Source organism: Streptomyces sp. NPDC031466 (assembly GCF_055581265.1).
The window spans coordinates 295,329-408,275 of sequence record NZ_JBVIJT010000009.1 but is presented as its reverse complement, the minus strand read 5'-3'; the positions used below and the strand labels follow the sequence as shown (position 1 = coordinate 408,275).

The 112,947-nt window shown below is 72.1% G+C and carries 98 protein-coding genes and 1 tRNA gene (2 of these 99 running past the window's edge); 34 read left to right on the top strand and 65 right to left on the bottom strand.

Features of this window, described 5'->3' with window-relative positions:
• The 4 genes from ACZ5GP_RS24380 to ACZ5GP_RS24365 form a co-directional block, all read right to left on the bottom strand.
• Positions 1-157 carry the 5' end (the start) of a hypothetical protein gene (locus ACZ5GP_RS24380; RefSeq protein ID WP_468752828.1) on the bottom strand. Its footprint begins 1,265 nt before the window's first position, so 157 of the gene's 1,422 nt are visible here — the first part of the coding sequence; it begins with the start codon at positions 155-157; its stop codon lies beyond the left edge, outside the window.
• Positions 147-659, bottom strand: a complete 513-nt coding sequence (locus ACZ5GP_RS24375) for a DUF6114 domain-containing protein (RefSeq protein WP_468752827.1) — start codon at positions 657-659, stop codon at positions 147-149. The genes ACZ5GP_RS24380 and ACZ5GP_RS24375 overlap by 11 nt, the downstream gene beginning before the upstream one ends.
• A 156-nt stretch (positions 660-815) precedes the next feature.
• Positions 816-1,433, bottom strand: coding sequence for a DUF6230 family protein (locus ACZ5GP_RS24370; protein WP_468752826.1), 618 nt, complete (start codon positions 1,431-1,433; stop codon positions 816-818).
• A 611-nt stretch (positions 1,434-2,044) separates the two neighbouring features.
• Positions 2,045-3,028, bottom strand: a complete 984-nt coding sequence (locus tag ACZ5GP_RS24365) for a tetratricopeptide repeat protein (protein ID WP_468752825.1) — start codon at positions 3,026-3,028, stop codon at positions 2,045-2,047.
• A gap of 362 nt (positions 3,029-3,390) precedes the next feature.
• On the opposite strand from ACZ5GP_RS24365, the gene ACZ5GP_RS24360 reads away from it, so the two are divergent.
• Positions 3,391-4,047 carry a TetR/AcrR family transcriptional regulator gene (locus ACZ5GP_RS24360; RefSeq protein ID WP_468752824.1) on the top strand — a complete coding sequence of 219 codons (657 nt, stop codon included), beginning with the start codon at positions 3,391-3,393 and terminating at the stop codon, positions 4,045-4,047.
• Between the two features lie 331 nt (positions 4,048-4,378).
• On the opposite strand, the gene ACZ5GP_RS24355 is transcribed toward ACZ5GP_RS24360, so the two are convergent.
• On the bottom strand, positions 4,379-5,383 hold the full coding sequence (locus ACZ5GP_RS24355) for an SDR family NAD(P)-dependent oxidoreductase (protein ID WP_468752823.1): 1,005 nt from the start codon (positions 5,381-5,383) through the stop codon (positions 4,379-4,381).
• A complete protein-coding gene (locus ACZ5GP_RS24350) occupies positions 5,380-6,567 on the bottom strand; it encodes a UDP-N-acetylglucosamine--N-acetylmuramyl-(pentapeptide) pyrophosphoryl-undecaprenol N-acetylglucosamine transferase (RefSeq protein ID WP_468752822.1) in 1,188 nt (395 codons plus the stop codon). The genes ACZ5GP_RS24355 and ACZ5GP_RS24350 overlap by 4 nt, the downstream gene beginning before the upstream one ends.
• 64 nt (positions 6,568-6,631) lie before the next feature.
• Here ACZ5GP_RS24350 and ACZ5GP_RS24345 point away from each other — a divergent pair, with 64 nt between their 5' ends.
• Both ACZ5GP_RS24345 and ACZ5GP_RS24340 read left to right on the top strand, forming a co-directional pair.
• On the top strand, positions 6,632-7,375 hold the full coding sequence (locus ACZ5GP_RS24345; RefSeq protein ID WP_468752821.1) for a response regulator transcription factor: 744 nt from the start codon (positions 6,632-6,634) through the stop codon (positions 7,373-7,375).
• Complete coding sequence (locus tag ACZ5GP_RS24340; RefSeq protein WP_468752820.1) at positions 7,372-8,799, top strand: sensor histidine kinase; 1,428 nt, start codon at positions 7,372-7,374, stop codon at positions 8,797-8,799. The genes ACZ5GP_RS24345 and ACZ5GP_RS24340 overlap by 4 nt, the downstream gene beginning before the upstream one ends.
• Positions 8,800-8,861: 62 nt before the next feature.
• Here the strand turns inward: ACZ5GP_RS24340 and ACZ5GP_RS24335 are convergent, their stop codons facing one another.
• From ACZ5GP_RS24335 to ACZ5GP_RS24320, 4 genes are all read right to left on the bottom strand, one after another.
• The gene (locus ACZ5GP_RS24335; RefSeq protein WP_358583912.1) at positions 8,862-10,562 is read right to left on the bottom strand and encodes an acyl-CoA mutase large subunit family protein; all 1,701 of its coding nucleotides are present in this window, start codon (positions 10,560-10,562) and stop codon (positions 8,862-8,864) included.
• Between the two features lie 73 nt (positions 10,563-10,635).
• Complete coding sequence (locus ACZ5GP_RS24330) at positions 10,636-10,968, bottom strand: DUF3817 domain-containing protein (RefSeq protein WP_468752819.1); 333 nt, start codon at positions 10,966-10,968, stop codon at positions 10,636-10,638.
• Between the two features lie 109 nt (positions 10,969-11,077).
• Positions 11,078-11,587, bottom strand: coding sequence for a MarR family winged helix-turn-helix transcriptional regulator (locus ACZ5GP_RS24325; protein ID WP_358583914.1), 510 nt, complete (start codon positions 11,585-11,587; stop codon positions 11,078-11,080).
• 10 nt (positions 11,588-11,597) lie between these two features.
• On the bottom strand, positions 11,598-12,923 hold the full coding sequence (locus tag ACZ5GP_RS24320; protein ID WP_468752818.1) for an MFS transporter: 1,326 nt from the start codon (positions 12,921-12,923) through the stop codon (positions 11,598-11,600).
• Between the two features lie 142 nt (positions 12,924-13,065).
• Between ACZ5GP_RS24320 and ACZ5GP_RS24315 the strand changes: the two genes are divergently transcribed.
• Both ACZ5GP_RS24315 and ACZ5GP_RS24310 read left to right on the top strand, forming a co-directional pair.
• Positions 13,066-14,067: an ArsR/SmtB family transcription factor gene (locus tag ACZ5GP_RS24315; RefSeq protein WP_468752817.1), complete on the top strand. Its 1,002-nt coding sequence runs from the start codon at positions 13,066-13,068 to the stop codon at positions 14,065-14,067.
• 57 nt (positions 14,068-14,124) lie between these two features.
• Positions 14,125-15,168, top strand: coding sequence for a glycoside hydrolase family 6 protein (locus ACZ5GP_RS24310; protein WP_468752816.1), 1,044 nt, complete (start codon positions 14,125-14,127; stop codon positions 15,166-15,168).
• 28 nt (positions 15,169-15,196) lie between these two features.
• Here ACZ5GP_RS24310 and glxA read toward each other — a convergent pair whose 3' ends face one another.
• From glxA to ACZ5GP_RS24275, 7 genes are all read right to left on the bottom strand, one after another.
• Positions 15,197-17,164: a radical copper oxidase GlxA gene (gene glxA, locus ACZ5GP_RS24305; RefSeq protein WP_468752815.1), complete on the bottom strand. Its 1,968-nt coding sequence runs from the start codon at positions 17,162-17,164 to the stop codon at positions 15,197-15,199.
• 3 nt (positions 17,165-17,167) lie between these two features.
• Positions 17,168-19,012, bottom strand: a complete 1,845-nt coding sequence (locus ACZ5GP_RS24300; RefSeq protein ID WP_468752881.1) for a glycosyltransferase family 2 protein — start codon at positions 19,010-19,012, stop codon at positions 17,168-17,170.
• Positions 19,013-19,237: 225 nt separating this feature from the next.
• The gene (locus ACZ5GP_RS24295; RefSeq protein ID WP_468752814.1) at positions 19,238-19,942 is read right to left on the bottom strand and encodes a TetR/AcrR family transcriptional regulator; all 705 of its coding nucleotides are present in this window, start codon (positions 19,940-19,942) and stop codon (positions 19,238-19,240) included.
• Positions 19,939-20,619: a DUF4166 domain-containing protein gene (locus ACZ5GP_RS24290; RefSeq protein WP_468752813.1), complete on the bottom strand. Its 681-nt coding sequence runs from the start codon at positions 20,617-20,619 to the stop codon at positions 19,939-19,941. The genes ACZ5GP_RS24295 and ACZ5GP_RS24290 overlap by 4 nt, the downstream gene beginning before the upstream one ends.
• Positions 20,616-21,338: a hypothetical protein gene (locus tag ACZ5GP_RS24285; protein WP_468752812.1), complete on the bottom strand. Its 723-nt coding sequence runs from the start codon at positions 21,336-21,338 to the stop codon at positions 20,616-20,618. The genes ACZ5GP_RS24290 and ACZ5GP_RS24285 overlap by 4 nt, the downstream gene beginning before the upstream one ends.
• 146 nt (positions 21,339-21,484) lie before the next feature.
• Positions 21,485-21,778, bottom strand: a complete 294-nt coding sequence (locus ACZ5GP_RS24280) for an MTH1187 family thiamine-binding protein (protein ID WP_468752811.1) — start codon at positions 21,776-21,778, stop codon at positions 21,485-21,487.
• Entirely contained in the window at positions 21,775-22,119 is a 345-nt protein-coding gene (locus ACZ5GP_RS24275) for a DUF3817 domain-containing protein (protein ID WP_358583928.1), read from the bottom strand. Before ACZ5GP_RS24275 ends, ACZ5GP_RS24280 begins: the two co-directional genes overlap by 4 nt.
• 166 nt (positions 22,120-22,285) lie before the next feature.
• Here ACZ5GP_RS24275 and ACZ5GP_RS24270 point away from each other — a divergent pair, with 166 nt between their 5' ends.
• The 4 genes from ACZ5GP_RS24270 to ACZ5GP_RS24255 all read left to right on the top strand — a co-directional run bounded on the left by ACZ5GP_RS24270 (position 22,286) and on the right by ACZ5GP_RS24255 (position 24,975).
• Positions 22,286-22,924: an AIM24 family protein gene (locus ACZ5GP_RS24270; protein ID WP_468752810.1), complete on the top strand. Its 639-nt coding sequence runs from the start codon at positions 22,286-22,288 to the stop codon at positions 22,922-22,924.
• Position 22,925: 1 nt separating this feature from the next.
• Positions 22,926-23,576, top strand: a complete 651-nt coding sequence (locus ACZ5GP_RS24265; protein ID WP_468752809.1) for an AIM24 family protein — start codon at positions 22,926-22,928, stop codon at positions 23,574-23,576.
• Positions 23,573-24,379: an AIM24 family protein gene (locus ACZ5GP_RS24260; RefSeq protein ID WP_468752808.1), complete on the top strand. Its 807-nt coding sequence runs from the start codon at positions 23,573-23,575 to the stop codon at positions 24,377-24,379. Before ACZ5GP_RS24265 ends, ACZ5GP_RS24260 begins: the two co-directional genes overlap by 4 nt.
• A 119-nt stretch (positions 24,380-24,498) precedes the next feature.
• Positions 24,499-24,975 carry a MarR family winged helix-turn-helix transcriptional regulator gene (locus tag ACZ5GP_RS24255; RefSeq protein WP_468752807.1) on the top strand — a complete coding sequence of 159 codons (477 nt, stop codon included), beginning with the start codon at positions 24,499-24,501 and terminating at the stop codon, positions 24,973-24,975.
• 31 nt (positions 24,976-25,006) lie between these two features.
• On the opposite strand, the gene ACZ5GP_RS24250 is transcribed toward ACZ5GP_RS24255, so the two are convergent.
• Complete coding sequence (locus ACZ5GP_RS24250; RefSeq protein WP_468752806.1) at positions 25,007-26,467, bottom strand: sensor histidine kinase; 1,461 nt, start codon at positions 26,465-26,467, stop codon at positions 25,007-25,009.
• Positions 26,464-27,129: a response regulator transcription factor gene (locus ACZ5GP_RS24245; RefSeq protein ID WP_468752805.1), complete on the bottom strand. Its 666-nt coding sequence runs from the start codon at positions 27,127-27,129 to the stop codon at positions 26,464-26,466. The genes ACZ5GP_RS24250 and ACZ5GP_RS24245 overlap by 4 nt, the downstream gene beginning before the upstream one ends.
• 149 nt (positions 27,130-27,278) lie before the next feature.
• On the opposite strand from ACZ5GP_RS24245, the gene ACZ5GP_RS24240 reads away from it, so the two are divergent.
• A complete protein-coding gene (locus ACZ5GP_RS24240) occupies positions 27,279-27,980 on the top strand; it encodes a PepSY domain-containing protein (protein WP_468752804.1) in 702 nt (233 codons plus the stop codon).
• A 141-nt stretch (positions 27,981-28,121) separates the two neighbouring features.
• On the opposite strand, the gene meaB is transcribed toward ACZ5GP_RS24240, so the two are convergent.
• Both meaB and ACZ5GP_RS24230 read right to left on the bottom strand, forming a co-directional pair.
• Positions 28,122-29,078: a methylmalonyl Co-A mutase-associated GTPase MeaB gene (gene meaB / locus ACZ5GP_RS24235; protein WP_358590051.1), complete on the bottom strand. Its 957-nt coding sequence runs from the start codon at positions 29,076-29,078 to the stop codon at positions 28,122-28,124.
• Between the two features lie 78 nt (positions 29,079-29,156).
• Positions 29,157-30,359 carry an acetyl-CoA C-acetyltransferase gene (locus ACZ5GP_RS24230; protein WP_358590049.1) on the bottom strand — a complete coding sequence of 401 codons (1,203 nt, stop codon included), beginning with the start codon at positions 30,357-30,359 and terminating at the stop codon, positions 29,157-29,159.
• Positions 30,360-30,495: 136 nt separating this feature from the next.
• Here ACZ5GP_RS24230 and mce point away from each other — a divergent pair, with 136 nt between their 5' ends.
• The 7 genes from mce to ACZ5GP_RS24195 all read left to right on the top strand — a co-directional run bounded on the left by mce (position 30,496) and on the right by ACZ5GP_RS24195 (position 40,512).
• Complete coding sequence (gene mce / locus ACZ5GP_RS24225) at positions 30,496-30,936, top strand: methylmalonyl-CoA epimerase (protein WP_468752803.1); 441 nt, start codon at positions 30,496-30,498, stop codon at positions 30,934-30,936.
• A gap of 232 nt (positions 30,937-31,168) precedes the next feature.
• The gene (scy, locus tag ACZ5GP_RS24220; RefSeq protein ID WP_468752802.1) at positions 31,169-35,239 is read left to right on the top strand and encodes a polarized growth protein Scy; all 4,071 of its coding nucleotides are present in this window, start codon (positions 31,169-31,171) and stop codon (positions 35,237-35,239) included.
• A gap of 181 nt (positions 35,240-35,420) precedes the next feature.
• Positions 35,421-36,356, top strand: a complete 936-nt coding sequence (locus tag ACZ5GP_RS24215) for a cellulose-binding protein (RefSeq protein ID WP_468752801.1) — start codon at positions 35,421-35,423, stop codon at positions 36,354-36,356.
• A 70-nt stretch (positions 36,357-36,426) separates the two neighbouring features.
• Positions 36,427-37,410 (top strand): ABC transporter ATP-binding protein, encoded by a 984-nt coding sequence (locus tag ACZ5GP_RS24210; protein WP_468752800.1) that lies wholly within the window; start codon positions 36,427-36,429, stop codon positions 37,408-37,410.
• Positions 37,411-37,413: 3 nt separating this feature from the next.
• On the top strand, positions 37,414-38,184 hold the full coding sequence (locus tag ACZ5GP_RS24205; RefSeq protein ID WP_468752799.1) for an ABC transporter permease: 771 nt from the start codon (positions 37,414-37,416) through the stop codon (positions 38,182-38,184).
• A gap of 187 nt (positions 38,185-38,371) precedes the next feature.
• The gene (locus ACZ5GP_RS24200; RefSeq protein ID WP_468752798.1) at positions 38,372-39,559 is read left to right on the top strand and encodes an ABC transporter ATP-binding protein; all 1,188 of its coding nucleotides are present in this window, start codon (positions 38,372-38,374) and stop codon (positions 39,557-39,559) included.
• Positions 39,560-39,720: 161 nt separating this feature from the next.
• Positions 39,721-40,512 carry an ABC transporter permease gene (locus ACZ5GP_RS24195; RefSeq protein WP_468752880.1) on the top strand — a complete coding sequence of 264 codons (792 nt, stop codon included), beginning with the start codon at positions 39,721-39,723 and terminating at the stop codon, positions 40,510-40,512.
• 18 nt (positions 40,513-40,530) lie between these two features.
• Here the strand turns inward: ACZ5GP_RS24195 and ACZ5GP_RS24190 are convergent, their stop codons facing one another.
• A complete protein-coding gene (locus tag ACZ5GP_RS24190) occupies positions 40,531-40,863 on the bottom strand; it encodes an ATP/GTP-binding protein (RefSeq protein WP_468752797.1) in 333 nt (110 codons plus the stop codon).
• A 206-nt stretch (positions 40,864-41,069) separates the two neighbouring features.
• On the opposite strand from ACZ5GP_RS24190, the gene ACZ5GP_RS24185 reads away from it, so the two are divergent.
• Positions 41,070-42,104, top strand: a complete 1,035-nt coding sequence (locus ACZ5GP_RS24185) for an LLM class flavin-dependent oxidoreductase (RefSeq protein WP_468752796.1) — start codon at positions 41,070-41,072, stop codon at positions 42,102-42,104.
• A 79-nt stretch (positions 42,105-42,183) separates the two neighbouring features.
• On the opposite strand, the gene ACZ5GP_RS24180 is transcribed toward ACZ5GP_RS24185, so the two are convergent.
• Positions 42,184-42,576 (bottom strand): SCO5389 family protein, encoded by a 393-nt coding sequence (locus ACZ5GP_RS24180; RefSeq protein ID WP_030789356.1) that lies wholly within the window; start codon positions 42,574-42,576, stop codon positions 42,184-42,186.
• A gap of 253 nt (positions 42,577-42,829) precedes the next feature.
• Between ACZ5GP_RS24180 and nucS the strand changes: the two genes are divergently transcribed.
• Entirely contained in the window at positions 42,830-43,501 is a 672-nt protein-coding gene (nucS, locus tag ACZ5GP_RS24175) for an endonuclease NucS (protein ID WP_468752795.1), read from the top strand.
• Positions 43,502-43,565: 64 nt separating this feature from the next.
• On the opposite strand, the gene ACZ5GP_RS24170 is transcribed toward nucS, so the two are convergent.
• The 4 genes from ACZ5GP_RS24170 to ACZ5GP_RS24155 form a co-directional block, all read right to left on the bottom strand.
• Entirely contained in the window at positions 43,566-45,995 is a 2,430-nt protein-coding gene (locus tag ACZ5GP_RS24170; protein ID WP_468752794.1) for an ATP-binding protein, read from the bottom strand.
• 264 nt (positions 45,996-46,259) lie between these two features.
• Entirely contained in the window at positions 46,260-46,583 is a 324-nt protein-coding gene (locus ACZ5GP_RS24165) for an STAS domain-containing protein (RefSeq protein WP_358585142.1), read from the bottom strand.
• 199 nt (positions 46,584-46,782) lie between these two features.
• Positions 46,783-47,631, bottom strand: coding sequence for a 3-hydroxyacyl-CoA dehydrogenase family protein (locus tag ACZ5GP_RS24160; RefSeq protein WP_468752793.1), 849 nt, complete (start codon positions 47,629-47,631; stop codon positions 46,783-46,785).
• A 144-nt stretch (positions 47,632-47,775) separates the two neighbouring features.
• Complete coding sequence (locus ACZ5GP_RS24155) at positions 47,776-48,417, bottom strand: TetR/AcrR family transcriptional regulator (RefSeq protein ID WP_468752792.1); 642 nt, start codon at positions 48,415-48,417, stop codon at positions 47,776-47,778.
• Between the two features lie 71 nt (positions 48,418-48,488).
• On the opposite strand from ACZ5GP_RS24155, the gene ACZ5GP_RS24150 reads away from it, so the two are divergent.
• Genes ACZ5GP_RS24150 through ACZ5GP_RS24140 form a run of 3 tightly spaced genes read left to right on the top strand, consistent with a single transcriptional unit; the run spans position 48,489 to position 50,630 of the window.
• Positions 48,489-49,271, top strand: a complete 783-nt coding sequence (locus tag ACZ5GP_RS24150; RefSeq protein ID WP_468752791.1) for an ABC transporter ATP-binding protein — start codon at positions 48,489-48,491, stop codon at positions 49,269-49,271.
• Between the two features lie 17 nt (positions 49,272-49,288).
• Positions 49,289-50,044, top strand: coding sequence for an ABC transporter permease (locus ACZ5GP_RS24145; RefSeq protein ID WP_468752790.1), 756 nt, complete (start codon positions 49,289-49,291; stop codon positions 50,042-50,044).
• 13 nt (positions 50,045-50,057) lie between these two features.
• Complete coding sequence (locus ACZ5GP_RS24140; protein ID WP_468752789.1) at positions 50,058-50,630, top strand: cob(I)yrinic acid a,c-diamide adenosyltransferase; 573 nt, start codon at positions 50,058-50,060, stop codon at positions 50,628-50,630.
• A gap of 7 nt (positions 50,631-50,637) precedes the next feature.
• Here ACZ5GP_RS24140 and ACZ5GP_RS24135 read toward each other — a convergent pair whose 3' ends face one another.
• The gene (locus tag ACZ5GP_RS24135; RefSeq protein ID WP_468752788.1) at positions 50,638-51,216 is read right to left on the bottom strand and encodes a hypothetical protein; all 579 of its coding nucleotides are present in this window, start codon (positions 51,214-51,216) and stop codon (positions 50,638-50,640) included.
• A gap of 154 nt (positions 51,217-51,370) precedes the next feature.
• On the opposite strand from ACZ5GP_RS24135, the gene ACZ5GP_RS24130 reads away from it, so the two are divergent.
• The 3 genes from ACZ5GP_RS24130 (at position 51,371) to ACZ5GP_RS24120 (ending at position 55,297) form a co-directional block, all read left to right on the top strand.
• On the top strand, positions 51,371-52,561 hold the full coding sequence (locus ACZ5GP_RS24130) for a sensor histidine kinase (protein ID WP_468752787.1): 1,191 nt from the start codon (positions 51,371-51,373) through the stop codon (positions 52,559-52,561).
• Entirely contained in the window at positions 52,558-53,208 is a 651-nt protein-coding gene (locus tag ACZ5GP_RS24125; RefSeq protein ID WP_468752786.1) for a response regulator, read from the top strand. The genes ACZ5GP_RS24130 and ACZ5GP_RS24125 overlap by 4 nt, the downstream gene beginning before the upstream one ends.
• Positions 53,209-53,410: 202 nt before the next feature.
• Positions 53,411-55,297 (top strand): glycosyl hydrolase family 18 protein, encoded by a 1,887-nt coding sequence (locus tag ACZ5GP_RS24120; RefSeq protein ID WP_468752785.1) that lies wholly within the window; start codon positions 53,411-53,413, stop codon positions 55,295-55,297.
• Positions 55,298-55,370: 73 nt separating this feature from the next.
• Here ACZ5GP_RS24120 and ACZ5GP_RS24115 read toward each other — a convergent pair whose 3' ends face one another.
• From ACZ5GP_RS24115 to ACZ5GP_RS23995, 25 genes are all read right to left on the bottom strand, one after another.
• On the bottom strand, positions 55,371-55,820 hold the full coding sequence (locus ACZ5GP_RS24115; RefSeq protein WP_468752784.1) for a DUF2550 domain-containing protein: 450 nt from the start codon (positions 55,818-55,820) through the stop codon (positions 55,371-55,373).
• A 145-nt stretch (positions 55,821-55,965) separates the two neighbouring features.
• Complete coding sequence (locus ACZ5GP_RS24110; RefSeq protein WP_030792151.1) at positions 55,966-56,340, bottom strand: F0F1 ATP synthase subunit epsilon; 375 nt, start codon at positions 56,338-56,340, stop codon at positions 55,966-55,968.
• A 134-nt stretch (positions 56,341-56,474) separates the two neighbouring features.
• Positions 56,475-57,917, bottom strand: coding sequence for a F0F1 ATP synthase subunit beta (gene atpD, locus ACZ5GP_RS24105; RefSeq protein WP_468752783.1), 1,443 nt, complete (start codon positions 57,915-57,917; stop codon positions 56,475-56,477).
• On the bottom strand, positions 57,917-58,834 hold the full coding sequence (locus ACZ5GP_RS24100) for a F0F1 ATP synthase subunit gamma (RefSeq protein WP_468752782.1): 918 nt from the start codon (positions 58,832-58,834) through the stop codon (positions 57,917-57,919). The genes atpD and ACZ5GP_RS24100 overlap by 1 nt, the downstream gene beginning before the upstream one ends.
• A gap of 21 nt (positions 58,835-58,855) precedes the next feature.
• On the bottom strand, positions 58,856-60,445 hold the full coding sequence (atpA, locus tag ACZ5GP_RS24095; protein ID WP_358585115.1) for a F0F1 ATP synthase subunit alpha: 1,590 nt from the start codon (positions 60,443-60,445) through the stop codon (positions 58,856-58,858).
• A 111-nt stretch (positions 60,446-60,556) separates the two neighbouring features.
• Positions 60,557-61,381, bottom strand: coding sequence for a F0F1 ATP synthase subunit delta (locus ACZ5GP_RS24090; protein WP_468752781.1), 825 nt, complete (start codon positions 61,379-61,381; stop codon positions 60,557-60,559).
• Complete coding sequence (locus ACZ5GP_RS24085; RefSeq protein ID WP_125515121.1) at positions 61,378-61,923, bottom strand: F0F1 ATP synthase subunit B; 546 nt, start codon at positions 61,921-61,923, stop codon at positions 61,378-61,380. The genes ACZ5GP_RS24090 and ACZ5GP_RS24085 overlap by 4 nt, the downstream gene beginning before the upstream one ends.
• A 41-nt stretch (positions 61,924-61,964) precedes the next feature.
• Positions 61,965-62,213, bottom strand: coding sequence for an ATP synthase subunit c family protein (locus tag ACZ5GP_RS24080; RefSeq protein ID WP_030792134.1), 249 nt, complete (start codon positions 62,211-62,213; stop codon positions 61,965-61,967).
• A gap of 72 nt (positions 62,214-62,285) precedes the next feature.
• Positions 62,286-63,095: a F0F1 ATP synthase subunit A gene (gene atpB, locus ACZ5GP_RS24075; protein ID WP_361079379.1), complete on the bottom strand. Its 810-nt coding sequence runs from the start codon at positions 63,093-63,095 to the stop codon at positions 62,286-62,288.
• Between the two features lie 222 nt (positions 63,096-63,317).
• Positions 63,318-63,731: a hypothetical protein gene (locus tag ACZ5GP_RS24070; protein ID WP_358585109.1), complete on the bottom strand. Its 414-nt coding sequence runs from the start codon at positions 63,729-63,731 to the stop codon at positions 63,318-63,320.
• Positions 63,732-63,988: 257 nt separating this feature from the next.
• Positions 63,989-65,314, bottom strand: coding sequence for an MraY family glycosyltransferase (locus ACZ5GP_RS24065; protein ID WP_468752780.1), 1,326 nt, complete (start codon positions 65,312-65,314; stop codon positions 63,989-63,991).
• A 130-nt stretch (positions 65,315-65,444) separates the two neighbouring features.
• Positions 65,445-66,710, bottom strand: coding sequence for a serine hydroxymethyltransferase (locus ACZ5GP_RS24060; protein ID WP_468752779.1), 1,266 nt, complete (start codon positions 66,708-66,710; stop codon positions 65,445-65,447).
• Between the two features lie 79 nt (positions 66,711-66,789).
• Positions 66,790-67,443, bottom strand: a complete 654-nt coding sequence (locus tag ACZ5GP_RS24055; RefSeq protein ID WP_125515116.1) for an arsenate reductase/protein-tyrosine-phosphatase family protein — start codon at positions 67,441-67,443, stop codon at positions 66,790-66,792.
• Positions 67,440-68,087 carry an L-threonylcarbamoyladenylate synthase gene (locus ACZ5GP_RS24050; protein ID WP_030792118.1) on the bottom strand — a complete coding sequence of 216 codons (648 nt, stop codon included), beginning with the start codon at positions 68,085-68,087 and terminating at the stop codon, positions 67,440-67,442. The genes ACZ5GP_RS24055 and ACZ5GP_RS24050 overlap by 4 nt, the downstream gene beginning before the upstream one ends.
• 46 nt (positions 68,088-68,133) lie before the next feature.
• Positions 68,134-68,979, bottom strand: a complete 846-nt coding sequence (gene prmC, locus ACZ5GP_RS24045) for a peptide chain release factor N(5)-glutamine methyltransferase (protein WP_358585103.1) — start codon at positions 68,977-68,979, stop codon at positions 68,134-68,136.
• Between the two features lie 38 nt (positions 68,980-69,017).
• The gene (gene prfA / locus ACZ5GP_RS24040; protein ID WP_468752778.1) at positions 69,018-70,094 is read right to left on the bottom strand and encodes a peptide chain release factor 1; all 1,077 of its coding nucleotides are present in this window, start codon (positions 70,092-70,094) and stop codon (positions 69,018-69,020) included.
• Between the two features lie 129 nt (positions 70,095-70,223).
• Positions 70,224-70,445: a 50S ribosomal protein L31 gene (gene rpmE / locus ACZ5GP_RS24035; RefSeq protein WP_030792109.1), complete on the bottom strand. Its 222-nt coding sequence runs from the start codon at positions 70,443-70,445 to the stop codon at positions 70,224-70,226.
• Between the two features lie 183 nt (positions 70,446-70,628).
• Entirely contained in the window at positions 70,629-71,741 is a 1,113-nt protein-coding gene (locus ACZ5GP_RS24030) for an LCP family protein (protein ID WP_468752777.1), read from the bottom strand.
• A 308-nt stretch (positions 71,742-72,049) separates the two neighbouring features.
• Positions 72,050-74,119, bottom strand: a complete 2,070-nt coding sequence (rho, locus tag ACZ5GP_RS24025) for a transcription termination factor Rho (RefSeq protein WP_468752776.1) — start codon at positions 74,117-74,119, stop codon at positions 72,050-72,052.
• 414 nt (positions 74,120-74,533) lie between these two features.
• Positions 74,534-75,451: a homoserine kinase gene (thrB, locus tag ACZ5GP_RS24020; protein ID WP_468752775.1), complete on the bottom strand. Its 918-nt coding sequence runs from the start codon at positions 75,449-75,451 to the stop codon at positions 74,534-74,536.
• A gap of 230 nt (positions 75,452-75,681) precedes the next feature.
• The gene (thrC, locus tag ACZ5GP_RS24015; RefSeq protein WP_468752774.1) at positions 75,682-76,740 is read right to left on the bottom strand and encodes a threonine synthase; all 1,059 of its coding nucleotides are present in this window, start codon (positions 76,738-76,740) and stop codon (positions 75,682-75,684) included.
• A gap of 6 nt (positions 76,741-76,746) precedes the next feature.
• Positions 76,747-78,036, bottom strand: a complete 1,290-nt coding sequence (locus ACZ5GP_RS24010) for a homoserine dehydrogenase (RefSeq protein ID WP_468752879.1) — start codon at positions 78,034-78,036, stop codon at positions 76,747-76,749.
• A gap of 106 nt (positions 78,037-78,142) precedes the next feature.
• Positions 78,143-79,534 (bottom strand): diaminopimelate decarboxylase, encoded by a 1,392-nt coding sequence (lysA, locus tag ACZ5GP_RS24005; protein ID WP_468752773.1) that lies wholly within the window; start codon positions 79,532-79,534, stop codon positions 78,143-78,145.
• A 73-nt stretch (positions 79,535-79,607) separates the two neighbouring features.
• On the bottom strand, positions 79,608-80,813 hold the full coding sequence (gene nrtL / locus ACZ5GP_RS24000; RefSeq protein ID WP_468752772.1) for an ArgS-related anticodon-binding protein NrtL: 1,206 nt from the start codon (positions 80,811-80,813) through the stop codon (positions 79,608-79,610).
• Positions 80,814-81,231: 418 nt separating this feature from the next.
• A complete protein-coding gene (locus ACZ5GP_RS23995; RefSeq protein ID WP_468752771.1) occupies positions 81,232-81,816 on the bottom strand; it encodes a response regulator in 585 nt (194 codons plus the stop codon).
• Between the two features lie 228 nt (positions 81,817-82,044).
• Here ACZ5GP_RS23995 and ACZ5GP_RS23990 point away from each other — a divergent pair.
• The 3 genes from ACZ5GP_RS23990 (at position 82,045) to ACZ5GP_RS23980 (ending at position 83,482) form a co-directional block, all read left to right on the top strand.
• A tRNA-Arg gene (locus tag ACZ5GP_RS23990) sits at positions 82,045-82,116 on the top strand.
• A gap of 366 nt (positions 82,117-82,482) precedes the next feature.
• Positions 82,483-83,121 carry a DUF6313 family protein gene (locus ACZ5GP_RS23985; protein ID WP_468752770.1) on the top strand — a complete coding sequence of 213 codons (639 nt, stop codon included), beginning with the start codon at positions 82,483-82,485 and terminating at the stop codon, positions 83,119-83,121.
• 1 nt (position 83,122) lies between these two features.
• On the top strand, positions 83,123-83,482 hold the full coding sequence (locus ACZ5GP_RS23980; protein WP_468752769.1) for a hypothetical protein: 360 nt from the start codon (positions 83,123-83,125) through the stop codon (positions 83,480-83,482).
• A gap of 409 nt (positions 83,483-83,891) precedes the next feature.
• On the opposite strand, the gene ACZ5GP_RS23975 is transcribed toward ACZ5GP_RS23980, so the two are convergent.
• Positions 83,892-84,275 carry a DUF6083 domain-containing protein gene (locus ACZ5GP_RS23975; protein ID WP_468752768.1) on the bottom strand — a complete coding sequence of 128 codons (384 nt, stop codon included), beginning with the start codon at positions 84,273-84,275 and terminating at the stop codon, positions 83,892-83,894.
• A 216-nt stretch (positions 84,276-84,491) separates the two neighbouring features.
• Here ACZ5GP_RS23975 and ACZ5GP_RS23970 point away from each other — a divergent pair, with 216 nt between their 5' ends.
• Positions 84,492-85,319: a class I SAM-dependent methyltransferase gene (locus ACZ5GP_RS23970; RefSeq protein ID WP_468752767.1), complete on the top strand. Its 828-nt coding sequence runs from the start codon at positions 84,492-84,494 to the stop codon at positions 85,317-85,319.
• A 73-nt stretch (positions 85,320-85,392) separates the two neighbouring features.
• Positions 85,393-85,905, top strand: a complete 513-nt coding sequence (locus ACZ5GP_RS23965) for a hypothetical protein (protein WP_468752766.1) — start codon at positions 85,393-85,395, stop codon at positions 85,903-85,905.
• 75 nt (positions 85,906-85,980) lie between these two features.
• Here the strand turns inward: ACZ5GP_RS23965 and ACZ5GP_RS23960 are convergent, their stop codons facing one another.
• Positions 85,981-86,409: an SRPBCC family protein gene (locus ACZ5GP_RS23960; RefSeq protein WP_358586027.1), complete on the bottom strand. Its 429-nt coding sequence runs from the start codon at positions 86,407-86,409 to the stop codon at positions 85,981-85,983.
• Between the two features lie 197 nt (positions 86,410-86,606).
• Between ACZ5GP_RS23960 and ACZ5GP_RS23955 the strand changes: the two genes are divergently transcribed.
• A complete protein-coding gene (locus ACZ5GP_RS23955) occupies positions 86,607-87,368 on the top strand; it encodes a thioesterase II family protein (protein WP_468752765.1) in 762 nt (253 codons plus the stop codon).
• 49 nt (positions 87,369-87,417) lie between these two features.
• Here ACZ5GP_RS23955 and ACZ5GP_RS23950 read toward each other — a convergent pair whose 3' ends face one another.
• From ACZ5GP_RS23950 to ku, 9 genes are all read right to left on the bottom strand, one after another.
• A complete protein-coding gene (locus ACZ5GP_RS23950) occupies positions 87,418-89,679 on the bottom strand; it encodes a beta-ketoacyl synthase N-terminal-like domain-containing protein (RefSeq protein WP_468752764.1) in 2,262 nt (753 codons plus the stop codon).
• Positions 89,676-93,188, bottom strand: coding sequence for a non-ribosomal peptide synthetase (locus ACZ5GP_RS23945; protein ID WP_468752763.1), 3,513 nt, complete (start codon positions 93,186-93,188; stop codon positions 89,676-89,678). The genes ACZ5GP_RS23950 and ACZ5GP_RS23945 overlap by 4 nt, the downstream gene beginning before the upstream one ends.
• Before the next feature lie 5 nt (positions 93,189-93,193).
• Positions 93,194-97,492, bottom strand: coding sequence for a non-ribosomal peptide synthetase (locus ACZ5GP_RS23940; protein WP_468752762.1), 4,299 nt, complete (start codon positions 97,490-97,492; stop codon positions 93,194-93,196).
• Positions 97,489-102,192: an amino acid adenylation domain-containing protein gene (locus ACZ5GP_RS23935; RefSeq protein WP_468752761.1), complete on the bottom strand. Its 4,704-nt coding sequence runs from the start codon at positions 102,190-102,192 to the stop codon at positions 97,489-97,491. The genes ACZ5GP_RS23940 and ACZ5GP_RS23935 overlap by 4 nt, the downstream gene beginning before the upstream one ends.
• 17 nt (positions 102,193-102,209) lie before the next feature.
• Positions 102,210-103,352 carry a MupA/Atu3671 family FMN-dependent luciferase-like monooxygenase gene (locus tag ACZ5GP_RS23930; protein WP_468752760.1) on the bottom strand — a complete coding sequence of 381 codons (1,143 nt, stop codon included), beginning with the start codon at positions 103,350-103,352 and terminating at the stop codon, positions 102,210-102,212.
• A complete protein-coding gene (locus ACZ5GP_RS23925; protein ID WP_468752759.1) occupies positions 103,337-107,077 on the bottom strand; it encodes an amino acid adenylation domain-containing protein in 3,741 nt (1,246 codons plus the stop codon). The genes ACZ5GP_RS23930 and ACZ5GP_RS23925 overlap by 16 nt, the downstream gene beginning before the upstream one ends.
• A complete protein-coding gene (locus tag ACZ5GP_RS23920) occupies positions 107,070-108,494 on the bottom strand; it encodes an MFS transporter (RefSeq protein WP_468752758.1) in 1,425 nt (474 codons plus the stop codon). Before ACZ5GP_RS23920 ends, ACZ5GP_RS23925 begins: the two co-directional genes overlap by 8 nt.
• 1 nt (position 108,495) lies before the next feature.
• Positions 108,496-108,702 (bottom strand): MbtH family protein, encoded by a 207-nt coding sequence (locus ACZ5GP_RS23915; RefSeq protein WP_358590007.1) that lies wholly within the window; start codon positions 108,700-108,702, stop codon positions 108,496-108,498.
• Positions 108,703-109,016: 314 nt separating this feature from the next.
• Positions 109,017-110,189 (bottom strand): non-homologous end joining protein Ku, encoded by a 1,173-nt coding sequence (ku, locus tag ACZ5GP_RS23910; protein ID WP_468752757.1) that lies wholly within the window; start codon positions 110,187-110,189, stop codon positions 109,017-109,019.
• A 105-nt stretch (positions 110,190-110,294) separates the two neighbouring features.
• On the opposite strand from ku, the gene ligD reads away from it, so the two are divergent.
• The 3 genes from ligD to ACZ5GP_RS23895 all read left to right on the top strand — a co-directional run bounded on the left by ligD (position 110,295) and on the right by ACZ5GP_RS23895 (position 112,625).
• Positions 110,295-111,191, top strand: coding sequence for a non-homologous end-joining DNA ligase (ligD, locus tag ACZ5GP_RS23905; protein WP_468752756.1), 897 nt, complete (start codon positions 110,295-110,297; stop codon positions 111,189-111,191).
• A complete protein-coding gene (locus ACZ5GP_RS23900; protein ID WP_468752755.1) occupies positions 111,188-112,075 on the top strand; it encodes an ATP-dependent DNA ligase in 888 nt (295 codons plus the stop codon). The genes ligD and ACZ5GP_RS23900 overlap by 4 nt, the downstream gene beginning before the upstream one ends.
• Positions 112,076-112,196: 121 nt before the next feature.
• Positions 112,197-112,625 carry a nuclear transport factor 2 family protein gene (locus ACZ5GP_RS23895; protein WP_468752754.1) on the top strand — a complete coding sequence of 143 codons (429 nt, stop codon included), beginning with the start codon at positions 112,197-112,199 and terminating at the stop codon, positions 112,623-112,625.
• Positions 112,626-112,657: 32 nt separating this feature from the next.
• On the opposite strand, the gene ACZ5GP_RS23890 is transcribed toward ACZ5GP_RS23895, so the two are convergent.
• Positions 112,658-112,947 carry the 3' end of a nuclease-related domain-containing protein gene (locus ACZ5GP_RS23890; RefSeq protein ID WP_468752753.1) on the bottom strand. 517 nt of this gene lie beyond the right edge of the window, so only the last 290 of its 807 coding nucleotides appear in the window; its start codon lies off the right edge, out of view; it ends in the stop codon at positions 112,658-112,660.

The following is a 112,947-nucleotide window of genomic DNA, read 5'->3' as shown; positions in this document are numbered from 1 at the left end:
TCAGCACCGCGGTGGGCATCGCGGCGAGCGCGATCGCCTTGCCCGCGGGCACCTGGAGGCGGGTCAGCAGCGGCTTCCTGGGCGCCGCGTGACGCGGCCCGGTTCTCACCCGGGACTCCCCCGCGGAGCCCTCGTGGCGCGCCTCGTCAGCCGGCACGGTGCCTCCCGTTCGTGACGCTCGCCGGGCTCGTACCCGGCAGCTCGTCCTGTCCGCCGCTCCCCCCGCCCGCGGCCTTCCCGCCCGGGGCCACCGCGGCGGCGGGCCGTCCGGGCGCCCAGGAGACGCCGAGGGCGCCGCCGAGCAGGGCGAGCAGGAAGCCGATGACGAAGCCGCCGAAGTTGGAGACCACCAGGGAGACCAGGGCGAGCAGAATCGCCGCGACGCCCGCGAAGATCCGGGAGTGCGGCTGGAACCACATGGTCAGGCCGAGCACGACCAACAGCACGCCGATGATCAGGGATCCGGCGCCGGCGGTGGTCGCCATCCGGATGGTCATCGTGCCGAGCGTGAGGTTCGCGTACGGGAAGTACATGATCGGGAGGCCGCCGAGCATCGTCAGCAGACCGCCCCAGAACGGGCGCCGACCGCGCCACCCCCAAAACGATCGGCGCGTCCGGCCGAGCATTTCGCCCAGTCCCACTTGCGCTTCGGCGCTCATGTCGTACAGCTCCTCGGGAATGGCTTGGTCCTGTGTGTCATGCGGGTTCGGGCACGGGGACGGCTCCGTCGATGTGCCGTCGCGCCCCCGCGCCCGGCCGTTCATAGCAGCGAGTGCTTACCGGAACGCATGCCCCCTACTGGGGTGCCAACGGCCCTAGTAGCACTCGTGCTTGCCCTTTTTGACCGACATGTCGAGGCCGGAGAGCTTGAAGGTGCCGGCCGTGGTCGCCCACGCGCGCTGGCGGACATCGGTGAACTTCACCGACTCCGCCTGCTGCGCGAACGAGTCCTCGACGTAGTGGTCGCCCTTCGCCGGGCCCGGTCCCTTGGTGGTCTGGTCGACCGAGACGCCGATGTCGACCTTGCGGAAGGTCGCGTTGGCCTTCAGGTCGTCGGCGTCGATGTACAGCTTCTTGGCGATGACCTTCGGGGAACCGGTCTGGCCGGCCCTGAGGGTCATCGACACGTCGCCGAAGACCGGGACGGGCACGACCACCGACTGACACAGGTTGGTGATCTTGGCCGAGTCGAGGCCGACGACGGCCACCGGGTGCTTGCCCGACTTGCCCACGTCCAAGGCGCCGTACTGGACGAACCCCTTGCCGTTGAGTTCGTCGGCGGTCACCTTGAACTGCTGACCCGACACACTGAACGATGCCGCGAGCGCGCCCTGGGACAGGGCGACGCCTATCGCGGCGGTAGCCGCGACGCTCGGCACCATGACCACGGCGAACCGCTTCCATCTGGTTCCGCCACGAGCCACGGATTCCATGACTTTCCTCCTTCTCGGACGTACATCTCCGGCCCTGACTGCGCCCGTTCGGACGGGTCAGCCGGGCAGGGATGGGAGAAGTGCTACGTCCTCGGGAAGGAGAGCGCCCGCATCGTAGGGCGCGAACCGCACCACACATCACCGGCGATCACCCCCGAGCGACAACCACTGGTCGCGCCTGACGCACATCACGCACAACCTCGATGGACAGGCCCTGCCGGGGACGGCAGAGACCCCCCTGTCCCAGACCGGCGACGGCGTCACCGGTCTGCTCGGTGGGGACCCGAAACCCCCGCTCCCGACTGGCTGTCGGACTGCGGGTCATCGGACCGAGCGTCGCCGATCGTGGTGCATTCTCGGCCCCCGCACAAGGGGCGTCATTACTGGCTAGTAACGGCCGGATAACCGATCCGCGACCGCCCGGTATCGGTCGGCCACGGACGGTGGCTCAACGGCGGGGAGCAGAACGGGGCATGAACGGGCGAACCCGCCCAGAGGAACACTCTCGACTTACTCCAAGTAACAGTGGCCGTGATTTGCCAAGTTTTGGCAAATCACGGCCACTGTCGTGTCCTGGGGACGGAGTTCTCAGCTGGGGCGAGGGGTACGGATCAGAAGAGCACCCTGGCCAGCGCGGTGCGTGCCGAGGTCACCCGGGGGTCGTCCGCGCCCACCACCTCGAAGAGTTCCAGCAGCCGCACCCGGGCGGCGTCGCGGTCGTCGCCCGCCGTGCGCCGCACCGTGTCGATGAGCCGCCCGAAGGCGTCCTCGACATGGCCGCCCACCAGGTCCAGGTCGGCCGCAGCGATCTGCGCCGCCACGTCGGCGGGCCGGTCGGCCGCGTCCTTGCGGACCTGCTGCGCGTCCAGGCCCTGTACGCGCTGGAGCAGTTCGGCCTGCGCGAGGCCGAGCTTGGCCTCCGTGTTGGCCGGATCGTCGCCGAGCACGTTCTTGTACGCCTGTACGGCACCGGCCAGGTCGCCCGCGTCCAGCGCCTGTACGGCCGATTCGAGCAGGGCGTCGTAAGGACCGGCGGGCACCTCGGCGGGGGCGGCGGCCTGCGGGCCCTCGGCGCCCGGGTCGACCGTGAGGCCGGTCAGGCCGAAGCGCTCCTCGCCGACCTGGATGAGCTGGTCCAGGGTCTGGCGGATCTGCGCCTCGGGGGCGGCACCCTGGAAGAGCGGCAGGGCCTGGCCGGCCACCACCGCGAAGACAGCCGGGATGCCCTGGATCCCGAACTGCTGCATCAACATCTGGTTCGCGTCGACATCGATCTTGGCGAGCAGGAAACGGCCGTTGTACTCCTCGGCGAGCCGCTCCAGCAGGGGGCCGAGCTGCTTGCACGGCTCGCACCACTCGGCCCAGAAGTCGATGACGACGGGGACCTCGGTGGAGCGCTGGAGGACCTCGCGTTCAAAGCCCGCTTCGTCGACGTCGATGACCAGGCTCGACGCGGACACCGCGGCGACCGCCGCGCCTCCGCCCTGCCGGGCCGCTTCGGCGCGCGCCTGCTCCGCCTTCACCTTGGCCTCCTGGGCCGCCTTGACGGCGGCGAGGTCGACGACTCCGCTCATGGACATGTTCCGTGGCTGCATGAGTACATCCTCCCCCAAGCCGTACGGGAACCACGCCCGTCCGTGGCCCCCCGCCGGATTGCGGGGTCACAGGGGGCACGGTCCAAGGTCCGCAGGAGGACCGTCGGTTGGCGCGGGGTCCCCACCCCGGGCCGGTCGTGCGTTCGCGCGTGCTGCGTGGTTGTCGCTCGTAGCGCTCGCTGACGGGGGGTACGAGGTCCGGTCTGCGCCGCTCGTCCTCGCCCTCACCCCGTCAGCTTTCGCTACGGGTCGTAGCGTAACCGCCGAGCCTTGGCCATGGGTAGCCGTCGTCGGTGATCTCCCTCACTGCCGGGTGCACGGGGCTCCCTGAGCAGGCCGTACCCACCGGTATGGTCGCCGCCATGCAGAGCCGTACGCCCACCACTGCCGCCGCTGCCCGCACCGGCGGGCGCCCCCGCAGCGCCACCGCCGACGCCGCGATCCTGGAGGCGACCCGGCAGGGCCTCGTCGAGCTGGGCTGGTCCAAACTGACGCTCGGCGCCGTCGCCACGCGCGCGGGAGTCGCCAAGACGACCCTGTACCGGCGCTGGGCGGGCAAGAGCGAACTGGTCGTGGACGCCGTCGCGGAACTCTTCGACGAGTTGGAACTGCCGGACCGGGGCAGCCTGGCCGCCGACATCGAGGGCGTCGTCCTGCAGTTCGCCCTGCTGCTCGGCCGGCCCGAGACGAAGACGGCGCTCATGGCGGTGGTGGCCGAATCCACGACGGACGAGCCGCTGCGGGCCCGCATCCGGGCGTCCATCGTCGACCGCCAGAAGCGGCTGGTCCTCGCGGGGCGGGAGCGGGCGCAGGCGCGGGGCGAACTCCCGGCCGAGCCGGACGCGGACTCCGCCGGCCGTACGGCCGACCTCATCTTCGACGTGATCGCCGGTGCGGTGGTGCATCGGGCGCTGGTCAGCGCGGAGCCCGTCGACGAGGAGTGGGCCCGCCGCTTCACCCTCCTCCTCCTGAGCGGCCTCTCCGCGGCAACGACCACGTCCCTTCGGCCCGAACGCTGACCTGGCCCGCCGCTCCGCGGCGGATGCTTTCCCACCCACCCACCCGTTACCCCGCATCGGACGGTGACCGCCGGGAGGGAACGTTCGATGCCGACTGCCGGACGCACGGAGCGGCGGCCCAGGGGATGACGCCGGGCAAACGGGTGGGCGGGCGGGAAACACCCGCCGCGAAGCGGCGGACCAGGAGAAGACGCCGGGCAAACGGGCGGGTGGGCGGGAAACACCCGCCGCGAAGCGGCGGACCAGGGAAAGACGCCGGGCACCGGAGTCAGAGGCGGCGCAGGTGCCCGGAACCAGGCGCCCCGCCAGAACAGGCGCCCCGCCAGAACCCTCAGACCTGATACCGCCCCACCCCGAACAACCCGAGATTCTCGGCGACCCACACGGAGGTACGACGCAACCCCTCCCCGAGGGACACCTCCGGCACCCACCCCGCCCACTCCCGCGCCCGCCGGTTGTCGGACAGCAACCGCTCGACCTCACTCCCGGCGGGCCGCACCCGCGCCGGATCGACGACCACGGACGCCTCCCGCCCCGACGCCGCGATCAGCGCCTGCGCCAGCTCCCCGATGGAGATCTCCCGCCCGACCCCGAGGTTGACCGCGTGCCCGAGCGCCCGGTCGCACTCCGCCATCGCCACGAACCCCCGCGCCGTGTCGGTGACGTACGTGAAGTCCCGCGTGGGCGTCAGCGACCCGAGCCTGATCTCCCTTACCCCCGCGTGGAGTTGGGCGAGGATCGTCGGGATGACGGCCCGCGCCGACTGCCGCGGGCCGTACGTGTTGAAGGGACGTACGACCGTCACCGGCAGCTCGAAGGCGTGCCAGTGCGAGAGCGCCACCATGTCGGCGCCGATCTTCGACGCGGAGTACGGCGACTGCGGCTGGAGCGGGTGCGATTCGGCGATGGGCGCCGTCCGCGCCGTCCCGTACACCTCGCTGGTGGAGGTGTGGACCAGCCGCCGCACGGAGTGCCTCCGGCAGGCCTCCGCGACGTTCTCGGTGCCGACGACGTTCGTCTGGACGTACGCGCCCGGAGAGTCGTACGAGTACGGGATGCCGATCAGCGCGGCCAGGTGGAAGACGGTGTCGCACCCGGCGACCGCGTCCATCACGCGCCCCGCGTCCCGCACGTCCCCGGCGATCATCTCGACGCGCGGATCGGCGAGGAGATGCGCCAGGTTCCCCTTCTCCGCGTACGGCTTGTAGTGCACGAAGGCGCGGACCTTCGCACCCCGCGCGAGCAGCAGGTCGACGAGTGTCGACCCGATGAAGCCCTCGGCCCCGGTGACGAGGACGGTGCGGTTGTGCCACGAGAAGGTGGTGGGCGTGGTCATGCGTGCTCCAGGTGAGGGGTGGGGAGGGCGAGGCGCAGGACCCGCTCGGCGAGCAGGTCGGCGGCGCGGGCGTGCGGCCCGGGGTCCGCGGCGCCGCTCATCGCGGCGAGCCGCGCCGGGTCGGCGAGCAGCGGCCCGATCAGGGCGGCGAGCCGGTCGGCCGTCGTCTCGGCGTCGGGCAGCAGCAGTCCGGCACCCGTGTCGGTCAGGACCCGGGCGTTGTGGGTCTGGTGGTCGCCGGGCGCGTGCGGGTAGGGCACGAGGACGGCGGGGACACCGGTGGCGGCCAGTTCGGCGACGGTCGCCGAGCCCGCGCGGCACACGACGAGGTCGGCGGCGGCGTAGCAGAGGTCCATGCGGTCGAGGTAGGGGACGGCGCGGGCGACGGCGTCGCCGCCCGTCGAGGCGAGCCGCGCCTGGGTCTCCGCGAGGGCCGCCGGGCCCGTCTTGATCAGGAGGTGTACGTCATGACGTCCTCTCCCCCGCCACCGCTCCGCGAGACCGGCCGCCGCCTCGGTGAGCCGCGCCGCCCCGAGGCTGCCGCCGTTGAAGAGGACGAGCCGGGCCCCGGCCGTTACGCCGAGCGCGCGCCGCGCCTCGTCGCGTAGCCCGGCCCGGTCGAGCGCGGCCAGCGGCGCGGCGATCGGCATGCCGGTGGTGTGCGCGCGGTCGCCGCCGGGCAGGTGGGCGCGGCTGCGGTCGAAGGCCACCGCGATGTTCGGGGTGAGGCGGGCGGCGAACCGGTTGGCGCGGCCCGGTACGGCGTTGGACTCGTGGATGAGGCTGGGCAGCCCGGCCAGGCGGGCGCCGACGATGACGGGGGCGCTGGGGTAGCCGCCCATGCCGACGGCGATCCGCGCGCCCTGCTCCCGCAGGATGGTCCGGCACTGGGCGCCGGACTTGAGCAGCGCGGCGGGCAGCAGGTAGCGGCGGGCGCCGAGCGAGGGGTCGAAGGGGATCATGTCGACGGTGTGCAGGCGGTATCCGGCGTCCGGTATCAGCCGACTCTCCAGGCCCCGTTCGGTGCCGACGAAGGAGATCACGGCGCCCGGCACGGCGCGGCGCAGCGCGTCGGCGAGGGCGAGGCCCGGGTAGATGTGCCCCCCGGTGCCGCCCGCCCCGATCACCACGGAGAGGTCGGCGCGGGCGGCGGGCGCGGCGCGGCCGGAGTGAGAGGTTCGCATGGCAGTGGAGCATCACGAGGGCGTCTAAGAGGGTTTTAAGAGCCGCGTTTGGCACCGTGGGTCCATGAGCTTCACGAGCTTGACCAGCAGAGGTGGCCCGCCGGGCGCGGGTGAGCCGGTGCCGCACAAGATCCTGGTGGTGGACGACGACCCCGAGGTCCGGGCCGCCGTCGAGGACGCCCTGACGGTCGAGGGCCATCTGGTGCGCGGCGCCGTCGACGGGCATCGCGCGCTCACGGCGGTGGCCCGCTGGGAGCCGGACCTGGTCGTCCTCGACGTGCTGATGCCCGTCATGGACGGCCTCGCCGTCTGCCGGCGGCTGCGCGCCGCGGGCGATCGCACGCCGGTGCTCGTCCTGACCGCCCTGGACTCGGTGAGCGAGCGGGTGGACGGCCTGGACGCGGGCGCCGACGACTATCTGGTCAAGCCTTTCGCGCTGGACGAGCTGGTGGCCCGCGTACGGGCGCTGCTGCGGCGCGCGTCACCGGAGCCGCCCGCGGGCGACGGCGACGACCTGAGGTACGACGATCTCGTCCTGGATCCGGCCACCCGCACCGGCAGCCGGGGCGGGCGCCGCGTCGAGTTCAGCCGCACGGAGGCCGTCCTCCTGGAGCTGCTGCTGCGCAACGCCGGTCAGGTCCTGCCGCGCGAGCTGATCCAGCGGGCGGTGTGGGGCCGCGACTTCGGCCCGGACTCCAACTCCCTCGCGGTGTACGTCGGTTATCTGCGCCGCAAACTGGAGTCGGGCGGCGAGCCGCGGCTGGTCCACACCGTGCACGGGGTCGGCTACCGGCTGGGTTCCCCGTGAGCGCGCGGCGTCGGCTCGGTGCGCGCTGGCGCCGCCGCAGGCCGCTGCGCACCCGGCTCGCGGTGGCCGCGGCGGCGGCCGTGGCGCTGGTGGCGGTCGGGGTGTGCGTCGCCGCCTTCGTGGTGATCCGCTTCAAGCTGTACCAGCAGCTCGACCAGAACCTCGCCCAGTCGGCGACGCTCATCGCCCAGCAGAACCGCGACGAGGGCCCCGGCGTGCTGACCGGCCAGTGCCGGTTCCTGGGCGCGCCCGCGTGTTCGCAGATCGTCCCCGCGGACTCCGCCGAGGACCCCGGTGAGGCTTACCTGCTGCCCGTGTCCGGGGCGACGCGCGAGGTCGCGTCGGGGCGGCGGGCCCCGTACTACGCGAACTTCACGCTGCCCGGCGGGAAGCCGGGCCGGATGTACACGACCACCTTCGGCTCGGGCGAGGCGGTGCAGGTGGCGTCGCGGGCCGACATCGCCGAGCGCGGGGTGCGCCAGGCGGCGGGGCTGCTCCTCGCGGTGGGCGGCGCGGGCGTCCTGCTCTCGGCGGTCGGCGGCTACTGGGTCTCGCGCACCGGTCTGGCCCCGATCACCCGGCTCACCGCCACGGCCGAACGCATCGCCGCCACCCGGGACGCCCGGCACCGCATCGAGCTGCCACCGGGCCCGCCGAGCCGCAAGGGCCGCCGCAAGGGCCGCGAGAGCCGTACCGGTCGGGAGGACGAGGTCACGCGGCTGGCCGCCACGTTCAACACGATGCTCGGCGAGCTGGAGGAGTCGGTCGCGGCCCGCCGCCGGCTGGTCGCGGACGCCTCCCACGAGCTGCGCACCCCGCTGACCGCGCTGCGGACGAACGCCGAACTCCTCGCCCGAGCCGACCGGTTGACGACCGCCCAGCGGGAGCGGGCGGCCGGGGCGCTCGGCCGGCAGCTGCGGGAAGTCACCGGTCTGGTCAACGACTTGATCGAGCTGGCCAGGGACGAGGAGCCGCAGCCCCTGGTGGAGGAGGTGCGGCTCGCCCCGCTGGCCGCGCACGCGGTGGAGGCGGCGCGCGAGCACTGGCCCGCGATCCCCTTCACGCTCCACGTCGCCCCCGAGGCGGCGGACCTCTGCGTCCCCGGCGTACCGGCGCGGCTGTCCCGGCTGCTCACCAACCTCCTCGACAACGCGGCCAAGTTCAGCCCGCCGGGCAGCCCCGTGGAGCTGTCCCTCGGCACCACGGAGCTGACCGTGCGCGATCACGGCCCGGGCATCGCGGAGGAGGACCTGCCGCACGTCTTCGACCGCTTCTACCGCGCTGAGAAGGCCCGCGCGCTGCCGGGCTCGGGCCTGGGTCTCGCGATGGCCCGTCAGATCGCGCACGCGCACGGCGCGGAGCTGACGGCGGAACGGGCCCCGGGCGGCGGCGCCATGTTCCGCCTCGCCCTGCGCGCGCCGTAGCCCCACCCCTTACCCGGGCAGAAGACCTGGCCCGCCCGCCTTCGCGCCGCGCCCGGCGCCGGCTAGAACCCGGGCGGTTCCGTGTAGACGCCCCACTCGTCCCGCAGCACCCCGCAGATCTCCCCGAGGGTCGCCTCCGCGCGCACCGCCTCCAGCATGGGGGCGATCATGTTGGAGCCGTCCCGCGCGGCGGCCAGCATGGCGTCGAGCGACGCCCGCACCCGCGCGTCGTCCCGTCCGGCCTTGCGCTCCGCCAGCTCCCGCACCTGCTCCCGCTCGACCTCGTGGCTGACCCGCAGGATCTCCAGGTCGCCGGTGACGGAACCCTCGTGGCAGTTGACGCCGACGACGCGCTTGTCGCCCTTCTCCAGGGAGCGCTGGTACTGGAAGGCGGACTCGGCGATCTCGCCGGTGAACCAGCCGTCCTCGATGCCGCGCAGGATGCCCGAGGTGATCGGCCCGACGGGGTGCTGCCCGTCGGGGCGGGCGCGCCGGCCCCGCTCCTTGATCTGTTCGAAGATCTTCTCGGCGTCGGCCTCGATGCGGTCGGTGAGCTGCTCGACGTACCAGGAGCCGCCGAGCGGGTCCGCGACATTGGCGACGCCGGTCTCCTCCATCAGGACCTGCTGGGTGCGCAGCGCGATCTCGGCGGCCTGCTCGCTGGGCAGGGCGAGCGTCTCGTCGAGGGCGTTGGTGTGCAGCGAGTTCGTCCCGCCGAGGACCGCGGCGAGGGCCTCGACGGCGGTGCGCACGACGTTGTTGTACGGCTGCTGGGCGGTGAGGGAGACCCCGGCGGTCTGCGTGTGGAAGCGCAGCCACTGGGCCTTCTCGGTGCGCGCCCCGTACTCGTCGCGCAGCCAGCGGGCCCAGATGCGGCGCGCGGCGCGGAACTTGGCGATCTCCTCGAAGAAGTCGACGTGCGCGTCGAAGAAGAAGGAGAGCCCGGGCGCGAAGACGTCGACGTCGAGTCCGCGGCTGAGGCCCAGCTCCACGTACCCGAAGCCGTCCGCGAGGGTGTACGCCAGCTCCTGCGCGGCCGTCGCCCCGGCCTCCCGGATGTGGTAGCCGGAGACGGACAGGGGCTTGTACGCCGGGATGTCGCGCGCGCAGTGCTCCATCAGGTCGCCGATGAGGCGCAGGTGCGGCTCGGGCTGGAAGAGCCACTCCTTCTGCGCGATGTACTCCTTGAAGATGTCGGTCTGAAGCGTGCCGTTGAGCACGCCCGGGTCGACGCCCTGGCGCTCGGCCGCGACGAGGTACATGCAGAAGACGGGCACGGCGGGCCCGCTGATCGTCATGGAGGTCGTGACGTCGCCGAGCGGGATGTCCTTGAAGAGGACCTCCATGTCGGCGGCCGAGTCGATGGCGACGCCGCAGTGTCCGACCTCGCCGAGCGAGCGGGGGTCGTCGGAGTCGCGGCCCATGAGGGTCGGCATGTCGAAGGCGACGGAGAGCCCGCCGCCGCCGTTGGCCAGGATCATCTTGTAGCGCTCGTTCGTCTGCTCGGCGTTGCCGAAGCCGGCGAACTGGCGGATGGTCCACGTCCTGCCCCGGTACCCGGTGGCGTACAGGCCGCGGGTGTAGGGGTACTCCCCGGGCCAGCCGATCCGCTCGAAGCCCTCGTACGTGTCACCGGGGCGCGGCCCGTAGACGGGCTCGACCGGGTCGCCGGAGAGCGTGGTGAAGTCCGCGTCGCGCTTGCGGGCCTTGTCGTAGCGGGCCTGCCAGCGGAGGCGGCCTTCCTCGATCGCTTCAGCGTCCATACCTCCGAATTTACTAGGACGTCCTAGTAAATGTCGATGGCTGACCGCCACGGGTTGCCCGTGGCGGCGGGGATCAGGCTTTCGCGGTGAGCGGCGAGCCGTCGGCGATCAGCGGCTCGACCTCGCGGACGACCTTGCGCTCGACGAAGAACGCGGCCGTCGGGATCGTGCCGGAGACCAGCACCCACAGGAGCTTGCCGAACGGCCACTTCGCCTTGGAGCCGAGGTCGAAGGCGAAGATCAGGTAGACGATGTACAGGACACCGTGGACCTGGGAGACCACCAGGGTCAGACCCTCGCCCTTTTCGAAGCCGTACTTGGCGACCATGCAGGCGCACAGGATGAGGAGCATGACGGCGGTGACATAAGCCATCACCCGGTAGCGGGTCAGCACGCTGCTTTTCATGGATACGAGCGTAACGGCCCGTTTCGCGCGATCTTCGCCGCCCCCGCCGCGAGCGGAACCGGCGGCGCCGCCTCCTGCGGCCCCTGGAGGAGCCCCGCCCCTCCCCGCGCTACTTCTCCTCGAAGTCCCGCGCCGCCACCCGCAGCGGCCGCAGCATCGCGAAGATCTCCCCGCACTCCTCCGCGTCGTACACCCCGAGCCCGAAGTCCATCGCCATCAGCTCGCGCGTGGCGGCCTCGACGACCTCGCGGCCCTTCGGCGTGATGGAGGCGAGGGTGCCCCGCCCGTCGTTCGGGTTCGGCCGCTTGTCGACGAGGCCGGAGCGCACGAGGCGGTCGACGGTGTTGGTCACGGACGTCGGGTGCACCATGAGCCGCTCGCCGATCTTGGACATCGGCAGCTCGCCGGCCTGCGAGAAGGTGAGCAGCACCAGCGCCTCGTACCGCGCGAAGGTCAGCCCGTAGGGCTTGACGACCGCGTCGACCTCGGCGAGCAGGATCTGGTGCGCCCGCATGATCGAGGTGATCGCGCCCATGGCCGGGACCGATCCCCAGCGCTGCTTCCAGAGCTCGTCGGCGCGGGCGATGGGATCGAAGGGAAGGCTGAGCGGCTTCGGCACGCCAAAGACCTTACCCGCCGGTCATATGCTGGTCAGCCCCGTCTCGCGATTCGGTCGTATGTTCCCCCGCGCCCTCCGGCGTACGACTGAGGGCCCGCTCCCCCGGGTCCCGCGTGCGCCGCACCTCCAGCGCCAGGAGGAGACAGCAGAGGGTGCCGATGACCCCGGCACCCGCGACGACCGTGCTCACCGCGCCGAACTCGGCCGCCAGACCCGCGAGCGCCATGCCGACGCCCTGGATCGTCATGAGGCCCGCCGTGTGCACCGTCATCGCGCGCCCGCGCAGCTCCTCGGGCACGGCCTCGACGAACCACCGGTCCAGGCCGAGCGTGTACGCCGAACCGGCCCCGGCGAGCGCGAGCGCGGCCAGCGCCGGGACCACGCCGGGCGTGGCCGCGTACACGGTCAGCGGCACCAGTGTGAGCGAGGCGAACGGCAGGACGACGCGGGCCCGCGCCGCGGCGGACAGCACCGACCCGGCCCACAGCTCGCCCACGACCGTGCCCACCGGCAGGGCGCACATGAGCAGCCCGACACCACCGGCCCCGATGCCGATCTCGTCCGCATAGGGGGCGGCGAGCGCCTCCGGGGCGACCAGGAACAGGGGCGGCACCCAGAAGAGCAGCAGCAGGGCCCGCACCCGCCGGTCGCCGAGCACCTGCCGGGCGCCGCCCAGCGAGTACCGCACGAGCGCCCCGCCGCCCCGGGTGCGCGCGGGCCGCCGCCGCGTCCCGCACCGCAGCACCAGCGCCGAGAACACGAACGTGCAGAGCGTGACGGCGAGGGCGCCCCTCGGGGTCACCAGGGTGAGGAGCACGCCGCCGAGGCCGAACCCGACCAGGACCGCGCTCTGCGAGACGATCCGCAGCAGGGAGCGCCCGAGCACGAACAGGTCTCCGTCGCCGAGGATGTCGGTGAGCGTCGCCATCCGGGTGCCGTTGAAGACGGGCGCGACGAGGGCGATGGCGCAGCGCAGCGCGAGCAGCGCGGCGACAGGGGTGGCGGGCAGCGCCATCAGTCCCGCGCACCCCGCGCACACCGCGTCGCACAGGACGAGCACCCGCCGCGGCGGATACCGGTCGGCGATGCCGGCCAGCAGCGTGCCGCCGACGAGGTACGGCAGCATGCCGAGGGCGAAGGTGAGCGCGCCGAGCAGCGGCGATCCGGTCAGTCCGTAGACGAGGACGGTCAGCGCGATCTCGCTGACGACGACGCCGAGCAGCGAGAACGCGTGCGCGACGAAGACGGCACGGAACTCGGTCACGGCGAGGACCCGGAGGTAGCCGGCGGATCCGGCCGTGGGCGGGAACGGGGGCGGGGGCGGTTCAGGGGCCATGGCCGCAGCCTCACGCGGGGGCGCGCGCTGCCCTAGAGTTTCGGGCCCGGACGAATCTTCGGTGCGCGGGGACGCGTCGTGTGTCCGGGAACGCGTCGTCGGTGCCCGAAGACGCGTCGTCGGTGCCCGGGGAGGGGTTCGCGTGCCGTTCCATCTGCACTTCGGTCAGGACGACCTGCTGCGCTGCCGGTTCGCGGTGTCGCCGCTGTGGGAGACCCAGGAGGCCGTCCGCACCCTCAAGCGTCCCGAGCGCCACGCCTACCACCCGCAGTGGCTGCGCGAGATCCGCGCGGCGAGCCGGGGGATCGACCTGAGCGCGCTGTGGCTCCTGATGCCCCGGCGCGGGCACGCCCCGGACTTCCTCGGGCCGCCCCCGATCGGTCCCGCCGCCCGCTTCGACGAGGAGATCGCGGGCGTCCGCGCGACCGGCCCCGAGGCGGCGGCGGAGGACATGGCGCGGGCGCTCGCCTGTACCCCGGGCGCCGCCGCGTCGCCGAAGGGCCGGGCGCTCCTGGCCGATCCGGCGGGCGCCGTGCGGGAGCTCGCGGACGTCATGGAGACCGCCTGGCACACGCTGGTCGAGCCGGTCTGGCCGAGGCTGCGCGCGCTCCTCGAGGCCGACGTCGCCCACCACTCGCGGCGGCTCGCGGAGGTCGGCCTCGGCGGGCTGCTCCCGGAGCTGGACCGGCGGCTGTCGTGGGACGCCGGCACGCTCACCGTGGAGTGGCGCGGCGAGCATGTGCGGGATCTGTCGGGGCAGGGTCTCGTGCTGATCCCGAGCGTCTTCTCCTGGCCGGACGTGGTGAGCGGCTTCGATCCGCCGTGGCAGCCGACGGTGGCGTACCCGGTGCGGGGCATCGCGGGGCTGTGGGCCGAGCCGGCGAGCCGTACGCCCGCCTCGCTCGTCCGGCTCCTCGGCCGCGGCCGGGCGGCTGTCCTCACCGCGCTCGCCACCCCGGACACCACCTCGGGCCTGGCGGGGCGGCTCGGGCTCGCGCCGTCGTCGGTGTCGGCGCACCTGGCGGCGCTGCGGGACGCCGGGCTCCTGGTGTCGCGCCGGTACGGGCACCGGGTGATCTATACGTGCACGCCGCTCGGGACCGCGCTCAGCGCCGGGGGCGGTGTGGCACAAGAGCTTGAATAGTCCTTTGTGTCACGATTGCCGGGCTGACTGATCGTCACCGTCGCCCAAGGGGTCTGGATGCATCGGCTGCTCCGCACGTTCACCGCGCTCACGGCTCTCACCGCCATCGGGCTCACGGCGGGCTGCTCGTCCGGGTCGGGGTCCGGGGCGGACTCCGCCAGGTCCGCGGGCGCCGACGCCTCCGGCCCCTCCACCGCCCGGGCGAAGAGGGCGCCGCACTCCTTCTGGGTCGACCCCGACAGCCCCGCCGCGCGCCAGGTCGCGGAGTGGGAACGCCAGGGCCGGACCCAGGACGCCGCGGCGCTCAGACGGATCGCCGAGCAGCCCGTGGCGGTGTGGCCGGCCGGGGACGACCCGGCGCACGACATCACCGAGGCGACCCGGGGCGCGGCCAAGGAGGGCCGTACCGCCGTCCTCGTCGCCTACAACATCCCCCACCGCGACTGCGGTCAGCACTCCGCGGGCGGCGCGAGCAGCGCCGACTCCTACCGGAGCTGGGTGGACGCCTTCGCCGACGCGATCGGCTCCGCCCCCGCCGTGGTCGTCCTGGAGCCCGACGCCGTCCCGCACATCGTGGACGGCTGCACCCCGGCCGAGTACCACGCCGACCGCTACCAGCTGCTCTCCGAGGCGATCCAGCGGCTCAAGCGGCAGCCGAAGGTCAAGGTGTACCTCGACGCGGGGAACCCCGGCTGGATCACCGAGGCGCACAAGCTGTCCGAGCCGCTGCTCCAGGCGGGTGTCGCGCAGGCCGACGGCTTCTCGCTGAACGTCTCGAACTTCCAGAGCGACGAGGTCACCAAGGCGTACGGCCGCACGCTGTCCGCGACCGTCGGGGACAAGCACTTCGTCATGGACACCAGCCGCAACGGCCGGGGCCCGCTATCGGGTGGCCGCCGGGACGCCTGGTGCAACCCGCCGGGGCGCGGCCTCGGCACCCCGCCCACCGACCGCACGGGCGACCCGCTGCTGGACGCCGTGCTGTGGATCAAGCGGCCGGGTGACTCGGACGGCCCGTGCCGGGGTGGCCCGGCGGCGGGGCAGTGGTGGCCGGACTACGCCCTCGGCCTCGCGCGCAACGCGAAGAAGAAGGAGGCGTGAGCCGCCCGCTCAGGCATGGTCCGCCCGGTCAGCCCTTCGGGCCCACGTGGATCCACTTCGCCTCCGAGGACGTGCCGTCCGTGTCCGTGACGAACAGCATGTACCAGCCCGGCGGCACCAGGGCCGCGTCCCCGCGGGGCACGTCCACCGTCACCGCCCCCTTGGCCTTGGTCACGCCCAGCGCGATCGAGCGCTGCTCGACGTCGGTCGTGTGCGTGACCGCGCTCGGCCGCATGAGCCGGGCGGAGGCGATGGTCTCGGGGCGGTCGGTGCGGAACGTGGCGCGCCCGTCCGCCGGCAGCTGCTCGGGGCCGTCGGCGAGCACCGGGCGGTTCTTGCCGCCCCGGTGCAGCGCGGGCGGGGTGAAGACCTCCATGCGCTGCTCGAAGTGGCCGAGCTTGGTGTTCTGCTCGTTGTCGAAGAGCGGGTCCGAGCCGAAGGTGACGACCCGGCCGTCGGGCAGGAGCAGCGCCTCCGAGTGGTAGTTGCGGCCCACCCTCGGCGCGGCCGCCTCGCGGAAGGCGTTCTGCTTCGGGTCGTAGAACTGCGCCTTGCGGATGTTGCTGCCGCCGCGGCCCCGGTAGTCGGAGGAGCCGTTGGAGGTGAAGACCGTGTCGTCCGGCATGAGCACGCTGTTCAGGTAGCGGGTGCCCTGGGGCAGGCGCGGCCCGGTCTTGAAGGACGGGTTCTCCTCCTTGAGGTCGATCACAGCCGTGCGGCGCGTCGCCTTGTCGGATTCGCCCACGCCCCCGCCGCCCATGATCATCACCTTCTGGTCCTGCGCGGGCGGCAGCAGCACGGACGCGGACGTCTCGGTCTGGTCGGTGTCGGTCAATCCCGGGACCTTCTCGAACTTGTTCGTCCGCAGGTCCCACAGGCCCGGCTCACGGCCCTGGTCGGCGGGGCCGTAGCCGGCGTTGGACGCCGGGTAGAAGAGCTTGCCGCCCTTGGTGAGGAAGAGCGCGGGGTAGGTCGGGAAGTACCGCTTGGGGCCGTCCGTCCACTTCTTCGTCCGCGGGTCGTAGATCTCGTTGTCCCCGGGGTCGATCACGCCCACGTCGTCGAGTCCGGAGACCGCGAGCACCTTGCCGTCGTCCAGACCGACCAGCGTCGGGTACCAGCGGGCCTTCTTCATCGGGTCGACCTGGATGTACCGCTCGGCCCTCGGGTCGAACTCGTACGCCGCCTTGATGCCCTGGAAGTCCTGCTTCTCCATGTCGAGCTTCTCGGCGATGCCGTACGTGTTGTCGGCCTCCTTGCCGGTCAGGCCCTCGATCTCGTACTGCGCCGACTTCTCGTTGACCGACTGCTCGCCCGGCCGGACCGCCTCGACGAAGACGCGTGCCTCGCTCGCCTTGACCTTCGTCTTCCACGGCTGCATCACACCGGACTTGGAGTACGTGATCTCGTAGTTCCGCTTGGCCCTCGGGACCTCGACGTCGAACTTGCTGACGTACTCGATGCCGGACGGCGAGCGGAACTTGGTGCCCTTCTTCAGGAGTATGCCCTTGTCGGGGTTCTCGTTCTTCACGCGCATGCCGCCGCCGGCCCGCTCCACCTCGCCGTCGAGCAGTTCATAGCGCGCGGTGCCGCCCGCCACCAGGAGACGTCCGTCGGGGAGCTGGGCGTGTCCGGAGCAGAAGAAGTCCTCGGGGGTCTCGATCTTCTTGAACGTGTCGTTTCTCGGGTCCCACAGGACCGTGTCGAACGACCCGGCGTCGAACTTCTTCTGTTCGTTGCCCGAGCCCGCCACGATCAGCACCTTGCCGGTGTGCAGGAGGGCGGCGTGGATGGCGTTGGTACGGAACTCCCGGGGGATGTCCACCTGCTTCCAGGAGCCGTACTTCGCCTTGTAGCCGGGCCGGGAGATCTTGTACTCGTAGTACTGCTCCTCGGCGAAGGAGAGCGCCGCCGGGGCGTTCAGTCCGACGAGCAGCGCGCCCGCGCCGACTCCCATGAGTGTCTTCCTCGTACGCCTTGAGGGCCGGTAGGCCATGGCTCAGTTCCCTCCTGTCGTCGTGCCGGTCGCGAACGCCGGTTCGCCCTCGGTGTCCGGGGCGGGCTGCCCGGCCTCCAGCCGCTCCTCGCGCTCCGGACCGGCCTGCCGGGCCGCCCTGCGCTCCTTGACGACCGTGCCGATCCACACCGCGACCGGTGCCAGGGAGATGGCCATCGCGAGGACGGCCCAGGTGCGCATCGCCGCGTGCGTGTGGCCGAGCACGAAGGAGGCGGCTAGCGAACCCGCCAGGAGCACCGCCCAGAACAGGTGGATGCGGAAGGTCAGCAGCCGGTCGGGGCTCGCGTCGCCGCCCTTGGGCGTGACCACGAAGCGGCTCGGGCGGCGGACCACGGCCGCGCCGAGCGACTTGGCGTAGATGGGCGCGGAGAGCGCCGACATCGCCATCCCGGCGAGGCCTCCGGAGCCCTCCGGCTCGTGCGGGGAGACGTTGTGGCGGCGGTTCCACAGGTAGAGGCCGATCTGGAGGGCGGCCGCGTCGCTGTAGAGCATCATCCAGACGGAGGCCGCGACCTGTGTGCCGGACGCCCCGAACCACAGGAAGAGGACGCAGCTGAGGATGCCCAGCAGCCAGTTGACGGCCGTCATCGGGTAGTACACGAGCATCAGCGTGTACGAGAACAGCCGCCCGGGAGGCATGGTGAAGGGCGCCTTCCAGTACTGCTTGAAGAGCGTCTCGTAGGTGCCGCGCGACCAGCGCATCTGCTGGGTGAAGAAGTCCGTCCAGGAGGCCGGGCCCTCGCCGACGGCCAGCACGTCGGGGGTGTAGACCGAGCGCCAGTGCTTCTGGGTGGCCGGATTGCGGCGGCGGTGCAGTTCGAAGCCCGTCGCCATGTCCTCGGTGATCGAGTCGTACAGGCCGCCCACCTGGGTGAGCGCGCTGACGCGTACGACGTTGTTGGTGCCGACGAACATGGGCGCCCGGTAGCGGTTGCCCGCGCGCTGGATGAGCGCGTGGAAGAGGAACTGCTGGGACTCGGCGGCCTTGGTCACCGGCGTCTCGTAGTTGCCGTAGACCTGCGGTCCGACGACGAACGCCACGTCCGGGTCACGGAAGTAGCCCATCATCCGCTCCAGGAAGTTGGGGAGCGGCACGTGGTCGGTGTCGACGGAGGCGAAGAAGTCGTACTCCGCGTGGTGCATCGCGAGCCACGCGTTGTAGTTGCCGTGTTTGGTGCGGGCCTTGTGGGGGCCCTTGTCGCGGTTCCACTCGGGTACGCCGAGGCGGGTGAAGTGGCGGACGCCCAGCTCTTCGCACAGGGCCTTCGCGGCGGGGTCGTCGCCCTCGTCCAGGAGCCAGACGTGGAGGGGGCCGGTGTGGTGTATCCGGACGGCGCCCTCAAGGGTGGCCCGGACCATGGAGAGGGGCTCCTTGCCGGGGACGTACGTGGTGAGGAAGGCGACGCGGGTGCCTTCTTCGGGGGTCACCGGTATCGGGTCGCGGGCCACCATCGTGGCGTGCGCGATCGATATGACGTTGACCAGCATGAAGAGCTCGATCAGGCCGATCGCCACGAGCATGGTGGTGTCGAGGCCGATGAGCCAGCGTTCGCCGCCCTCGCGTTCGGTCCAGTGCGTCGGCCATACGAGGTAGACGAGCAGCAGGCCGGTGAGCAGGGGCGCCAGCGTCATCAGGAGCACGGCGCGTATTCGGTGGGGCTCACTGGAGAGGAGCTTGCGGTACTGGACCCGGTAACCGCCGTCCTCGCCGTTCTCGCCGCCGCCCGGGGGCTCGGTGAGCGGTCCGGCGAGCGTGCTGTGGGTGTCGTAGTCGTAGCCCTCCGGCTGCCGCACAGCGCCCTCCAGTGTTCTGGTGATCGAGCCGATACCCCCACAAAAGGGGAATTCCGTCGGCGTGTCGACCTGGACGCGTCCGTGCGAGGGGTTTCCGGGGAAGGAGGCTGCGGAGGGGTTTGCCCCGACGTGACCGCCCCGACGCGGCGATACACCCACCCGCCTGCCCCCACGCGACCGGCATGCCGCGGGGAAACACCCACCCGCTGCCCCTACGTGACCGACCCGACGCCGGGATACGGGTGGGTGGGTGAGGGACTAAGCCCGCGCAGACCGACGAAGCCGATGCCGAACGGCCCGCTGCGCAAGAGGCCCAAGCTCCTCAACGGCACTCACCAAAAGGGCCAACTGCTCCAACGCGGCCAACGCCCGCTCCGTACCCTCCGCATCAACCCCCTCATACAGCTCAAGCCCCACGAACGACGCCCCGACCGCCCGCGCGAGCCCGACGGGATCGGTGAACTCCCCGAGGGGCGACGCGGAGAGGACCCGCGTCAGGACCTTCTCGATCTCCTCGATCCACAGCGCGAGCCCCGCCGCCGTCGCCACGGCGAGCCGCGCCTGCGTCTGCGCCCCGGCGAGCAGCTGCCCGAGAACGGCGACGTGCCCGGCGTCCCGCTCCTCCTCGTGCATCTCCCGCCCGAAGGCGAGCAGCCCGGCGAGGGAGTCGATCCCGGCGAGCCGGTCGCGGTAGCGGGCCACCCGCTGTTCGGTCCCGTGCCGGCACGCCTGCGCGAGCAGGTCGTCGACGGAACCGAAGTGGTAGAAGACCAGGGCCTGGTTGACGCCCGCGGCGGCGGCGATGTTCCGCGCCGACGCCTTGGCGATGCCCTGCTCCGTGAGCGTCCGCAGCGCCCCTTCGAGAAGCTTCTCCCGGGTTTCCTGCCCTTTGACGGAGTCCCTCGCGGGGTCCTTTGCGGGGTCCTTCGCAGAGCCCGCCACGGGGTCCTTGGCCGCGCTCATGCCCGCGCCTCCTCACGGACGGGCCGCAGCCCGGCCCGCACCCCGCACGCACGGACGTCCGTGTACGTGGCCCGGAAGGACCCCTCGTAGCCGAAGAGCGGCCCGAAGTGCCGGTTCACGACCCGGACGCGGATCCGGAAGCACCCGGTCTCGTCGTCGTAGGACTCCCGCACCTCGGCGTCCGCGCCGACCAGCGACGGGACGCGGCAGTCCACCGGTCCTTCCCGGAAGCGGTGCTCTCCCGAGCGGATCACCAGCGAGCCGTCGGCTTCGGCCGAGAAGTACAGGTCGCTGGCGAGGTGCTGGTGTGTGCCGAGGTAGTCGAGCACACGGTCTCCCTTGGGGCTCAGGACCATCTGGGCATCGAAGCGGCGGGGCCCGCCGGGCAGGTCGAAGGTGCGCACGAAGCTCACCGTCTCACGGCCGTACGTGTCGACGTACGGCACGTTCTCGATCACGAAGGGCACGTCGCGGCCCTGGCGCGGGACGAGGATGTTGCGGGTGCCGCCGGCCGCGAGGAACGGCTTCACGAAGCCCCGGCCGTGCCAGACGCGCTCCATGACGCCCCGCCCGACGCAGGCCTCGCCGCTCGTCAGGCCCACGGAGAAGCGGCGGCGCAGCTGAGGGTGGAGGCGGTGGAAGTCGTCCCCCAGCACCGTCTCGAAGATCGACGTCATGACGGCTCCTTGACGGTGGCGAGGGTGGCGAGCACGCGGGGCGCACGCGTGCGTGCCGGTGGGGTGCGCAGGCAGCGGCGGGCCGCCGGGGTCGTCGGCAGCGGCGGCAGGATCACCGCGAGCGCGGCGGCCGCGAGGGCCGTCATGGGGGCGAACAGGACGGCCGCCGTCACGCCCAGCAGGCGCAGGGCGACGTCGGCGACGGCGTTCAGGAGGGCGCGTTCCGGGGTGATGCCGCGCTCCAGCCAGAGCCTGAGCCGGTCGAAGGACCAGGCCGTGGCCCAGCCCATCAGGGGCCGGAAGGCGGCGCGGTCGGCGAGCGCCCCGAGCCGGCCCCAGCGCGGTCGGTAGTCGTACCCGGTGAGGAAGCGGATGCCGTCCGCCTCGCCCTCCTCCTGGCCCTCCTCCGGTACGTAGCGCCAGTAGCCGCTGCCCTCTTCGAGCAGGGAGAGCGGGTGCGGGCACGCGAAGCGCAGCGCGGAGGTGCGGGTGCCGTCGGCGCGTCGTTTCTCCCCGGCGCTGATACCGGTGCCGGCGATCGTGAGGAAGGGCAGTACGCGCGTGGCGTACCGGAAGTGCTGGGGCTCGCCGTCCACGCACGGCAGGTAGGTGATCTCGGTGAAACGCAGATCCCAGCGCTGGTGGAGAGCCGGCTCCTGGGTGTGTTTCCAGAGGTCTTCCAGATCGGCGCGTATCCGTGCCTCGATGTACAGGCTCACGGTAATCCCCCACGTCAGCGCGTTATTGAGCGAGTGCTCAACGAAAGGTACAGTCGTTTGAGCAGTCGCTCAAGTCGGCGGGCAGGGAAAAGCCCCCACCCGGAAGGCAGGGGCTTTGTGGCGCGCGGCCGCGGGCGGTGAAGGGGTCAGGCGGAGAGGTGGCGCTCCACCGTCTCGACCTTGGAGGTGAGGCCGTCGCTCACCCCGGGGCGGATGTCCGCCTTCAGGACGACCGACACGCGGGGCGCCCGCGCCTCCACGGCGGCGACCGCCCGCTTGACGACGTCCATCACCTCGTCCCACTCGCCCTCGATGGCGGTGAACATGGCGTCGGTCCTGTTCGGCAGGCCCGACTCGCGGACGACGCGGACGGCGTCGGCGACGTACTCGCCGACGTCCTCACCGACGCCGAGCGGGGTCACGGAGAACGCGACGATCATGCGTTGACGATCCCTTCCTTGCGGGCGCGCGAGGCGATGACCGCGGATTCGGCCTCGCGCTTCAGCTTGCGCTCGGCGAAGAATCCGCCGGTCGGCAGGACGGAGAGGACGAAGTACAGGGCGGCGGTCTTCAGGTCCCACTTCGCGCGGTTCCAGGCGTCCAGCCAGAAGACCACGTACAGCACGAAGAGCACGCCGTGGATCATGCCCATCGCCGGCACGGCGTTGAACTCCGTGGTCCGCTTGAGCACCGAGCAGACGAGCAGCAGCAGGAAGGAGACGGCCTCGGGGGCCGAGACCAGGCGGAGGCGGCGGAGTGCGGAAGCGGTCTTGATGTCCACGGGTCACCTTCGGTGAGGGGGGCGGCGGGCGGGCTGCGCGCTCGGCGGCGCCGATCTTGTGAACGCGCGCACAAGCGACCCCCATTGTGACATCGGGGAGATCTCGGGGTTCGCTCAGGGGCCTTCACCCTGTTCTGGGTGGGTACGCGGCGGCTACCGTCGATTCGTGGCTACATTCCGGCTCCAGGGGAGCAGAGTGCTCGCCGTCGACATGACCGGCGACGCGGTGAAGGCGAAGAACGGCTCGATGGTCGCCCATGACGGCCAGATGGCCTTCAAAAAGCTGTCCGGCGGCGGCGAGGGCATACGCGGCATGGTGACGCGCCGCGTCACCGGCGAGCAGATGACGGTGATGGAGGTGAAGGGGCACGGCACGTGCTGGTTCGCCGACCGGGCCACCGAGATCAACCTGGTGCGGCTGCGCGGCGAGAAGCTGTACGTCGAGGCGGGCAATCTGCTGTGCACCGACGCCGGCCTGCGCACGGGCACCAGCTTCACGGGCCTGCGCGGCGCGACGCAGGGCAACGGCCTGTTCACGACCACCGTCGAGGGCACGGGCCAGGCGGCGATCGTCTCCGACGGGCCCGCCGTGGTGCTGCGCGTCTCGCGGGAGTATCCGCTCACCGTCGACCCGGGGGCGTACATCGCGCACCAGGGCGACGTGCGCCAGAGCTTCCAGTCCGGGGTCACCTTCCGCACCTTCATGGGCGAGGGCGGCGGCGAGGCCTTCCAGATCCGCTTCGAGGGCGAAGGCCTGGTCTACGTCCAGCCCAGTGAGCGCACGACGATCGCGGGGGACGTCTGACATGCCCTTCCGGGAGATCAATTCCAAGATGGTCGAGGCGACGGTGCGGCCGGGCGCCAAGATCTTCAGCCAGCGCGGCGCCATGCTCGCCTACCGGGGAGATGTCTCTTTCACGCCCAACCTCCAGGGCGGTCAGGGCGGTCTGGCGTCCATGATCGGGCGCCGGGTCGCGGGCGAGGCGACGCCGTTGATGACCGTGGACGGCAGCGGCACCGTCCTCTTCGGGCACGGCGGCCACCACATCCAGGTGATCGGCCTCACCGGGGACACGCTGTACGTGGAGGCGGACCGGCTGCTCGCCTTCGACGGCACGCTTCAGCAGGGCACCATGTTCATGGGCTCCCAGGGCGGCGTCATGGGCATGGTCCGCGGCCAGGTCACCGGCCAGGGCCTGTTCACCACGACCCTGAAGGGGCACGGCCAGGTCGCCGTCATGGCGCACGGCGGGGTGATCGAGGTGCCGATCAGCCCGCAGCGCCCGGTCCACGTCGACCCCCAGGCGTATGTCGCGCACCACGGCGACGTGCGCAACAAGCTCTCCACGGCGCTCGGCTGGCGCGACATGGTGGGCCGCGGCTCCGGAGAGGCGTTCCAGCTGGAGCTGTCGGGCAGCGGCGCGGTGTACGTCCAGGCCTCGGAGGAGAAGCTGTGAACGTCAATGTCTCGACCCCGGCGGGCGAGCCCACGGTCTTCGACCCCACGACGCTGCCGAGCGACGACAACGTCAACGCGTACACCTTCTGCGTGGAGCTCAAGGGAAGCCAGTGGTTCCTGCAGAAGGGGAAGATGATCGCCTACTACGGGCGGATCGACTTCAACGGCATCGGGCACGGCCGGCTCGACCGGCTGGTCCGGACCAGTTTTCATTCGCCGCTGCACGCAAGTGACTGGGTCGTGGCGGACGGCCAGGGCAAGATGCTCCTCGCCGACCGGGCCTTCGACGTGAATTCGTATGACTTGAATGAGGGCAACCTGACCATTCGCTCGGGCAACCTCCTCGCTTTTCAGCCAACTCTCGCGCTGAAGCAATCGATCGTTCCGGGCTTTCTGACGCTCATCGGGACCGGGAAGTTCGTGGCCGCCTCGAATGGTCCGGTGGTGTTCATGGAGCCGCCGATCCGGGTCGATCCACAGGCCCTCGTGGGCTGGGCCGACTGCCCTTCACCGTGTCATCACTACGACCACGGATACCTCACGGGGGTGATCGGGGGCGTGCGGGCACTGACCGGCATCGGTGGCACCTCCGGGGAGGAGCATCAATTCGAGTTCGTGGGCGCCGGGACGGTGCTGCTCCAGTCCAGCGAGGCACTCGTGCCCGAGCAGGTCACAGGAGGGGTCCCGGACCAGGCGGGGGTGCCCGGAGGGAGGAGCGCTCCCATCCAACCGGGCCCTCAGCCGGGCGCACCGCGTCTTCCCGGACAACTGGGGGACCTCCAGCGTCGCTTCGGGCTGTGAGCGGTAGTCTGCGGAGTGTGACGGCGAACGCCTGTGCCCCTCCCCGTGACCAGGGGATGCGAGGCGCGTCACATCCCACCATTCGTTCACCTTTCAACTTCTTAGGTAGAATCGATTCCATGGAGACCGAGACGGCCCCGCAGTGGCTGACCGACGAGGAACAGTGCGCCTGGCGCACCCACGTGGAGGTCAACCGGATGCTGACATATCAGCTCGAAAAGGACCTTCAGCCGTTCAACCTGACCATGAACGACTACGACATTCTCGTGCATCTCTCAGAATCGGAAGACCTGCGGATGCGCATGAGCGATCTCGCCAGCGCCACCCTGCAGTCCAAGAGCCGCCTGTCCCACCAGATCACCCGCATGGAGAACGCGGGCCTGGTGCGCCGCGAGAACTGCGAGTCCGACCGGCGCGGCCTCTACACCGTCCTCACCCAGGAGGGCATGGAGACCATGCGGAAGGTGGCCCCGCACCACGTCGCCTCCGTCCGGCGGCACTTCGTCGACCTGGTCTCCCCCGAGGCCCTCGGCGAGCTGCACAAGGCCCTGACCCCGATCGCGGAACACCTGCGCTCCCAGCGCGGCAAGCCCTGACCCGCTCCGCTCCGCCCGGCCGTTCCGTCGCTCAATCCGCCGACGCCTGAGGGCTCGGCAGCCGGAGCTCGAAGAGCGCACCCCCCGACGGCGCCCGCTCCACCCTGAGCGTGCCGCCGTGCCGCGCCGCCACATCCCGCACGATCGCGAGGCCCAGACCGGCCCCGCCCTCGTCGCGGGTCCGCGCGTCGTCAAGCCGTACGAACCGCTCGAAGATCCGCTCCCGCTCGTCCGGGGGCACGCCGCTGCCGTCATCGGACACCTGAAGGACCGCCCACGCACCCTCGGCGCGGGTGGTGACCGTGACCCGGGAGCGGGCGTGCCGCCGCGCGTTGTCCAGGAGGTTGCCGAGCACCCGCGCCAACTGGTTGCGGGAGCCCGTCACCTCCACGCTCCCGAGGTCCAGCTCCACGTCGAGGGGGTCGCCCGTGCGCTGCGAAAGCTCCTCGCGCACGAAGGCCGCCAGCTCGACCCGGGCCCCGCCGGGCCGCTCGCCCGCGTCGAGCCGGGCGAGCAGGAGCAGGTCGGCGGCGAGTTGCTGGAGCCGCACGGTGTCCTCGACGGCGCCGTCGACATCCAGCAACTCCGGATGCGCGGCGCCCACTTCGAGCTGCGTGCGGAGCGAGGCGATGGGGCTGCGCAGTTCGTGCGAGGCGTCCGCCACGAAGCGCCGCTGGCGCTCCACGGACGTCTGTAGAGCGGTGAGCGTCTCGTTCGTGGTGCGGGCGAGCCGGGCGATCTCGTCGTGCGTGCCCGGTTCGGGCACGCGGCGCGCGAGATCCTCCGACGCGGTGATCGCGGACATCTCCGCGGTGATGGCGGCCACCGGGCGCAGCGCGCGGCGCGTCACCAGCCAGGTGACGCCCGCGACGACGGCGAGCAGCAGGGGGAAGCCGATCAACATGGACGTCAGCGCCGTCGACACGGCGCTGCGCTCGTCGGTGAGCGAGCCACCGGCGTAGACGGTGAGGTCGCCCCTGGCCGGCGTGCTCACCTCGACGGCGGCGAAGCGGTAGTCGGCGCTCTCGCCGTCGACGGTCGCGGAGCCGTCGGTGTACTCGGCGTCGTCGTCGATCTCACCCGTCTCCCCCGGCTCACCTGTCTCCCCCGGCTCACCCCTCTCCCCCGGCTGCGGCTTCTCCCCGCCGCTGTCGGCCGGGCGGGTCGCGGGGCTGGGCCCGACCGCGTCGGTCCCGGTGCCGCTGATCCGCTCCACATCCTCACTGGCCGCCACCACCTTGCCGTCCTCGTCGACCACTTGGACCGGTGACTCGTCGGCGTCCGGCAGGTCGAGATCGCCGTAGGGGCGGCCGGCCACGAGTTGCGCGGCGACCTCGCGGGCGGCGGCCTCCGCCCGGCCGTCCGCCTGGCCGGTGAGGTTGGCGCGCAGCGAGAAGAGCACGGCGGCGCCCGCCGCCACCAGCGCGAGGGCGACGACCAGGCTCGCGCCCAGCGTGGCGCGGGCACGCACGGAGCCGAAGAGCCGTCTCATCGCGGGGCCTCCAGGCGGTAACCGGCGCCGCGCACCGTCGTAATGAGGCGCGCGCCCAGCTTGCGGCGCAGCGTGCTCACATACACCTCGACGATGTTCGGGTCCCCCTCGTACGCGAAGTCCCAGACGTGCTCCAGGATGTCGCCCTTGGAGACGACCTCCCCGGCCCGCAGCACCAGCTGCTCCAGGACCGCGAACTCCTTTGCCGTCAGGGTGACTTCGTTCTCGCCGCGAAAGACGCGGCGCGCGGCCGTGTCGACCTTGAGGTCGCCCAGGACGTGGACCGGCGAGGGGCCCGCGTTGCCCCGGCGGCGCAGCAGTGCCTTCACGCGGGCCACCAGCACGACGTACGAGAACGGCTTGGTGAGGTAGTCGTCCGCGCCGGTGTCCAGGCCCTCCGCCTCGTCGTACTCGCCGTCCTTGGCGGTGAGCATCAGGATGGGCACGTCGTTGCCGGCCGCGCGCAGGGTCGAGCAGACGCGGTAGCCGTTCATGCCGGGCAGCATGATGTCGAGGATGATCAAGTCGTACGCGCCCTCGCTCGCGCGGTGCAGACCGTCGGTGCCGTCATGGACGACGTCGACGGCGTAGCCCTCGGCGGTCAGGCCCTTGGCGAGGGACAGGGCCAGCCGCTTCTCGTCCTCGACGATCAACAAACGCATGCGTTCAGGGTGGCAGAGCGAACCTGAAGAGTTCTTCAGGCGGCTTCAGCTCCGGTTCAGGGTCGGTCGGCCAGATTGGTCCTCATCGAAAGCGAACGGCAGCGGCCCCGGCCGCCGCCACACTCGCCCACCGTCTCGGGAGGAACTCCATGAAGCGCAACATCGTCATCGCCACCGTCGCCGCCGCGGCCCTGGTCACCGGCGGTACCGCCACCGCCCTCGCGACCACCGGTGACGACGAGAGCGCCGCGAAGCGGTCGAGCGTCCGGCTGACGGACCACGACCGCAAGGACGACGACAAGAGCGACGACGGCAAGGACGACGACCGCCGCGACGACGCCGAGGACGCGGCCGAGAACACCGCCGAGGCCAAGGCAGCCAAGGTGACCGCCGCCGACGCGATCAGGGCGGCCCTCGCGAAGACCCCCGGCACCGCGGTCTCCGCCGAACTGGACGAGGAGGACGGCGCCCTGGTCTGGGGCGTCGACGTCCTGAAGGGCGACACCTGGCACGACGTCGAGGTGGACCCGGGCACCGGCAAGGTCCTCGGCTCCTGGATCGACCGGGACGACGACGGTGACGACGACGCCGCCGACGCCGCCCGGGTGAACGCCGCGCTCAAGGGCGCGTCCACCAGCGCCGAGGACGCCGCGCGCGCCGGTGCCGCCAAGGGCAAGGTGACCTCCGTCGACCTGGACGACGACGGCAAGGCGGGTGCCTGGGGCGTCGAGACCACGGGCGCCAAGGGTGCCGAGTCCGAGTGGCACGTCGACCTGAAGACCGGCAAGGTCACCGCGGACCGCCACGACGACGACCGTGACGACCAGGACGCCGACGGCTCGGACGACTGACACGCGGGCACACGCAACCGCCCCGGGGACACCGCCCCCGGGGCGTTTCCGCGCCGACCACCTGATGCGGGGCGGGCTCCTTTCGCGAGGCGGCCGTGGAAGTGGAAGTGGAAGACATCCGCCGCGCCGCGGCGGCCCCGCTCACCCCGAGGTGACCCCCGCGACCAGCTCGTCCGCCGCCGCGTACGGATCGAGCTCCCCCGCCACGATCCGCTCCGCCAGCGAGGACAGCCGCCGGTCCCCCCGCAGGGAGCCGACCCGTTCCCGCAGCGCGGTGACCGCGATCGTCTCGACCTCCCGGGCGGCACGGGAGACCCGCCGCTCGGCGAGCACCCCCCGCTCCTCCATCCACGCCCGGTGCTTCTCCAGCGCCTCGACGACCTCGTCGATGCCCTCGCCGCGCGCCGCGACCGTCTTCACGATGGGCGGCCGCCAGTCCCCGGGCCCCCGGGACTCCCCGAGGCCGAGCATGTGGTTCAGCTCCCGCGCCGTCGCGTCCGCGCCGTCGCGGTCCGCCTTGTTGACGACGTATACATCGCCGATCTCCAGGATTCCGGCCTTAGCCGCCTGGATGCCGTCGCCCATGCCGGGCGCGAGGAGGACCACCGAGGTGTCCGCCTGCGAGGCGATGTCGACCTCGGACTGGCCGACGCCGACGGTCTCCACCAGGACGACGTCGCAGCCCGCCGCGTCCAGCACGCGGATCGCCTGCGGGGCGGCCCACGCGAGGCCGCCGAGGTGGCCGCGGGTGGCCATGGAGCGGATGTAGACGCCGGGGTCGGAGGCGTGGTCCGACATGCGCACCCGGTCGCCGAGGAGCGCGCCGCCGGAGAAGGGCGACGAGGGGTCCACCGCGAGCACGCCGACCCGCTTGCCGGCGCGCCGGTAGGCGCTCACGAGCGCGGACGTCGACGTCGACTTGCCGACACCGGGTGACCCGGTGAGCCCGACCACGTACGCGTGTCCCGCCAGCGGAGCGAGCGCCGCCATCACTTCGCGCAGCTGCGGCGACGCCCCCTCGACCAGTGAGATCAGCCGGGCCACGGCCCGCGGCCGGCCCTCGCGGGCCTGCGCCACCAGGGAGGGGACGTCCTGCATGTGACAGCTCCGTTCGCTACGTACGGGACACCGGGCCGCGGGCCCGTGGGGCCGGGGCCATCTCGCGGATCCCGGGACTCAGCCCTTGGCCACCTTGACGATGAGGGCGTCGCCCTGACCGCCGCCACCGCACAGGGCGGCCGCGCCCACACCGCCGCCGCGCCGCTTCAGCTCCAGGGCGAGGTGCAGCACCAGGCGCGCGCCGGACATCCCGATCGGGTGACCCAGCGCGATGGCCCCGCCGTTGACGTTCACCTTTTCCGTGGATACCCCGAGGTCCTTCATTGACTGCACCGCGACGGCGGCGAAGGCCTCGTTGATCTCGATGAGATCCAGGTCGGAGACCTCCAGGCCCTCCTTCTTCAGGGCGTGCAGGATGGCGTTGGACGGCTGGGACTGCAGGGAGTTGTCCGGGCCCGCCACATTGCCGTGGGCGCCGATCTCGGCGATCCAGTCGAGGCCCAGCTCCTCGGCCTTGGCCTTGGACATGACGACGACCGCGGCGGCGCCGTCGGAGATCTGCGAGGCGGAGCCCGCCGTGATCGTGCCGTCCTTGGCGAAGGCCGGGCGCAGCTTGCCGAGGGACTCGGCGGTGGTCTCCGGGCGGATGCCCTCGTCCTTGGCGAAGAGCACCGGGTCGCCCTTGCGCTGCGGGATCTCGATCGGGGTGATCTCCGCCTCGAACAGGCCGTTCTTCTGCGCGGCGGCGGCCCGCTGGTGCGAGAGGGCGGCGATCTCGTCCTGCTCCGGACGGGCGATGCCGAGGCGGCCGTTGTGCTTCTCGGTGGACTCGCCCATCGCGACGCCCTCGAAGGAGTCGGTCAGGCCGTCCAGGGCCATGGAGTCGAGCATCTCGATGGCGCCGTACTTGTGGCCCTCGCGGGACCCGGGGAGCAGGTGCGGGGCGTTGGTCATCGACTCCTGGCCGCCGGCGACGACGACGTCGAACTCGCCGGCGCGGATCAGCTGGTCGGCGAGCGCGATCGCGTCGAGGCCCGAGAGACACACCTTGTTGACGGTGAGCGCGGGGACGTTCATGGGGATGCCCGCCTTGACGGCGGCCTGGCGCGCCGGGATCTGCCCTGCCCCGGCCTGGAGCACCTGCCCCATGATCACGTACTGGACCTGGTCGCCGCCGATGCCCGCGCGGTCCAGCGCGGCCTTGATCGCGAAGCCGCCCAGGTCCGCACCCGAGAAGGACTTCAGGGAGCCGAGGAGGCGTCCCATGGGCGTGCGGGCGCCCGCGACGATCACTGAGGTGGTACCGGACGTTCGAGACATGTGCCACGGCCCCTTGGGAGGAGAGGTTAACGAGGGTTTATCTGAATGTACTGAGCGGTACCCCGCACGTCATCGGGGTGTGGGTGTGATCGCGCGCACGTTGCGTAATCACCCCGTCAAGCGCTGCACTTGAACCATGCTGACGCGAATCGACCACATCGGGATCGCCTGTTTCGACCTCGACAAGACCGTCGAGTTCTACCGGGAGACGTACGGATTCACTGTCTTCCACACCGAGGTCAACGAAGAGCAGGGCGTGCGCGAGGCCATGCTGAAGATCAACGAGACGAGTGACGGGGGCGCCTCCTACCTCCAGCTCCTGGAGCCCACGCGGGACGACTCGGCGGTGGGCAAGTGGCTGGCCAAGAACGGTGAGGGCGTGCACCACATCGCCTTCGGCACGGCCGACGTGGACGGCGACGCCGCCGCCATCAAGGACAAGGGCGTGCGGGTGCTGTACGAGGAGCCGCGCATCGGTTCCATGGGGTCGCGGATCACCTTCCTCCACCCCAAGGACTGCCACGGAGTCCTCACCGAACTCGTCACTTCGGCGCCCTCGGAGTCACCGACGCACTGACCTCCGTATATCCGGCCCGGTAGGGTTAGTGACCGGCCGTCCGAAGTCGGGGCGGCAGGCTGCCCGAAACCTGGGCGGCCTTGTGCCGGGGTCCGGGTTTCGGGGGGCGAGCGTGGGGGCGACGACCCCTGCTCCGCCGTTGATCTGACACCATTCCCCCGGGGGCCTCGTTCGGCGGATGGACGAGGCTCGTTGGAGAGACTTGCGACCAGGGGACGGATGGGACCGCGCAGTGCGGGGCTACGAACGCCAAGAGAACTCGCGGGCTGAGACCGACAGTCTTTCGCGGTTCGAGGCCGAGATGGACCGGCTGAGGACCGAGCGGGAGAAAGCCGTCCAGCACGCCGAGGATCTCGGCTACCAGGTCGAGGTGTTGCGCGCCAAGCTGCACGAGGCGCGCCGCAACCTCGCGTCCCGCCCTGCCTACGACAGCGCGGACATCGGCTACCAGGCCGAGCAGCTGCTGCGCAACGCGCAGATCCAGGCCGAGCAGCTGCGCGCGGACGCCGAGCGCGAGCTGCGCGACGCGCGCGCGCAGACCCAGCGCATCCTCCAGGAACACGCCGAGCAGCAGGCCCGGCTCCAGGCCGAGCTGCACGCCGAGGCCGTGGCCCGCCGCCAGCAGCTCGACCAGGAGCTGGCCGAGCGCCGGCAGACCGTCGAGTCGCACGTCAACGAGAACGTGGCGTGGGCCGAGCAGCTGCGGGCCCGCACCGAGCAGCAGGCCCGCCGTCTCCTCGACGAGTCGCGCGCCGAGGCCGAGCAGGCGCTGACCGCCGCCCGTGCCGAGGCCGAGCGCGTCGCCGAGCAGGCCCGCCGCCGCCTGGCGAGTGACGCCGAGTCCGCCCGCGCCGAGGCCGAGGCGATTTTGCGCCGGGCCCGCTCCGACGCCGAGCGCCTGCTGAACGCCGCCTCCACGCAGGCCCAGGAGGCCACCGAGCACGCCGAGCAGCTGCGCTCCACCACGGCGACCGAGTCCGAGCAGGCCCGCCGGCAGGCCGCCGAGGCGAGCCGGGCCGCCGAGCAGCGCATGGCCGACGCCGACACGGCGCTGCGCGAGGCGCGGGCCGAGGCCGACAAGCTGCTGACCGAGGCCAAGGAGAGCGCGGGCAAGCAGCTCGCGGCCGCCGAGGCCGCGGGCGAGCAGCGCACGCGCACCGCCAAGGAGCAGGTCGCCCGGCTCGTCAGCGAGGCCACCAAGGAGGCCGAGTCCGCCAAGTCCGAGGCGCAGCAGCTGATCGCCGACGCCCGAGCGCAGGCCGAGAAGCTCATCGCGGACGCCGCCGAGAAGGCGCGCACGCTCGCCGCCGAGGAGACCGCGGGCCAGCTCGCCAAGGCGGCGCGGACGGCCGAGGAGGTCCTCGACAAGGCCTCCAAGAACGCCAAGGAGACCACGCGGGCCGCCACCGAGGAGGCCGAGCGGATCCGCTCCGAGGCCGAGACGGAGGCCGACCGGCTGCGCGCCGAGGCGCACGACATCGCCGAGGAGCTCAAGGGCGCGGCGAAGGACGACACCAAGGAGTACCGCGCCAAGACCGTCGAGCTGCAGGAGGAGGCGCGCAGGCTGCGCGGCGAGGCCGAGCAGCTGCGGGCCGAGGCGGTCTCCGAGGGCGAGCGCATCCGGGGCGAGGCGCGGCGCGAGGCGCTCAAGGAGATCGAGGAGGCCGCGAAGTCCGCCGAGGAGCTGCTCGCCAAGGCGAAGGCGGACGCCGAGGAGCTGCGTACGGCCGCGACCGCCGACAGCGAGCGGCTGCGCGGCGAGGCGCAGGAGCGGGCGACGAGCCTGCGCGCGCAGGCCGAGGAGACCCTGGAGCGCGCCCGCGCGGAGGCCGAGCGGCACCGCGAGGAGGCCGCCGAGCAGGCCGCCGGCACCAGGGCCGAGGCCGAGGAGGCCGCCCGGACGCTCCGCGAGGAGAGCGAGCGGGCCGTGGCGGCCCGCCAGGCCGAGGCGGCCGAAGAGCTGACCCGGCTGCACACGGAGGCCGAGGAGCGTCTGGCCGCCGCCGAGCAGGCGCTGGCCGACGCGCGTTCCGAGGCCGCGCGCATGCGCAAGGAGGCCAAGGAGGAGACGGACCGGCTGCGGGCGGAGTCCGCCGAGCGGATCCGGGCGCTCCAGGCACAGGCCGAGGCGGAGGCGGAGCGGCTGCGCGACGAGGCGGCCGCCGACGCCTCGCAGGCCCGCGCGGAGGGCGAGGCCCTCGCGGTCCGGTTGCGTTCGGAGGCCGCGGCCGAGGCCGAGCGGCTCAGGACCGAGGCGCAGGAGTCCGCCGACCGCGTGCGCGCGGAGGCCGCGGCCGCCGCCGAGCGGGTGGGCGCGGAGGCCGCCGAGGAGCTGGCCGCCGCCCAGGAGGAAGCCGCCCGGCGCCGCCGCGAGGCCGAGGAGACCCTGGGCTCGGCGCGCGCGGAGGCCGGTCAGGAGCGCGAGCGGGCCCGTGAGCAGAGCGAGGAGCTGCTCGCCTCCGCCCGTAAGCGGGTCGAGGAGGCGCAGGCCGAGGCCGTGCGCCTGGTCGAGGAGGCCGACCGCCGCGCGACGGAGATGGTGTCGGCCGCCGAGCAGACGGCCCAGTCCGTACGGGATTCCGTCGCCGGCCTGCACGAGGCGGCGCAGGAAGAGGTCGCGGGCCTGCGTTCGGCGGCGGAGCACGCCGCGGAGCGCACCAGGACGGAGGCGCAGGAGGAGGCGGACCGGGTCCGCGCCGACGCCCACGCCGAGCGGGAGCGCGCCGCCGAGGACGCGAGCCGTACGCGGCGCGAGGCGGCGGAGGCTTCGGAGGCAGCCAAGGCCCTGGCCGAGCGTACGGTCTCGGACGCGATCGCGGAGGCCGAGCGGATGCGCTCGGACGCCTCGGAGCACGCCCAGCGGGTGCGCACGGAGGCCTCCGACACCATCGCGCAGGCCGAGCAGGACGCCGCCCGTACCCGGGCCGACGCCCGTGAGGACGCCAACCGCATCCGCAGCGACGCGGCCGGGCAGGCCGACACCCTGATCGGTGAGGCCCGCAGCGAGGCCGAGCTGCTGCAGAACGAGACGATCGCGGAGGCCGAGCGGCTCAAGGCGGAGTCCACAGCGCAGGCCGAGCGGCTGCTCGCCGAGACGACGGCGCGCGCGGAGCGGCTCGAGGCGGAGTCGACCGCCGAGGCCGAGCGGCTGCACGCGGAGTCGACGGAGCGGGCGAAGCGGCTCGAGGCGGAGTCGACCGCGGAGGCCGAGCGGCTCAGGGCCGAGTCGAGCGCCGAGGCCGAGCGGGTCCGCGCGGAGTCGGTGGCCAAGGCGGAGAAGCTCATCTCGGACGCTTCCGGCGACGCGGAGCGGTTGCGCGCGGAGGCCGCCGAGTCGGTCAACTCCGCCCAGCAGCACGCCGAGCGCATCCGCGCCGAGGCCGAGCGGCTCAAGGCGGACGCGGCGCGGGAGGCCGAGCGGCTCACGTCCGAGGCGCGCGAGGAGGCCGAGCGCACCCTGGACGAGGCGCGTCGGGCCGCCAACAAGCGCCGCCAGGAGGCCGCCGAGCAGGTCGACACGCTCATCACGGAGGCGACGGCCGAGGCCGAGAAGGTGACGTCGGACGCCCGGGAGAAGGCGCTGAAGGCGACCACGGACGCCGAGGCGCAGGCCGACACGATGGTCGGCGCGGCCCGCAAGGAGGCCGAGCGGCTCGTCGCCCAGGCGACGGTCGAGGGCAACATGCTGGTGGAGAAGGCCCGTACGGACGCGGACGAGTTGCTCATCGGCGCCCGGCGCGACGCGACCGCCATAAGGGAGCGCTCCGAGGAGCAGCGCGACCGGCTGACCACCGAGATCGAGGAGCTGCACGAGCGTGCGCGCCGGGAGTCGGCCGAGGCGATGAAGTCCGCCGGTGAGCGCTGCGACGCGCTGGTGAAGGCGGCCGAGGAGCAGCTCGCCGAGGCTCAGGCGAAGGCGAAGGAGCTGGTTTCGGACGCCGACTCCGAGGCGGGCAAGGTGCGTATCGCCGCGGTGAAGAAGGCCGAGGCGCTGCTGAAGGAGGCCGAGACCAAGAAGGCCTCACTGGTCGGCGAGGCCGAGCGGATCAAGGCCGAGGCCGAGGCCGAGGCGACGCGCACGGTCGAGGAGGGCAAGCGTGAGCTGGAGGTCCTGATGCGGCGCCGCGAGGACATCAACACGGAGATCTCCCGTGTCCAGGACGTGCTGGAGGCGTTGGAATCCTTTGAGGCCCCGACGGGCGGGGCGAAGTCCTCGTCGGGCGGCGGCTCCGGTGGGGGCGGCGTCAAGGCGGCGGCCGCGGCCGGATCTACTCGTTCGGGTGGCAAGACGTCAGAGGGGTAGCGAAAGAGGGCCTACCGTGCTTGTGAGGACCTTCGGCCCTGTCGCTGGCAAGTCCTCTGACGTCTTGCCACTCAAAAGGGGTGTCATTCTCCAGATCAAACAGGCATCTGCTCGATGACACGCCGCCTGGACCCCTAGGATTCCCTCTATCACCTCACCGGTCTCATTCGACAGGAACCCCATGAGCGACACTTCCCCCTACGGCTTCGAGCTTGTGCGGCGTGGGTACGACCGCGCTCAGGTGGACGAACGTATCTCCAAGCTCGTCTCCGACCGTGACAACGCTCTCGCCCGTATCACTGCTCTGGAAAAGCGCATCGAGGAGCTGCACCTCGAAACGCAGAACGCCCAGGCCCAGGTCGCCGACGCCGAGCCGTCGTACGCCGGGCTCGGGGCGCGCGTCGAGAAGATCCTCCGTCTCGCCGAGGAGGAGGCGAAGGACCTGCGCGAGGAGGCCCGTCGCGCGGCCGAACAGCACCGCGAGCTGGCCGAGTCCGCGGCGCAGCAGGTGCGCAACGACGCCGAGTCGTTCGCCTCCGAGCGCAAGGCGAAGGCCGAGGACGAGGGCGTCCGGATCGTCGAGAAGGCCAAGGGCGAGGCGAACACCCTGCGGGCCGAGGCCCAGAAGGACGCGCAGTCCAAGCGGGAGGAGGCGGACGCCCTCTTCGAGGAGACGCGCGCCAAGGCCGCCCAGGCCGCCGCCGACTTCGAGACGAATCTCGCCAAGCGGCGCGAGCAGTCCGAGCGCGATCTGGCCTCCCGTCAGGCCAAGGCGGAAAAGCGCCTCGCGGAGATCGAGCACCGTGCGGAGCAGCTGCGCCTGGAGGCGGAGAAGCTGCGGACCGACGCCGAGCGTCGCGCCCGGCAGACGGTGGAGACGGCGCAGCGTCAGGCCGAGGACATCGTCGCGGACGCCAACGCCAAGGCGGACCGCATCCGCTCGGAATCCGAGCGGGAGCTGGCGGCGCTCACCAACCGGCGCGACTCCATCAACGCGCAGCTCACCAATGTGCGGGAGATGCTGGCCACCCTCACCGGTGCGGCGGTCGCCGCCGCGGGTACGCCCGCGGAGGACGAGCCGATCTCCCGTGGGGTGCCGGCTCAGCAGACGCGCTGAGGCCGTGCTCGTCACAGCCCCCTGCCGTCGCTGAGTGGCAGGGGGCTTTGAGCCGTTTTAGCGTTGCCGCATGATCGAGCTCGACGGGCTGACCAAGCGGTACGGCGAGAAGGTGGCCGTCAACAACCTCACCTTCACCGTCTCCCCCGGCATCGTCACCGGTTTCCTCGGTCCGAACGGCGCGGGGAAGTCCACCACGATGCGGATGATGCTCGGGCTCGACAACCCGTCGGCCGGTGATGTCCGCATCGACGGCGAGCACTACTCCCGGCTGCGGAACCCGCTGAAGCACATCGGCGCCCTCCTCGACGCCAAGGCCATGCACGGCGGGCGCAGCGCCTTCAACCATCTGCTGTGCCTCGCGCAGAGCAACGGCATCCCGCGCGGCCGCGTCGGCGAGGTCCTCGACACCGTCGGGCTGAGTGCCGTCGCCAGGAAGAAGGCCAAGGGCTTCTCGCTCGGCATGGGCCAGCGCCTGGGCATCGCGGGCGCGCTGCTCGGCGACCCCGAGATCCTGATGTTCGACGAGCCGGTCAACGGCCTCGACCCCGAGGGCATCCACTGGATCCGCAACCTCATGAAGTCGCTTGCCGCTCAGGGGCGTACGGTCTTCGTCTCCTCGCACCTGATGAGCGAGATGGCGCTGACCGCCGACCACCTCGTCGTCATCGGCCAGGGCCGCCTCCTCGCCGACACGTCGATGTCCGACTTCATCCGGCGGAACTCCCGCTCGTACGTACGACTGCGCTCCCCGGAGCACGAACGCCTCCTGGACGTGCTGCACCAGGCGGGCGTCACCGCCGTGGCGGCGGACGGCGGCGGCGTGGAAGTGGACGGCACGACGTCGGAACGGCTCGGTGAACTCGCCGCCGCCCACGGGCTCGTACTGCATGAGCTGAGCCCTCAGCAGGCCTCACTGGAAGAGGCATTCATGCGGCTCACCGCGGAGTCGGTCGAGTACCACGCGCACTCCGGCCCCACCGGCACGAGCCCGCCGGCCCCGGCGGCACCCGGCTGGGGCGAGGGCTGGCAGCAGCGCGGAAAGGGGGCCTGAGCGATGGCCGCGACCCAGGTACTGAAGTCGGAGTGGACGAAGATCCGCTCGGTGTCCTCGACCGTGTGGACGCTCGGTCTCGCCGCCGTCGTCACGATCGCGCTCGGCACGCTGATCAGCATCCTGTCCAAGAACGACTACGACAGCCTCGACGCCAAGGAGAGGCTGAGCTTCGACCCGACCTTCATCAGCTTCGCCGGGATGTCGCTCGGCCAGCTCGCGATGATCGTCTTCGGGGTGCTCGTCGTCTCCAACGAGTACAGCACCGGGATGATCCGCACCTCGCTCGCGGCCGTCCCCCAGCGCGGCACGTTCCTGTTCGGCAAGGTGCTCGTGGCCACCCTGCTGGCCCTCGTGGTGGGCCTGGCCACCAGCTTCGTCACGTTCTTCGTCGGGCAGGCGATGCTCGGCCCGTACAAGGCGCAGATCGGTGACCCGGGGGTGCTGCGGGCCGTCATCGGCGGCGGGCTCTACATGACCCTCATCGCGATGTTCTCGATGGGCGTGGCGGCGATGCTGCGCAGCCCGATGCTGTCGCTGGGCATCCTGATGCCGTTCTTCTTCATCATCTCCAACATCCTGGGCAACGTGTCGGCCACCAAGAAGATCGGCCGCTTCCTGCCCGACCAGGCCGGCAGCAAGATCATGCAGGTCCGGACCCCGTTCGACGACGACACCCCCTACGGCCCCTGGGGCGGCCTCGTGATCATGGTGGCGTGGGTGGTGGTGGCGCTGCTCGGCGGCTACGCGGCACTGAAGAAGAGGGACGCGTAAGGAAGAGGGACGCGTAAGGGGGCGCCCTTGGGGGTGCCGGGCAACGGGCGGGCCCGTGAGGGAGGGTCCCGGAACCCCGCTCCCCCCTTTACCCGCTCTTGGGTGGAACCGTCAGCTCCCCGTTATCCTCCTAACCCTTACGGGGGCGTGTGCCCCGACGTCCTGAACCATTCGATGGGTGCGGAGAATGATCGAGGCAGTCGGCCTGACGAAGCGCTACGGCGCCAAGACAGCCGTGTACAACCTTTCCTTCCAGGTGCGGCCCGGTACCGTCACCGGCTTCCTCGGGCCCAACGGCTCCGGCAAGTCGACGACGATGCGCATGATCCTCGGGCTCGACACACCCACCACGGGGCAGGTGACGATCGGCGGTTACCCGTACCGCAAGCTCCCCAACGCCCCCCGCCAGGTCGGCGCCCTGCTCGACGCCAAGGCCGTGCACGGCGGCCGGCACGCCCGCAACCACCTGCTGTGCCTCGCGCAGCTCTCCGGCATCCCGGCCCGCCGGGTCGACGAGGTGCTCGGCGTCGTCGGACTCCAGGACGTGGCGAAGAAGCGCTCCAAGGGCTTCTCGCTCGGCATGGGCCAGCGCCTCGGCATCGCGGCGGCGCTCCTCGGCGACCCGCAGGTGCTGCTCTTCGACGAGCCGGTCAACGGCCTCGACCCGGAGGGCATCCTCTGGGTCCGCAACCTGATGAAGTCCCTCGCCGCCGAGGGCCGCACGGTCTTCGTCTCGTCGCACCTGATGAGCGAGATGGCCCTCACCGCCGAGCACCTGATCGTGATCGGCCGCGGCCAGCTCCTCGCCGACATGAGCGTCAAGGACTTCATCTCGCACAACTCGGCCGACTTCGCGCGGGTGCGCACGCCGGGCACCGACCCCCAGCAGCGCGAGAAGCTGACGGCCGTGCTGACGGAGGCCGGCGGCCAGGTCCTGCCCGAGCAGGACGGCGCGCTGCGCGTGACCGGGCTGCCGCTCCCCCGCATCAGCGACCTCGCCCACGGCGCCGACGTACGCCTGTGGGAGCTGTCCCCGCACCAGGCCTCGCTGGAGGAGGCGTACATGCGGATGACGCAGGGCGCCGTCGACTACCGCTCGACGGTCGACCAGCGCGCGGGCTTCCAGCAGCAGCCGCCCCCGGGCGCCCTGCCGCAGGGCCCGCTGCCGGTGCCCGGCCAGGGCCAGCCCGGCTGGTACGCGCCCCCGCCGCCGCCCCAGCAGGGTGGCAACCCCTTCGCGACGCCGCAGCCGCAGGCCGGTCCCGGGGCACCGAACCCCTACGCCACCGCGCCGCAGCCGCCGGCCGCCCCCGCCCCCACCTCCGCGCCCGAGACGACCAAGCGCGCCACCGACAACGAGGATGCCCCCCGATGACCACGCCTGAGACTCCGCAGCAGCAGCCGCAGGCGCAGCAGGCCCCGCAGCACCAGCCGGCGTACGCCCAGGCCGGCGCTCCCCCGCAGGGCGCCCCGCTGGGCGCGCCGACGGCTCCCCCGCCCGCCGCCCCGGCACCGCCCTCCGCCTGGCAACAGGCCATGGCCAACGCCTACACCTCGCCGATCCCGGTGAAGAAGACGCACCTCGGCAACGCCCTCGCCTCCGAGTGGACGAAGATCAAGTCGGTCCGCTCCACGATGTGGACGCTCGGCGTCTTCGTCGCCCTGGTCGTCGGCATCGGCCTGGCCGCCGCCGCGCAGACCACCCCCGACGACTACGCGGACGTACCGTTCACCATCCCGGCGTTCTTCGGCCTCATGCTGGGCCAGATCTGCCTGATCACGCTCGGCGTCCTGGTGACGTCGTCGGAGTACGGCACGGGCATGATCCGTACGACGTTCACGGCGTCCCCGCAGCGTTACCGGGTGCTGGCCGCGAAGGTCGTGGTCTTCTTCGTGACGGCCTTCGTCGTCTCCGCCGGTTCCATCCTGCTGGTGGGCCTCGCGGCCTCGTCGATGAACAGCGGCCCGGGCGCCGGCGACCTGCCCTGGGCGGGCACGGTCTTCAAGGGCGGCCTGTACGTCTCGCTGCTCGGGGTCCTCGCGCTGGCCGTGGGCTCCATGCTGCGGCACTCCGCGGGCGCCATCACCGCGATGCTCGGCCTCGTCCTCGTCCCGGCGATCCTGCCCGCGTTCCTGATGATCTGGCGGAGTACGCAGTCCCTGGCCGAGAAGATGACGGACTACAACGCCATCAACTCCCTCGCGAAGATCTTCGGGGCGGACGGCGCCGACGGCGCCACGGGCACCTCCCAGCTGATGGTGCTGGTGGTCGTGACGGCGATCGCGCTCGGCGGCGCCTTCGCCCTCCTGGAGAAGCGCGACGTGTAGTCGGCGCGCCGCCGTCGGCTAGTACCTCGGCGCGTTACGGGACCGCTGCACCCGCGTGGTGCGGCGGTCCTTCGCGTTCCAGCACGCCTTGTGCCAGTGCCTGCGCTCGTCCACCCCGGAGTGCTCCGGCCAGGCCACCACGTGCGCCAGGGACGAGGGGATCTCCTGGTCGCACCCGGGGCAGCGGTACCGCTTGCCCGGCGACGCGGCGCCCGCGACATGGCGTACGCTCCACTGCTCGCCCTGCCAGGTCTCGGCGTTCTGGAATCCGCCGTAGCGTCTCGAGGACTCCGCGTCCAGGGACGCCCTCGGCTCTGCGGTGCCCTTGGGGCGGTTGCGACGCGGGGACACAGGACACCTCACGGCTGTACGGCGATCAGGAGGATGACCAGCCTACGCGCCGTCCCACCGGGTACTCCCCCCGTACCGCTCCCGCGGGCCCCACCGCACCGCGCGGAAAATCCAACAATCTTCCTGCCAGGCCGTGCCTTTGGCACGTGTCACGCGTTGTTGCCCGTGGGGAGTGCCTGCGTCGGCGTCAAGGAGGCAGGAGTTCAATGCGTGTAGGTAGTTTTGTGCTGGCCGCCCAGTTCCCCGGACAGGGGCAGGGGGAAGCGCTGCACCGAGCGGTGCGGTCCGCCGAGGTGGCCGAGGAGGCGGGACTCGACTCGGTCTGGCTCGCCGAACACCACTTCGTGCCGTACGGCACCTGCCCGTCGGCGGTGACCCTGGCCGCGCTGCTCCTGGGGCGCACCCGCCGGATCCGGGTCGGCACAGCCGTGAGCGTGCTGCCGACCGTGCACCCGGTCGCGCTCGGCGAGCAGAGCGCCCTGCTCCACATCACCTCCGGCGGCCGTTTCTCGCTCGGCGTCGGGCGGGGCGGGCCCTGGGTGGACCTGGAAGTGTTCGGGGCGGGCCTCGACGCGTACGAGAAGGGCTTCCCCGACTCCCTCGACCTGCTGCTCAGGTGGCTGGGCGAACCGCGGGTCGGGAGCACGGGCGGGCGGTTCCCCTTCCGCGAGGTCGCCGTCGTACCCCGCCCGCAGGAGGCGCTGAACGGACAGGGCGACAGCGGCCCCGAGGTGATCCTGGCCTGCACCTCGCCGTCCAGTGTGCGACTGGCCGCGCAGCGCGGTCTGCCGATGCTGCTCGGCATGCACGTCGGGGACGAGGAGAAGGCCGAAATGGTGGCCCTGTGGAATCGGCACGCGCGCGCCGCCGGGCATACGCCGGAGGAGATCGCCGCCGCCGCGCACATCTCCGCCGGCGTGGCACAGATCGCGGACCGGCGCATCGACGCGACCGAGACCTTGCAGAAGGCCATGCCGGGCTGGCTCAGGCACGGTCTGGACGCCCATGTCACGGTCGACGGCCGCCGCCGGCCCATGCGGGACCCGGTGGCGTACACCGAGCTGCTCTGCGGACTGCACCCCGTCGGCACCCCGCGGATGTGCGCGGACCGCCTGACCGCCACGTCGGAGCGCACGGGCATCACGCGCTTCGCCCTGCTCGTCGAGGGCTCGGGCGACCTCGCGGCCACCGAGGAGAACGTACGAAGGCTCGGGGCCGAGGTGCTGCCCCAGCTGGGCTGAGCGCCGGGCATCGGGCGAAGACGGGAGCTGCCGCTCCGGACTGACACACCTCCCGCGTACGGAGCGGCAGCAACAAGCGTCAGCAGTCCCGCAGTTCGGGCGACTGGTTGAGCAGCTGGCCCCGGATCGAGGTGAAGCGGGCAAGCCTGTCGTCCACCGAGGAATCCAGCGGGAACACCGCCACACGGTGGCAGTTCTGGAATGCCAGACGCACTCCGAAGTGCCGCTGCAGAGCGCCGCGAATCGCGTCACTCGCGAGCGCGCGCAGCAGCTGTCCACGTGCCTGCTCGTCCGGGGGCGGCGTCTGGTTGTCGGCGAACTCTCCGCCGTCGACCTTCAGCTGGGCCACCAGGGAGCTGATCATCTCCCATGCGTAAGGCAGGGAGGTCCGGACGCAGTCGACGAAAGCTGCTTCGTCCACCTCGCCTCGCTCGGCCTGTTCCAACAGTGCCGGTGAGACGTCGAGCGACATGGGTTCTCCTCTCGCACCCCCGTCGAGCGAGGGCTTACGGACAGGGATGGAGTCCGCATACGCAGCGTGCACGGATGGCGACCTCCCGCTTCTACGGTAGGCAACGCGCGGGGAGCGCACCAGGAGATTGGACGCATAACCGGCCAGGATCGAAGGGTTCATCGGCGGACAAGTCGTGCGGCCCGCCCCGCTCCCCCGGGCCGCGGGCGGGCGAATCGCGCGCACCGCCTTCAGTCGAGTAGCGTTGCGCCCCATGCGTCTCGTCATTGCCCGATGCTCCGTGGACTACGCGGGCCGGCTCACCGCCCATCTCCCCTCGGCGCCCCGCCTGATCCTCGTGAAGGCGGACGGCAGCGTCTCCATCCACGCGGACGACAGGGCCTACAAGCCCCTCAACTGGATGTCCCCGCCCTGCACGTTGAAGGAGGGATCAGGGGACGACGCCGGTGTGTGGACCGTCGTGAACAAGGCGGGCGAGAAGCTCATCATCACGATGGAGGAAGTGCTGCACGACTCCTCGCACGAACTGGGTGTGGACCCCGGCCTCATCAAGGACGGCGTGGAAGCACACCTCCAGGAGCTGCTCGCCGACCGGATCGAGACACTCGGTGCGGGATATTCGCTCATCCGCCGCGAGTACATGACGGCGATCGGCCCCGTCGACATCCTGTGCCGGGACGCCGACGGGCAGACGGTCGCCGTGGAGATCAAGCGGCGCGGGGAGATCGACGGCGTCGAGCAGCTGACCCGCTACCTGGAGCTGCTCAACCGCGACCCGCACCTGGCGCCCGTCCGCGGCATCTTCGCCGCCCAGGAGATCAAGCCGCAGGCCCGCGTCCTGGCCACGGACCGCGGCATCGGCTGCACGGTCCTGGACTACAACGCCCTGCGCGGCATCGAGGACGACAAGCTGCGGCTGTTCTGACAGCCGCCCCGCACAGGTGACAGATGACGAAGGGGCCGGGTCCTGCGGGGACCCGGCCCCTTCGTCATGACGCGCTCGCCTGCTTCGAGGTGTCGGCCGAGGCGGGCGGGGAGTCACTGGAGGGCGTGGCCGGCGGCGGCTCGTCGGTGGTCGGCGGGTCCGTCGGGTCGGTGGGGCGGGCCGTGGTGGGCGGGTCCGTCGGCTTGTCGGTCGGCTTGTCCGTCGGCGTGCCGGTGGGCGTGTCCGAGGGCTTGCCGGTCGGTGTACCGGTGGGTTTGCCGGTCGGCTCGTCCGACGGCTCGCCGCTCGCGCTCGGCCTGCCCGAGGGCGCGCCGCTGGCCGCGGGCTTCGGGTCGTCGGCGGTGCCGACGACACCGTCCTCGCCGGGGCCGCCGGGGCGGGTCGGGGAGCCCTGCCACGGCTCGTCGGCGGTCAGGCCACCGCCGCCGTCGTCGTGGTCCTCCCGCGCCGACTGCTCCGTCCGTACGCGGTCGTCTTCGGGGCGGTCGTTGTCGGACGTGGCGCCGAGGGTGACGACGGTGCCGAGCACGGCGGCGAGCAGCGCTCCGGCTCCCGCGGCGACGAAGTTGCGGCGGGAGCCCCGGAGGATGGAGCGGCGGCTGGGCGCGGGGCCGCCGACGACGGGCGAGGCCTTGCTCGCGACCAGCGTGTCCGGCTCGGCGGAGGCGGGGGGCGGTGCGGGCGGCGCGGGCAGGGCGAACGCGGCGGGGGCTGCGCTCGGGGGCGGCGCCGATTCCTCGTGGCGCGCGCCCGGCACCTCCTCGCCCGTGGTCGTGCGCCCCCCGGGCAGTGGGCCGCCCGAGCGGTCGGTGACCAGGGCGAGCGCCCGGCGCCCGGAGATCGCGCCCCGCTTGTCGGCGAGGGCGCCGCGCAGCCCGATGGAGGCCTCCAGCTCGGCGCGGGCCCGGTCGAGCCGCCCGCCGCAGAGCGCGAGGATCCCCAACTCGTGGTGGAAGTACGCCTCTTCGGCGACCTCCCCGGCGTTGCGCGCCGCTTCGAGGCCGGAGCGCAGCGCGCGTTCCCAGGCGCCCCAGTGCAGTGCGCCGGCGAAGGCGGGCGCGGCGGTGCGGGCCAGGAGCACCGCGGTGCCGCTCTCCGCGACGACCAGGGCGGCCAGGGCGGCCAGCACGGCGTCCGCCTCGGCGGCGACCCGCTCGGGGGTGACCGAGGGGTGGCCTGCCCACCAGGCGTAGTGCCGGGCGGCGGTCCTGGCGTACTCGGCGGCGTCGTCGCCGTAGCCGGCGCCCTCCAGTTGCGCGCGTACGCCGGCGGCGAGGCGGTGGCGTGCGCCGACCGGGGTGACCAGGGCGCAGCCGACCAGTTCGGCGAGGGCCGCGTCGGCGTGGGTGTCGCCGACCAGGGCGGGCAGGTGGGCCTGGTGCGGCAGTTCGCCGCCGAGGGCCACGGCGAACCTCAGGGTGGCGCGGGCCGAGGGGCTGAGACGCGCGGCGAGCGGGGCGGCGGGCGCGGCTCCGTCGGCGAGCGAGGGCAGCGGGGCCTCGGCGCCGTCGGGGGTCTCGGCGCCGTGGCCGTCTTCCTCGCCGGCGTGCGGGTCGGCGCGCGGTGTGTCGCGTCGGCGCAGCAGGGCGCCCGCTTGGGCGAAGTGCAGCGGCAGGCCCTCGGACGCGAACCACAGGTCGCCGGCCCGGTGGGCCTCCCCGTCGTCGAGGACGCGGCCGGCGGCGCGCTCCAGGAGCTCCAGGCTGCTGCCGCGGCCGAGGCCGCCGAGGAAGACCTCTTCGAGGTGGGAGTCGGCGGAGGGGGCGGCGACGTCGGGCGTGGCGGCGAGGAGGAAGGCGCACTCGGGCGTCGCGTCGAGCAGTTCGTCGAGGGCGGTGCCGCCGAACTCCAGGTCGTCCAGGACGACGACGGCGCCGATGTCGCGGACGAGGTCGAGCAGCAGGGCCCGGTCGGGGCGGTGCAGCGGTGTGTCGTAGACGGTCGCGCAGAGGTCGTGGAGCAGCTCTGCGGGGGTCTTGCGGTGGCCGGAGAGCCGGACGACGCCGTCGGGGGCGAGGTCCGCGCAGGCGTCGGCGACGGCGCCCAGCAGCGCCGTGCGGCCCGATCCGGCGGGTCCGGTGAGCCGCACCGAGCGGCCGCGCGAGAGGAGCCGTACGAGGCGCTCACGCTCTTCCTCGCGCTCCAGGAGGGGCGGTGCGGGCAGCGCGGGGCCGGGCGGCACGGGCGGCAGTGCGGCGCGGCGCAGTTCCTCGCGGTCGGCGGCGGTGCGCCGGGTGGGCCGCAGGGGCCGCTCCCCGGGCGGGCAGGGCTCTATCTCGCTGCCGTCGACGGGGTTGACGGTGAGCAGGAAGTCGCCCGAGACGAGCCGGACGGTGCGGGCGAGCACGGGCGCGGGCTGTGCGAGGTCGGGCGTCAGCGGGTCGCGCGGGCGCTGCGGGCGCGCGGCGTCGTCGTGATCGTCGCCACCGTGGCCGTGGCCGTACTCTTCGGGTTCCCGGTTCATCGGGTCCATGATCCCAGCCCCCCAGATGCGTGGTGTGCAGAGCCCCTTCCGGCCTTCGTGCACACTGCGCTGTCGCTTCTGGTCCGGTGCCCCCGCGCGGGTTCGTCCATCGGCGGGCGTGGGAACCCTAGACCTTCGGCCAGTATCTCCGAGTGGGCGGGGTGCCGCCCCGCCCGAGACGTCACGGTCTCGTGAGGATTGCGTGGGAGGTTCTGTTCCGGACCTGTGGTGCGGTTCAGGACCTGTGGTGCGGTTCAGGCCCTGGGGAGCGGTTCAGGCCCTGGGGAGCGGTTCGACGCCGATGCCGCCCTCGATGGCGAGGATGCGGTGCAGTCTCGTCGCGACGAGCAGGCGCTGCATCTGGGGCGGCACGTGGCGCAGGACTAGTCTGCGTCCGCACCGTCCCGCGCGCCGGTGGGCGCCCATGATCACGCCGAGCCCCGTGGCGTCCCACGAGTCGAGTTCGGACAGGTCCAGCACCAGGTCGCCGGCCCCGTCGTCGACGGCCGAGTGCAGGACCGTACGGGCGTCCGCCGCGCTACGTACGTCGAGGCGCCCCCCGACGACCAGCTGGGCCTGGTCGCCCTTGATGTGCATATGCGCTCCCCGAGAGTGCTGAGTCTGCTGTGACGTCTGATCCATGAGTCGTCGTCTGCGTATGTCACTGCAACTGACTGCCGCGTGGGACAGGAAGTTGCCGTCTGTAAGCGAACCGATACCGAATTCACTCCGAGGGGTGACCCAGCGGGCGACGAATCGTCGGACGAGGCGTCAGCGGGCGTACGCGGGTGCCGGCTCAGTGCTTGTAGAAGCCCTGCCCGCTCTTGCGTCCGATGTCACCGGCGTCAACCATCCGGCGCATCAGCTCGGGCGGTGCGAACTTCTCGTCCTGGGACTCCGTGTAGATGTTGCTCGTGGCGTGCAGCAGGATGTCGACGCCGGTGAGGTCGGCGGTCGCCAGCGGGCCCATGGCGTGGCCGAAGCCGAGCTTGCAGGCGATGTCGATGTCCTCGGCGCTGGCGACGCCCGACTCGTAGAGCTTCGCGGCCTCGACGACGAGCGCGGAGATCAGACGGGTCGTCACGAAGCCGGCGACATCGCGGTTGACGACGATGCAGGTCTTGCCGACGGACTCGGCGAACTCCTTGGTGCGGGCGAGCGTCTCGTCGCTGGTCTTGTAGCCGCGTACCAGCTCGCACAGCTGCATCATGGGGACCGGCGAGAAGAAGTGGGCGCCCACGACGCGCTCCGGGCGCTCCGTCACGGCCGCGATCTTGGTGATCGGGATGGCGGAGGTGTTGGAGGCGAGCACCGCGTCGTCGCGCACGAGCTTGTCGAGCGCGCGGAAGATGTCGTGCTTGACCTCCAGCTTCTCGAAGACGGCCTCGACGACGATGTCCGCGTCGGCGACGGCGTCCAGGTCGGTGGTCGTGGTGATGCGCCCGAGCGCGGCCTCGGCGTCCTCGGCGGCGAGCTTGCCCTTGCCGACGAACTTGTCGTACGACGCCTTGATGCCGTCGGTGCCCCGGGTCAGCGCCTCGTCGGTGACGTCGCGCAGGACGACGTCCCAGCCCGCCTGGGCGGATACCTGAGCAATGCCCGACCCCATGAGTCCGGCTCCGATGACGGCGACCTTGCGTGCCACTCCGACTCCCCTACCGCTTGTCCCGCTTGGCTCACACGCTGTTTACGCGAGCCTCTGCAGCGGACATTAGCGGCCGTGAGGGCGCCTGTGGCGGCGAAGAGATGCGCGTCACGTCTCAACTGACGGACATCACACCGATACGCGTCACCCGGCCGCGCGGAGCGCGTAGTTGAGGACCTTCTCGCCGAGGAGGTCCTCCATCTCGTCCAGCAGGGCGAGCCCCTCGCGGGAGACCTCGGCGACCTCGCGACCCTTGGCCATCTCGTCGCCGATCCGGCTCATGAGCGTGGTGTGGAGCCAGGAGAGCTGCCCCGCGACGAGCGCGGGCAGGGGATCGCCGGCGGCGGCGCCGGCTTCCTCGGCGAGGGTCGTGGCGAGGTTGTCGAGGGCCTCCTGCTGGATGGCCCAGAGGCGGGAGCGCAGCGGCGGTGCCTCGGTGATGACCTTCATGAAGTCGGCCCAGCCGGCGAAGAGCCCGACGGCCGGTGAGGCGCTCTCGACGTCGGTGCGCAGCTCGCGCAGGACCGCGTCGGCGGCGGACTCCCCCGCGCGGCGGCCGCGCACGTAGCGGGAGAGCCGGTCGACGGCGTCCGCGCCCCGGTCGAGGAAGAGGTCCTCCTTGGCCGGGAAGTAGTTGTAGACCGTGTTGACCGAGACGTCGGCGGCCTCGGCGATCTCGGCGATGGTCACCGCCATGAAGCCGTGCTCCAGGAAGAGCCCGGTCGCGATGTCCGAGATCCGCTGCTTCGTCTGCCGCTTCTTGCGCTCCCTGAGCCCCTCAGCCATGCCGCCATCTTAGGCACTCTGAAAACTTGGGGGGATTGCAAAATTACAGCCCCTCTGTTTTTGTGGTCTCCATGCCAATCATCAGTACCGCCGGGCTCGCCCGGACCTTCCGCACGAAGAGCGGACCCGTCGAGGCCGTGCGCGGCATCGACCTGACCGTCCAGCCGGGCGAGATCCTCGGCTTCCTCGGTCCGAACGGCGCGGGCAAGACGACGACGCTGCGCATGCTCACCACGCTGCTCGCGCCCACCGGCGGCGCCGCCACCGTCGCCGGGTGCGACCTCGCCGCCGACCCCGCCGGGGTGCGGCGCCGCATCGGTTACGTCGCGCAGTCCGGCGGCGTCGACCCGAGCGTCTCCGTGCGCGAGGAGCTGATCACCCAGGGACGCCTGTACCGCCTGTCCAAGGCGCGGGCCGAGGACCGGGCCGAGGAACTGGCGCGCGACCTCGGCCTGGGCGAGCTGATGGAGCGCACCTGCGGCGCGCTCTCCGGCGGCCAGCGCCGGCGCCTGGACATCGCCCTCGGTCTCACGCACCGGCCCGAGGTGCTCTTCCTGGACGAGCCGACCACCGGCCTCGACCCGGGCAGCCGCGCCGACCTGTGGGCGCTGGTGCGCCGGCTGCGCGACGAGCACGGCACGACGGTCTTCCTCACCACGCACTACCTGGACGAGGCCGACGCGCTCTCCGACCGGCTCGTCGTCGTCGACAAGGGCGTCGTGGTCGCCGAGGGCACGCCGAGCGCGCTCAAGCTCCGCCACGGCGGCTCGATCGACGCCTCCCTCCAGGACACCTTCCTCGCCATCACCGGGCGCGCCCCCGCGCCCAAGGACACGGCCCCCGTCGCCGTCTGACCCCCAGGACCTCTCCGATGCCCGCACTGCTCCCCGACACCGCGCTGATCTTCGGGCGGTACGCCCGGCAGACCCTGCGCTCCAAGTTCCAGATCCTCTTCGGCGTCCTGACGCCCCTGCTCTACCTGCTCTTCTTCGGGCCGCTCCTCACCGACCTGCCGCTCGGCTCCGAGGGCGACTCCTGGCAGGTGCTCGTCCCCGGGCTGCTGCTCCAGCTCGGCCTCTTCGGCGCCACGTTCAGCGGTTTCGCGCTCATCATCGAAAAGCAGTTCGGCGTGGTGGAGCGGCTGCGGGTCACCCCCGTCAGCCGCCTCGCGCTGCTGCTCGGCCGCATCCTGCGCGACGCCGCCCTCTTCGTCTTCCAGGCGGTGCTGCTGGTGCTCGCCGCGCTGGCGATGGGGCTCAGGGCGCCGCTCGGCGGCATCCTCATCGGGTTCGCGTTCGTGGCACTGCTGAGCGCCTCGCTCGCCGCGCTCTCGTACGCGCTGGCCATGAAGCTCGGCAAGGCGCACGAGTTCGGACCGGCCGTGAACGCCATCAGCATGCCCTCGATGCTGCTCTCCGGCCTGATGCTGCCGATGGCGCTCGCGCCGACCTGGCTCGACGTCCTGTCGCACTTCATGCCGTTCCGCTATCTGGTCGACGCGATGCGGGCCGGCTACGTGGGCGACTACGCGAGCACCACCATGCTGTACGGCGCCCTGATGGCGCTCGCCTTCGGTCTGCTGTCCGTGACGGTGGGCACACGGGTCTTCAAGAAGGCCGGCGCGTAACTACGCTGGCCGCATGGTCAATCTGACGCGCATCTACACCAGGACCGGCGACCAGGGGACGACGGCCCTCGGGGACATGAGCCGCACCGCCAAGACCGACCCGCGGATCGCGGCGTACGCCGACACCAACGAGGCCAACGCGGCCATCGGCACGGCCATCGCGCTCGGCCGGCTCGACGAGACGGTCGTGAAGGTTCTGGTGCGGATCCAGAACGACCTCTTCGACGTGGGCGCCGACCTGTCCACGCCGGTCGTCGAGGACCCGAAGTACCCGCCGCTGCGCGTCGAGCAGTCGTACATCGACAAGCTGGAGGCGGACTGCGACCGCTTCCTGGAGGAGCTGGAGAAGCTGCGCAGCTTCATCCTGCCGGGCGGCACGCCGGGCGCGGCGCTGCTGCACCAGGCCTGCACGGTGGTGCGCCGGGCCGAGCGCTCCACGTGGGCGGCGTTCGAGACCCACGGCGACACGATGAACCCGCTGACGGCGACCTACCTCAACCGCCTCTCCGACCTCCTGTTCATCCTGGCCCGCACGGCCAACAAGGAGGTCGGGGACGTGCTGTGGGTGCCGGGCGGCGAGCGCTAGGACCTGGTCAGACCCCGGCCGGCGGCCGCTCCCCGTCCCGGTCGCCCGGGGCCGGGGCAGGGGCCCGCTTGGGGAAGAGCGCGTAGCTGAGCGCGATCAGGCCGTGCAGGCCCGCCGTCCGCCAGGCCGTGTGCATCCACGCCTCCAGCGACGAGGTGCGGCCCGGGTCGTCCACGTACCACATGGCGAGCAGCAGCAGCCCGCTGGCGACGGCCGCCGCGACGACGGTGCCGAGCCACACCTTGGCCTCGTGGACGGCGCGGGCCCTGCCGTGGCGCGGCGGGCGCGGCACCGGCGTGCCCTCGAAGCGGTGCGCCGCGTGGCCGTCGAGCCACTTCACCGTGCGGTGGCCGTGGCCCACGGTGTAGCCGATGTACAGCGCGGCCAGGCCGTGTTTCCAGCTCGGGTCGGCGCCGTTCCGCAGGTCGACGGCGGTCACGACGAGGAGGACGACCTCCAGAAGCGGCTCGCAGAGCAGGAGCGCGATACCGAGGCGCGGCATCCGCAGCGGGTAGCGGGCGGCGAGGCCCGCCGCGAGCAGCACCCAGAAGCCGACCTCGCAGACGACGATCAGCGTGACGATCACGGTTCGCTCCTCTCGGTCGCCCCTCAAGGCTCCCTCGGGGGCGGGCCCGGATCGTCGTCGTCAGTGACGAAGTGGGACTGCATCCTTCGATGTAGCGGGCGGTTCCTCCCCCAGGACCAGGCCTGCGGTCCTGACTGCGTGTTGGATGGAGGGCATGGCCCTGTCCCTGCCCCGCCCGCAGCGCGTCGACGTGCAGATCGCCGTCGTCAGCCTGCTCAGCGGGCTCGCGCTGTGGGCGCTCGGGCTGTACATGCAGACGGACCGGCCGCTCGGCGCCGGCTGGACGCTGATCCCGCTCCTCGCCCTCGCCGCGCTCGAACTGCTGCGCAGCAGCATGCCCCAGACCGCCCTGGTCCTCGCCACCTGCGCGCTGGTGTTCGACCAGTTCACGACGGGCAACCTCGCCTCGGTGATGATGTTCACCGACATCATGTACGCCGCCGTCGTCTACGGGACCCCGGCCGCCGCCCGCCGCATCCCGCTGACCACCGGAGCCATCACCGTCGCGGTGACGCTCGGCCTGCTGGCGTGGTGGCGTGAGCCCGACGCCGTGCTCGTCGGTGTACTGACCGGCATCGTGTCGTTCGGGCCCGCCGCCACCGGCTCCCTGGTGCGCAACCACCGCGAGGCCGCCGCCGCGGCGAAGCTGCGGGCCGAGCAGACCGCGCTGCTCGCCGAGATGGACCGCGTCCAGGCGGTCACGGCCGAGCGCGCCAGGATGGCCCGCGAACTGCACGACATGGTCGCCAACCACCTCTCGGCGATCGCCATCCACTCCACGGCCGCGCTCTCCCTGGACGACCCGGCCACGAGCAAGGACGCGCTCGCCGTCATCCGGGAGAACAGCGTCGAGGGGCTGGCAGAGATGCGCCGGCTCATCGGCATCCTGCGCGACGACAGCGGCGACCTGGAACCGGCCGCGGCCCCCACCCTGGACGGCCTCACCGCCCTGCTCGACGGGGCCCGCACCAACGGCCTCGACGTCGCCCTGGAAGACGCGCGCCCCCCGCGGGGCCCCGAACTGCCCGCGCCGGTCGAGCTGGCCGCGTACCGCATCGTCCAGGAATCCCTGACGAACGCCCTCAAACACGCCTCGCCCGGCCGGGTCACCGTGCGCCTCACCCAGGAGCCCCGTGCCCTGAAGGTCCGCGTCACCAGCCCGTACGACGCCCCGTCCGGGCCCCGCGCCCCCGGCTCGGGAGCCGGCCTCGTCGGCATGCGTGAGCGCACCGAACTGCTCGGCGGCACCTTCGAGTCGGGCCCCGAGAACAGCCACGACGGCACGGCATGGACCGTCTCCGTGACCCTGCCCGTCGACCCCGCGGACGAAGGAGCCAAGGAATGATCCGGGTGTTGGTCGCCGAGGACCAGTCAGCCGTACGCGCGGGACTCGTCCTGATCCTGCGCAGCGCGCCCGACATCGAGGTGGTCGGTGAGGCGGCCGACGGCGAGCAGGCGGTGGCGCTCGCCCGCGAGCTGCGCCCCGACCTGATCCTGATGGACATACAGATGCCGCGCCTGGACGGGGTGGCGGCAACCCGCCAAGTGGTCGCCGAGGGGCTTGCGGACGTCCTCGTGCTGACCACGTTCGATCTCGACGAGTACGTCTTCGGGGCGCTGCGCGCGGGTGCCTCGGGATTCCTCCTGAAGAACACCGAGGCGAAGGACCTCCTCGAAGGCGTACGCACGGTCGCGCGCGGCGAAGGGCTGATCGCCCCGGCCGTCACCCGCCGGCTGATCGCCGAGTTCGCCGCCCCGCGCAGGCCCCCGCGCGGCCACGGCGCCCCCGGCCCGGCCGCCTTGGAGAGCCTCACGCGGCGCGAGCGCGAGGTGCTGTCCTGCATCGGGGAGGGGTTGTCGAACGCGGAGATCGCGGACCGTCTCGCCATGGCGGAGGCGACGGTGAAGACCCATGTGAGCCGCATGCTCGCGAAGCTGGAGCTGCGCAGCCGGGTCCAAGCGGCCGTGCTGGCACAGGAGTTGGGCGTCTGATCGCGGCCCCGGCGAACCGGGCGATCAGCGACTGATCGCTCCGGACCGGCACAATCCGGCCAATGGTTCAGACCTCTTGACCGCTGGTCCAGACCTTTCTATTCTCGCCGCACTGCGGTGAGCACTTCCCCACGTGTCCACGTGCTCACGGGCGGCGCAGGGTCCCACCCCGAACCCCCGGATCTCACCCGAGGAGCACCTCGTGCGCTTCACACAGAGCACCACACGCCCGAGACTCAGATTCCGCCACAGAACCGTGGCCGGACTGACCACGCTGCTGCTGCCGTTCGCCACCCTGGTCGCTCTCGGCGCTCCCGCCGAGGCGACCCCCGAAGCTGCCTCCCAGGCCGCTTCCGAGGCCACTGCCACGTACACCAAGACCCAGGACTGGGGCAACGGTTTCGAGGGCAAGTGGACCATCAAGAACACCGGCACCACCACGATCGACTCCTGGAACGTCCAGTGGGACTTCCCCTCCGACACCAAGGTGACCTCGGCCTGGGACGCCACGGTCACGAACTCCGGCACCCGCTGGACCGCGAAGAACCTCGGCTGGAACGGCACGCTGGGCCCAGGCGCCTCGGTCTCCTTCGGCTTCAACGGCACGGGCCCCGGCGCCCCGGCCAAGTGCACGCTCAACGGCGGCAGTTGTGACGGCGGCAGCGTCCCCGGCGACAACCCGCCGAGCGCCCCCGGCACCCCGACCGCGTCCGGTGTCACCGACACCTCGGTGAAGCTGGACTGGAAGGCCGCCACCGACGACAAGGGCGTCAAGAACTACGACGTCCTGCGCGACGGCGCCAAGGTCGGCACGGTGACGGGCACCTCGTACAGCGACAGCGGGCTGACCGCCGGCACGGACTACTCGTACACCGTCCAGGCCCGTGACACCGCCGACCAGACCGGTCCCGCGAGCGGCGCCGTCAAGGTCCGCACCACGGGCGGCGGCGACCCGGGCCCGGGCCCCGGCCCCGGTGACAAGGTCAAGCTCGGCTACTTCACCGAGTGGGGCGTCTACCAGCGCAACTACCACGCGAAGAACATCGCGACCTCCGGCTCGGCCGCGAAGATCACGCACATCAACTACAGCTTCGGCAACGTCCAGGGCGGCAAGTGCACCATGGGCGACTCCTACGCGGCCATCGACAAGGCCTACACCGCCGACCAGAGCGTCGACGGCGTCGCCGACACCTGGGACCAGCCCCTGCGCGGCAACTTCAACCAGCTGCGCAAGCTGAAGGCCAAGTACCCGAACATCAAGATCCTGTGGTCCTTCGGCGGTTGGACCTGGTCCGGCGGCTTCACCGACGCCATGAAGAACCCGGCGGCCTTCGCCAAGTCCTGCCACGACCTGGTCGAGGACCCGCGCTGGGCCGACGTCTTCGACGGCATCGACCTGGACTGGGAGTACCCGAACGCGTGCGGCCTGTCCTGTGACACCTCGGGCCCGGCCGTCTTCAAGACGATGATGCAGGCCTTCCGCAACGAGTTCGGCGCCAAGAACCTCGTCACGGCGGCCATCACCGCGGACGCCTCCGACGGCGGCAAGATCGACTCCGCCGACTACGGCGGCGCGGCGGCCTACGCCGACTGGTACAACGTGATGACGTACGACTTCTTCGGCGCCTGGGCGGCCAAGGGACCGACGGCCCCGCACTCGCCGCTCACCTCCTACGCCGGCATCCCCCAGGAGGGCTTCAACAGCGCCGCCGCCATCGCCAAGCTGAAGGCCAAGGGCGTGCCCGCCACGAAGCTGCTCCTCGGCATCGGCTTCTACGGCCGCGGCTGGACCGGCGTCACCCAGAAGGAGCCGGGCGGTACGGCCACGGGCGCGGCGCCCGGGACGTACGAGGCGGGCATCGAGGACTACAAGGTGCTGAAGAGCTCCTGCCCCTCGAACGGGACGATCGCCGGCACGGCGTACGCCCACTGCGGCACGAACTGGTGGTCCTACGACACCCCGGAGACGGTGCGCTCCAAGATGGCCTGGGCCAAGCAGCAGGGCCTCGGCGGCGCGTTCTTCTGGGAGTTCAGCGGCGACACCGCCAACGGTGAGCTGGTGACTGCCATCAACGACGGCCTGAAGTAGACCGCACACCCCCCAGAACGAAGCCGGGGAGACGGGATCGCCCCCTGTCTCCCCGGCTTCTCCATGTCCGGACTCAGGCCACGTTCACACGCTGTCCCGGCGGCGCCGCCTCCAGCCAGGCCAGAAAGCCCGTCAGGGCGTCCTCGCTCATCGCCAGCTCCAGGCGGACACCGCGGTGCAGGCAGCCGAGGACGGTGGCGTCGGAGAGCAGGGCCAGCTCCTCCTCGCCGGCCGGCGCGCGGCGGTCGACGACCTCGATGGCCGACCGTTCGAGAACGCGGCGGGGCCGGGGGGCGTAGGAGAAGACGCGGTACCACTCGACACGGTCGCCGTTGTAGCGGGCGACCCCGTACCCCCAGCCCTTGCCGGAGGTGTCGCCCTTCTCCGGGGCCTCCCAGCGCAACGAACAGTCGAACGTCCCACCGGAGCGCTGGATCAGCCGGCGGCGCAGTCCGAAGACGAAGAGCCCCACCACAACCAGCGCGATCACAGCAAGTCCGCACACGAGCAGAGTGAGGATCATCGGCACCGACCTCCTCGCCTCTACTGTCGGTCAACGGACCGGCAACGGACCAAACACATTGCACCCGCATTGCCTCAGCCGCGACCCGGTCCGGATTGTTCCCGGACCTGGCCGCGGCTGAGTCACGTCATGCCGCGCGCTGGCGTCAGCGCGCCGCCACCGCACGCAGTCGGACGTCGGCGCGCCGCTCGGCGGAGGCGTCGGCCTCCGACTTCGCGCGCTCCAGCGCCCGCTCCGCACGCTGGACGTCGATCTCGTCGGACAGCTCCGCGATCTCGGCCAGCAGCGACAGCTTGTCGTCCGCGAAGGAGATGAATCCCCCGTGGACAGCGGCGACGACCGTGCCGCCATCGCTCGTACGAATGGTCACCGGGCCCGACTCCAGCACACCGAGCAGCGGCTGGTGACCGGGCATGACGCCGATGTCGCCGGACGTGGTGCGCGCGACGACCAGGGTGGCCTCGCCGGACCAGACGCTGCGGTCCGCGGCGACCAGCTCGACATGCAGCTCAGCAGCCAAGGGTGGCTCCTCGGGTCACCACCCGGCGGCTTCGCCGGGTGTTGGGTCAAATTCTAGTGGGCGTACGACGAGAGGCGGGACTCGGCCCCCGAAGGGGGTGGGCCCGCCCCTCGTCGCGGTGGAGCTGAGGGGCTTCAGGAGACGCCGAGCTCCTTGGCGTTCTTCTTGAGGTCCTCAAGACCACCACACATGAAGAACGCCTGCTCCGGGAAGTGGTCGTACTCGCCGTCGCAGATCGAGTTGAACGCCGCGATCGACTCCTCGAGGGAGACGTCCGAACCGTCCACACCGGTGAACTGCTTGGCCGCGTGGGTGTTCTGCGACAGGAAGCGCTCCACGCGACGAGCACGGGCGACGACGAGCTTGTCCTCCTCGCTGAGCTCGTCGATGCCGAGGATCGCGATGATGTCCTGGAGGTCCTTGTACTTCTGCAGGATCCCCTTGACGCGCATGGCGCAGTCGTAGTGGTCCTGCGCGATGTAGCGCGGGTCCAGGATGCGGGACGTGGAGTCCAGCGGGTCCACGGCCGGGTAGATGCCCTTCTCGGAGATCGGACGGGAGAGAACCGTCGTCGCGTCGAGGTGGGCGAACGTGGTGGCCGGGGCCGGGTCGGTCAGGTCGTCCGCGGGGACGTAGATCGCCTGCATCGAGGTGATCGAGTGACCGCGGGTCGAGGTGATGCGCTCCTGGAGGAGACCCATCTCGTCGGCCAGGTTCGGCTGGTAACCCACCGCGGAGGGCATCCGGCCGAGCAGGGTCGAGACCTCGGAACCGGCCTGGGTGAAGCGGAAGATGTTGTCGATGAAGAACAGCACGTCCTGCTTCTGCACATCGCGGAAGTACTCCGCCATGGTCAGACCGGCCAGGGCGACGCGCAGACGCGTGCCCGGCGGCTCGTCCATCTGGCCGAAGACCAGCGCGGTCTTGTCCAGAACGCCGGCTTCCTCCATCTCGACCATGAGGTCGTTGCCCTCACGGGTGCGCTCGCCGACACCGGCGAAGACGGAGACACCGTCGTGCAGCTTGGCCACACGGACGATCATTTCCTGGATCAGCACGGTCTTGCCGACACCGGCACCACCGAACAGACCGATCTTTCCACCCTTGACGTACGGGGTGAGAAGGTCGACGACCTTCAGGCCGGTCTCGAACATCTCGGTCTTGGACTCGAGCTGGTCGAAGGCCGGGGCCTTGCGGTGGATCGTCCAGCGCTCGGCGTCGGCGACCGTGGACGGGTCGTCGTTCAGCACCTCACCGAGGGTGTTGAACACGCGGCCCTTGGTCACGTCACCGACCGGCACCGAGATGCCCTTGCCGGTGTTCGTCACCGGAGCCTGGCGGACCAGGCCGTCGGTGGGCTGCATCGAGATGGAGCGGACCACGCCGTCACCCAGGTGCTGGGCGACCTCGAGGGTCAGCGTCTTGCGACCGCCCTCGATCTCCGGGTCGTCGACCTCGACGTGCAGGGCGTTGTAGATCTCCGGCATCGCGTCGACGGGGAACTCCACGTCGACGACCGGGCCGATCACCCGGGCGACGCGGCCCGTGGCAACGGCCGTCTCAACAGTGGTCGTCATTACTTGTCACTCCCCGCGGTCGCGTCGGCCAGCGCTGCTGTGCCGCCGACGATCTCGCTGATTTCCTGGGTGATTTCGGCCTGGCGGGCCGCGTTGGCAAGCCGGGAGAGGCTGTTGATCAGATCCCCGGCGTTGTCGGTCGCCGACTTCATCGCGCGGCGCGTGGCGGCGTGCTTGGAGGCGGCCGACTGGAGCATCGCGTTGTAGATACGGCTCTCGACGTACCGCGGCAGCAGGGCGTCGAGGACGTCCTCCGCCGACGGCTCGAAGTCGTACAGCGGAAGGATCTCGCCCTTGGCGGGCTTCTCCTCCGCGACCTCTTCGAGGCTGAGCGGCAGCAGGCGGCCGTCGACGGCCGTCTGCGTCATCATCGAGATGAACTCGGTGTAGACGATGTGGATCTCGTCCACGCCACCCTCCGCCGTCTCCTTCTCGATCGCCTCGATCAGCGGCGCCGCGACCTTCTTGGCGTCCGCGTACGTGGGCTCGTCGGTGAAGCCCGACCACGACTCCACGACCTTGCGCTCGCGGAAGTTGTAGTGCGACAGGCCACGGCGGCCGACGATGTACGTGTCGACCTCCTTGCCCTCCGTCTCAAGGCGCGCGGTCAGCTGCTCCGCGGCCTTGATGGCGTTCGAGTTGAAGGCGCCGGCCAGACCGCGGTCGCTCGTGAGGAGCAGCACCGCGGCACGGGTCGGCGACTCGGCCTCGGTCGTCAGCGGGTGCTTCGTGTTCGAGCCAGTGCCGACCGCCGTGACCGCGCGGGTGAGCTCGGTCGCGTACGGCGTGGAGGCCGCCACCTTGCGCTGCGCCTTGACGACACGCGAGGCGGCGATCATCTCCATCGCCTTGGTGATCTTCTTGGTCGCGGTGACGGATCGGATGCGACGCTTGTAGACCCGGAGCTGAGCTCCCATGAGTCAGGTCCCTTCCTTACGTCACTTGGCGGCGGCCGGAGCGTCCTCGCCGAGAAGCTTCCCGTCCGAGGTCTCGAACTGCTTCTTGAATTCCGCGATGGCGTCGCCGAGGGCCTGGAGGGTGTCGTCCGACATCTTGGCGCCCTCCTTGATGGAGGTCATGAGGCCCTGCTCCTTGCGGTGCAGGTACTCCAGGAGCTCCTTCTCGAAGCGGCGGATGTCGCCCACCGGCACGTCGTCCATGCGACCGGTGGTACCGGCCCACACGGACACGACCTGGTCCTCGGTCGCCATCGGCTCGTACTGCGGCTGCTTGAGCAGCTCGACCATGCGCTGGCCGCGCTCCAGCTGCGCCTTCGACGCGGCGTCCAGGTCGGAACCGAAGGCGGCGAACGCCTCCAGCTCACGGAACTGGGCGAGGTCCACGCGCAGTCGGCCGGAGACCTGCCTCATCGCCTTGTGCTGCGCGGAACCACCGACTCGGGAGACGGAGATACCGACGTTCAGCGCGGGGCGCTGACCGGCGTTGAAGAGGTCCGACTCCAGGAAGCACTGGCCGTCGGTGATGGAGATGACGTTGGTCGGGATGAACGCCGACACGTCGTTCGCCTTGGTCTCGACGATCGGCAGACCCGTCATCGAGCCCTTGCCCAGCTCGTCGGAGAGCTTCGCGCAGCGCTCCAGGAGACGCGAGTGCAGGTAGAAGACGTCACCGGGGTAGGCCTCGCGCCCCGGCGGACGGCGCAGCAGCAGGGACACGGCGCGGTAGGCGTCGGCCTGCTTCGAGAGGTCGTCGAAGACGATGAGGACGTGCTTGCCCTCGTACATCCAGTGCTGGCCGATGGCCGAACCGGTGTACGGCGCCAGGTACTTGAAGCCGGCCGGGTCGGACGCCGGGGCGGCGACGATGGTCGTGTACTCCAGCGCGCCGGCCTCTTCGAGGGCACCGCGCACGGAGGCGATGGTGGACCCCTTCTGACCGATGGCGACGTAGATGCAGCGCACCTGCTTGTTCACGTCGCCCGAGCGCCAGTTGTCGCGCTGGTTGATGATCGTGTCGACGGCCAGGGCGGTCTTGCCGGTCTGGCGGTCACCGATGATCAGCTGACGCTGACCACGGCCGATCGGGGTCATCGCGTCGACGGCCTTGTAGCCGGTCTCCATCGGCTCGTGCACCGACTTACGGGCCATGACGCCCGGGGCCTGCAGCTCGAGGGCGCGACGTCCGCTGGTCTCGATCTCGCCGAGACCGTCGATCGGGTTGCCGAGCGGGTCGACGACGCGGCCGAGGTAACCCTCGCCCACGGCGACGGAGAGCACCTCACCGGTGCGCTGCACCGGCTGGCCCTCCTCGATACCGCTGAACTCGCCGAGGACGACGGCACCGATCTCGCGCTCTTCGAGGTTCAGCGCGAGGCCGAGGGTGCCGTCCTCGAACTTCAGCAGTTCGTTCGCCATCGCCGAGGGGAGACCCTCGACCTTGGCGATACCGTCGCCGGCGACGGTGACCGTACCGACCTCCTCGCGCGAGGCCGCGTCCGGCTTGTACGCCTGGACAAAGTTCTCCAGCGCGTCCCGGATCTCCTCCGGCCGGATCGTGAGCTCCGCCATCTGGGTTCCCTGCTCTCCTTGTTGGGCCCGAAGTTTTCTTGGGGGGTCTGGGGTCAGCCCCCAGGAATCCTCTGCACGGCCCAACTAGGGCCGTATTTCGTGCTTGTTGGGTTACTGGCCGGCCACGCGGCGGCCGGCTTCCTCGATGCGGTCCGCGATGCTGCCGTTGATGACCTCGTCGCCCACCTGGACCCTGATCCCGCCGAGGATCTCGGGGTCCACGTCGAGGTTGAGGTGCATCGGACGTCCGTACACCTTGACCAGGGCGGCACCGAGACGCAGCTTCTGCTGGTCCGAGAGCGGAACAGCGGAAGTGACGACGGCGACCATGCGGTTGCGTCGGTCCGCGGCCAGCTTGGAGAGGGACTCGAGCCCCTCTTCCAGGCTACGTCCGCGCGGCGCGGTCACCAGGCGCTCGACGAGCCGCTCCGTCACGTCCTCGGCGCGACCGCCGAGCAGGCTGCGCAGCAGCTCGCTCTTGGCCGTGCCCGTGGCGGCGCGGTCGGTCAGCGCCGCCCGCAGCCCGGTGCTGGAGGAGACGATCCGGCCGAACCGGAACAGCTCGTCCTCGACGTTGTCCAGCGCGCCGGCCTGCTGCGCGCCGGTCAGGTCGGCGAGGTTGGCGAGCTCCTCGAGGGCGTCCACCAGGTCCCGCGACTGCGACCAGCGCGAGCGGACCATGCCGGCCACCAGGTCGGCGGTCTCGCCGCCCACCTGGCCGCTCAGCAGGCGCCCGGCCAGCTCGGCCTTGGCCTCACCGGACTGCGCCGGGTCGGTCAGGACCCGACGCAGCGAGACCTCGCGGCCGAACAGCGCGGTGACCGCGGCCAGCTCGTCCGCGAGCCGCTTCGCGTCGACCGACGTGTTGTCGGTCAGCGCGTCCAGACGCTCGCGCGCGGCGGCCAGTGCCTCGCGGCTGGCTCCGTGCGCTGTCATCGAGCCGCCTCGGCCTTCTCCTCGAGTTCGTCGAGGAAGCGGTCGATGGTACGGCTCTGCCGGGCGTGGTCCTCAAGGGACTCACCGACGAGCTTGCCGGCCAGGGCGGTGGCCAGGTGGCCCACGTCCTGACGCAGCGACTGCGCGGCGGCCTTGCGGTCGGCCTCGATCTGGGCGTGACCGGCGGCGACGATCTCCTCGCGCTGACGCTGGCCCTCGGCCCGCATCTCGGCGATGAGCTGAGCACCCTGCTCCTGCGCCTCCTGGCGCAGGCGCGCGGCCTCGTGCCGGGCCTCGGCGAGCTGAGCCTTGTACTGCTCGAGCACGCTCTGGGCCTCGGTCTGCGCGGCCTCGGCCTTTTCGATGCCGCCTTCGATCGCCTCGCGGCGCTCTTCCAGAACCTTGTTGATGTTCGGGAGGAACTTCTTGGCGAAGAAGCCGAAGACGATGACGAACGCGATGAGGCCGATGACGAGCTCAGGGATCTCCGGAATCAGAGGGTTTTGAGGCTCCTCCGACGCCAGCTGTACCAGAGAGATCACATCAGTGCCTTCCGTTGAAGTTTCTCGTCAACGAGACCGGATCAGGAAGGAACCGGGTAAACGAAGCCCATGACCAGACCGATGAGCGCCAGGGCCTCACAGAGCACGAAGCCGAGGATCTGGTTCTGGCGGATGAGGCCGGCGGCCTCGGGCTGACGGGCGAGGGCCTGCGTACCGTTACCGAAGATGACGCCGACGCCGATGCCGGGGCCGATCGCGGCGAGGCCGTAGCCGATCGCACCGAAGTTGCCCTGGATGTTGACCGCGGCGAGGGTCTCGAGAGCGGACATGCCGTAACTTCCTTCTTTTTACGGGCCGGTGGGGGTTGGCCACCGGATGTATCGGGGGGAGGAAAGGCGTACTCAGTGGTGCTCGGCGAGCGCGCCCTGGATGTAGCTGGACGCCAGCAGGATGAAGACGTAGGCCTGCAGCGCCTGGATGAACAGCTCGAAGATCGTCATCACGATGACCATCACGAACGAGACACTTGCGTAGGCGATGCCGATGCCGTTCAGCAGGTACCAGCTCGCGATGGTGAAGATCACCAGCAGGACGTGACCCGCGAACATGTTGGCGAAGAGCCGCACCGCGTGGGTGAAGGGCCGGATGATCATGTTCGAGAGGAACTCGAAGAACATGACCATCGGGAAGACGGGGCCGAGCGAGCGGTCGTAGCCGGTGATGTTCTTCCAGCCGCCGATGAAGCCGTGCCTCTTGAAGGTCACGCTCACCCAGAGGATGTAGACGATCGCCGCGAGACCCGCCGGAAGGGCGATGACCGACGTCACCGGGAACTGGGCGAGCGGAACGACCGACCAGAGGTTCATGATCCAGATGAAGAAGAACAGCGAGACCATCAGAGGGACGTACTTCTCGCCCTCCTTCTTGCCGAGCGTCTCGTAGACGACGCCGCGGCGCACGAAGTCGTAGCCGATCTCACCGATCATCTGGAGCTTGCCAGGGATCAGCTTTGGCTTATTGAAAGCCGCCCAGAAGAAGCCGATGACGACGACCGAACTCACCAGGGCCAGCAGCATCGGCTTGTTGAACTCAAAGCCGCCGACGGTGAAAATCGGCTCGAAGAGGAAGGAGTGCAGGCCGGGGGTCGGGAAACCGCACCCTTCAAAAATATGGCAATCGGTCTCGAAGGCGAGCGTCTGGGCGTTACTCACCGCGAGCTCCTTCAACGTGGCGCATGGGTACGGCAACCTCGATGTGTCGGCGCGGCCTACGACCGCGGAGCGGCACTGGACTGGACTTGCGGATTTGGGGGCGGCGGCTGGGCTCCGAGCCGTAAGGCTTCACAGGCACGGCCGCCTCCCGCGCCAGCTCTGCCGCAGTTGTGGCGAGACCATAGCAAATGAGCGGAGGCCTTCTTACGCTGCCCCTACAGCTCACGATTGCGGCCGGGCGGATTCCGGCTCCACGTAGAGGACCTTGGCCTTCATATGGGAGCGCACCTGCGCGGCCATCCACACCAAAGTGGCGGCGAGCAGGGTGAACGCGAAGCACTTGTGGTTGAAAGCCGACGTACCGCGCAGCGCGGTGAGAGCGACCATCAGCACCAAAATCTGGACGGTGTAGACCAGCAGACCCATCATCTGGAACAGATGCGGGAAGGAGCGCGCGCCTCGCTGCAGCGCCACAAGGCCACCGCCCATGAACAACAGGACGACCAGTGCGCCGAAGGTGGCACCGAGCGCACCCTTGCCGCCGGCTACGGCGGCGCTGACCGCGATCCCCGCCGCGCCCGCGGCAGCGGTGGGCAGGGCACAGTGCAGGAGTGTGCGGGCGTCGTTGGACTGCATGGCGGCAGCTCCTCCGGCGAAATTTGGGGACGTGGCATTGCGATCGTCGAGCGAAGGCCCTGGCCCGGACACGACGAGGCGCACCTCACCAGGGCGGCCGGTCTCTTCGGGGCCGCCCCAATATATCTCGGGTTCTCGTGAACCGTATCACAAACTATTTGATGCAGTCTTTACCTGAAAGTGTGCCGACCGTCACACGTTCGGTCCACCGCGCGCGTTGCGCGTTGGCCGCGCGCGCGTCGGGGTGGTAGCCGCCGCTAGTCGCGCTCGTGCGACCGTACACGAGGCCGCGCGGAGAGCGCCGTGCTGCCGTGTGGGCGCCCGGCGCCGCTCAGCTCGGGCACCGGGGCGGCGGCCGCTGCGGGGGGCTCCTCGGTGCCCTCCGGGGCCGGCTCGGCCGTGGCCCGCTCCTGCCTGCGGCGGCGGTAGCGCGGCGGCACGAACGCCTCCGCCCAGCGCGGGGTGCGCGGCGTGAACCGCGGCAGCAGGAGCAGCACGAGGCCCAGCGCGCTCAACGCGACGATGACGAACAGGATCCACACGCTGGTGGAGTGCACCGAGTACGCGACGGTGCCGAAGGCGATGAGCGCCGACCAGAAGTACATGATCAGCACCGCACGGCTGTGCGAGTGGCCGATCTCCAGGAGCCGGTGGTGCAGGTGCCCGCGGTCGGCGGCGAACGGCGACTTGCCGTTCCAGGTGCGGCGCACGATCGCGAGGACCAGGTCGGCGAAGGGGATCGCGATGATCGTGAGCGGCATCAGGAGCGGGATGAAGACCGGCAGCATCGCGTGCGTGGCGTCACGGTCGCCGCCGAAGTTCAGCTTGAGGGTGGCCGGGTCGACCTGTCCCGTCACGGAGATGGCGCCCGCCGCCAGGATCAGGCCGATGAGCATCGAGCCCGAGTCGCCCATGAAGATGCGGGCGGGGTGCATGTTGTGCGGCAGGAAGCCCAGGCACATGCCCATGAGGATGGCGGCGAAGAGCGTCGCGGGGGCGGCGGCCTCGATGCCGTAGCCGTACCAGATGCGGTAGGCGTACATGAAGGACGCGGCGGAGGCGATGCAGACCATGCCGGCCGCGAGGCCGTCGAGGCCGTCCACGAAGTTGACGGCGTTGATGGTGATGACCACGAGCGCGACCGTGAGCAGCGTGCCCTGGCCGGAGGTCAGGGAGACCGGGCCGACGCCGGGGATGGGGATCCACAGGATCGTCAGGCCCTGCATCACCATGACGCCCGCGGCGATCATCTGGCCGCCGAGCTTGATCAGCGCGTCGATCTCGAACTTGTCGTCGAGGACGCCGATCAGCCAGATGAGCGCCGCCCCGGAGAGCAGCGCGCGCGGTTCGTTGGAGTTCTCGAAGACCGCGTTGAGGTTCGGCAGGTGGTCGGCGACCAGCAGGCCCGCGCACAGGCCGAAGAACATCGCGATCCCGCCGAGCCGGGGCGTGGGCTCCCGGTGCACGTCACGAGCGCGGATCTCCGGCATCGCGCCGGCCACGATCGCGAACTTCCGCACCGGCCCGGTCAGCAGATAGGTCACCGCGGCCGTGATGCAGAGCGTCAGCAGGTATTCACGCACGGGCTTCCCCACAGGTATCGCTGGCCATCTCAGCCCCACACCCTAGCTTTGCGCGCATACGGTTGGGGACTTACGGGTAGCGACGATGGTTGCACGAGTACGCGCCCGTCTCTGACGCGGCCACCCCGTCCTATCCCGGATACGGCGGAAATCCGGCCGCCAGTTCGCGCACCTCTCGCCGTACGTCCGCGCCCTCGTGGACCGCGTCGGCCAGCAGGCCGGCGATCCGCTCCATCTCGGGGCCGGTCATCCCCTGGGTCGTGACGGCCGCCGTGCCCAGGCGCAGCCCGCGGGCGTCGCCGCGCGCCAGGGCGCAGGTGTCCAGGACGATCCCGGCGGCCGCGAGCCTGCCGCGGGCGGTGTGCGCGTCCACTCCGAGGGGTGCGGGGTCGATCAGGAGGAGGTGGGTGTCGGTGCCGCCGGTGGCGACCGCGAACCCGGCGGCGGCCAGGCCCTCGGCCAGCGTGCGCGCGTTGGCGACCACCTGATGGGCGTACGACCTGAAGGCCGGCGTCGACGCCTCGCCGAACGCGACGGCCTTGGCCGCGATCGTGTGCATCTGGGCGCCTCCCTGCGTGAACGGGAAGACGGCCCGGTCGATCCTGTGCGCCAGGTCCGCCCCGCAGAGCAGGAGGCCGCCCCTGGGGCCGCGCAGGACCTTGTGGGTGGTGGCGCAGACGACGTCGGCGTGCGGCACCGGGCTCGGCGCCGCTCCCCCGGCCACCAGGCCCAGGGGGTGGGCCGCGTCGGCGATGAGGTAGGCGCCCACGTCGTCGGCGATCTCGCGGAAGGCCGCGTAGTCGATGTGCCGGGGGGAGGAGATCGATCCGCAGACGATCGCCTTCGGGCGGTGCGCGCGGGCCAGGGCGTGCACCTGGTCGTGGTCGATGAGGCCGCTGTCGGCGTCGACGCCGTAGCCGACGAAGTCGAACCAGCGTCCGGAGAAGTTCGCGGGCGAGCCGTGCGTGAGGTGCCCGCCGTACGGCAGGCCCATGGCGAGGACGGTGTCGCCGGGCCGCAGCAGCGCGGCGTAGGCGGCGAGGACGGCGGAGGAGCCGGAGTGCGCCTGCACGTTGGCGTGTTCGGCGCCGAAGAGGGTCTTGGCGCGCTCCACGGCGAGCCGCTCGGCGACGTCCACGAGTTCGCAGCCGCCGTGGTGGCGGGCGCCGGGGTAGCCCTCGGCGTACTTGTTGGCGAGCGGGGAGCCGAGGGCGGTCAGGACGGCCGGTGAGGTGAAATTCTCGGCGGCGACCAGCTGGAGCCCGGCGGACTGCCGGGCGGCCTCGGCGGCGAGGACCTCGGCCAGCTCGGGGTCCTGCCGGCGCAGCGCGTCGAGGTCGGTGTACGACGCCGGGTGGGCGACGGGTGCGGCGTTGCTGACCGTGCTGAGCGACATCGTGGGCTCCGGGGCCTGGCGGGGGGGGGACCTCAGAACCAATGTAGGCCGCCGCCCGGGGGCGGGCACCCCGGTCCGGCTACATGTGTGCGGGCACCCCGGTCAGCGCCGTCACCACGGGGTCGAGCGCCTGGTTGATCTCGTCGCCCACGGACCGGAAGAACGGCAGCGGGGCGCCGTAGGGGTCGTACACCTCGTCGGCCTCGACGTTCGGCGCCAGCAGCCAGCCGCGCAGGGCGGCGGCGGCCCGCACCAGGGCGCGGGCGCGCTCCACCACGCCGTTGCCGTCGGGCTCGGGCAGGGTCGTCGGGTCTATGGCCCGCACCAGGCGCGTGAACTCCTTGAGCGTGAACGTACGCAGGCCCGCCGAGTGGCCCATGGAGATGACCTGGGCCCGGTGGTCGCGGGTGGCGGTCAGGACCAGGTCGGCGCGGATGACGTGGTCGTCGAGGAGTTCGCGTCCCATGAAGCCACTGGCGTCCGCGCCGAAGTCGGCGAGGACCGTCTCGGCGTTGGTCTCCATGGGGGCGCCCTCGTGGCCCCAGGTGCCCGCGCTCTCCACGATCAGGCCGCCGGTGAGCGGGTCGCCGAGGCGGTCGGCCAGGGCATGCCGGGTCAGCCGCTCGGTGATCGGCGAGCGGCACACGTTGCCGGTGCTGACGTGGAGGATGCGGAAGGTGCCCGCAGAGCCCGGGAAGCCCGTTATGCCACGCCCCGTCTCAGGGGCTGTCAATTCGCCACCTCGAGGTCGGGGACCACCTTGCGCAGTTCGTCCGCGTCGAGGGCGCCCGCACGGAGCAGGACCGGCACCCGGCCCGTGACGTCGACGATCGAGGAGGGGACGATGCCGGGCGTCGGGCCGCCGTCCAGGTACACGGAGACGGAGTCGCCGAGCATGTCCTGGGCGGCGTCGCAGTCCTCGGGGGCGGGGTGCCCGGTGAGGTTGGCGGAGGAGACGGCCATCGGGCCGACCTCGGTGAGCAGTTCGATGGCGACGGGGTGCAGCGGCATGCGGATGGCGACCGTGCCGCGGGTGTCGCCGAGGTCCCACTGGAGGGAGGGCTGCTGCTTGGCGACCAGGGTCAGGGCGCCGGGCCAGAAGGCGTCGACCAGCTCCCAGGCCATCTCGGAGAAGTCGGTGACCAGGCCGTGCAGGGTGTTCGGGGAGCCGATGAGGACGGGCGTCGGCATGTTGCGGCCGCGGCCCTTGGCATCGAGCAGGTCGGCGCACGCCTCGGGGCTGAAGGCGTCGGCGCCGATGCCGTAGACGGTGTCGGTGGGCAGGACGACCAGCTCGCCCCGGCGGACGGCGGAGGCGGCCTCGCGCAGACCGGTCGAGCGGTCGGTCGCGTCGTTGGTGTCGTATCGCCGTGCCATCAGCGGGCCTCCTCGTACACGTACTGCTGCCTTGGGGTATCGGTCATCACGGCGTCGCCTTGCGGGCTGTCGCGAAGCGCGGCCGGTTGTTGAGGTCGGGGTGGTCGGCCGCGTCGGCCCAGCCCCGCTCCTCGGTGAAGATCCAGGGGACCTGGCCGCCCTGGGTGTCGGCGTGCTCGACGACGACGACCCCGCCCGGGCGCAGCAGCCGGTGGGCGGTGCGCTCGATGCCGCGGATCAGGTCCAGGCCGTCCTCGCCGGAGAACAGGGCGAGGTCGGGGTCGTAGTCGCGGGCCTCCGGGGCGACGTACTCCCATTCGGTGAGGGGGATGTACGGCGGGTTGGAGACCACCAGGTCGACCTGGCCGTCCAGCTCGGGGAACGCGTCCCGGGCGTCACCCTGGACGAGCTTGACCCGGGAGCCCTCGACGTTCTTGCGGGTCCACTTCAGGGCGTCCTCGGACAGCTCCACGGCGTGCACGCGTGAGCGCGGCACCTCCTGGGCGAGGGCCAGCGCGATGGCGCCGGAGCCGGTGCACAGGTCGACGATGAGCGGCTCGACGACGTCCATCGCGCGCACCGCGTCTATGGCCCAGCCGACGACCGACTCGGTCTCGGGGCGGGGCACGAAGACGCCGGGGCCGACCTGGAGCTCCAGGTAGCGGAAGTAGGCGCGGCCGGTGATGTGCTGGAGCGGCTCGCGGGCCTCACGGCGCGCGATGGTCTCCCAGTAGCGGGCGTCGAAGTCGGTGTCCTTGACGGAGTGCAGCTCGCCCCGCTTCACGCCGTGCACGAAGGCCGCGAGCTCCTCCGCGTCGTTGCGCGGCGAGGGCACGCCGGCGACGGCCAGCCGCTGGGTGGCCTGGGCCACTTCCGCGAGCAGCAGGTTCACGCATGTCCTCCGGGGGCGTCGTACGAGGGATGGGGGCGTCAGGCCGCCGCGAGCTTGGCCGCGGAGTCCGCGTCGACACAGGCCTGGATGACCGCGTCCAGCTCGCCGTCGAGCACCTGGTCCAAGTTGTACGCCTTGAAGCCGACGCGGTGGTCCGAGATCCGGTTTTCCGGGTAGTTGTACGTCCGGATCTTCTCGGAGCGGTCGACGGTGCGGACCTGGCTGCGGCGGGCGTCGGCGGCCTTGCTCTCGGCCTCCTCCTGGGCGGCGGCCAGCAGCCTGGAGCGCAGGATGCGCATCGCCTGCTCCTTGTTCTGGAGCTGGCTCTTCTCGTTCTGGCAGGAGGCGACGACGCCGGTCGGCAGGTGGGTGATGCGCACCGCGGAGTCGGTCGTGTTCACGGACTGGCCGCCGGGGCCCGAGGAGCGGTAGACGTCGATGCGCAGGTCGTTGGCGTGGATCTCGACGTCGATCTCCTCAGCCTCGGGCGTCACCAGGACGCCGGCGGCGGAGGTGTGGATGCGACCCTGCGACTCGGTGGAGGGCACGCGCTGCACGCGGTGCACGCCGCCCTCGTACTTCAGCCGGGCCCACACGCCCTGGCCGGGCTCGGTGGCACCCTGGCCGCCCTTGGTCTTCACGGCGACCTGGACGTCCTTGTAGCCGCCCAGCTCGGACTCGGTGGAGTCGATGATCTCGGTCTTCCAGCCGACGCGCTCGGCGTAGCGCAGATACATGCGCAGCAGGTCACCGGCGAACAGGGCGGACTCGTCGCCGCCCGCGCCCGCCTTGATCTCCAGGATGACGTCCTTGTCGTCGGACGGGTCCCGGGGCACGAGCAGCAGCCGCAGCTTCTCGGTGATCTCATCGCGCCGGCGCTCCAGGTCCTTGACCTCGGCGGCGAACTCGGGGTCGTCGGCGCCCAGCTCGCGGGCGGTCTCGATGTCGTCCCCGGTCTGCTTCCAGGCGCGGTACGTCGTGACGATCGGGGTCAGCTCGGCGTAGCGCTTGTTGAGCTTGCGCGCGTTGGCCTGGTCGGCGTGGACCGACGGGTCGGCGAGCTTCTTCTCGAGATCGGCGTGTTCGCCGATCAGTTCCTCGACCGCCTCGAACATCGGGGGCTCCTGGTTTTCTGCGCGAGGGTGCTCCGCGCGGGTTTCTACGCGAATTGGCTGCGGGACGGCAAAAGCGCCGGTCCCGGCCACCCCCTCCCGAGGGCGGCCGATGACCGGCGCAGTGGCTCGCTACTTCTTGGCAGCCGCGGCCTTGCCGAAGCGGGCCTCGAAGCGGGCCACGCGGCCACCGGTGTCGAGGATCTTCTGCTTGCCCGTGTAGAACGGGTGGCACTCGGAGCAGACCTCGGCGCGGACGGTGCCGCTGGAGATCGTGCTGCGGGTGGTGAACTCGGCGCCACAGGTGCAGCTGACCTGGGTCTCGACGTACTCGGGGTGGATGTCGCGCTTCAAGGTGTCTCCTAGTTTCGGGAGGGCGCCGGGTCGTACGGGCGGATTGCTCGTACGTGAACCGGGGCCGACGTACCAGTCTGCCAGGACCGGCCGTATCTCCCAAAACGAGGGGAGGCCGGGATCTATTCCGGGGCCGGTTTCGGGGCGGGCGGGCCGCCTGTCCGCCGGTCCTGTCCGCCGGTCCTAGCCGCTGCTCACCACGGAGCCCACGGCTCCCTTGTCGCCCGCGGACTTGTCGGTGGCGGACTTCGGGATGGGCTTGTCGGCCCGGAGGGCGTCCCAGACCTCCTGGTCGGCCTCTTCGAGGGGCAGGACGCGGTTGGGGTCGGCGGGGTCGTACTGGATGGGCATCGTGACCATCTTCATGTCGCCCGCGCCGATGCCCTTGAGGCCGTTCGCGAAGCCCGCGAGGCTCTTGACGTCGTTCAGGTCGGAGTCCGTGGTGACGGCGCTGGTCGCGTCGTCGGCGAGGTCGAAGAGCTTCTTCGGGCTGCTGAACACCCCGACCTCCTTGACCTGGTCGAGCAGGGCCTTGATGAACGCCTGCTGGAGCTGGATGCGGCCGAGGTCACTGCCGTCGCCCACGCCGTGGCGGGTGCGGACCAGGCCGAGCGCCTGCTCGCCGTTCAGGGTGTGCGTGCCCGCGTCCAGGTCGAGGTGGCTGTCCTTGTCGTGGATCGCCTTCTTGGTGGTGATGTCGACGCCGCCGAGGGTGTCGATGAGCTTCTTGAAGCCCGTGAAGTCCACTTCGAGGTAGTGGTCCATCCTGATGCCGGACATCTTCTCGACGGTCTTGACGGCGCAGGCGGGGCCGCCGACCTCGTACGCCGTGTTGAACATCTGCCGCTGCCCGCCGGGGTCCGTGCGGCCGTCCTCGCTCGCGCACTCGGGCCGGGATATCAGGGTGTCGCGGGGTATGGAGACCACGCTGGCCTTCTGGTGGCCCTTGTAGACGTGCACGATCATCGCGGTGTCGGAGCGGGCCGCGCCCTCGTCCTTGCCGTATTTGGCGTTCTTGCCGGAGCGGGAGTCGGAGCCGAGGACGAGGATGTCCTGGGAGCCGTTGTCGATGTCCGGGGGACGGTTGGTGCCGAGGGCGGCGTTGATGTCGACGCCCTTGATGTTGCCGTTGAGCTTGAAGTACAGGAAGCCGGCGCCCGCGCCGCCGAGGACGACCACCGAGGCCGCGGCCCACGCCGTGCCGACGAGCACCTTCTTGCGCTTGTCGCGCGGCTTGCGGCGGCGGCCGCGCTTGCCCCGCTTCCGCGCGGCGGCGGCCCTGCTCTCGTCGGTCATGCGCCCCTCAGTCCTCGTCGGCCGGTACCCCCTGATTTCAGGGTCAAGCGTGGTTTTCCGTCACTTGTCAGACGGGAAATCCGAAAGAAGGGTTGCACGGCGCCCTGTGTGCGCCCCGGGTCGCGATCGCTACGGACCGTATGTACCGCCTGGCCCTTTTCCGCTTCTCACCTGCGCTTTCACGCCTCATGGCGCCACCGCCCGAGGCCGTGAGGATTTCTTATGCGTGTGGCCAACGTCTCGCGTGCGGCAAAAGGGCCGCCCCGTCACTGGTGTGACGGGGCGGCCCTTTCGTGTGCCGGTGACGACTAGTCGTTGCCGTTGCCCGGCGTCGGGGTCGTCTTCTGGATCTGCAGCAGGAACTCGCCGTTCGACTTCGTCTGCTTCATCTTGTCCAGCAGCAGCTCGATGGCCTGCTGCTGGTCGAGCGCGTGCAGCACGCGGCGCAGCTTCCAGGTGACGGCGAGCTCGTCGCTGCCGAGCAGGATCTCTTCCTTGCGGGTGCCGGACGCGTCCACGTCCACCGCCGGGAAGATGCGCTTGTCGGCGAGCTTGCGGTCGAGCTTCAGCTCGGCGTTGCCGGTGCCCTTGAACTCCTCGAAGATGACCTCGTCCATGCGGGACCCGGTGTCGACGAGCGCGGTCGCGAGGATGGTCAGCGAGCCGCCGTCCTCGATGTTGCGCGCGGCACCGAAGAAGCGCTTCGGCGGGTACAGGGCCGTCGAGTCGACACCACCGGACAGGATGCGGCCGGAGGCCGGCGCCGCGAGGTTGTAGGCACGGCCCAGACGCGTGATCGAGTCGAGCAGTACGACGACGTCGTGACCCAGCTCCACCAGGCGCTTGGCGCGCTCGATGGCCAGCTCGGCGACCGTGGTGTGGTCCTCGGCGGGACGGTCGAAGGTCGAGGAGATGACCTCGCCCTTCACCGACCGCTGCATGTCGGTGACCTCTTCCGGACGCTCGTCGACCAGGACGACCATCAGGTGGCACTCGGGGTTGTTGACCGTGATCGCGTTGGCGATCGCCTGCATGATCATGGTCTTGCCGGTCTTCGGCGGGGCCACGATCAGACCGCGCTGCCCCTTACCGATGGGCGCGACGAGGTCGATGATGCGGGTGGTGAGCACGCCCGGGTCGGTCTCCAGGCGGAGCCGGTCCTGCGGGTAAAGGGGCGTCAGCTTGCTGAACTCCGGTCGCCCGCGCCCGGATTCGGCCGCCATGCCGTTCGCCGAGTCGAGGCGCACGAGGGCGTTGAACTTCTCGCGGCGCTCGCCGTCCTTGGGCTGGCGGACCGCGCCGGTGACGTGGTCGCCCTTGCGCAGGCCGTTCTTGCGGACCTGGGCCAGCGAGACGTACACGTCGTTGGGGCCGGGGAGGTAGCCCGACGTACGGATGAACGCGTAGTTGTCGAGGATGTCCAGGATGCCCGCGACGGGGATCAGGACGTCGTCCTCGGAGACCTGCGGCTCGTTGCCGAAGCCCTGCTCGTCGCGGCCGCGACGGCCACGGCGGTCCCGGTAGCGACCGCGGCGGCCGCGGCGGCCACCCTCGAAGTCGTCCCCGTCCTCGTCGGCCCGCGGGCCGTTGTCCCGCTGGCGGTCCTGGCGGTCCGGACGGCCGCCGCCCTGCTGCTGGCGGTCCTGCCGGTCCTGCCGGTCCTGGCGGCCGCCGCCCTGCTGGCCGCCGCCCTGCTGGTCGTCGCCCTTGTTGCCGCGGCGGTCGCGGTCACGGCCGCGGCCCTGGCGGTCCCGGCGCTCGCGGCGGCTCTCGGCGTCACCGGAGGCCTCACCGCCCTTGTCGCCGCCCTTGGGCTCGGACGCGTCGACCTTGGCCTCGGCCTTCGGCTCGCTCTTGGCCTCGGCGGTGACGGTCTCCGGGCTGCCCGCGTCGGCGGTGGCCCGGCGCCGGCGGCGCTCGCCGGCCGGCTGGTCGTCCGCGCCGCGCTCGGCCGGCTGGCCGGGGATCTCGATCTGCTGCGGGGCGGGGGCCTTCTCGGCCTTAGGGCTCTCGGCCTTGTCGGCGGCGGCCGCCTTGCCGGTGCTCGCCGCATCCTCACCCGTACGGGCCTTGGAGGTGGCCCGGCGCTTGGGCTTGGTCTCGGCGGTGTCGCCGGCGGGCGCGGCGCTCTTCGCCGGGGCTCCGCCCCCTGCCTGCGCCTCCTTGATGACCTCGATCAGCTGGCTCTTGCGCATGCGCCCGGTTCCCTTGATCCCAAGGCCCGAGGCGACCTGCTGCAGTTCCGCCAGCACCATGCCCTCGAGGCCGGTGCCGCGGCGCCGCCGGGACCCGGCCGAAGCACCGGTGGCAGGCGCCGCGGAGGCGTCCGTGGCGGGCGTGTCGGCAGTCACGCCCATCAGATCGGTGGTGTCGCTCACGAAGGGTCCTTCCCTGGAGCGGACGTCGGCCTGTCTGGCTCGGCGACCGGTTGTGCTGTCCGGCGGTCCTATGCGTATGGACCGTGCCGGGGCGGTGGTCCGCCAACGAGGCGGAAGAATTCATTGGTGATGGCGATTGCGATGCCGTGCCACTGATGTGCGGTGTCACTCGGCTCGGTCACGCCGGTTCCGGAGCGTGCTCAGGACCGCTCAGTGCGGGGCACGAAGCAGTTTGGGAGGCTCCCGGAAGAATGGTTGTCCCGGACGGGGACACAAAGCACCTCGCCATGGTGAGGTCGGGTGCAGACTTGAGATTAACACTACCGGATCCAACAAACATTCCCCCTCTCGAAATCGGGTCGCCCCGAATTCCCTGCGTTCGCTGCGGTCACCGCGGTCACTGTGCGCACCGCGTCAGGACGCGAGCGGCAGCACGCTCGCTCCCTTGGCGTCGAGTGCCAGGCGATTGGCCGCCCAGCCCTCTCCCGCCAGGCGTGCGACCTTGTCGGCCGCACTGTCTTCGGCCAGCGCGAGGACCGTGGGGCCCGCGCCGGAGATCACCGCGGGCACGCCGTCGGCGCGCAGCCGCTCCACCAGGGCGGCGCTCTCCGGCATGGCCGGCGCGCGGTACTCCTGGTGCAGGCGGTCCTCGGTGGCGGGCAGCAGCAGCTCGGGGCGCCTGGTCAGGGCCTCGACGAGCAGGGCCGCCCGGCCCGCGTTGGCGGCCGCGTCGACGTGCGGGACGCTGCGCGGGAGCAGGCCGCGCGCCGTCTCGGTGAGGACGGGCTTGCCGGGGACGAAAACCACCGGAACGATGGAAGCGGACGGTTCCATCCTGATCGCCCGTGCGGCTCCCGCGTCCATCCAGGAGAGGGTGAAACCGCCGAGCAGACAAGCGGCGACGTTGTCGGGGTGGCCCTCGATCTCGGTGGCGAGCTCGAGGAGCGCCACGTCGTCGAGCCTGGCCTCGCCGCCTATCGTCACGGCGCGGGCGGCGACGATGCCCGCGCAGATGGCGGCGGACGAGGAGCCGAGGCCGCGGCCGTGCGGGATGCGGTTGGCGCACACGATCTCCAGGCCGCGCGGCTGTCCGCCGAGCAGGTCGAAGGCGGTGCGCAGGGAGCGTACGAGCAGATGCGACTCGTCGCGCGGCAGGGTGTCGCCGCCCTCCCCGGCGATGTCGATGTTCAGGCCGGAGTCGGCCACCCGGACGACCACGTCGTCGTACAGACCCAGCGCCAGGCCCAGGGCGTCGAAGCCCGGACCGAGGTTGGCGCTGGTGGCGGGGACGCGCACCCGGACGGCGGCGGCGCGGAACGCTGGACCGGCCATCGCTCGATGACTCTCCTTGAGCTGCGTGTTTTTGAGGCTGCGTAGTTTCGTACGTGCCACATGTACGGAAGACCCGAAGGCCGCGCACTACGGCGGCACCGCGGCATATGCGGCGGGGCGGGTTCGGTACAGCCTATCGAAGGAAGGTTCTGTGGCGACATAGGGCGCACAGGAGGCGCACGATGCGTGTCGTAAGCCCCCTGTGCCACCCCTCGTGTGGGCCCGCGGGGTTACGCCAGGCCGAGGCGCTCGGCGGCGGTGGCCGCGTCGACCGGGACCGTGACCGGCTGCGGGGCGCCCGCGACGGCCCAGTCGGGGTCCTTGAGGCCGTTGCCCGTGACCGTGCAGACGATTTTCTGGCCCGGGTCGACCTTGCCCTGCTCGGCGGCCTTCAGCAGACCGGCGACCGAGGCGGCCGACGCGGGCTCCACGAAGACGCCCTCCTGGGACGCCAACAGCTTGTAGGCGCGCAGGATCTCACGGTCCGTCACCTCGTCGATGAAACCGCCCGACTCCTCGCGCGCGTCGAGTGCGTACTGCCACGACGCGGGGTTGCCGATGCGAATCGCGGTGGCGATCGTCGAGGGGTCCTTGACGATCTCGCCGCGCACGATGGGCGCCGATCCGGAGGCCTGGAAGCCCCACATACGGGGGGTACGGGTCGACATCGAGTCGGCGGCGTACTCCTTGTAGCCCTTCCAGTAGGCCGTGATGTTTCCGGCGTTGCCGACGGGAAGGACATGGATGTCGGGGGCGTCGCCGAGGGCGTCCACGATCTCGAACGAGGCGGTCTTCTGGCCCTCGATGCGGAACGGGTTGACGGAATTGACCAGCGCCACCGGGTAGTTCTCGGACAGGGCGCGCGCGAGGTTGAGGCAGTCGTCGAAGTTGCCGTCGACCTGGAGGATCTTCGAGCCGTAGACGAGCGCCTGGCCCATCTTGCCGAGCGCGATCTTGCCCTGCGGCACGAGGACCGCGCAGACCATGCCGGCGCGTACGGCGTAGGCCGCGGCGGACGCCGACGTGTTGCCGGTGGAGGCGCAGATGACGGCCTTCGCGCCCTCCTCCTTGGCCTTGGTGATCGCCATGGTCATGCCGCGGTCCTTGAAGGACCCGGTGGGGTTGGCGCCCTCGACCTTGAGGTGGACCTCGCAGCCGGTGCGCTCGGAGAGCACCTGCGCGGGCACGAGCGGCGTGCCGCCCTCGCCGAGCGTCACGACCGGCGTGGTGTCGGAGACCGGAAGACGGTCCCGGTACTCCTCGATGATTCCGCGCCACTGGTGGGTCATTGCTGCTTACTCCCCTTCAACCCGCATGATGCTGGCGACACCACGCACGGTGTCGAGATTGCGCAGCGCCTCGACGGTGCCGGTGAGGGCGGCGTCGGGCGCGCGGTGGGTGACGACGACGAGGGAGGCCTCGCCGTCCTTGCCCGTCTGACGGACCGTATCGATCGATACGCCGTGCTCGGCGAAGACCGTCGCGACCTGGGCGAGGACGCCCGGCTTGTCGGCCACGTCGAGGCTGATGTGATAGCGCGTGACGACCTCGCCCATGGAGCCCACGGGCAGCTGGGTGTACGCGGAGTCGCCGGGTCCGGTGGATTCGGCGAGCTTGTTGCGGCAGACGGCCACCAGGTCGCCGAGGACGGCGGACGCGGTGGGCGAGCCACCCGCGCCGGGCCCGTAGAACATCAGCTGCCCCGCGGCCTCCGCCTCGACGAAGACGGCGTTGTACGCCTCGCGGACCGACGCCAGCGGGTGGCTGAGCGGGATCATCGCGGGGTGCACGCGCGCGGTGACGGACCCGCCGTCGGCGGCCCGCTCGCAGATGGCGAGCAGTTTGATGGTGCAGCCCATGCGCTTCGCGGACGCGAAGTCGGCGGCGGTCACCTCGGTCATGCCCTCGCGGTACACGTCGTCGAGGCGTACGCGCGTGTGGAAGGCGATGCCGGCGAGGATCGCGGCCTTGGCGGCGGCGTCGAAGGCCTCGACGTCGGCGGTGGGGTCGGCCTCCGCGTAGCCGAGCGCGGTGGCCTCGTCCAGGGCCTCCTGGTATCCGGCGCCGGTGGTGTCCATGGCGTCGAGGATGAAGTTGGTGGTGCCGTTCACGATGCCGAGGACGCGGTTGACCTTGTCGCCGGCGAGGGACTCGCGCAGCGGCCGGATCAGCGGGATGGCGCCGGCGACGGCGGCCTCGTAGTAGAGGTCCCGCCCGTGGTCGACGGCGGCGGCGTGCAGCGCGGCGCCGTCCTGCGCGATGAGCGCCTTGTTCGCGGAGACGACGGAGGCGCCGTGCTCGAACGCCGTGGTGATGAGGGTCCTCGCCGGCTCGATGCCGCCGATGACCTCCACGATCACGTCGATGTCGCCGCGCTTGACGAGGGCGGTCGCGTCGGTGGTGATGAGTGAGGGATCGATTCCCTCGCGCACCTTCGACGGACGGCGGACGGCGACCCCGGCGAGCTCCAGGGGGGCGCCGATCCTGGCCGTGAGGTCGTCGGCGTGCGTCGTCATGATGCGCGCCACCTCTGAGCCGACAACACCACAGCCCAGCAGCGCCACCTTCAGCGGACGCGTACGCATCATCCGACCTCACTTCTCATACATCTACGGTGGGACCAGTCTCACCCACCGGAACGGACTTTCTGTCCAATGTCCGGATCCTGAGACATCTATTTCATCTTTTTCGTCATCCGACGTCGAGCCGCAGGAGATCTTCCTCCGTCTCGCGCCGCACGATCACCCGCGCCGCACCGCTGTCGACGGCGACGACGGGCGGGCGCAGGGCGTGGTTGTAGTTGCTCGCCATCGAGCGGCAGTACGCGCCGGTCGCGGGCACGGCGATCAGATCACCGGGCGCGAGGTCGGCGGGCAGGAAGGCGTCGCGTACGACGATGTCACCGCTCTCGCAGTGCTTGCCGACGACGCGCACCAGCATGGGCTCGGCGTCGGAGGAGCGGGAGACGAGGGCGACGGTGTACTCGGCGTCGTAGAGCGCGGTACGGATGTTGTCCGACATCCCGCCGTCCACGGAGACGTAGGTGCGCAGCCCTTCGAGGGGCTTGACGGTGCCGACCTCGTAGAGGGTGAAGGCGGTCGGGCCGACGATGGCGCGCCCGGGCTCGACGGAGATGCGGGGGGTGCGCAGCCCGGCGGCCGCGCACTCACGCGTGACGATCTCGCCCAGCGCCCTGGCGATCTCGTGCGGCTCGCGCGGGTCGTCCTCGGAGGTGTACGCGATGCCGAGGCCGCCGCCGAGGTCGATCTCCGGGAGCTCCACGCCGTGCTCGTCGCGCACCTCGGCGAGCAGCTGCACCACGCGCCGGGCGGAGACCTCGAAGCCGGCCATGTCGAAGATCTGCGACCCGATGTGCGAGTGGATCCCGATCAGCTCGATGCCGTCGAGCCTGAGGGCGCGCCGCACGGCCTCCGCGGCCTGCCCGCCGGCCAGGGCGATGCCGAACTTCTGGTCCTCGTGCGCGGTGGCGATGAACTCGTGGGTGTGCGCCTCGACGCCCACGGTCACGCGGATCTGCACGCGCTGGCGGCGGCCGAGCCGCTCGGCGATGTGCGAGACGCGCACGATCTCCTGGAAGGAGTCGAGCACGATGCGCCCGACGCCGACCTCGACCGCGCGGTGGATCTCTTCCTCGGTCTTGTTGTTTCCGTGAAAGGCGATGCGCTCGGCGGGCATGCCGGCGGCGAGGGCGGTGGCCAGCTCGCCGCCGCTGCACACGTCGAGGTTGAGCCCCTCCTCGTGCAGCCACCGCACGACGGCCCGGGACAGGAAGGCCTTGCCGGCGTAGAACACGTCGGCGTCGGTGCCGAAGGCCTCGCGCCAGGCCCGGCAGCGGGCGCGGAAGTCGGCCTCGTCGAGGAAGTACGCCGGGGTGCCGAACTCCTCGGCGAGCCGGGTCACGGCGATGCCGCCCACACTGACGACGCCCTCGGCGGTCCGGGTGACGGTGCGGGACCAGACCTTGGCGTCCAGGGCGTTCAGGTCGGTCGGCGGCGCGGTGTAGTGGCCCTCGGGCAGGACGTCGCCGTGGCGGGGGCCTGCGGGGTGTGCGGAACGGCTCATGGCTCGCTTGTCTCGTCTCTCACGGGTGGCACGCGGGACTCGTGGCTCGCGGGGGTCACGGATGTCACGGGCGTCACAGGTATTCGGGTGCGCTGATGCCGAGCAGGGACAGGCCGCCGGCGAGCACCGTCCCGGCGGCTTCGGCGAGCGCGAGCCGGGCACGGTGGGCGGCCGAGGGTTTCTCGTCACCGAGCGGCAGCACGAGGTGCTGGTACGCGAGCAGGGCGTCGGCGGTGCCGACGAGGTGCCGGGCGAGGCGGTCCGGGGCGTGGTGCCGGGCGGCGGCGGCGAGGGTTCGGGGGTGGGCGGCGAGGTGGCGGAGCAGGTGCTCGGCGGTGCCTTCTGTGGGGGTGGGGTCGGCGCCGGGGACGGATTGCTCGCCGGGGGCGGTTTGCTCGCCGGGGGCGGTTTCGGCGCCGGGGGCGGTGGTGCGGGGGGCGGTGGTGCGGGGGGTGGGTTCGCTGCCCGGGGTGGCGGCTCGGGGGGCGGTGTCGCCGGGGGCCGGGGTGAAGCCCAGCTGGGCGGCGTTGCGGGTGAGCGCGCGGGCGCGGGAGTGGGCGTACCGGACGCGGAAGAGGGGGTTGGCCTCGCGCTGCGCGAGATGGTCGTCGCCGCCCTGTTCGGGGGCGACACGGGGCCGGTCGTGGGCGGCTGGGTGGAGCAGCGCCCAGCGGGCGGCGTCGCGGCCCAGGCGCAGGGGGTCCGACCCGGCCGGGGCCGGGACGGGACGCAGGGTGGGGAGCGGCTGCGGGGGGCGGCCGTGGGCGTCGACGCGTACACCGAGGAGGTCGACCCAGCGCGGGTCGGGAGCCGCGTCGCAGGTGACGCGGACGAGGACGCCCTGGGAGCGCAGGATGCGGCGGACACTGTCGGCGAGGACGACGGCGCGCAGTTCGTGGGGGGTGTGGAGCTGGGCGGTCTCCCCCGTGTCCGGGTGGACGTGTCCGTAGCAGGTGCCGCGCCGCAGGACCTCGCGTACGAGGGTTTCGGCGGGCGCGCCGGCGAGGGTGATGTTCAGGAACCCGGGCCCGGTGACGTCGACGCCGGCGATGCCGGGCTCGGCGGCGATCCGCGGCGACAGCAGCTCGGCCACTTGGCGGGGGGGCCGGCCTGCGGCGCGGGCGACCTGGAGGGCGACGTTGGTGGCGTAGTCCCCGTGCCCCCCTGGCCGGGGCGGCTCCACCTGCACCCTCTCCGGCACGACCACACTGAGTTCCCCCACGTCAACGGCATGACGCAGGGCACGCAGCACGGTGCGGGAGAGCTCGACGGGGGTCACGGGGACAAGCGTATGGGAGGAGGGGGGTGGGTCGGCGACTCGGTTTCCGGGTGGTCTTGGGATGTGGACGGGGTGGGGCGGTCGGTGGGGTTGGGGGGTGGGGTTGAGGGGTGGGGCGGGGCCTGTGGCTTACCGGGGTGCGGTGTGCGCCTGGCAGGGGGGCGCGGGTACGGCGGCGGACCGGCCCGGGCTGGGCGGGCCTAATTCTTGGCCGGGGGGGGCGGCGTGGCGTGAGCCGGGGCATGGGCGTCTTAGGCGGGGGCGGCAGCCTGGCACGAGGTTGAGCCGGGACCTTGGCCCGGGCCGAGGGGCGCCTGCGCCTGGAGATTGATCCCGGGCGGCCCGGGGGTGAACCCCTGCTGACCTGGACCTTGGCTCTGGACGGCCTGTCCGGTCTGTCCCGTCTCTGCGGCTCGGATCAGCCGCCGGGCCGGGCGGCGGGCTCGGCGTCACCGGGGACACCGGTGTCATCGCCATCGCCATCACCGGCGCCTGCGCCGCCGTCGGCAGAGCAGTCACCCATCGGGCTGGGGCCGAACTCAGGCTCATACCCCCGGGGCTGGGCGTCGCCACCGCCCGCATCGGCATGCGCGACGTGACGCCTGTCGTCCGCCTCGGACCCCTCGGCCCCTCCGCTCCCCTCCGACTCCCCCGACAACTCGCGCCCCACCAATTGCCGTACGACGGTGACGAGTTCACTCGGCTCGAAGGGCTTGGCGAGAAAGGCGTCGACGCCGACCTCCAGCCCGCTCTCGACCTCGTACTGCGTACAGGCGCTGACGACGACGATGGGCAGCTTCCCGGTCCGCGTGTCGGCCCGCAACAGGGCGGCGGTCCGCAGACCGTCGAGCCGGGGCATCACGACGTCGAGGGTGATGACGTCGGGCTGAACCTGATGGACGACGTCCAGGCACTCGGCACCATCGGCCGCGGTCACGACCTCGAAGCCCTCCAGCTCGAGATTGACCCTGATCAGTTGCCGAATGACCTTGTTGTCGTCCACAACAAGCACGCGGCCGGGCACGCCTGGCACAACTCGAGAGTAGGTCCGCAGCCCCGATCGCGTCCCGGTTTTCCCCACTTCCACCTCCCGGGAGCCGCCTCCCGCCCGCCCCCGACCCCCGTGACCGCAGCGCTCCCACGACAGCCACGGAAGCGAAGAAATACCTGTTCATGGAGAGCCCCGGAGAGCTGGTAGGGTTCTACCCGTCGCCGCGCAACGCGACGATGCGCCCCCGTAGCTCAGGGGATAGAGCAACGGCCTCCGGAGCCGTGTGCGCAGGTTCGAATCCTGCCGGGGGCACTTCGCAGTTACCAGCGTGATCAAGTCGCTGACCTGCGCAAGTGCCACGCTTGAAGAGCCGGACCCAGTGCCACTGAGTCCGGCTCTTTTTCGTTGGCTGTCACTGATCGCGAGTGAGTGGCGAGTGAGATCTCACCGGCGGATCGCTCCGCCTGACAAGGGCGGCGCCTGCCCACGGTCTGCGGGTGCACTGCCAAGGGACAACTGAGCGAGGACACGGTTCCGTCCCAAGTGGGGACTGCACTTGCCGACTCGTCCGCGACCTACGGCAGAATCGGCCCCTTGGAGAATGCGTGCCCACCATGCGGTGCGCGCTGGCACGCAGGGGGAGCCTTGCCCGTTGGGCCCATCCCGATCCCGGGTCACTTGAAGCTGCCATCCACGCGCACGCCCCTGGTCAAGCGGCTACGGCGTACTTGGCGCTCACGGAAGGCGCTGAAAGGTGTCAGTCAGTGGGTCCTCGACGTCGGAGTCCCCATCGGCGTCCTGGTGGGGGTCCTGTACGTCTTTGCCGCACGTGCTGCAAGCCCTAGCGACGTCTACCAGGCCTTCGCCCTGTTGAGCGCTCCCCGTCATGTCCTCCTGTGGATCGCGTCGGTCATCGGCTGGCTCCTCGTCCCCGCCATCATTGGTGGAATCGCCGGCCACGTGATCGCGAAGCGCATTGACCGGTCAAAGGCAGTGGCGAGCAATGCCGCCTTCACTCAACGGCGCTTGGCCCAGCGACTTTCGCCCCCAGGACTCATCGAGGATCTCCGGCCGTACTTTCACGGGACGCACGCGCAACAGGGTTTCGTCGACGCATGGGTACGCGTCGCCCATCGCAACGACTGGGACCGGGCGCAAGATCACTGGGAACTTTTCGTCAAGTACGTCATGTCAACGGAGCAGTACGCCCTCCTGGACAGACACGAATGTCTGCGACAGGCTCAGAACACAGCGAAAATGGCGCTTCGGTTCGCGGCCCTGACTGGTCAGTGCCTCGTCTGCGAGAGGAGACGCTGACATGCGCGGAGAAGACGCCCTGGAGATCGTCCGGGCTTCGCTGGCACTGGCCATGCCTACCGCAAGCACAGACGGCCTCACCCGGGCCGCGGAGGCGGTGCTCCTTTGGGGTTCGGAGGATGCCGCCGACCACCTTGACGAGAGTCTGAGTCGCCGGATGCTTGTCGACCTTTTCGATGCCGCTCACGCCGCACCCAGTGGATTTCCCGCAGCGGAACCGGAGCAGTTCATGCGCGGGTGGGATCGCAACGCCGAATCCGTCGCCCAGTATCGGACATGGGCGCATACGGACGACATGGCGGACCTCATCCGTCGGACTCGGCCGCCCGAGCCTGACGACCCCGTTGTGCCGTTCGCGTAAGTATTGCGGCGCCGGAGCCATATACGGAATGGTGCAGCACTCAAATCGGCGCGGTGCGTCAAATGCCTCGCCGAGTTCCGCCGGAACGTCAGCGCCGTCGGCCATAGTGCCGCCGCACGCGACTTGGCAGAGGAGGCCGGCGAGCACAGGCTGTGGATCGCTGCGGGAGTGTAGGGCTTCTCGGCGGTCTCCGGCCGTACACCGTGTTGGAGCCCATGCGGAGCAGTTCTGCCCCGGGTGGAGTCGAGGCCCGCCGCCTCGCACGCCTCACGCATGACGGCTTCCATGCCCTCCGCCGTTAACTACGGGCCGACGTCGTGATGATCTTGACTTGGCCCCGCCTCGGGCAGCGCCTCGCCGAGGGCGGGGGGTTCGCGTATACGCGGCCATGCGTCGCTAGGAACGTCCATCAGCCGGCGTCCGGCCACTTCTCAGGGGGTGCAGGCTGTTCCGGATCGTGCTGTCGTCTCATTTGCCGGGCGTTCTCCCCTCGTAGGGAGGTCAGCCACGGCCATAGATCCGGCAATGGTTGTGCGGGGCACGCGAGGCGGTGCTCAACGCGGCAGCGCTGGAACTGGTCCGGCGGGCACACCCCGTACACCGTCACCCGCCCATCGGGCAGTTCGATCCACCGATGCTCGGCCGGCACCGTGTGTGCCAGAGGCTTCATGTCCGGTTCCAGCAGTACCCAGTCCTGCTCGAGTGTCGGCACCCGGTCCTGCAACAGCCCACAGACAGGGCAACGGGACTGCCCACCACTCAGTCGCCGCGGTTCCTTCTCTGCAAGCCCCATACCGTGAGGGTCGCCAGTCCGTCAGTCCAGGCGTAGTGCGCGAACTGGACGGAACCCCTGGAGCAGCAGTCCGTCAGCGGTACGAAACGCGACGCGGCAGGTACCGCCAACAACCGATGTCCGTCGGCACACGGCCGAGATTCGGCGGAGCCCCCGGTTCAGCGGCCGCCGCAACCCAGTGGCATCTGCGTGGACGGACTCATAGCTTGGGCATTCGTGACCGGTGATCCAAACATGCGCCCCCATCGACATGACCTCGGCCTGGTGTTCAACGAGGTGCCGGAGCTGTATGACCGCGTCCGGCCGGGGTACCCCGGCGAATTGATCGCGGACCTTGCCGCCATCACCGGCATGAGTGAACGGTCGTCGGTGCTGGAAGTGGGCTGCGGTACCGGTCAGGCCACGCGCTCGCTGGCAGGGCTCGGATGCTCGGTGACCGCTGTCGAGCCGGGTGCCGGCATGGCCGCGCTTGCTCGTCGGCGTCTCGCCTCTTTCCGTAACGTCCAAGTCGAGTCGTCGACGTTCGAGGCGTGGGACGACCACGGTCGACGATTCGATGTGCTCGTGGCCGCGTCGTCATGGCACTGGGTCGACCCGGCGATTCGCTGGCGGCGAGCGCACGACGTGCTCCGTCCCGCCGGCTGGATGGCGCTGCTGGGGAACGTCGTCATCCGGCGCTCGGGAGAATCGGAGGTCTACGCCGAGACCGCCGATCTCCATGAGCGATTCTGTCCCGGAAATCCTGACTGGGGGCCTCCACCCCTTGAGGACGACGTGTGCGCCACTGACAAGGGCTGGGGCCCGGTCGGCGATTCCGGAGGATTGTTCGGTCCAGCCATCGTGCGCTGGTATCCAACCGTCCAGTGGTTCACAGGGGACGGGTTCGCCGATCACCTTCGCTCGTTGTCTCCGTACCGGAGACTCCCGTACGACGTCCGCGAGCCTTTGCTCGACGCCGTCGCCGATCGGATCCGCACGCGGATGGGCGACCGGGCCGCCCGCCGGTATCTGAGCGTTCTGCGGGTCGGACGGCGCGCCCAGTGAGATCAGGCGCCCATGGCCGCCGTGTTCGTCCTTCAGGCGTTCCCGGGTGCCTGTCGGCGGCAGAATGGTGGGGGTGGAGGACTGGGGGGTCGCGTTGATCGCGGCGGGGGCGGCCGTGGCCGGGAGTGTGGTGACGGGGTGGTTCACGCGGAGTACCGGGGTTCGGCAGGCCGATGCCGCCCGGCATGCCGGGGAGGAGCAGGCCGCGGCCGCCCGGCACGCCGGGGAGCAGCAGGCCCGCGCGCTCCTGCGCTCCGTCCAGGCGACGCTCAGCGATCAGCGCGCCATGCGTCGGCTGGATCTGCGGCGGCAGGCCTACGTCGCGTTCCTCGTCGTGGCCGAACGGCTTCTGGAGGCGCGCCGCAGTGGCACCGGCATCAGCCGGCCGCTCATGAGCGACGCTCGCCACGCGATGTACGTCGTCACCCTTGAGGGACCGACTGAGGTTTCGAGCGCCGCCTCCCTGGTCGTGGAAAGCGCGCTCCGGTCCGTGGGTGGCCGTGCGGGCGGGCTCGAGGATGTGCAGGCAGCCGTACGCGACTTCTTGTTCGCGGCGCAGGACGCGCTCAGGTCGCCGCCCGGGTGAGACGGCCTCCCCGACCTGGCGAGGAACCGTGTCGGGGAGTCTGCCTCGCAGTCCACGGACGCGCCGTCCGGCGCGTCAGGCGCCCGTCGCCTCGTGTTCTGCCATGCGTTTGAACTCGCCCAGGTCGTAGTTGGCCAGGGTCGCGTCGAGGTTGGTGAGGGCGCCGAGGTGTTCCAGGAAGCCCTTGGGGTCGTATTCGATCTGGAGCGTCACCCGGCTCTCCGTGTCGCTGAGGTGGTGGAAGGTGACCACGCCCGCGTGGTGGACGCCCTCCGTCGTGCGCCAGGCGATGCGCTCCTGGGGGATCACCTCGGTGAGTTCCGCCACGAAGCTCTTGTCCGCGCCGGGGAGCGAGACCTGCCAGGCGAAGGTGGTGCCGTCGATCCGCTGGACGTGCTTCACGTGGCTCAAGAAGGCCGGCCAGCGCTCCACGTCCGCCCAGAGTTCCCAGCTCACGGCCACGGGTGCCTTGATGTCGACCGCTTCGAGCAGTGAGGATGCCATGCGTCCATCTCTCCTTCGTACGTGGTGCGTTCGGCGGGTCCGGTGACTCTCCTCCCGTTACCCGCGGACGTGCGATCCACCGCCGTGGATGTTCCGCCGCCGGGAATTCGCCCCGCCGTCGCCGTTCGTCCGGCATGCTGGCCGCGGCGGTGGACCGGTCGGCGGTTCGCCGCGGTACAGGAGAGGAGGGCGCCTTCGTGGGCGACTGGATACGTTGCTACCACCCGGCACCCGAGGCCGGGTTCCGTCTGCTCTGCTTCCCGCACGCCGGCGGGTCGGTCAGCGCCTATCACGCGATGTCCGCCGCCGTCACGGGTGTCGTGGAGCCGCTGGTCGTGCAGTACCCGGGGCGGCAGGACCGGTTCGGCGAGCCGTTCGCCGCGGGGCCGGACGAGATCGTCGACGCCGTCTTGGACGAGCTGCCCCAGGGCCCGGGGGACGCGCCCCTCGCCCTGTTCGGGCACAGCATGGGCGCCCTGGTGGCGTTCGAGGCCGCACGGCGTCTGGAGGCCGAGGGGCGGCCCCCCGTGGCCCTGTTCCTCTCCGGCCGGGCGGCGCCCGCCGTGGCCCGGCCCGCGGCGGGGCGTGCCGTGCGGGACATGACCGACGCGGAACTCGTCGAGGAGATGCGCAAGTTGTCCGGGACCGCCGACGAGCTGCTCGACTCACCCGAGCTGCTCTCGCTGTTCCTGCCGCCGATGCGCGCCGACTACCAGATCGTCGACGACTACGTCTACCGGCCCGGGAAAGCGCTGGGTTGCCCCGTCGTCGTCCTCACCGGCGACAACGACCCGCGCGTCACCCCCGACGAGGCGCGCGCCTGGGAGAGCGAGACGCGGGGCGCCTTCTCCTGTCACGTCCTGGCCGGGGGCCACTTCTTCCTCGACGCCCATCTGCCGTACGTCGCGGGCGTCATCGCCTCCTCGCTGCCCGATCGGAAGGCGATGACGACCCCGTAAGTGACGAACCCGTGCGTGTCGTTCGGGCCGTCGTGTCCGGGTGCGTCGGCTACTTGGGGGGCTCCTCCGCCTCGAACTCCGCGAGGAGCGCGTCCAGCGAGTCGTCCGCCCCGTCCGGCTCCTTCGCCTCGACGATGCGTACCGCCAATTCCTGGAGGGTCAGTTCCTCCAGGAACAGGGTGATCGGTACGTCGATGCCGAGCTCGTCCCGGAGCCTGCCGACCAGGTGGACGGCGGTCAGCGAGTCGCCGCCCGCCGCGAAGTAGGTCGTCCCCGGGGCGAAGCCGGCCGTCCCCTGGGCGGTGGCGCCGGGCGTGTCCAGGCCCAGGGCCTCGGCCAGGACGGCGTGGACCGTCGGCAGCAGCTCCGCATCCGGGGCGGGGGCCGTGGCGGACACGGCGGATTCGGGTTCCGGGGTCCTGGGCGCCGTCTTCAGCGTCAGCGCGCCGTACCTCTCCCCCGCGAAGGGGTACGGCGGCAGGCTCACCCTGCGGGCGCCCTCCGCCGCCTCCGGCCAGGCGACCGTGCCGCCCTTGAGCCACAGCTCCCCGAGTTCGCGCAGGCCGGCCACGTCCGGGCCGTCCTCCTGCTCCGGCCACGGGCGGCCCTCCGCCAGCGCCAGCAGCCGCTGGGCCGCCTCCGCCGGGTCCGCTGCCAGGACGTACGCGCGTACGTCCATGGGGGTACGGGCCGTGCGCAGCGTGTGCGCCGTGTCGGCGAGGGAGGGGGCGTCGGGAGAGCGCAGGACCGCGGCGAGCCGGGCCGCGAGCGCGGTGAGGGCGGTCTCCGTCCGGGCCGACAAAGGGAGGATCTCGGTCCTGCGGTGCCGGGACCGCGGGGCGTGGCGGGGGCGTTCCGGGGCCTGTTCCAGGACGACGTGGACGTTCGTACCGCCGATTCCCAGTGAGCTGATTCCCGCGCGGCGCGGGCCGTCGGCGGGGCGGGGCCACGGGGTCGCGCGGTCCACGACGTGGAACGGCGAGTCTGGCAGGCCCAGTTGGGGGTGCGGGCGGGTCAGACTGACCGTGGGGGCCAGTGTCGCGTGCTCCAGCATGAGCGTCGCCTTGATGAGCGAGGCCACGCCCGCGGCCGCGTCCAGGTGGCCTATGTTCGACTTCACCGAGCCTATGCCGATGCCGGTGGCTACTTCTCCGGCTGTGCCGGTGCCTGTGTCTGTTCCCGTTTCCGGTACGGGGGCGAACGCCGCCTTTGCCGCCGCCAGTTCGACGCGGTCGCCCAGTTCCGTCGCCGTGCCGTGGGTCTCCACGTACTGGGCCGCCGACGGGGTGAGGCCCGCCGCCGCCCAGGCCTCGACGATCGCCGCGGTCTGCTGTTCGACGCCGGGGGCGGTGAAGCCGAGCTTCGTGGCGCCGTCGTTGGTCAGGGCGCTGCCGCGCAGGACCGCGCGGATCGGGTCGCCGTCGGCGAGCGCGTCGGACAGGCGGCGCAGGACGACGACGCCCACGCCGCTGCCCGGCACCGTGCCGGCCGCCCGCTCGTCGAAGGGGCGGCAGCGGCCGTCGGGCGAGAAGATGCCGCCCTCGTAGTGGACGTACCCCTGTCGGCGGACGGTGTCGACGCTGACGCCGCCCGCGAGCGCGGTGTCGCACTCGCCGAGGAGCAGCGCCTGGGCGGCGAGGTGCACGGCGCTCAGCGAGGTCGAGCAGGCCGTCTGCACGGTCAGGCTCGGGCCTTCGAGGCCGAGGCGGTAGGAGATCCAGGGGGCGAGGAACTCGCGGTCGGTGAGGATGCGGATCTGCATCGCGCCGATGGACGCGGCCAGTTCGCGGTCGGTGTGGGCGGCCAGCATGTGCTCGGTCGGGCTGCCGCCGACGTACACCCCGGTGCGGTCCGGGGCGGCGAGCGGGTCGCGCCCGGCGTCCTCCAGGGCGGCCCAGGCGGTCTCCAGGAGGAGCCGGTGCTGGGGGTCCAGGGCGGTGGCCTCGGTGCGGTTGAAGCCGAACAGCTCGGCCTCGAAGCGGTCGGCGTCGGCCAAGTAGCCCTTGGTGGGCACGTGTTCGGGGCGGCGCAGTTCGGCCGGGTCCGCGCCGTCGGCCAGCAGCTCCGCCTCCGTGAAGTCGGTGAGGGAGCAGACGCCGTCGCGCAGGTTGGCCCAGTACGTGTCCAGGTCGGGGGCGCCGGGGAAGCGGCCGCTCATGCCGACGATCGCGATCGCCGAGTCGGAGACGTCGGTGACGTCAGTGGCGTCGGGGGCGTCGGGGGCGGGATCCGTGCCGGTGGTGGTCTCGGGTGTTGCCGTCCGGTCGGCTTCGGGCACCCGGGTGGAGGCCTGGGGTGTTGGCTCGGTCATCGTGGCGTGCCCTTTCTGGAGCGGAGCCGTTGTGCGGCGGCGTTCTGGCGTGCGCGGCGGTCGCCGCCCCTGCGTTCCGCCGCTGTGACGGCGGGGGCCTCGGTCGCCCTGGTGGGCGCTTCGTCCGGGGCGCGTGGGTGGCGCCGGTCGAGATGCGCGGCGAGCGCGGCGACGGTGGGGTGGCGGAACAGGTCGACCAGGGTGAGGTCGGCGGCGGCGTCCGATTCCCCGGCCGTCGGCAGCGCGCGCAGGGCGTCCAGGACGCTCAGGAGCCGTACCGAGTTGCCGCCGAGGTCGAAGAAGTTGTCCTGGACGCCCACCCGTTCGAGGGTCAGCGCGTGGGACCACACCTGTGCCACGCGCCGCTCGGTGTCCGTGCGGGCGGCAACGTACGTACGGCTGAACTCCGGCCGCCGCGGCGTCGGATCGGGCAGCCGGGCCCGGTCGATCTTGCCGGAGCGGTTGAGCGGCAGTGCGTCGAGGTGGACGTAGACCTCGGGGAGCATGAAGCCGGGGAGGCGTTCGGCGAGGTGGGCGCGGAGGTCGTCGTCGGCGGGGGTGGCGCCCTCGCGGTGCACGACGTAGGCCACCAGCCGCTGGTCGGGGGCGGGCCCCGGGGTGGCGGGGGCGGGCCCCGGAGCGGGGGTGGCGGTGGTGCGCACGGCGGCCGCCGCGACCGCCACGTCCGGGTGGCCCGCCAACAGGGCCTCGATCTCGCCGAGTTCGATGCGGATGCCGCGGAGTTTGACCTGGGAGTCGGAGCGGCCGAGGTAGTGGAGCCGGCCGTGCGCGTCCACGCGGGCGAGGTCCCCGGTGCGGTACATGCGGGAGCCCGGCGGGCCGTACGGGTCGGCGACGAAGCGTTCGGCGGTCGGGCCGGGGCGGCCGATGTAGCCGCGGGCCAGCGAGGCGCCCGCGATGTAGACCTCGCCGCTCACGCCGGTGGGCACCGTGCGCAGGCGGGCGTCCAGGACGTGGACGCGGGCGCCCGGGACGGGGCGGCCGATCACCACGGGCTCGCCCGGTTCGAGGTCGGCGGTGGTCGCGTAGACGGTGGCCTCGCTCGGGCCGTACGCGTTGACGATCCGGCGGCCGGGTTCGCCCAGCCGCTCGACCAGCTCGGCGGGGCAGGCCTCGCCGCCGACAGCGAGCGTCCGCAGGTGCGGCAGGCGCCCCTTGATGTCGGGCAGCAGCATCGCGGCGGACGGCGGCAGGAAGACGTACGTGATGCGGGAGTCCCGCAGCCTGGCGAAGAGCGCCTCGCCGAGGCGTTCGTCGTCGCGCGCGATGTGCAGCTCGGCGCCGGCGACCCAGGGGAAGAACAGGTCGGACACGGCGACGTCGAACCCGAACGACACGAACTGCAGGACGCGGTCCTCGGCGGTGACGGGGAACGCGGGGCGCACGGCTCGGGTGAGGTTGAGCAGCGCCCGGTGCTCGACGGCGACGCCCTTCGGGACACCGGTGGAGCCGGAGGTGAACAGGACGTAGGCCAGGTCGTCGGCGGTGGGAGCGGGCGCCGGCGGGAGCGCGGGTGCGGGCTCGTCGGCGGCCGGCGGGGTGTCCGCGCGCAGGCAGGGGACGCCGAGCCGCTGTCCGGCGGCCTCGGTCGGGGCCGCCGTCAGGAGCAGGCCCGTGCCGGACGCCTCGACCATGTGCGCGAGGCGGGCGTGCGGGTGCGCCTGGTCGAGGGGGACGTACGCGCCGCCCGCGCGCAGCACCGCGAGCGCCGCGATGCCCATCTCGGGCGAGCGGGGCAGCAGCAGACCGACCCGGAAGCCGGGGCGTACGCCGGCCGCGCGCAGCCGAGTGGCCAACGCGTCCGCTCTGTCGAGCAGTTCGCGGTAGGTCAGCCTGGTGTCGCCGCAGACGAGGGCGGTGGCGTCGGGCCTGGTGGCCGCGACGTCCGCGATCAGGTCGGGCACCAGGCGGTCGGTGGGTGCCGCCTCGGCCGTCCGGTCGGCGGCCGCGAGGGCCGCGCGGCGCTCGTCGGCCGGGACGGCGTCGAGTGCGCGGAGCGGCAGGTCGGGGCGGGCGAGGGCGGCGTCGAGCAGCGTACGGAAGTTCCGCGCCCAGGCGCGGACGGTGGCGGCCTCGAAGAGGTCGCGGCGGTAGATGAAGTGGGCGGCGAGGGCGGGGGCGGGGGTGGCTGTTGGGCCCTTGGGGGGTTCCGCCCCATGGTCGCCCCCCGGGGCCTCCGCGGGCTCCTGCCAGCGTTCGACGTGCAGGTGGAAGTCGAACTTCGCCGTGCGCAGGGCCAGGGGGAGGCGTTCGACCCGGGCGCCCGTCAGCGTGAGGGACAGGTCGGTGTCGTCGTCGTAGGCGAAGACCAGTTGCACGACCGGGTCGTGGCTCGTGTCGCGGGTCGGGGCGAGGGTGTTCACGACGGCCTCGAAGGGCGCGTCCTGGTAGGGGCCGCCCGCCAGGAGTTCCGCGCGGATCCGGCCGATCAGCTCGCCGTACGTCGGGTCGCCGGACAGGTCGACGCGCAGCGCCAGGGTGTTGGTCAGCATGCCGACCATCTCCTGGAGTTCGGACCGGTCGCGCCCCGACACGGGGAAGCCGATGACGAGGTCGTCGCGGCCCGTCAGCCGCCCCAGGAACGCGGCGTACGCGGCGAACAGCGCCATGAACGGCGTGGCGCCCCGGGTCCGGGCCACCGCCGCCAGGCGCTCGCGCACCCCGGCGTCGAGCAGGAACCGCTCGCTGCCGCCCGCCGCGGAGCGCACCGCCGGGCGGGGCCGGTCCAGGGGCGGCGAGACGACCTCGGGGGCGCCGCGCAGCCGCCCGGCCCAGTGCGCGACGGCCTCGGCGTAGGCGCCCTCGGCCTGGCGGTCGCGCTGCCAGGCGGCGAAGTCCGGAAACTGGAGCGGGAGTTCGGGGAGAGCGGGAGGTACGGGGTGGGCCGGGTGCGCGCCGCGCTCGTTCTCGTACGCCGTCGACAGGTCCCGCAGGATGACGCCCAGGGACCAGCCGTCGCAGACCAGGTGATGCGCCACGAGCAGCACGCGGTGGCTGCCGTCGTCGACGGCGTACACCGTGCAGCGCAGCAGCGGTCCGGTCGCCGGGTCGAAGGGGCGGGCGGCGTCCGCCCGCATCCGGTCGTCCGCCTCGCCCGCCGGTACGTCCCGCGCGAGCGTGACGTGCGCGCGCCCCGTGGCGGAGACGATCTGCGCCTGTGTGCCGTCGGCGGCGGTGCGGAAGACGGTGCGCAGGGCCTCGTGCCGGGCCACGACGGCGTCCAGCGCGCGGGTGAGCGCGTCGGCGTCGAAGGGGCCGTGCACGGCGAAGGCGGCGGGGACGTTGTACTGGGGAGTGCCGGGGTCCAGCCGGTCCAGGACCAGGAGGCGGGCCTGGGCGTCGGAGACGGGGAACTCGTACTCCTCCGGGGCGGCCGCCGGGGGTGTCTGGGTCGGGGGGTGCGGCTGGTTCGGGGGGTGCGGCTGGGTCGCCGGGTGCGGGGCGTCCGCCGGGTCGTGCGGGGTGTCCGCCGGGTGCGGTGCGTCCACTGGGTTCACTCTCCCTGGAGGGGGGTCGGAAGGCCGGCGAGGATCTCTTCGAGCGCCGCGGCGATCCGCGCGGCCGGTTCCGCGTCGAGCACCTCGACGTGGGAGCAGGCCAGTTCGCGCACGTCGACCGAGGCGGCGGCACGGCGCCAGGCCGCCGCCTTCTCCTCGGTGGGGATGGCCTCGGCGTCGCGGGTGGCGGCGAAGAGGGTGACGGGGCCGTCGTACCGGGACGGGACCCAACTCCTGCCGAGCGTCACGTGGTGGGCGATGGCCTCGGTCAGCGCGGCCAGGCGGTGCTCGCCGATGCCGTCCAGCACGGCCTTGCGCTCCCGGACGATGCGCCGGGCCTCCTCGGCCACGACCGCCGGCGCGAGGGGGGTACGGGCGATCTCGGGGGGCTTGGGCATGGCGTCCACCACGGCGAGCAGCGCGACCTCCTCGCCGTCCGCGCGCAGCCGTACGGCCATCTCGTGGGCGACGGGTCCGCCGAAGGACCTGCCGATCAGGAGGTAGGGGCCGTGCGGCCGGACGGCCCGGACGCGGTCGACGTACTGCCCCGCCAACTCGCCGACGCCATCCGGCATTTGGTAGTCCGCACCCTGGGACAGCGCCGGTGTCTGGAGCGCGTACACCGGGCGGTCCGGGGCGAGGTGGGGCAGCAGGGCCGCGTAGGCCCAGGCCACGCCGAGACCGGGATGCACGCAGAACAACGGGAGCCGGTCGCCGCCGCCGACGCGGAGGGTAAGCAGCGGGGCCAGGCCCCCGGGATCGGCGGGGCCGGGGGTCCCGCCTTCGGAGGCGACGGACGTACGGGCACCGGGCGCATGCCCGGCGGACGTACGGACGCCGGACGAATGGTCGCCGGGTGCACGCCCGTCGGACGTACGGTCACCGGGCACGCGCCCGTCGGACTCGCGGTCACCGGACGACGTACGGTCGCCGGCCGCAGGGTCACCCCACACACGGCCGCCGGCCGCGCCACCGCCCAACCCGGCGCCGCCCGACGCGCCCTCGCCCGACCCGGCGTCGCCCGACCCGGCACCGTCCAACCGGGCCAGGAGCCGGGCGGGCGTCGGCGCCGCGAAGAGGGTCGCCACCGGCACCCGCGCCCCCCAGGCCTCCTCGATCCGTCCGGCGAGCCGCAGCGCGCTCAGCGAGTGGCCGCCGGACGCGAAGAAGTCGGTGTCCGGTCCGGCCTCGCCGCCCAGCACCTCGCCGAACAGCGCGCACAGCTCCTTCTCGCGAGGCGTACGAGGCGTACGTGACGCACCTGCCGCCGCTCCCGCCGGGGCCCCGGGTTCGGGCAGCGCGGCACGGTCGGTCTTGCCGTGCGGGGTGAGCGGCACGGCGTCCACGCGGGCCCAGGCGGTGGGCAGCAGGTGGGCGGGGAGGACGCGGGCGGCGTGGGCCCGTACCCGCGTCAGGAGGTCCGCGTCGCCGTCGGGCGCTGAACCGGGGCTGCCGTCCTGCTCCGGCACCACCCACGCCACGAGCCGCTTGCCGCCACCCGGCGCGGGCCGCGCGGCGACCACCGCGCGGGTCACGCCGGGGCACGTCGCCAGCGCCGCCTCCACCTCCGCCGGTTCGACGCGGAAGCCGCGGATCTTGAGCTGGTCGTCGGCGCGGCCGGCGAACATGAGGGTGCCGTCGGAGTGCCGGCGGGCGAGGTCGCCGGTGCGGTACATGCGGGTGCCCGGGGCGCCGTACGGGTCGGGCACGAAGCGTTCGGCGGTGGCGGCGGGGCGGCCCAGGTATCCGTGGGCGAGACCGGCCCCGGCGAGGTACACCTCCCCCACGCATCCGGTCGGCACGGGGCGCAGAGCGGCGTCCAGGACGTGGACGCGGGTGCCGTCGAGCGGCCGGCCGATCGGCAGCGGGGCGCCCGGGGGGCGGTGGGCCGTGACGGCGGGGCCCGCCACGGGGTGGGCCGTCGCGAAGACCGTCGCCTCCGTGGGGCCGTAGGCGTTGACGACGGTCACCTCGGGGCAGTGTTCCGCGACGCGGCGCACCGCTTCCGGGTCGACGACGTCGCCGCCGGTCCACACCGCGCGCAGCCCGCGCAGCGCGCCCGGCGCGAGCTCCGCGACCGCGCGGAAGAGTTCCGCCGTCAGGAACAGCGCGCTCACGCGCCGCTCGGGCAGCACCCTGGCCAGCAGGGCGGGCGTGACGGGCTCGTCGGGGCAGACCACGACCGTGCCGCCGTTCAGGAGGGGGACCCACACCTCGTAGGTGGCGGCGTCGAAGGTGTGCGGGCTGTGCAGCAGCACGCGGCGGTGCGGGGACCCCGGGCCGAACGAACCGACGCCCTCGCCCTCCCCATCACCCTCGACGCCGTCCCTCTCCCCGCCCCCGGCCCCGGACCCGTTCCGGAAGGACCCGTCGGCGGCCAGTTCGGTGAGGGCCCGCTGCGGGATCACGACGCCCTTGGGCTCGCCGCTCGACCCGGACGTGTACATCACGCACGCGGCCGCGTCGGGGCGCGCCGGCGGGAGGCTCCCCCCGGACTCCGGTGTCCGTCCGTGTACGTCCAGGCGGCGCACCTGCGCGGGCAGCTCCACGGACGGCTCCCCCGCCGTCAACACCAGCCCCGCCGACGCCCCGGCCAGCAGCCGCGCGAGCCTCTCGGCGGGCTGTGCCGGGTCCAGAGGCAGCCAGCAGGCGCCCACCTTGAGCACGGCGAGCTGCGCGACGATCAGGGCCGGTGAGCGGCGCAGGAGCAGGGCCACCGTGGCGCCGGGCGTCACGCCCGCCGCGACGAGGCGGCGGGCCAGTCGGTCCGATTCCGCGGCGAGGCGCCCGTACGTGAGGACGCCGTCGCCGCTCTCCACGGCGGGCGCGTCCGGCGTACGGGCCGCCTGCGCGGCGAACCGGCCCGGCACGGTGGCGGGCCCGGCCACCACCGCCGCCCGCGCTCCGGCGGACGCGGCGAGCAGCCGGGCGCGCTCCTCGTCGGGGAGTACGTCGATCCGGTCCACCGGCGTGGCGGGGTCGCCCGCGAGCTGCTCGAAGGCGCGTGCGAGGCGGGCCGCGACGGCCGCCGCGGGGATGCCGTGCCGGCAGGTCACGGCGAGGAGCATCCGCTCCCCCGCGACGACGGCGAGGGTCACGGGGTAGTGCGTGGCGTCCCGTACGTCCGTCACGCGGACCGTGTCCGGGCCCTCGTGTCCGGCCCGGTCGGCCCCGCGCGGGAAGTTCTCGAACGCGAGGACGGAGTCGAACAGCTCCCCCGGCCGGGCCTCATGCCCGGCGCCCCCGCTCGTGGCCTGGGTCTCGGCCTCGGCGGCCAGCCGTTGTACGTCCATGAGCCGCACGTGGTGGTACGGGGCGAGGCGCCACTGCTCGTCCTGGACGCGGGTGAGCAGCCGTCCGACGGTCTCACCGTCGCACAGCCGCACCCTGACGGGCAGCGTGTTGATGAACAGGCCCACCATCTCCCCGGCCCCGGGCAGGTCGTGCGGGCGGCCCGAGACGACGCCACCGAAGACCAGGTCGCGGCCGCCGGTCATCCGGGCGAGGACCAGGGCCCAGGCGGCCTGGGTCAGGGTGTTGAGGGTGACGCCCGCGTCGGCGGCGCGCCGGGTGAGGGCGGCGGTCAGTTCCGCGGTGAGGTGCAGGCGTACCGCGTCGGGTTCGGCCGGCTCGCCGCCGGGGGTGTCGGCGTACGTCTCCTCCTCCGGGTCCGGGGGCAGGAGCGGAGCGGGCCGTTCCAGGCCGGCCAGCGCCTCGCGCCAGGCGGCCTCGGCACGGCCCTTGTCCTGCCGGTTCAGCCACAGCGCGTACTGCCGGTAGGGCACGGGGGGCGGCAGGGCCCGGCCGGTGACCAGGGCCGCGAGGTCGCGTTCGAGGACCGGGACCGACCAGCCGTCGAGCAGGATGTGGTGGAAGGAGAGGACGAGTTCGCTTCCGGTGTCGTGCCGCACGAGCAGGGCGCGCAGGGCGGGCGGACGCGCCAGGTCGAAGCGGCGGGCACGGTCCCGCGCCAGCAACGCATCTGTCTCGGCGGTCACTTCGGGTTCCGTCCGGCCCCTCAGGTCGATCTCCCGCCACGGCACCGCGACCGCGTGCGGGATCACCTGCACGGGGCGTTCGAGGCGTTCGTGGCGGAAGCAGGCGCGCAGGTTGGGGTGCCGTTCCAGGAGGGCGGTGAGCGCGTTCCGTACGGCGTCCGGGGCGATCGCGGGACCGATGCGGAAGCGGGCCTGCACCACGTAGGGGTCGGGGCCCTCGGTGTCCCGTACGGCGTGGAACAGCAGCCCTTCCTGGACCGGGGTGAGCGGCAGCACGTCCGCGATGCGCCCGCTCATCGCCGGTCCTGCGGGTCGGTCGCGGGACCGGGGCCGGGGAGGTCCGTCGCCCCCGGCAGCTCGCCCGGCCGGCCCGGATCACCTGGATCACCGAAATCTCCCAGGTCCCCCAGGTCGCCCTCCAGCATGGCCAGTTGGTCCATGGAGAGGTCCACCAGCGGGAAGTCCGACGGGGTGGCGCCGATGGGGGCGCCCTCCGCCGTCTCCCTCGCGAGCGCGGCGATGCCCTCGCGCCACAGGCGGGCCAGCTCCCGTACGTCCGCCTCGGCGAGGACCTCTTCCGCGTACGAGAAGGTCACTTCGAGGCGCAGGCCGTCCGCGCCCTCCGTGGCGAGGGCGTCGATCTCGACCGCGTGCCCGAGCGGTACGGCGTCGGGGGCGCCGTCGAGGAGTTCGCCGCCGGCCGCGTCACCGGCGGTGAGCCGCCCGAGGTAGTTGAACCGCACGTCGGGGACGGGGAGCTCGGCGAGGACGGGGGCCGTGTCGGGGTTGAGGTGGCGCAGGAGGCCCCAGCCGATGCCGCCGTTCGGCACGGACCGCAGCCGCTCCTTGACGGCCTTGAGCGCCTCGACCGCCGCGCGCGGCCCGGTGTCCGCCCCGACGTCGAGCAGCACGGGGTACTGGGTGGTGAACCAGCCGACCGTCCGGGACACGTCGGCGGGCGCGGACAGGACCTCCCTGCCGTGCCCCTCCAGGTGGACGAGCAGGCCGGTCCCCTCACCCCGGTGGCGTACGGCGGCCGTGGCGAGGGCGGTGAGGAGCACCGCGTCGGGGCCGCAGTTGAAGGCGGCGGGCAGGGTGGTGAGCGCGGCTTCGGTGAGGTCGGCGGGCAGCTCGACGGTGAGGGTCGCGCGGCGGCCCCCGCGACCGCGTCCCGCACAGAGGAGGGAGCCCTCCGCCGCCGCCAACTGTTCCATCCACCAGGCCTGTTCGACGGCCGACCGGGTGTTTACCGCTTCCTCGGCGAGCAGTCCGGCCCACCGGGTGAAGGAGGTGCCGGGGGCCGGCGCCTGGGCGGGGTCCCCGGCGAGCGCGGCGGCCAGTTCGGGGCCGATGATCCGCCACGAGACGCCGTCGACCGCCAGGTGGTGCACGGTCAGGAGCAGGACGCCCCGGTGCTCCGGTCCGGCGTCGAGCCAGACGGCGCGGTGCATCTCGCCGTCCTCGGGGGCGAGGCGGATCTTGCGGGCCAGCTCCCGGGCCTTCGCGAGGGCCTGTGCCTCGTCGGCGACGGCGACGCGTTCGGGGCGGGCACCCGGCGGGGCCTGTTCGGCGACCTCGACCTCCCGTTCCGGCGCCAGCAGCCGCATCCGCAGCGCCGCGTGCCGCCGGGTGAGGGAGCGCACCGCGGCCTCGACGCGTGCCTGGTCCGTGCCGGGCGGCACGGGGAACGCCATGGACTGGGTGAACGCCCAGGTGTCGCCGCCCTGTTCGAGCCACCAGCGCATGACGGGCGTGAGCGGGAAGCGGCCCGCGCCGGTGTCGCCGTCGTCCGGTCCCCCGGCAGCCGACGCCCTTACGTGGACGGCCAGTTGGGCGGGCGTACGCAGGGTGAAGACGTCGCGGGGGGCGAGGGTGAGTCCGGCCGCCGACGCCTGTCCGGCGAGCTGGATGGCCATGATGCTGTCGCCGCCGAGCCGGAAGAAGTCGTCGTCGGCGCCGATGTCCGCGACGCCGAGGACACGCGCGAAGAGGTCGCACAGCTCCTTCTCGCGGGCGGAGGCGGGTGCGCGCGTCGCGGTGGTGGCCCGGGGGGCGGGCAGGGCGGCCCGGTCGAGCTTGCCGCTGCGGGTCAGGGGCAGTTCGGGCAGCTGGACGACGTCCGTGGGCACCATGTGCGCGGGCAGCAGGCCGGCGGCGTGCGCGAGGAGTTCGTTCGGGTCCAGGGTGTGGCCGGGGGCGGGGACCGCGTAGCCGACGAGCTGCGGCCTGCCGCGGCCGTCCTCGCGTACGACCGCGACCGCGCGCGCCACCGAGGGGTGCCCGGTGAGGGCGGCGGCGACCTCGCCCGGCTCGATGCGCAGGCCGCGCAGCTTGACCTGTTCGTCGGTGCGGCCCAGGTAGTGCAGGGTGCCGTCGTCGGCGCGGAAAACCAGGTCGCCGGTGCGGTACATGCGGGACCCGGGGGCGCCGTAGGGGTCGGCGACGAAGCGCTCGGCGGTGGCCGCGGGCCGGTTCAGGTAGCCCCGGGCCAGGCCCGCCGAGGAGAGGTACAGCTCCCCCGCGACGCCGACGGGCACCGGCCGCAGCCGGGCGTCCAGGACGTACGCGGCGGTGCCCGCGACCGGGGTGCCGATGGGCGGGGCGGTGCCGTCGCCCGCCAGGGGGCCGGACAGGGTGGCGGCGACGGTGGCCTCGGTGGGGCCGTACGCGTTGTGGAAGCGGCGCCCGGCGACGGCCCAGCGGGCCACGAGCGGGGGCGGGCAGGCCTCGGCGCCGACGGCGAGGGAGCGCAGCGCCGGGTAGGGGCCCTCGGGCACGGTCGCGAGGACGGACGGCGGGATCATCGCGCAGGAGATCCGCCGCTCGGTGAGGACCCGGCCGAGACCGTCCCCGGCGAGGGGGCCCGGCGGCGGCACGACGAGGGTGGCGCCGGGCCCGAAGGCCATGCACATCTCGGCGACGGAGATGTCGAACGCCGGTGAGCCGAGCTGGAGGACGCGGGCGTCGGCGGCCAGCGCGAAGCGGTCCACGAGGCTGTGGGCGAGCGCGGCGAGACCGGCGTGCGGGACGACGACGCCCTTGGGGGTGCCGGTGGAGCCGGAGGTGTGGATGACGTAGGCGGCGTGGGCCGGGTCCAGGGGCACGGGCGGCAGGGGCGCGCCCGTGTACGCGTCGTCGTCCAGGACGATGCGGGGCAGACCGGTGTCCGGCAGGACCCCGGCTGCGGCGGTGCGCGCGTCGGTGACCAGGAGCGCGGGCGCCGCGTCGGCCAGGGCGGCCCGGACGCGCTCGGGCGGGTAGTCGGGGTCGACCGGGAGATGGGCGGCGCCGGCCCGCTGCACGGCGAGCGCGGCGACCGGGAAGTCCGCGCCACGGCTCAGGGCGAGCGCGACGGTGCGCCCCGGGCCCGCCCCGTGCCGGGCGAGGAGGCCCGCCAACCGGTCGACTCGGTCGGCCAGTTCGGCGTAGGTCAGGCGCAGTCCGTCGGCTTCGAGGGCGGGCGCGTCGGGGGTGCGGGCGGCGTGCCGGGCGACGGTGTCCGGCAGCGGCTCGGGGGCGGGCGCGGCCGGGCCCCGCGCGAGGGCGAGCAGGCGGTCGCGCTCGGCGCCGGGGACCACGTCGAGGTCGCGCAGGAACGCGGTCGGGTCGGCGGTGACCTGCTCCAGGAGGGTGAGATAGCTGTCCGCCCAGCGGGTCACGGCCTCGGGCGAGAACAGGTCGGTGCGGACCTCGAAGCTGCCGTCCATGCCGTCGCCGCTGTCCCGCACGACGCCCACGAGGTCGTGTTCGCCGCCGGTGTGGATGCGTTCGGGCTCGGCGAACTCCCGTACGGCGGAGACGCTCGCCTGCTCCGTCAGGTGCATGAACACCCACTGGAACAGTGGGGAGCGGCCCGCGCTGCGCTCGGGGGCGGCGGCCGAGACGATGCGGCCCACCGGCAGGTCGGCGCCCGCCATGAGGGCCGGGAAGTCGGTGCCGAATCGGGCGAGGACGTCGGCGAAGGAGTCGTCGTCGCCGATGCGCCAGCGGGTCGGCACGGCGTTCATCACGTACCCGATGACCTGCTCCAGGCCCTTGGCCGAGCGGTTGGCGACCGGTGTGCCGATGACCAGGTCGCCGGCGCCGGACACGCGGTGCGCGAGGACCGCGAAGGCCGTCATGAGGACGACGTACACGGACGCGCCGCGCTCGCGGGCCAGCGCGCGGACGGCGCGGGTGGTGGGCGCGTCCACGCGGAAGCGGATCTGGACGATGCCGTCCTCGCCGGCGTCCGGGTCCCCGTGGCCCGGCACGGTCAGCGGACCCGGCGGGTCGGCCAGGTAGCGGCGCCAGAAGTCCAGGCGCGCGTCGAAGACCCCGGCGGCCTCCAGCTCGCCCTGCCAGAAGGCGAAGTCGGCGTACTGGACGGCGGGGCGGGTCAGCTTCGGTTCGGTGCCCTCGCGCACGGCGCGGTACGCCTCGGCGAACTCGCTCTGGAGCACGTCGAAGGACCACCAGTCGGTGATGATGTGGTGCAGGCTCAGCATCAGCGTCGTACGCGTGTCGTCGACGCGCACGAAGCGGCCCCGGACGAGGCGCTCCGCCGTGAGGTCGAAGGGGCGGCGGCGGAAGGCGCGGAAGGCCTCCTCGATGGTGGTGCCCGTGCCGCGCAGGTCCTCGCGCTCCAGGACGAAGGGGCCCTCGTCGGGGAAGTCGACGCGTGGGGCGTCCGCCGTGCCGAAGATCCGGGTGCGCAGGATGTCGTGGTGGGCCTGAACGAGGGTGAGCGCGGCCTCCAGGTGGGCCGGGTCGACGGGTTCGGCGCCGTCGGCCGGGTCGGTGAAGTGGTAGGCGCAGCAGAGGTTGAGGGCCGGGGTGCCGGGATACAGCGACTCGTACACCCACAGGTCCCGCTGGGCGGGGCTGAGCGGGACGGCTCCGTCGGCGTCGCGGGGCGGCACGACCGAGGGGATCTCCCGGGCGCGGCCGGCCTCGACGAGGCGGCGCATCAGCCGCACGCGCTGCTCGCCGCTGAGCGCGCTGAAGCGGTCGGCCATGGAAGGCTGGTGGGGGGTCACAGTGCGGCCTCTCTCAGCTCGGCGAGGCGGTGCAGCCCCGCGAGTACCTCGTCGCGTCCGATGCCGAAGTCGATGAAGCAGGCCACCTCGTCGCAGCCCAGGTCGCGCAGGTCGGCGAGCATCTTGGCGCAGTGGCCGGGCGAGCCGAGGAGGCTGCCCCAGGTCAGGTAGCGCTGGAAGGCGAACTCGGCGAGCATGGCGGTCTGTTCGGCGGTCAGCTCCGCGCCGCCGCGCGCGTCGGTGGCGCGGTTGGCGGCGGTCTGACGCAGGTACGAGGCGAGGTAGGCCTTGAGGGGCGCGGCGGCCTGGCGCCGCACCTCGGCGTCGTCGGCGCCGACGTAGGTGTGCGCCATCAGCGTCACCCGGCCGTGCGCGTCGGTGCCCGCCTGGTCGGGGGCGGCGGCGCAGGCCGCGCGGTAGCGGGCGATCTTCTCGGCCAGCTCGTCCCGGCTCTGCCCGACGGTCGCGCCGAGCACCCCGGCGCGCAGCCGGCCCGCGCTCTCCCACGTCTCGGGGTTGCCGGAGGTGGTGAGCCACAGCGGCAGCCGCTCCTGGACGGGCCGGGGCTGCGGGACGACGCTCACCGGCGTCCCGGTGCCGTCGGGGTAGACGGCCGCCTCGCCCGCCCACAGCCGCCGCAGTTCCGGGATGGTCCGCAGGGCGCGCTCCCTGCGGTCGGCGTAGTGCTCCGGGGCGAGGGTGAAGTCGGTGGAGTGCCAGCCGGTGGCGACGGAGATCCCGGCGCGGCCGTGCGAGAGGTTGTCGACGACCGCCCAGTCCTCGGCGACCTTCAGCGGGTGATGCAGAGGCAGTACGACGCTGCCCGCGCGGATGTTGATGCGCTCGGTGGCGACGGCGAGGGCCGCGCTGAGCACGGGCGGGCTGGGAAAGACCTGGCCCACCTGCTGGAAGTGGCGTTCGGGGGTCCAGATGGCGTGGAAACCGAGGCGGTCGGCGGTACGGGCGACGGTGAGGATGTCGTCGTACGTCCGCGAGTGCGGGGTGGCGGTGGCGGTGCCGGGCCGGGCCTCGGTGGCACGGCCGGGTGCGGCCTCGGTGGCGCGGCCGGCTGCGACGGCACCACCCGCTTCGGCGGCCGTGCCGCTGTCCGCGCCGAAGAACATCACGCTGAGGTCCACGGCCTCTTCTCCTGTTCCCTGCTGAGGTGGCTCTGCTGATCCTGCTGGCGGGGCACGCGCGGGCGCCGCGGGATGGGGGTGGCGGCGGGGCCCGGGGAGAGGGGCGCCCGCGCCAGTTCGGCGGCGAGGGCGGCGACGGTGGGCGCGGCGAAGAGCTGCGCGGCCGTCACGGTCCGCGTGTCGGTGGTGAGGCGGGCCGCGACCCGCACGGCGCGCAGCGAGTTGCCGCCGAGGGCGAAGAAGTCGGCGTCCCGCCCGATGTCCGGCACGCCGAGGACGTCGCTCCAGACGGCGGCGACGTCCCGCTCCAGCGGGGTGCGGGGGCCCGTGTCGGGACCGGCCGTCGGGGCCGGGGTCACGGCGGTCCTGTCGCTGTCGTCGGCCCGGCGCGGCGGTGCGTCGGCGACGAGTGCCGACAGGTGGGTGTCCGGCGCGGCGGCGGCCGCCTCCAGGGCCTGGGGCAGTGCGTCCGCGAGCCAGGCCGCGAAGGACTCCTCCAGGCAGTCCGCGCGGTACTCGAAGGTGAGGGTCAGCCCCTCGGGCACTCCGTCGGGCCCGGTGGCGTCGGTGACGTCGACGAGCAGCTCGAAGCGGGCCTCGCCGGTGCGCACCACCTCGACGCCCGCGTCGGCGCCGGGCAGGGCCACCTCGGCGCGCGCGTTGTTCTGCAGGGCGAGGACGACGTCGGTGAAGGGCTGGCGGCCCGGTGGGCGCGGCGGGTTGAGCGCTCCCACGACGTGTTCGAACGGCACGTCCTGGTGGGCGAAGGCGGCCAGGTCGGCGTCCCGGACGCGGGCGAGGAGCTGCCGTGCGGTGGGGTCGCCGGACACGTCGGTGCGCAGTACGAGCATGTTCACGAAGAACCCGACGGCGTCCTCGACGCCGCCGTCCCCCGCGCGGCCCGCCACCGGCGCCCCGATCGCGAGGTCGTCGCCCGCGCCGGCCCGGGTGAGGACGGCGGCGAGCGCGGCGTGCAGCGCCATGAAGAGGGTGGCGCCCTCGGCGCGGGCGGCGGCGACGAGGCGGGCGTGGGCGGCGGCGTCGAGGTGGCGCACCACGGTCGCGGCGGCGGGACCCGGCACGGCGGGCCGGTCCGTACGCCGGGGAAGCAGTGGCCCCTCGGCGCCGAGGCCGTCCAACGCCTCCCGCCAGTGGGCGAGTTGGCGGGCGGCGAGGGACGCCGGGTCGGCGGGCGGGCCGAGGCGTTCGGTCCGGCGGCGGGCGTGTTCGGCGTAGGGGACGGGCAGGGGCGGCAGTGGGTTGTCGACGGCTCCCGCGGTTCTCGCGGCGTACGCGCGGGAGAGGTCGCGGAAGAGGGGCGCGAGGGACCAGCCGTCCCCGGCGATGTGGTGGACCAGGACGAGCAGGGCGTGCTCGCCGGGACGCTCCCGGACGCCGAACAGCGTGGCGCGCACCGGCAGTTCGGCGCCGAGGTCGAAGCGGTGGCGGGCGGCCGTCTCGATCGCCCGCGTCAGCTCCGCCTCGGGGACGGTGGCGTGGCGGAACGGCGGCCGGGCCGCGACGCCGTCCAGCACGCGCCGCGCGGGAGCGCCGTCCACCTCGTCGAAGAGGGTGCGGAGCACGTCGTGCCGGGTGACGACGTCCCCGAGGGCAGCCGCCAGGGCGTCCGGGTCGACCGGGCCGCGCAGCCGCACCAGCATCGGCAGGTTGTACGCGACGCCCGCGCCGAGCCGGTCGAGGAACCACAGCCGGTGCTGGGCGTCGGAGACGGGCAGCGGGGCGCCGCCACCGGCCGGCGCGGGGGCTTCCGGCGGGCGGGACTTGGCGGCGGCGTCGACGTGGGGTGCCAGGGCCGCCGGAGTGGGTGAGCGGAAGAGCGTACGCAGGTCGAGTTCGGCGCCGAGCCGCGCGTGGACGCGGCCGAGCAGCCGCGCGGCCAGCAGGGAGTGGCCGCCCCGGCCGAAGAAGTCCTCGTCCGGCCCGATGGCGGCGACGCCGAGGACGGCGGCGAAGAGGCCGCACAGCGTGCGTACGGTCTCGCTCGGGGCGTCACCGGCACCGCGGCCCACCCCGGGCTCCCGACCACCCGAGCCGCCGGTACCTGTCCTGATCCCGGCGTCACCGACACCCGGTCCGCTTCCGGTGCCCTCGGGCACCTCCCCGCCGGCGCCCGCCTCCCGCGGCGTGGCGGCCGGGGTCCGGGGCGGCTCGGGCAGCGCCGCGTGGTCCAGTTTGCCGTTGGGCGTCAGCGGCAGCGCGGCCAGCGGGACGAAGAGGGCGGGCACCAGGAAGTCGGCCAGCTCGCGCTCGGCGTGCGCGCGCAACTCGGCCTCGGTGGGCGCCTTCTCGGCCCGGCCGCTCGCCACGACGTACGCGACGAGCTGCCGCTCGCCGTCCGCCGGCGCGGGGGCGGCGACCACGGCGGCGCGGTCGACCCCGGGGTGGCGGGCCAGGGCGGCCTCGACCTCGCCGGGCTCCACCCGGAAGCCGCGGATCTTCACCTGGCCGTCGGCCCGGCCCCGGTACTCGAAGGTTCCGTCGGGGCGCCGGCACGCCAGATCGCCGGTGCGGTACATCCGTTCGCCTTCGGTGCCGGTCCCGGGCGGCGCGGCGACGAACCGCTCCGCCGTCAGCGCCGGGTCGCAGTAACCGCGCGCGAGCCCCGCCCCGGCGGCGTACAGCTCGCCGGTGACGCCGTCGGCGACCGGCCGCAGCCGCTCGTCGAGGACGTACAGGCGCTTGCCGGCCAGCGGTGCGCCGATCGGCACCGGGCGGCCCTCGCGCACGTCGTGCGGGGCGATGGGATGGACGGTGAGGAAGACCATGCACTCGACGGGGCCGTAGCCGTTGCTGATCCGCAGACCAGGCGAGCGCTCCAGGGCGCGGGCGACGTGCGGGGGCGACAACGCCTCGCCGCCGACGATCAGTTCGCGCAGCCCGGCGAGCGCGCGGGGGTACTCGTCGACGATCACGTTGAACAGCGACGCGGACAGATACAGGGAGGTGACGCCGTGCTCGGCGGCGAGCCGGGCGATCACCACCGGGTCGGGGCGGCGCCCCGGGTGCAGTACGCACGTCCCGCCGCCCAGCAGCGGTCCCCACAGCTCCAGCACACACGCGTCCCACGACACGGGCGCGCTCTGCAGCCAGACCGCGCCGGGGCCGAAGGCCGCGAAGTCCTGGCCGGTCAGCGTGGCGGTGACGGCACGGTGCGGGGCGACGATGCCCTTGGGCCGTCCGGTCGAGCCGGAGGTGAACATCACGCAGGCCACGTCGTCGGGGGCCACCCGCACCGCACCGCGCGCCAGGGGCGTCGCGTGCGCGGCGTCCTCCAGATACAGCACGGGTACGCCCTCGACGCCCGGCACGGGCACGCCCTCGGCGGCCACCCCGGGCAGCACGTCCGCGACGCCCGACTCCGGTGCCGGCACCGGCACATCCGACGTCGCCCCACGTCGCGCGAGTACCGCCGTGACGGCCGCGTCCGTCGCCATGGCGCGCAGCCGCGCGGCCGGGAAGCCGGGGTCGAGCAGCACGTATCCCGCGCCGGCCTTCAGCGTGCCGAGGACCGCCACGGGCATCTCGGCGGAGCGTTCCAGGTGGACCCCGACGGTGTCGCCGCGCACCACTCCGCGCGCCGCGAGCAGGCCCGCCAACCGGTCGGCGCGCGCGTCGAGTTCGGCGTACGTCAGCCGCTCGTCCCCGTACACGAGCGCGGTCGCGCCCGGCGTCCGCGCCGCCCGCTCCTCGAAGATCTCATGCACGCACCGCGTCATCCTTCTCACCGCCCTGGCGCTCGGTGCCGTCGTCGATGTCCGGCAGCAGTACGTCGATGTCCCTGATCGAGCGGCTCGCCAGCCCCCAGAGCGCGACCGCGAGCCCCGCGACGCCCGCGAGGAAGAGCATCCCGGCCATGCCGCTGCCGGGTCCGTCGCCGAACAGCGGGCCGAGGAGGACGAAGACGCCGCTCCCGTCGCCGGCCTGTGGCTCGAAGAGGTGGTCGGCGAGCGGCCCGGAGACCGCTGTGGCGAGCGGGACGGAGATCTGCGACAGGAACATCACGGCGCCGAAGACCCGGCCCTGCCACTCACGGGGCACCTTGGTCTGCACGATGGCCTGCATGGAGGCGTTGACGAGCGTCATGAGCAGCGCGCCGAGCAGGATGGCCGCACACCAGCCGGTGACCCCGCCGGCCAGCGCCATGGCGATCTGGGCGGTCAGGCACATGCCGACGATGCCGAGCATCATGCCCCGGCCGCGGTTCTTCGGGCCGCCCCAGGCCGCCATCAGCAGTCCGCCGACGACTCCGCCGACGCCGATCGCGCTGTTCACGGCGGCCAGCGCGCCGTTGCCCGACCTGATGAGGACCATGGGCTGGATGACGGCGAAGCCGAAGACCATGACGAGGTTGACCGTGCAGAAGTTCACGGTCATGTCGCGCAGGCTCGGCTGCCGGAAGAGGTAGCGCAGGCCCTCCACGGCCTCCGCGACGATCTTCGAGCGGGGCGCGCCGGCGCCCTCGGGGACCTTGTCGTCCTTCATCCGCACCACGCGTACGCCGATGAGGGCGAAGGCGTAGCTCGCGAGGTCGATGACGAGGACGGCGCCGATCCCGGAGACGGCCACCATGATCCCGCCGAGGGCGGGGCCGCAGATCCCGGCGGCGCTCTTGGCCCCGGCCAACAGGCCGTTGGCGCGGCCCAGTTGGTCCTTGCGCACCAGGAGGGGGACGGCGGCGGTGAGCGCGGGCAGCTGGAAGGCGGAGCTGATGCCGAGGAACACGGTGGCGGGGTAGACCTGCCAGGCCTCCAGGCCGCCGCCGAAGAAGTGCACGAGGGAGAGGAGACCGACGGTGAGGAATCCGCCCACGTCCGCGATCTGGAGGGCGGAGCGTTTGCGGATGCGGTCGATTATCGCGCCCGCGAACGGACTGAACAGGGCCTGGGGAAGCAGGGCGCACAGGGACAGCGCGGTGACGGCGGTGGCCTGCTCGCCGGTGGACCAGACCTCGATGATGAAGGCGAATCTGAGAACGGCGCTCCCGACCAGTGAGACGGCCTGTCCCGACCAGACGAGCATCAGGGGGCCGATGCCGCTGAAGCGGCCCGGCTGCCGTATTTCCCCGGCCCCCGCGGCGGGCTTTACCGTCGCCTTTTCTGCTGCTTTTTCGCGGTCGGACACGTCAGGAGCCGGATATCAGGCTCGCCGGACGCATGTCCGTCCAGTTCGCCTCCACGTAGGCCAGGCAATCGGCCCGTGAACTCGCCTCTTTCACGAGGGTCCAGCCGGCCGGGATTTCCGTGCCGACGGGCCAAAGGGTGTGCTGGTTCTCGTGGTTCACGAGCACCAGATATTCCGCACCCTCATCCTCGAATGGATTAGTGGCCATATACCTTAAACCCCCCGGAAATCCCAAAGAATCCCATTGTGTCCGCAGGGATCATTGCGCGGAGGATCTAATTCCATCAAGCCATTGTGATATTGATCACAGGCCACAAAAGCCCAGGAGGTGCGGTTTGCCCGTATTCCGTTGGTGACTTAACGCGGTTCGCGTGCGAAGGCGGCGCGCGCGGGCCGCGCCGCCCGGCGGCCCAGCTTTGCAATTTGCCCTTTCGTGTCAAGTGCGCGGGCAGGCGCGCGGAGGGGCCGAGTCGACAACCGGAATGCCGACCGGCCCCTTTTCACGCCGGGTTCGCGCCGATTTCACGCCGAGGCACGGCGCTTCGCCGTGGTCTTCTTGGCCGCGGCGGTCTTCTTCTGGGTGGTCTTCTGGGCCGTCTTGCGGGTCGTCGCCTTCTGGGCCGAGGTCTTGGCCGACGCCCCGCTCCCGGCCGCCTTGCCCTCCGCCCTGCTGCCCGCCTTGCCGGCCGCCGTCCTGGCCGCGGACGATTTGCCCGCCGTCGACTTGCCCGCCGTCGACGTGGACTTCGTCGCCCTCTTCTTGGCAGGCGCCTCCTTCTTCTTCGCCGAGGCCGACGTCGACTTCTTGCCACCGACCTCCTTGGGGGATGCGGGGGACCCGGGCGACGAGGTGCGCGCGGCGCGGGTGGGCAGCTGGGTGACCTCTGCCTCCGCGCCCTGCTCGGCGGACTCGCCCCGCGCCGTGCGGGCCGCCCGGACACTGTTCTCCAGGGCCGCCATCAGGTCGATGACCTTGCCGCCGCCCGCGTCGGCGGCGGGCGCCTGCTCGGCGGGCACGCCGCCCTCGACCTTCGCGGCGATCAGCTCCTCCACCGCCGAGCGGTAGTCGTCGTGGAGGGTGGACATGTCGACCTCGCCGAGTGTGTCCATCAGGGCGTCCGCCAGGTCCAGTTCGGCGTCGCGGACGGTGACCTCGGCCTCGGGCGCCACGCCCTCGGGCTCGCGGATCTCGTCCGGCCACAGCAGCCCGTGCATGGCGATGACGTCGTCGACCACGCGCAGCATGCCGAGCCGTTCCCGTCCCCGCAGCGCGTACTTCGCGATGGCCACCTTCTGGCTCCGCTTGAGCGCCTCGCGCAGCAGCGTGTACAGCTTGGCGGCGGGGACGCCGTTGGCCGAGAGGTAGTACGCCGCGTCGATCTGGAGCGGGTCGATGCGGTCCTCGGGGACGAACGCGACGATCTCGATCGTCTTCGCCGTCGGAATGGGCAGCGCGGCCAGGTCCTGGTCGGTGATCGGGATGATCGAGCCGTCCGCGTCCTCGTAGCCCTTGCCGATCTCCGCCGAGGTGACCTCGCGGTCCTCCAGCTCGCACACCTTGCGGTAGCGGATGCGCCCGCCGTCCTCCGTGTGGATCTGGCGGAAGGAGATGGAGTGGTTCTCGGTGGCGTTCACGAGCTTGATCGGGATGCTGACCAGGCCGAAGGAGATCGCACCGTTCCAAATGGATCGCACGTCCGGGGCCTCCTAGTTGCCTACGACCGGCTACCACCGGCTACGACTCCACCTGCGAAACACCTGACTTGCGGCATTTCGGATGATTTATGGGACTCTCATCGTATGACGCCGATCACAGAGGTGGAGGGGCGAAGGATCTCGCTCAGCAACCTGGACAAGGTCATCTATCCGGCGAGCGGCTTCACCAAGGGCGAGGTGCTGCACTACTACGCGGGCACCGCCGACGTCCTCCTCCCGCACCTCGCGGACCGGCCGCTGTCCTTCCTGCGCTATCCGGACGGGCCGGGCGGCCAGCGCTTCTTCACCAAGAACGTGCTGCCGGGCACCCCCGAATGGGTGCGCACCGCCGAGGTGCCCCGCTCCGAGGGGCCCACCCGCCAGATCCTCGTGCAGGATCTGGCCTCGCTGATGTGGGCGGCGAATCTGGTGACGGAGTTCCACACCCCGCAGTGGCGGGCCGACGCCCCGGCATGCGCCGACCGGCTGGTGCTCGACCTCGACCCCGGCCCGCCCGCCACCGTCGTCGAGTGCTGCCGGGCCGCGCTGTGGCTGCGCGAGCGGCTGACGGCCGACGGTTTCCACGTGTACGCGAAGACGTCCGGGAGCAAGGGCCTGCATCTGCTCGTCCCGCTGGAGCCGACCCCCTCCGAACGGGTGAGCGCGTACGCGAAATCGCTGGCCGTCCGGGCCGAACAGGAGCTGCCCGGCCTCGTCGTGCACCGCATGACGCGCAGCCTGCGGCCGGGCAAGGTCTTCGTCGACTTCAGCCAGAACGCCGCCGCGAAGACCACCGCCGCCCCCTATACCCTGCGGGCCCGCGCCGAGCCGGCCGTCTCCGCCCCCGTGACCTGGGAGGAGATCGAGGAGTGCGAGGAGCCGGGCCGGCTGGTCTTCCTGGCCGGCGACATCGCGCCCCGGCTGCGCGAGCACGGCGATCTGCTCGGGCCGCTCATGGACCCCGGCCGGGCCGCGCCCCTGCCCGACCGGGCCGCGCGATGAGCCTGCCGCAGCCCGTCCGCGTGGCCCTCGCCGAGGCCGTCACCGCGCTGCCGGAGGGCGGCGGCTGGGCGTACGAGCCGAAGTTCGACGGCCACCGCATGGTCGTCCTGCGGGAGGCCGGGAGCCGGGTGATCCTCCAGGCCCGCTCGGGACGGAACGTCACCGGCGCCTTTCCCGACCTCGCCGAGGCCGCGCTCCGGCTGCCCGAGGGCACCGCGCTCGACGGCGAGGTCGTGGTGTGGTCCGACGGGCGCATCGACTTCGCCGCCGTGCAGCGGCGGGCGGCGGCCACCCGCGCGCGTGCCGCCGTGCTCGCGCGCACGCTGCCCGCCTCGTACGCGGCCTTCGACGTGCTCGCACAGGGCGGCGCGGACTGCCGCCCCCTGCCGTACGAGGAGCGGCGCGCCCGTCTCGTACGACTGCTGGCGCCGTGGGGCCCGCCGCTCCAGGCGGTGCCGTCGACGACCGACCGCGACCTCGCGCTGACCTGGTACGAGACCCTGCCCGCCACCGGTGTCGAGGGCCTGGTGGTCAAGCGGCTCGACGGGGCGTACAGGGGCGGGGCGCGCGCGTGGCTGAAGCTGCGGCACAGCGACACGCGGGACGCGGTGGTGGTCGGCTGCACCGGGAACCCGGCCCGGCCCCAGGCCCTGGTCCTCGCGCTGCCGGGGGACGGCACGCCGGTCGTGTCCTCCCCGCTGTCGCCGGCGGTGCGCTCGACGGCGGCGCGCGCGCTGCCGGACCCCGTGGGCGAGGGGGTGGCGACCGCGATCGGCATCGGCGACGTCACGTACGCGGCGCTGCCGGCGGAGCCGGTGGTGCTGGTCGAGGTGCGGCGGAACACCACGCGGCACGCGACGGCGGTCGTGGTCCGCTTCCGCTGAGCAGAGAGAAGTAGCTAATCAAGTTTGACCAGTGCTCTCCGGTGGCATACCTTCCCCTGTAGTCAAAGTTGATTAATGACGCGGGCGGCGACTACCGCCCTGTCCCCGACGAGGAGACCGCGTGACCTTCCTGCCCGAGACCGGATACGCCCCGACCGACGAGGACCGCGCGAGCCTGGACGCCTGGTTCGCCGCGTACGACGCGCACAGCGCGCGGCGCGACGTGGAGCGCATGGCCGACCTGGCCGTCTTCCCGCTCAACCTGGTCAGCGACGACGCCGCGGGCGACGGGCGGGCCGCCCAGTGGGACCGGGAGCGGTTCGTCGCGACGATGACGCAGGTGATGGGTGACGGCGGCGAGGACATCGCCTTCGAGTCCACGCGCACGCCCGTCTTCCTCTCCCCCGCGATGGCCGTCGTCTTCACCGACTCGGTGATGACGGCGGGCGGCCACACGCAGCGGCTGCGCTACGCCGACATCCTGATCAGACGCGGCGGCTCCTGGGCCTTCCAGACCATGATCCAGGGCGGCTGGGGGGACAACCTGTGACCGTCGCCCGCCGCTGACGCGGACGCCCCGGCTCAGACCCGCAGCCAGGTCCGGCGGTCCCTGGCCAGGGCGTGCAGGGACTCCACGTCGGCCGGTTTCAGTACGCCGCCCGGGCGGGCCAGCGCCGGCAGGTCCGCCTCGCCCAGCACCCGCACGTCGCGCGGCGGCGCGGGAGCCGGGCCGGCCGTCACCGTCCCGGCCAGCACCAGGACCGGGTGGACCTCGGCCGCCAGCGCGAACGAGGCCCGCCCCGCGTCGGAGCGCAGCGTCCGCAGCACGGGGAGGGGCCCGGCCCTGCCGACCGTCACCATCGGGTCCGAGA

What these genes read in the sequence shown, in the direction of transcription:
- ACZ5GP_RS24375 (WP_468752827.1), bottom strand. Translation starts at nt 659, where the DNA reads ATGAGCGCCGAAGCGCAAGTGGGACTGGGCGAAATGCTCGGCCGGACG.
- ACZ5GP_RS24370 (WP_468752826.1), bottom strand. Translation starts at nt 1,433, where the DNA reads ATGGAATCCGTGGCTCGTGGCGGAACCAGATGGAAGCGGTTCGCCGTG.
- ACZ5GP_RS24365 (WP_468752825.1), bottom strand. Translation starts at nt 3,028, where the DNA reads ATGCAGCCACGGAACATGTCCATGAGCGGAGTCGTCGACCTCGCCGCC.
- ACZ5GP_RS24360 (WP_468752824.1), top strand. Translation starts at nt 3,391, where the DNA reads ATGCAGAGCCGTACGCCCACCACTGCCGCCGCTGCCCGCACCGGCGGG.
- ACZ5GP_RS24355 (WP_468752823.1), bottom strand. Translation starts at nt 5,383, where the DNA reads ATGACCACGCCCACCACCTTCTCGTGGCACAACCGCACCGTCCTCGTC.
- ACZ5GP_RS24350 (WP_468752822.1), bottom strand. Translation starts at nt 6,567, where the DNA reads ATGCGAACCTCTCACTCCGGCCGCGCCGCGCCCGCCGCCCGCGCCGAC.
- ACZ5GP_RS24345 (WP_468752821.1), top strand. Translation starts at nt 6,632, where the DNA reads ATGAGCTTCACGAGCTTGACCAGCAGAGGTGGCCCGCCGGGCGCGGGT.
- ACZ5GP_RS24335 (WP_358583912.1), bottom strand. Translation starts at nt 10,562, where the DNA reads ATGGACGCTGAAGCGATCGAGGAAGGCCGCCTCCGCTGGCAGGCCCGC.
- ACZ5GP_RS24330 (WP_468752819.1), bottom strand. Translation starts at nt 10,968, where the DNA reads ATGAAAAGCAGCGTGCTGACCCGCTACCGGGTGATGGCTTATGTCACC.
- ACZ5GP_RS24320 (WP_468752818.1), bottom strand. Translation starts at nt 12,923, where the DNA reads ATGGCCCCTGAACCGCCCCCGCCCCCGTTCCCGCCCACGGCCGGATCC.
- ACZ5GP_RS24310 (WP_468752816.1), top strand. Translation starts at nt 14,125, where the DNA reads ATGCATCGGCTGCTCCGCACGTTCACCGCGCTCACGGCTCTCACCGCC.
- glxA (WP_468752815.1), bottom strand. Translation starts at nt 17,164, where the DNA reads ATGGCCTACCGGCCCTCAAGGCGTACGAGGAAGACACTCATGGGAGTC.
- ACZ5GP_RS24295 (WP_468752814.1), bottom strand. Translation starts at nt 19,942, where the DNA reads ATGAGCGCGGCCAAGGACCCCGTGGCGGGCTCTGCGAAGGACCCCGCA.
- ACZ5GP_RS24290 (WP_468752813.1), bottom strand. Translation starts at nt 20,619, where the DNA reads ATGACGTCGATCTTCGAGACGGTGCTGGGGGACGACTTCCACCGCCTC.
- ACZ5GP_RS24280 (WP_468752811.1), bottom strand. Translation starts at nt 21,778, where the DNA reads ATGATCGTCGCGTTCTCCGTGACCCCGCTCGGCGTCGGTGAGGACGTC.
- ACZ5GP_RS24265 (WP_468752809.1), top strand. Translation starts at nt 22,926, where the DNA reads ATGCCCTTCCGGGAGATCAATTCCAAGATGGTCGAGGCGACGGTGCGG.
- ACZ5GP_RS24255 (WP_468752807.1), top strand. Translation starts at nt 24,499, where the DNA reads ATGGAGACCGAGACGGCCCCGCAGTGGCTGACCGACGAGGAACAGTGC.
- ACZ5GP_RS24250 (WP_468752806.1), bottom strand. Translation starts at nt 26,467, where the DNA reads ATGAGACGGCTCTTCGGCTCCGTGCGTGCCCGCGCCACGCTGGGCGCG.
- ACZ5GP_RS24245 (WP_468752805.1), bottom strand. Translation starts at nt 27,129, where the DNA reads ATGCGTTTGTTGATCGTCGAGGACGAGAAGCGGCTGGCCCTGTCCCTC.
- ACZ5GP_RS24240 (WP_468752804.1), top strand. Translation starts at nt 27,279, where the DNA reads ATGAAGCGCAACATCGTCATCGCCACCGTCGCCGCCGCGGCCCTGGTC.
- meaB (WP_358590051.1), bottom strand. Translation starts at nt 29,078, where the DNA reads ATGCAGGACGTCCCCTCCCTGGTGGCGCAGGCCCGCGAGGGCCGGCCG.
- ACZ5GP_RS24230 (WP_358590049.1), bottom strand. Translation starts at nt 30,359, where the DNA reads ATGTCTCGAACGTCCGGTACCACCTCAGTGATCGTCGCGGGCGCCCGC.
- mce (WP_468752803.1), top strand. Translation starts at nt 30,496, where the DNA reads ATGCTGACGCGAATCGACCACATCGGGATCGCCTGTTTCGACCTCGAC.
- ACZ5GP_RS24215 (WP_468752801.1), top strand. Translation starts at nt 35,421, where the DNA reads ATGAGCGACACTTCCCCCTACGGCTTCGAGCTTGTGCGGCGTGGGTAC.
- ACZ5GP_RS24210 (WP_468752800.1), top strand. Translation starts at nt 36,427, where the DNA reads ATGATCGAGCTCGACGGGCTGACCAAGCGGTACGGCGAGAAGGTGGCC.
- ACZ5GP_RS24205 (WP_468752799.1), top strand. Translation starts at nt 37,414, where the DNA reads ATGGCCGCGACCCAGGTACTGAAGTCGGAGTGGACGAAGATCCGCTCG.
- ACZ5GP_RS24200 (WP_468752798.1), top strand. Translation starts at nt 38,372, where the DNA reads ATGATCGAGGCAGTCGGCCTGACGAAGCGCTACGGCGCCAAGACAGCC.
- ACZ5GP_RS24195 (WP_468752880.1), top strand. Translation starts at nt 39,721, where the DNA reads ATGGCCAACGCCTACACCTCGCCGATCCCGGTGAAGAAGACGCACCTC.
- ACZ5GP_RS24185 (WP_468752796.1), top strand. Translation starts at nt 41,070, where the DNA reads ATGCGTGTAGGTAGTTTTGTGCTGGCCGCCCAGTTCCCCGGACAGGGG.
- ACZ5GP_RS24180 (WP_030789356.1), bottom strand. Translation starts at nt 42,576, where the DNA reads ATGTCGCTCGACGTCTCACCGGCACTGTTGGAACAGGCCGAGCGAGGC.
- nucS (WP_468752795.1), top strand. Translation starts at nt 42,830, where the DNA reads ATGCGTCTCGTCATTGCCCGATGCTCCGTGGACTACGCGGGCCGGCTC.
- ACZ5GP_RS24170 (WP_468752794.1), bottom strand. Translation starts at nt 45,995, where the DNA reads ATGGACCCGATGAACCGGGAACCCGAAGAGTACGGCCACGGCCACGGT.
- ACZ5GP_RS24165 (WP_358585142.1), bottom strand. Translation starts at nt 46,583, where the DNA reads ATGCACATCAAGGGCGACCAGGCCCAGCTGGTCGTCGGGGGGCGCCTC.
- ACZ5GP_RS24155 (WP_468752792.1), bottom strand. Translation starts at nt 48,417, where the DNA reads ATGGCTGAGGGGCTCAGGGAGCGCAAGAAGCGGCAGACGAAGCAGCGG.
- ACZ5GP_RS24150 (WP_468752791.1), top strand. Translation starts at nt 48,489, where the DNA reads ATGCCAATCATCAGTACCGCCGGGCTCGCCCGGACCTTCCGCACGAAG.
- ACZ5GP_RS24145 (WP_468752790.1), top strand. Translation starts at nt 49,289, where the DNA reads ATGCCCGCACTGCTCCCCGACACCGCGCTGATCTTCGGGCGGTACGCC.
- ACZ5GP_RS24140 (WP_468752789.1), top strand. Translation starts at nt 50,058, where the DNA reads ATGGTCAATCTGACGCGCATCTACACCAGGACCGGCGACCAGGGGACG.
- ACZ5GP_RS24130 (WP_468752787.1), top strand. Translation starts at nt 51,371, where the DNA reads ATGGCCCTGTCCCTGCCCCGCCCGCAGCGCGTCGACGTGCAGATCGCC.
- ACZ5GP_RS24125 (WP_468752786.1), top strand. Translation starts at nt 52,558, where the DNA reads ATGATCCGGGTGTTGGTCGCCGAGGACCAGTCAGCCGTACGCGCGGGA.
- ACZ5GP_RS24115 (WP_468752784.1), bottom strand. Translation starts at nt 55,820, where the DNA reads ATGATCCTCACTCTGCTCGTGTGCGGACTTGCTGTGATCGCGCTGGTT.
- atpD (WP_468752783.1), bottom strand. Translation starts at nt 57,917, where the DNA reads ATGACGACCACTGTTGAGACGGCCGTTGCCACGGGCCGCGTCGCCCGG.
- ACZ5GP_RS24100 (WP_468752782.1), bottom strand. Translation starts at nt 58,834, where the DNA reads ATGGGAGCTCAGCTCCGGGTCTACAAGCGTCGCATCCGATCCGTCACC.
- atpA (WP_358585115.1), bottom strand. Translation starts at nt 60,445, where the DNA reads ATGGCGGAGCTCACGATCCGGCCGGAGGAGATCCGGGACGCGCTGGAG.
- ACZ5GP_RS24090 (WP_468752781.1), bottom strand. Translation starts at nt 61,381, where the DNA reads ATGACAGCGCACGGAGCCAGCCGCGAGGCACTGGCCGCCGCGCGCGAG.
- ACZ5GP_RS24080 (WP_030792134.1), bottom strand. Translation starts at nt 62,213, where the DNA reads ATGTCCGCTCTCGAGACCCTCGCCGCGGTCAACATCCAGGGCAACTTC.
- ACZ5GP_RS24070 (WP_358585109.1), bottom strand. Translation starts at nt 63,731, where the DNA reads ATGCAGTCCAACGACGCCCGCACACTCCTGCACTGTGCCCTGCCCACC.
- ACZ5GP_RS24060 (WP_468752779.1), bottom strand. Translation starts at nt 66,710, where the DNA reads ATGTCGCTCAGCACGGTCAGCAACGCCGCACCCGTCGCCCACCCGGCG.
- ACZ5GP_RS24050 (WP_030792118.1), bottom strand. Translation starts at nt 68,087, where the DNA reads ATGGCACGGCGATACGACACCAACGACGCGACCGACCGCTCGACCGGT.
- prfA (WP_468752778.1), bottom strand. Translation starts at nt 70,094, where the DNA reads ATGTTCGAGGCGGTCGAGGAACTGATCGGCGAACACGCCGATCTCGAG.
- ACZ5GP_RS24030 (WP_468752777.1), bottom strand. Translation starts at nt 71,741, where the DNA reads ATGACCGACGAGAGCAGGGCCGCCGCCGCGCGGAAGCGGGGCAAGCGC.
- thrB (WP_468752775.1), bottom strand. Translation starts at nt 75,451, where the DNA reads ATGGCCGGTCCAGCGTTCCGCGCCGCCGCCGTCCGGGTGCGCGTCCCC.
- thrC (WP_468752774.1), bottom strand. Translation starts at nt 76,740, where the DNA reads ATGACCCACCAGTGGCGCGGAATCATCGAGGAGTACCGGGACCGTCTT.
- ACZ5GP_RS24010 (WP_468752879.1), bottom strand. Translation starts at nt 78,036, where the DNA reads ATGCGTACGCGTCCGCTGAAGGTGGCGCTGCTGGGCTGTGGTGTTGTC.
- lysA (WP_468752773.1), bottom strand. Translation starts at nt 79,534, where the DNA reads ATGAGCCGTTCCGCACACCCCGCAGGCCCCCGCCACGGCGACGTCCTG.
- ACZ5GP_RS23980 (WP_468752769.1), top strand. Translation starts at nt 83,123, where the DNA reads ATGCGCGGAGAAGACGCCCTGGAGATCGTCCGGGCTTCGCTGGCACTG.
- ACZ5GP_RS23975 (WP_468752768.1), bottom strand. Translation starts at nt 84,275, where the DNA reads ATGGGGCTTGCAGAGAAGGAACCGCGGCGACTGAGTGGTGGGCAGTCC.
- ACZ5GP_RS23960 (WP_358586027.1), bottom strand. Translation starts at nt 86,409, where the DNA reads ATGGCATCCTCACTGCTCGAAGCGGTCGACATCAAGGCACCCGTGGCC.
- ACZ5GP_RS23950 (WP_468752764.1), bottom strand. Translation starts at nt 89,679, where the DNA reads ATGACCGAGCCAACACCCCAGGCCTCCACCCGGGTGCCCGAAGCCGAC.
- ACZ5GP_RS23940 (WP_468752762.1), bottom strand. Translation starts at nt 97,492, where the DNA reads ATGAGCGGGCGCATCGCGGACGTGCTGCCGCTCACCCCGGTCCAGGAA.
- ACZ5GP_RS23935 (WP_468752761.1), bottom strand. Translation starts at nt 102,192, where the DNA reads ATGGCCGACCGCTTCAGCGCGCTCAGCGGCGAGCAGCGCGTGCGGCTG.
- ACZ5GP_RS23915 (WP_358590007.1), bottom strand. Translation starts at nt 108,702, where the DNA reads ATGGCCACTAATCCATTCGAGGATGAGGGTGCGGAATATCTGGTGCTC.
- ligD (WP_468752756.1), top strand. Translation starts at nt 110,295, where the DNA reads ATGACGCCGATCACAGAGGTGGAGGGGCGAAGGATCTCGCTCAGCAAC.
- ACZ5GP_RS23900 (WP_468752755.1), top strand. Translation starts at nt 111,188, where the DNA reads ATGAGCCTGCCGCAGCCCGTCCGCGTGGCCCTCGCCGAGGCCGTCACC.